The organism is Tenacibaculum aquaeponti (assembly GCF_052084715.1).
Lineage (GTDB): Bacteria > Bacteroidota > Bacteroidia > Flavobacteriales > Flavobacteriaceae > Polaribacter.
Map to the genome: position 1 here is coordinate 2208945 of NZ_CP197288.1, position 115343 is coordinate 2324287.

Genomic DNA, 115343 nt, shown 5'->3' on the forward strand with positions numbered 1-115343 from the left:
TTTTTGAAGTTTTTTAAAATATCGCTTGTTTGTCCATTTTCTTATTCCTGATGGCGTAAATTTATCATCATTAGTTAATGGATCATCTATTGTATCAAATAGATTTTCAACATTATAAAAAGCAATGTTAATGATTTTATCTCTACTGTAGTTCATTAGTATTGTTTGGTAAACGAAAAACGCAACCTTTTGGTTGCGCTTTTATTAAATTGTTTCTCCTAATTCTTTTAATTTAGAAGTATTTTCAGCAAGCATAAGCTCATCTATAATTTTTTGAATATCTCCATTTACAATATTTTGTAAATCGTAAAGTGTTAATCCGATTCTATGATCTGTAACACGACCTTGTGGATAATTATACGTTCTAATTTTAGCAGAACGATCACCAGAAGTTACCATAGAACCTCTTTTAGCTGCATCCTCAGCTTGTTTCTTTGCCAACTCTAAGTCATATAAACGAGAACGTAATACTTTAAATGCTTTTTCTTTGTTTTTATGCTGAGATTTCTGATCCTGACATTGTGCAACTAACCCTGTTGGAATATGCGTTAAACGAACTGCAGAATAAGTTGTATTCACAGATTGACCACCTGGACCAGAAGAACAGAAGAAATCAATACGAACATCTTTTGGATTAATTTCTACATCAAACTCTTCGGCTTCAGGGAAAACCATACAAGTTGCAGCAGAAGTATGAACTCTACCTTGAGTTTCTGTTTGAGGTACACGTTGAACTCGATGTACACCTGCTTCAAACTTTAAGGTACCATAAACATCTTCTCCAGAAACTTCAAATTGAATTTCTTTAAATCCACCATTTGTTCCTTCGCTGTAATCCACTATGGAAACATTCCATCCTTTACCTTCACAATACTTAGAATACATTCTAAATAAATCTCCAGCAAAAATACTAGCTTCGTCACCTCCAGTTCCAGCACGTAATTCAACTACAGCATTTTTACTATCTTCAGGATCTTTAGGAATTAATAAAAACTTAATTTCCTCTTCTAAAGTTGGAATTCTTCCTTTAGCTTCATCCATCTCCATTTTAGCCATTTCAACCATTTCTGCATCACTTCCATCTGCAATGATTTCTTTAGCTTCATCTATATTGTTTAAAAGCGTTTGATATTCGTCTGCTTTTTTTACAACTTTACCTAAATCTTTATATTCCTTATTTAGCTGAACGTAACGCTTTTGATCAGAAATAATATCCGGTTGAATGATTAAATCTGATACCTCATCGAAACGTTGTTTAACAATCTGTAATTTATCTAGCATTATTCTTTTCGTTGGTGTGCGAATTTACGACTTTTCTTTAAATTTGTTATACTGGAAATCAGCCTATGACCAAAAATATTTGATATGAAACAGTTCTTTTTTATTTTATCTCTTGTATTAATCATCTCTTGTAAGCAAGAAGTTACTAATCCAGACTTTCTGATAGGAAAGTGGAAACGCATTAATAACGAAGGCTCTAAAGAAACTTTTGAAATATGGAATCAAAATTTTAATGGAATTGGATATTCTCTTCAAGAAAAAGATACTGTTTTTAAAGAAATTTTATCAATCGTTGAATTTAAGGGAAATAAATACTTACAAGTAACAGGTGTAAATCAAAATCCAACATTATTTGAAATGACTGAACTAACTAAAAACTCATTTACTTGTACAAATCCAAGTAATGAATTTCCTAAAGTAATTTCCTATTGGTTAGAAGGCAAACAATTAAAAGCTAAAGTTGCTAATGATGATTTTGCTATTGATTTTGTTTTTGATAAAATAAAATAGTTTTAACTCTTTATCAATAAAACAATACCTGAAATAAAAAGCAAACTTAAAACCATATTCTTCATAGCCTTTTCATTAAGTTTAGAATAAAGTTTCTTACCTAAGAATGTTGCTAATAAAAAGACAGGAATAGCAAGTAGCGAATCATAAACATGATTCACAGTAAGTATATCTTGTACAAATAGAATAGGAACTCTGGTAATTGTAATTAAAGCTAAAACACCGATCATTGTAGCTCTAAAAACTTTCATATCTACAACAGCATTTTTTACAACCATAACATACAAGGGTCCTCCTGTAGAAAACAACCCAGAGAAAAAACCACCAAACAAACCAAACACAAAACCAAGTTTAGGGTTTTTAACTCCTTCTTTTTTTATCTGAAATGTAGTATAAATAACATACAATAAAATAAAAACACCGAGCATTTTTTTAAGAATAAAAGGCTTTCCGAATTGTAAAACCCAAATACCTATAGCTACGCCTATAATTGTAGCTAAAAGTAATTTAAGAATTACTGATTTATCTATATTCTCCCATTCTTTAGAAACTAAAATAATACTAGAATACAAATAGAATAAAGCTAAATAAGCAATTGCATCTTGCAAACTCATACCTATTAATAAAATTGGCAAAGCGACTAATGCTCCCGCAAACCCTACTACTGTTTGAATAAAAAAACCCAGAAAGATTGCCAATATTAATATTAAAAACACACTTAAAACCACAGTAAAAAAACTAATAAAATTTTGAATCAAAATTAAAAACCTATTTTTTTAGTAGGAAATTAATTCTATTGTGTTTTATTAATTTTAAAGTTGAATTCATCTTTTTAAACAAAAAAAACAAACGATTCAATGGTTATTAAAAATGACTTTTCAATATTTAAAGAATTTAGAAAACAACCAAATAATAAAAAACGTATTACTGAAATAGATTTTTACAAAATTAAGCACGAAATAGAAACATTTTATTATATATAAGATTGCATAGCAGAAGATTGAAAATTTTGATGAATAACTCTCTTCAATTTTCAGAAATGAATAAAAAACAACACTTAAAGTAATAATAGTTTATAATTAAGGGTTTATTGACAACTTTTTACATTTCTTTTACAATCGTTTGACAGTTTTAACGGGATACCGAAATAGTTTTACTCAGAATTTTAAAAATTAAATCAATGAGAAAAATTATTATTCTATTTGTTTGTGTTTTATTTAGTACAATAACTAAAAGTATAGCTCAAGAAAAATTAACTATAAACACAGAACAAAGTACAATTAAGTGGACTGGAGAACTTACATTTCATTTTGGAAAACACGATGGTTTTATAAAATTTAAAGAAGGCTTTTTTATAAAAAAAGGAGATAAAATTACTGGAGGTGAATTTATTATTGATATGAATTCAATGACTAATAATGATATTAAAGAACAAGAAGGAAAAGATAATTTGATTGATCATTTAAAAGATCCTGATTTTTTTGATGTGAAGAAATTCCCATTAACAAGTTTAGTAATTACTAAAGTTGAGTATTCAGAAAAAAGCAAGGCTAGAATTGAAGCAAAATTAACACTTAAAGGAATTACAAAACCAATTAATTTCAGAGCAAATTTTGATTTTGATAAAAAAGAAATGAATACACGTTTTAAGATAGATCGAAGAAAATGGAATGTAAATTACACCAGCAAAGTAAAAGATTATGCTATTTCTGATGCTTTAGCATTTGAAGTTAGCATAAAATTATAATTATGAGAAAGACAATATTAACTTTATTATTCTTACTTCAAATTTCACTTCTTTTTCCTCAAAAGAAAGAGCAATTAAAAATTTTTGAAAACAAGAAAAATTGGAAAACAGAAATTATTGAATTCCCTATTAATTGGGCTCCAAAAGTAAAACTTACTGGATTTGAAGAACTCATTTTTACACCAAATTGGTCGGATCCAAAAAATGATGAATTTTGGTCTTTAATAATGGGGTGGAAAATTGATTCTGAAAAAACAATTTCTTTAAAGGAAATAGAAAATAACTTTAAAAATTATTTTGATGGAGTAATGAAACCAAATCATTGGTCTAAAAATTTTCCTCAGCCTAAAGTTATCTTTCAAAATAAAGGCAATGGTTTTTTTGGAACAATGACTTTTTTTGATGGTTTTCATACCGGTAAAATGACTACAGTAAATATTCAAGGAAAACAGTTCTTCGACAAATTATTTAAAGAATCTATTATTACTTTTTACATATCTCCAAAAGATTATAATAATCCTATATGGAATAGTTTAAAAGAAATTGAAACTAAACAGAATTATACATCCATTTTTAAACTTGATACTTCATGGGGAAAAGAAGTTTTTCCTTTTCCTATTCCTTTTGCAAAAAATATAAACTATGAAGGAATAGCAGAAGTTAGGTTTCCTCCTGAAGGATGGAGAAATCCAAAACACTCGAATTTTTGGTCTTATGTTTATGCTTGGAGTATTAACTTAGACAGAAAAATTACCGAAAAAGAATTAGCTATAAATTTACAGAAATACTTTGATGGATTAAATCACATAGAAAACAATAAACATTTAAAAAAATATAAAGCTTCAGCTAAAATTCAAAAAAACAAAATAATTGGTGAAACTACTATATACATAGGAGAAATTAATACTTATGATAGATTTGCAACCAACACTACATTAAAGTTAAATGTAATTGTAGAAAGTAATTACTGTAAAAAGAATAAAAAGAATTTTCTTCTTTTCAAATTTTCACCAAAAGACTATAACCACAAAACATGGATTATACTAAAAAGTATAAATCTAGTCAAAGGTTTGTGTAATTAGATTTCCTAAACACTTCATCAGTCATAACTTGATAACAAAAAACTCACTATAAAAGTGAGTTTTTTTTTATTTACACAGGCCACCACAAAACACATAATTACCTATTTATGAGTATATAAAAACTCCATTTTCTAAATAATTTTATTCCAAACTAAATTCTATTTGATCAAACTAAGAAAGTAAAAAAATAAATTAAACTTTAAAAAATGGAAGTAGAAATAACCACACAGAACTACAATGAAAAGGTTGAAGCTATTAATAATACTTTTGAATTCTTTTATCCTGGACAGCAAAAACCAGAAATTAATCGCCATTCTTTACGAGTTGCAACTCTTTTAATGTATCAAGGATTTGAAAAATCTAAAAAATATGCAGTAGCTGTAGCATTAATCAAACATATTCCAAAATTACAACGTAGTAACCCAATAAGCTGGTTAGCAAAATTACCTTGGTCTATTATTAAAGAAGAGCATAGAGCACACAATAAAATCTACAACTTAGTAAGAGATGTTATAGCTAGAGATCCTGAATATTATCAACTTTACTTAAACCTTATTAATAAAGATTATTCTGATACTGAAAAAATACTTTCTAAATATAAAGATTTAATAGGGTAAGTAATTCTATTAAATATAAAAAAACGAATAAAATGACTTTTGAAAAAATCAATAAAACTATAATAGATCAAAAAGATAATTTACGTGTTTCAGCGGTACTGAAAGAAAATGTTGAAACTGCAGACATGATAAAAGAAATTGGTAATATTTACAAAATTATAAGACCTATTTTAATAGCAATTCAAGCTATGCCAATTATTCCAAAAGAATGGATTTCAGGTTTAAAAACCTTTACAGGTCTGTTAGATGGTATAACAGGTATTATTAATCAAAACAACATAAACAACTTTGAATCCAGTAAAGTTCATCGTGAAAAAATAAGAGGTAAAGATCAAGGATGGAGAAGCACAGGTATTGAAATGAAAGAAGGAGAAACTGCTTACATTACTGCTACTGGTATTATCTCTTTTGGCCCTTTTGGAAGTTGGCCTTTTAGTCCTGAAGGAGAAGATAATTCTGTTGCTGATGGAAGTGCCCCTGCACCAGGAAAAGTTAAAAATAGTCTGGTGGCACAAGCAGGAAGTTTACCTCAATATATCGGGTCATCTGGTCAAATTACGGCAGCTACTGACACTGTTTTACAGTTAGCGAATAACGATCCTTGGTCTGGTGATAATGACGGTTTTTGGAATGTATCTATAAGAATTAAGTAAAAAAATAAATCCAGAGATAGTAACTATCTCTGGATAAAAATATTTTAATACTCAAAAGTTCCAAATTCACTTTTAATAGTAAGCTTCTTATTTTCTGAAGCTTCTACTCTACCAATAATTTGAGCATCTACATTGAAAGATTTCGAAATTTCGATAATTTCTTCGGCAACTTCAGGTTTAACGTAAAGCTCCATTCTATGTCCGCAGTTAAATACTTGATACATTTCTTTCCAATCTGTTTTTGATTGTTCTTGTATCAATTTAAATAATGGTGGAATTTCGAACATATTATCTTTTACAATATGAAGATGATCTACAAAGTGTAAAATTTTTGTTTGCGCTCCACCAGAACAATGAATCATTCCGTGAATTGAGTCTGATTTATATTTTGATAAAATTTCTTTTATAATTGGCGCATATGTTCTTGTTGGAGAAAGCACTAATTTACCAGCATCAATTGGTGAATTTTCAACTTCATCGGTAAGCTTAACATTTCCAGAATACACTAAATCAGAAGGCACAGCAGCATCAAAACTCTCTGGATATTTTTCAGCTAAATAATTATTGAAAACATCATGACGAGCAGAAGTTAATCCGTTACTCCCCATTCCTCCATTGTACTCCTTTTCATAAGACGCTTTTCCGAAAGAAGACAAACCAACAATTACATCTCCAGCTTGGATATTTGCATTATCAATTACATCTTCACGCTTCATACGAGCAGTTACAGTAGAATCTACGATAATTGTTCGTACTAAATCTCCAACATCAGCAGTTTCACCACCTGTTGAATGAATCGTTACTCCAAATTCTTTTAACTCAGCAATTAATTCTTCTGTTCCGTTTATAATTGCCGATAAAACTTCACCTGGAATTAAATTTTTATTTCTACCAATAGTAGAAGACAACATAATATTATCTGTAGCTCCAACACATAATAAATCATCGATATTCATGATTAAAGCATCTTGAGCAATACCTTTCCATACAGAAACATCTCCAGTTTCTTTCCAATACATATATGCTAATGACGACTTTGTTCCAGCACCATCTGCATGCATAATTAAACAATACTCATCATCGTTTGTTAAATAATCTGGTACGATTTTACAGAATGCTTTTGGAAATAAACCTTTATCAATATTCTTAATCGCATTATGCACATCTTCTTTAGATGCAGAAACACCTCTTTGTGCATATCTTTTAGAAACTTCTTGACTCATTATTTTGTGTTGTTGTTGGATGCAAAGTTAAATTATTGCAGCGAAATGCAAACTTAAATCAGATATTTATCTTGTAAATAAAAGTTCTCTATATTTTGTTAATGGCCATAAATTATCGTCAACTAACAACTCCAACCTATCTACATGGTAACGAATATCTTCTAAATATGGTTTTACTTTACCACAATAAGCTTCCGCATTTTTTTGTCCCGATAATCGATTTGCTTTTTTTCGCTGATTAGTCATCTCTTCAATCATTGAATTAATTTCAACAATATGATTGGATATTCTTTTAATTAAATCGATTTGTTCTGAAGCATACTTTTTATAATCTTGACCAAAAATCTCTTTTAATCCTTTTACATTTTCTATTAATGTATTTTGATACTGTATTACAGTTGGAATTACATGATTTCTAGAAATATCACCTAAAACTCTACTTTCTATTTGAATTAACTTAGCATATTCTTCCAACTCAATTTCATGACGTGCTTTTAATTCAACTCGATTCATAACCTTCATTTCTTCAAAAACAGCAATACTTTTTTCACTAATTTTAGCCTTTAAAGCTTCTGGTGTAGTTCTATGATTACTTAAACCTCTTTTCTTAGCTTCTTTCTCCCAAGCATCCCCATAGCCATCACCTTCAAATCGAATATCTTTTGAAGCTTTAATATATTCACGCAATACATTAAATACAGCTTCATCTTTTTTCAATCCTTTGCTATCTACCAGCTTATCAACTTCTACTTTAAAATCTTTAAGTTGTTTTGCAATAATTGTATTCAATACGGTCATTGGTCCAGCACAATTTGACCAAGAACCCACAGCTCTTAATTCAAATTTATTTCCAGTAAATGCGAATGGTGATGTTCTATTCCTATCTGTATTGTCCAATAAAATTTCTGGAATTTTACCGATAATATTAAGCTTCAAATCTGTTTTTTCCTTTGGAGAAAGTTTTCCTTTGGTTACGTTCTCCAATTCATCTAAAACCTGAGAAAGTTGAGAACCAATAAATACAGATATAATTGCTGGCGGCGCTTCATTTGCACCTAATCGATGATCGTTGCCTGCACTTGCGATCGATGCCCTAATTAACTCTTCATACTCATAAACTGCCTTAATTGTGTTTACAAAAAAAGTTAAAAACTGAAGGTTTTTCATTGGTGTTTTACCAGGACTCAACAAATTAACTCCTGTATTTGTACTTAAACTCCAGTTATTATGTTTTCCAGACCCATTAATTCCTTTAAAAGGTTTTTCATGAAACAAGACTTTAAAGTTATGTTTTTGAGAAACCTTTTTCATCAAATCCATTAATAATGAATTATGATCAACAGCTAGATTTGCTTCTTCAAAAATTGGCGCAACCTCAAACTGATTCGGCGCAACTTCATTATGCCTAGTCTTAACTGGAATTCCAAGTAACATACATTCTTGCTCTAAATCTCGCATGAAATTTAAAATACGAGTTGGAATTGAACCAAAATAATGATCGTCTAGTTGTTGTCCTTTTGCTGATGCATGACCTAGCAAAGTTCTCCCTGTCATCATAATATCAGGGCGAGAAGCTGCTAAAGCTTTATCAATTAAAAAATACTCCTGCTCCCAACCCAAAGTAGCAGAAACCTTAGTTACATTTTTATCAAAATATTTACAAACAGCAGTTGCAGCGTCATCAACAGCTTGCAACGCTCTTAATAAAGGTGTTTTATTATCTAAAGCCTCTCCTGTATAGGCAACAAAAACTGTTGGAATACATAAAGTTGTTTCATATATAAATGCTGGAGAAGTAGGATCCCAAGCTGTATAACCACGAGCTTCAAATGTATTTCGAATCCCTCCATGAGGAAAAGAAGAAGCGTCTGGTTCTTGCTGTACTAATTTTCCTCCATCAAATAACTCCATTGCATTTCCTCCTCCTACAGTTTCAAAAAAAGCGTCATGCTTTTCTGCTGTAGAACCTGTTAACGGTTGAAACCAATGCGTATAATGTGTCGCTCCTTTAGACAAAGCCCATTCTTTCATACTCACTGCTATTTGATCTGCAATTTTTCTATCAATTTTATATCCAAATTCTATAGCTTCACTTACACTCTTATAAGCTTCACTGGTCATATATTGTAACATCGATCTCTCATCGAATACAAATTCTGCATACAACTTAGAGCGTCTTTCCTTTTCCTCAACGAAAATAGGTTTTCTATTCATTGTTTCCTGTAGTGCATTAAATCTAATCGTAGCCATTATTAATAATTTTTAGCTAAATTAATATTAATACCCTAAAAAAATAGGGGTTAAATTATTTTTTTTAAAAAAAAACAATTTTTACCCCTAAAAAATTTGGGGGTACATTAAAAAATATACATTTTTGCATAATAAATAATTAACGTTATAAAAAATCATGGCTAAATCTAAGTTAGAATACATTTGGTTAGATGGATACTATCCAACTCAAAACATGCGAAGTAAGACTAAAGTTATTGAAGACTTTAGTGGTAAATTAGACGATTGTCCTGTTTGGTCTTTTGATGGATCATCTACAAAACAAGCTGAAGGAGGAGATTCTGATTGTTTATTAAAACCTGTAGCTATATATCCAGATCCAGCTCGTGATAATGGATATTTAGTAATGACAGAAGTTTTAAATGCAGATGGAACAGCTCATGATTCTAACGCAAGAGCAAACATTGATGATGATGATAATGATTTCTGGTTTGGATTTGAACAAGAATACTTTATCATGGACACTCACACTCAACTTCCTTTAGGTTTCCCTATCGGTGGTTACCCTGGACCTCAAGGAATGTATTATTGTTCTGTAGGAGGTAAAAACACCCATGGTCGTGATTTTGTAGAAGAACACGCCGATTTATGTATTGCTGCTGGATTAAACTTTGAAGGAATCAACCAAGAAGTTGCATCTGGTCAATGGGAATTCCAATTATTTGCTAAAGGAGCTAAAAAAGCTGGTGATGAAATTTGGGTTGCTCGTTATTTATTAGATAGATTAACTGAAAAGTATGGATATTATATTGAATACCACCCAAAACCTATTAAAGGAGACTGGAACGGTTCTGGTATGCACGCCAACTTCTCAAATACTTTATTAAGAACTTGCGGAAGTAAAGAAACTTATGAAAAGGTATGTGAAGCATTCAGACCAGTAGCAAAAGAACACATTGCTGTTTATGGAGAATATAACGACCAACGTTTAACAGGATTACACGAAACCGCTTCTATTAACGATTTTAGCTATGGTGTATCTGACAGAGGCGCTTCTATCCGTATTCCAATTATTACTGTAGAAAAAGGATGGAAAGGATGGTTAGAGGATCGTCGTCCAGCTTCTAATGCTGATCCATACAAAGTGGCAGGAAGAATTGTTGAGACAGTAAAAAATGCAAAAATTTAATTTTCTAAAAAAAATCCGTTAAACATAAAATTTAACGGATTTTTACTTTATTTCATCTTTTAATAAAGATACTGTAAAGCAACTATATCGTATTGGCCAAATTCTCCATTGTTATGAGGAAAACAAGCATTCATAATAGACCCTGGATCTCTTCCTGTTGGCGTCCCTGGAATATGAATAGCTCCTTCAGGATTCACAGGCTCTCCACTTTGACCACATGATTCTCTTGAAAACCAATCAACATGTCTAAGCCCAAAACAATGCCCTAACTCATGAGTCATTAACCCCTCAAGCAATTGATCGTCTCCATTTCTATTAGCACCCCCATTAATCATTACTCTTTTAAAAGGCTCTCCTCCAGACGGGAATCCCGCGCTTCCTCTAACTCCATCTTGAGGAATTACCGAACTATTCGTTTGAGTGTACACAACAATATCGTTACTACTGAAGTTAGTAGAAAAAACTAATTCAAGTCGAAAACCTAAGTTTATATTATTGTAATTTGCAACAGCATACTGTAACCCCCTTCTAGCTACCGAACCTAAACCAAAACTATTATTTCCATTGTATCCAACTACTCGAATAACCCTAGGAGTACTAACTAAATTATAAGTATGATATTGCCTTGCTGACACGCCCTCATCATTATGAATTTTCATATCCATAATTTGATCATAAGTCATAGCAATATCTCCTTCTATAAAATAGTAATCATTTATAGAACCATCAATATCTTTCACCACCTTTTTTGTTACATCTTTATAATTAAGTTTTAATGCTTCTATTTTATCTAAAACTTTTTGCGAGACCTCTAAATTTTCTGGTCTCTCTTCTATAACCTCTTTTTCACAAGAGAACAAAATTGCGATAAAAACAATAAATAATAGTTTAAGTGAATTTTTCATAATATTACATTAATTAAATTGTTAAAAAAATATTAAAAACGAATCTATACTAGTAATCATCAAATTCAAAACATCACTACACCATCAGTAAGAAATAATTCATTAACTGTAACTTTTAAGTGTTAAACCATTATTTTCCATAACTTTACAACCAAACCATTAAATAATAGTTTAAAAAAAATGAAATTAACAGTCATTTATTTAACATTATTTTTCATTTCTCAACAATTTTCACTGCATACTCAAAATAGATCTGCTATTAGAGATTCTCTAGATATTTCATTACTCAAAAAATTAGAATCTAACTATACAAAAATTGAAGTTATTGACTCTTTTCTACAAATAACAAATCAAATCGACAAAAACATAAAAAATGAAAACCATCTAATCGAATCTTACTTTTTTTTAGCTAAGAAATACAAACAAAATAAAGAATATTTAAAGTCTTTAATTTCATTTAATAAAGCTGAAGAAATACTTGCCCATAATAATTCTTATAAAAATAAATGGTCTTTTTACACGAATAAAGGACGTTTAATAAATGAATTACAAGAATATAGATTAGCTAGAGCTATCTTTAAAGACGCAGTACAGTATTTAGAACCCAATCAAATCTATAAAATAGCCACTTCTTATTTAAATATTTCTACAACTTTTGATTTTGAACACCACGACTCTTCTGCATATTACTCTAAGAAAGCTTATACTATTTTTAAAGATAACCCTGACTATACATCTCATTTTTTTGCCTCAGTTAACAACATAGCATACAGTTACATAAAACAAGGTTTGTATAAAAAAGCCGCCACTATTATAAATAAGAATATTAACATTAACAATATAGATTATAAAAAAACCTCAGAATATTTTGAATCTTACTTTTTTAACACTGTAGGAGAATTACATTATAAACAAAAAAACTATAATTCTGCTATCTTTTATTACAAGAAGTCAATTAATACAACAAGAAGGATAAACCCTACATCACATTTATTAAGCTTAAATGATTTAGCATCTATATATGAAATTAAAAAGAATTACAAAGAAGCACTAAAATACAGGAAAATAAAAGAAAAGTTTTTATTACAATTCGATAAAGACAACTTAAAAAAAGAAATTGCCAAACTTGAATATTACAAAGTATTAAATAAAAAAAATCAATTAATAAACTCACTAGAGAAAAAAAATGAATCTTCTTCGAGACAGATTCAAAACACTCAAAAATTAGCCTTCTCCATAGGTTTATTATGCTTAACATGTATTTTAATACTTTTGATTTTTTATCAAAAAAATCGTTTAAAGATTTCTTTATTAAATGAAGATATAACTCTAACCAGACTTAAATCTTTAAAATCAATGATGAATCCTCATTTCCTTTTTAACTCATTTAATACACTACAAGGACATATTCTTCATAAAAATGAACTTGAAGCCAGCTCTCATATGAGAGAATTATCTCATCTTATAAGAAAAATATTATCTAATTCCGAAAGTTTATACATCAATTTTGATGATGAAATTGAAATCATTAAAACCTATATAAATTTAGAAAATAAAAGATTTGACAAACAATTTAAGCTTATTATAACTATAGATCCTATTTTATCATTAACAAACCCCAAAATACCTTCTATGATTATACAACCTCATATAGAAAATGCTATTTTGCATGGACTTGGATCAAAAAAACAAAATCGCCTAGAGCTAACTTTTTCTTGCGATAAAAATCATATTATTTGTATTATTCAAGACAACGGTGTTGGAAGAAAAACTGTAAACAAAAAAGCACACAAACACGAATCTCATTTATCCATAAGTACCAAAAACACTAATGAACGTATAAAGCTTTTAAAAAAAATAGGTCACAAAGAAACTCAACTTCATATAGAAGATCTTTTTGACTCAAGCCAAAATCCACTAGGAACTAAAGTAACCATCAAACTCCCTATAATCCCTTCAACATGAAAAACCCAACAACCTGTGTTATTATAGATGACGAAAAATTAGCTCGCAAGACACTTAAACTATTATTAAAAACATATAAACCAAATATCACTGTTATTGGTGAAGCAAAAGACAAAAACTCCATCAATCAAGTATTAAACAACTTAAATCCAGATATTATTTTTTGCGACATTCAACTAGAAAAACAAACTATATTTGATTTACTTCCCAAGTATAAAGTTATTAACTCTAAAATTATTTTTATTTCTGCACATGAAGAATTTGCACTGAAAGGATATAAACATAACGCTATAGACTATTTACTTAAACCCTTAGACCCTGCAAAACTTTTTCAAGCTATTGATAAAACATTACAAATAATAGAAAAAGAGAAAAAACTTCAGGTTTTTAATAAATCTCCTCAAATAATTCTATCTGACAACAAAGGTTCTCATATTATAAAAATTAAAGAAATTATGTATTGCATTGCTAACGGCAATTACACTTCAATTTTTTTAAAAGATAATTCATCGATAATGGTATCCAAAAACCTTAAATTTTTTGAAGAAAAATTAAATTATTTAAGTTTTTTTAGACCTCATAAATCTAATCTAATAAACACTAATTACCTAAAACTTATAAGCAACGATAACGGTGGACATATTGTAATGGTTGACGGAAAAAAGCTTTCTATTTCAAGAGACAAAAAAAAATTACTACTAAATCAAATTTAGAATCTATAACACCTATTTTACCATTTAGTTTTTCTTCCATGGAAATTCTATTTCTTTCCGAAATTACTTAAACTAAACAAAAGCGAGGTAAACAAAAACACAATATCCTAAAAATAGTATCGCACCTTTTAATCTACTTAACTTAAATTTTTCAGGAATAAATATTAAAGGTAAAATCACAAAAGCAAAAGCTAACATCCAATAAATATCCCTAGTTAAAATTTGAGGTTCAGTTACAGGAATAGTCTTAATTATAGATGTCAAACCTAAAACTGATGCTATATTAAAAATATTAGATCCTATTAAGTTACCTAATGAAATCGCCTTCTCTCCTTTTACAGCTGCAATAACAGAAGCTGCTAATTCAGGAACACTTGTCCCAATCGCAATCATCGTTATTGAAATCACACCTTCACTAACACCAACACTTTGTGCTAAATCTTTTGCTCCTTTAACTAACAAATCGGAACCAAAATACAATGCTACAGCTCCAATTAGTAACCAAACAGAAATTTTACCATAACTTATAGCAGCTAATTTATCATCAACTTCATCTGAATCTGCATCTTCCTCTTTTGCTGATTTAATTAGGACAATTAAGAAAACAACTAAACCTAAAAATAAAATTATCCCTTCTGTGTTAGTTAATTGATTATCATTCTGAAGGAAATAAAAAATAACTAAAGAAAAGAGCATCATTACAGGCCAATTCAATTTTAAAAAATCTTTACTAACTGCTATTGGACCTATTAAAGCAGTAACACCAAGAACCAAACCGATGTTTGCAATGTTAGACCCTATTACATTATTAATAGCTATAGCAGGTGAACCATCTAAAGCAGCTTGTAAACTAACCAATAATTCTGGTGCAGAAGTAGCAAAAGAAACCACAGTCATACCTATCACCATTTTTGATATGCTCAATTTAAAAGAAAGACCTACTGAAGCTTTCACTAAAAAATCTCCTCCAAAAACTAACAACACCAATCCAACAAGAACATACACAATACTCATACTAGTTATATTTTTTATTGCGAATATAGACAATTATACGTTGTTTAAATTTCAATTTTTAATAACAAAAAATCAACAAATTTTAATCTTGAAAATTTCTATGATTTTTTCATCCAAAAGATAAAAAGCAAGTTTTCCCCTTCTTGAAAACATCATTTTTCCTTTGCTTTCAAAACACGATTAAAAAGAGCCCTTTATTTTATTACACATAAAAACACAAAATAAACATTTACATTATATATAAAAACTAAAAATAAGTAAAACATGTTTCATTTTAAAACTTTTTTAACTTTTTTGACTTCATATATAAATCCAATTAGATTAAATCTATTTCAAAAATTTGGTAATCATATTTCGTTCGTCATATATTCATCAAACAATTTCGAAATTGATCAAATTACTAACTAAAAACAACATAAAAAATGATAACTATCATATTGAAATTAACAGTAGCTTTTATTGAACTTGTATCAAGTATAATTCAAACTATTTTTTAACAACAACTATTTAAAACATTAAACTAACTATGCTAACATTTTTCGGAATTTTATTAATTCTATTAGGATTTGCATCTATTGTAATAAAACCCTTCTTTAAACAAACAAAAGATTTAGAATGGCTAACAACACAGAAAAGTATTACTGTGATTATTACAGGTATATTATTAAGCATAACCTCTGGAATATTCTTTTATGCTGAACCAGGAACTGCTTACGCTGTTCAATATCCATGGGGTGGACAAAAAGCTGTATTTCAACAAGGTTTAAAAACTAAAATGTGGGGAAGATTAATCCCTATACAATTTGAAATCCCAGTAAAATATGTAATACCAAATAAAAAGGGACAATTAGGAGATCAAAGTCAGTATGCCTATGTAGACAAATCACGTCAATGGGAATTTAACGATGCTGTAAAAGGGAAGATTGCTACATCAATTGTAATAAGCATTGATATTTCAGATGAAAAACAGTTTTTATCAGTTGCTGATAGAAACAAAACAGAAAAGAATTTAATACGATCTAGAATTATACCAAATATCGATCAATCTATAAAGAACACTTGTAAGCTTATGGCTGCCCAAGATTATATTTCTGGTCAGGCTGCAGATTTCGATAGATATTTTCAAGATCAATTAGAAAATGGAATGTATGTTTTAGAAGAATATGCTGAAAACCAAAAACCAGAAATTATTGGTGACAGCACTGTAACTAGAACTATTCCAAACAAAGAATCACGCCAAAAAAGATTCAGAATAAAAATGAAAAATGGCGAACCTGTAAGAGTAAAAGGAAACTCATTAAAATCATACGGTTTAACCGTAGTACAAGCTGTAGTAACTGAAATTGATTGGGAGGATACTTTTGACAACAGATTACAATTACAGAAAGAAGAAGTTGCACAAACACAATTAGAAAAACAACAAGCTGAAAGAGAATTTTATCGCGCACAAAAAGAAAAAGCAAAAGGAGAAGCAGAAAAAGCAAAAGAAAGAGCTAGATTAGAAAAAGCACAAATACAACAGACCATTGCAGCTGAAACAGAAGCAAAAGTTGCTGAATTTAATTTAACAAAAGAAAAGAAACAATATGAAGTTGAACAATACAAAGCAAAAAGTAAAAAGTTAGCCGCAGATGCTCAAGCTTATGAAAATCAAAGGTTGGTAAGTGCAGGACTTACACCTCAAGAAAAAGCAGAATGGGAATACAAAACCGCAGTGGGAGTTGCTAAAGAATTAAAAGACTTAAAACTTCCGACTACCTACATAGAAGGAAGTACAGGAAATAAGAACAGTGGGAATTTGCTACAATCGTTAATTGGTGCTGAATTAGCTAAGAAAATGATTGAAAAGAAGAATTAGAAAACGAAAAAGTGAAAACGAAAAAGTGAAAACGAAAAAGTGAAAACGAAAAAGTGAAAACGAAAAAGTGAAAACGAAAAAGTGAAAACGAAAAAGTGAAAACGAAAAAGTGAAAACGAAAAAGTGAAAACGAAAAAGTGAAAACGAAAAAGTGAAAACGAAAAAGTGAAAACGAAAAAGTGAAAACGAAAAAGTGAAAACGAAAAAGTGAAAACGAAAAAGTGAAAACGAAAAAGTGAAAACGAAAAAGTGAAAACGAAAAAGTGAAAACGAAAAAGTGAAAACGAAAAAGTGAAAACGAAAAAGTGAAAACGAAAAAGTGAAAACGAAAAAGTGAAAACGAAAAAGTGAAAACGAAAAAGTGAAAACGAAAAAGTGAAAACGAAAAAGTGAAAACGAAAAAGTGAAAACGAAAAAGTGAAAAGTGATGAGCCAAGTCTCATCACTTTTCCATCCTTTTTCATTATATTTGATTACAAACCTTTTATAATGAGAAAAAAATTATTTAAGGCCTTAGCCAAAATCAATAAAATCTTGCTTCCGTCTTTCACCAAGAGACAGTTGGATATTTCAAAAGCATCTAAATTTCAACTAGTAATAATTGGATGGAGAGCTTATATCACAAAAAACGCATTAGATTAATTTTTAAAAATTTTGATTATGAGTGATTACATTAAACTTTTTTCAGGAACATCTATAATTGTAAATAGATTAGCACAAATTCTAGATGAATTAGGCATAGCCTCAATTATTAAAGACAATCATGAATCTGGAAGATTAGCTGGTTTTGCAACACTAGGACAATCTGTTGACCTTTTAATTAACGAGTCGGATTCAGAAAAAGCAAGTGAAGCTTTAGAAAATTTTAAAAAAGAATTTTCTAAATAATTTTAAGATTTAAAAAAAACTTATATATTTGCATCCGCAAAAACGGCCTCGTAGCATAACTGAATAGTGCACTTGATTACGGCTCAAGAGGTTGCAGGTTTGAATCCTGCCGAGGTCACAATAGCTCTTTAAATTAACTTTAAAGAGCTTTTTTGTTTTTAAACCCTTACTAAAAGCAAAAAACATTCAAAGCCAAACCTTCTTATTTCTCTACATTATTATTTTTTTCGATATAAAAAAGTTCTTTTTACATGTTTTAAAGAAATCAAAACACACTAAACTACTTCATTTTCAAATATTTTAAATAAATTTTCTTATTTTTAAGGTACCCCGATTAAAAAATCTATTAAAAAATGAATTACAAAGTCAATTTCTTGTCAAGGCATACTTCAAATCGCTAAAAAACATAAATACACTAAAACCAATTTTTAATATTACTCATATTAAAAAGTGACTTAAAAAAGTTTTTGCTTCACATTAATTAACAATTTATTTAAAAGCAACAAACTTAACTAACCTCACTTTTTAACACTAATATAAATCAACTCATTAAATTTATTAGTATTAGTAGCATAAAAGAAACACCTTATGATAACAACATTATCTTTAAATAAAACTTTATTTATAAGAAATATAATGTTTCTTATTTTTATATTTCTTTTTCTCTTTAAAACTCACTCTCAACTTGATAGCCATCATTACTTACCTCCTTTAAAACAAACATCGGGAACAAATAATTCTGCAAATCACCAAAGTACCGCTGCAATATCACAACAATCTATTTACTTATCAACACCAGAAACTACCGCTTTTTCAGTAAATGTTTATAGAGGAACATCTGGAACTCCCTGGCTAACGATACCTAGTTTATCTAAAGGAACACCCTTTATAATAGATAATGTAGATGACTCTGCAGGAGGGTTTACAGATCAAATCTTAGCCAACAGCAACAATAACATAACTCTAGTTACCAACGGAAACACAGGAATAGTTTTAACGAATTCTGGATTACGCTTTGAAGCCCCAGGAGGGCAAAAATTTTATGTTAACTACAGAGGACGATCAAGTGCACAAGCAGGTTCTTTAACCTGTAAAGGAACTAAAGCTCTCGGAAAAGAATTTAGATGGGGAGGAATTGCCAATAGACATTCAAATGTTAATAGCACAACTAGTTTAGGTATAATGGCTACTCAACCCAATACAACAGTAACTATTTCAGGTTTTAATCCTGATTGCGCATTTAGAAACGGAATTGATCCTATCGGAATTACAGATGATGTTATAACCATAACCAACATGCAACCAGGAGAAACTTATGTTTTAGAAGCAGTTAGAAACCAAACCGGAATAAGTACAGCAATAAACACAGCAAATATTGATGGTTGGTTAGGAGCCAAAATTGAAGCTACCGAGCCTATTGCTATTGCTAGTGGTGGTTTAAATTTCGGAATTAAATCTACTGCCCAATCTAGAGATGTAGGTATAGATCAACCCGTTCCTATAGATGTTATTGGTAGAGAATATGTTTTCATGAGAGGAGCTGGAGACGCAAATGACGGAACTGAATTCCCAGTAATTGTAGCAACACAAAACGACACAGATGTCTTTGCTGGAGGGACCTTAATAGGGACAATTGACGATGGTGAATATTTAGAAATTCCAGGTACGAATTATTCTGGAACAACAGCAGGCTCAAATATGTATGTAAGAACTTCTAAAGACGCTTATGCCTATCAATGTTTGGCTGGTCAAACTGATAGAATTCAAACAGTAGGAATGAATTTTATTGCACCAGTAAATTGTTTACTACCCAATACACTAGAAGAAATTCCACAGATTCAAGATATAGCCAATGTGAATTCAAACGTTTCGGCACTAACTATTGTAGCTTCAACTTTAATTAACGACACGGATGTAGAAATTTATCAAAATAATATTCAGATAACAACACCAGCCTCAAGTTTGGTTAATGATGGTACTGGCTCACCACAGTGGAAAACATTTTATGTTCCTGGATTAACTGGTGAAATATCTGTTATTACCCCAGGACCAATAGCTGTTGGTACATTTATGGCGCTTGGTGCAAATGCAGGTTTAGCAGGATATTATTCAGGCTTCGATACTGTACCAACAGTAGAAGTAGAAATAACAGGAGGCGGGTGTCATCCAGGATCAATTCTTCAAGAAATTTCAGGGAGTTTTGCTAACTATGCTTGGTACAAAGGAACTGATGAAATTTCTGGAACTTTGCTTGCTAGCGGACCAACATTACAAACTTATGACCCAATAGCAGATGGTATTGGAAACTACTTTCTTAGAGTAACTGATTTTGGAGGATGTGAATATAACTCTGCAATAGTTAATTTTTTTAGTTGTGATCCTGAACTACTAGTAACAAAAGTTGATAATGCCGACCCTATTGATGCCGGAAGCAATGTCACATTCACTATAACTGCTGAAAGTTTTTCTGTAAACCCAATTACTAATGTTGTCATAGAAGATGTTTTACCTCCAGAATTAGAATTTATAAGCGCAAATCCTGATCCTGGAACAACATTTTCTAGCACAGGCACTTTAACTTGGACTATAGGCGGCATGAATCCAGGCGATAAATTTGAACTTGAAATTGTAGCTAGAGCCAAAAATGAAGCTTCTGGAACAGTAACCAATACTGTCAGTTACAATTACACTGAGATAGCAGGAGATGTAAATAATTTAGCAGATGATTTAACAGAAGATGTTACTATTAACGCATGTAATACTGCAAGTATTCCTTCTAGCACCCCAGTACTTTGCGTAAATACACCGCTAACTAACATCACTCATAACACAACTATTGCAACTGGTATTGGTACTCCCACAGGTTTACCAAATGGTGTTTCAGCAAGCTGGAGCGGAAACGTGATTACAATTAGTGGAACACCAACCAATACTGGAATTTTCAATTATAATATACCTTTAACTGGCGGATGTAATACAGTTAGTGCCACTGGTACTATTACAGTTAACACAATCCCTATTGCTAATCCAATAATGGGACCAACTGAAGTTTGCATTAATAGTACAATAGATTTAACAGAAGGGACAACAGGTACTATTATCTGGAATTCTTCGAATACAGGAGTTGCTACAATTGACTCAAACGGTATTGTTACCGGAATCTCTACAGGTACAACAGACATAACCTATACTGTTACTGATGTAAACGGATGTACCTCACCACCTTCTCCAACTTATTCAATATCAATAAACCCATTACCAACATCCACATCATTATCCTCTAATTCTCCAATTTGTGAAGGAGCAAATGCTGAATTTACTATTACAGGTAGTCCAAATACAGAATTAACGTATAACATTAATGGAAACCCTAATCAAACAATATTATTGAACGGAAGTGGAACTGTTACAATTACGGAAACATCAGCAACAAGTAATGTTATAATTAATTTAATATCATTAGAAATTCCAAGTACTGGATGTTCTATTAATTTAACAAACACAGATACTGTTACTGTAAATCCAAACCCAACGTTAGCTACTCATAATGATATTATTGTTTGTGATGATATGTCTGGTACACAATCATTAAATGCCAATGATGCCATTACTTTAAACCCTAATACATCCGTAGTTTGGTATGATGCTATTACAGGAGGAAATATCGTAGCCTCTCCAATTGTTAATACTACAAGCCTTAGTACGGATCCTCCAACATCCTTCTTTGCTCAAATCACAAATACATCCTCATCATGTGTTAACCCTATTAGGCAAGAAGTAAAATTACAAATCGTATCACCTCCTTTTCCTGATTTAACAGAGTCTACTTGTTCAAATCAAGCTCTAAACATAGGATTATCTTTTCAAGCTACTTATACTGTAAGTTCGGATGATCCTATTAATGTGCCTCCTGCAGCAAATAGAACTACTCCAACAATAGCCAATATTACAGATACTTATGTTAATACAACTGGATTACCTGTAAACATTACTTATACTGTTTCAATAGTTGATGGATCTGCTTGTGACGGACAAACATTTGATATAGTAGTAACCGTTAACCCTGAACCTCATAATATTTCTGCGCCAACTGATACTCTTTGCTCTGGTATAACTTTAAATCATGATTTATCTAGTGACGTAAATATTTCTGGTAGTACTTTTTCTTGGTCTGCTGCTGAAAACCCAAATGTAACAGGAGAAACAGTTGCTGGAGGATCTGGAAATATCATCGATGATACTTTAACCAATACATCTTTAACCACACAAATAGTAACATATACAATTATACCTACAAGCCCTTCAAGTTGCCAAGGATCTGCTTTTACCTATACTGTAACTTTAAAACCTCAAATATCAATCACAGCACAACCTTTGGCTTCTCAAACTATGTGTGTGGATGCTACTCCTTCCGATCTTAGCGTAACTGCAACTGGAGGGGTAGATGGACTCACCTATCAATGGCAAAGCTCTTCAACTAGTGGAACTGGATTTACCAACATATCTGGCGCTACTAATTCAACATATACACCTAGTACAACATCTAGCGGAACAACATATTATCAGGTAATTGTTAGTGATGCTAGTGGAGTCTGCTCAAGTTTAACTTCCTTAGAAACTGTAGTAATAGTTAATCAAGATCCTACAATTACCGCTCAACCATTGACTTCGCAAACCATATGTATGGATGCTACTCCTTCCGATCTTAGCGTAACTGCAACTGGAGGGGTAGATGGACTTAGCTATCAATGGCAAAGCTCTTCAACTAGTGGAACTGGATTTACTAATATATCTGGCGCTACTAATTCAACATATACGCCTAGTACAACATCTAGCGGAACAACATATTATCAGGTAATTGTTAGTGATACTGGAACTGGTTGTAATTCTGTAACTTCATTAGAAGCTGTAGTAATTGTTAATCAAGATCCTACAATTACCGCTCAACCATTGACTTCGCAAACCATATGTGTGGATGCTACTCCTTCCGATCTTAGTGTAACTGCAACTGGAGGGGTAGATGGACTTAGCTATCAATGGCAAAGTTCTTCAACTAGTGGAACTGGATTTACCAACATATCTGGCGCTACTAATTCAACATATACACCTAGTACAACATCTAGCGGAACAACATATTATCAGGTAATTGTTAGTGATACTGGAACTGGTTGTAATTCTGTAACTTCATTAGAAGCTGTAGTGTTTGTTAATCAAGATCCTACAATTACCACTCAACCATTGACTTCGCAAACCATATGTGTGGATGCTACTCCTTCCGATCTTAGCGTAACTGCAACTGGAGGGGTAGATGGACTCACCTATCAATGGCAAAGCTCTTCAACTAGTGGAACTGGATTTACCAACATATCTGGCGCTACTAATTCAACATATACACCTAGTACAACATCTAGCGGAACAACATATTATCAGGTAATTGTTAGTGATACTGGAACTGGTTGTAATTCTGTAACTTCATTAGAAGCTGTAGTAATTGTTAATCAAGATCCTACAATTACCGCTCAACCATTGACTTCGCAAACCATATGTGTGGATGCTACTCCTTCCGATCTTAGCGTAACTGCAACTGGAGGGGTAGATGGACTCACCTATCAATGGCAAAGTTCTTCAACTAGTGGAACTGGATTTACCAACATATCTGGCGCTACTAATTCAACATATACGCCTAGTACAACATCTAGCGGAACAACATATTATCAGGTAATTGTTAGTGATACTGGAGCTGGTTGTAATTCTGTAACTTCATTAGAAACTGTAGTAATTGTTAATCAAGATCCTACAATTACCGCTCAACCATTGACTTCGCAAACCATATGTATGGATGCTACTCCTTCCGATCTTAGCGTAACTGCAACTGGAGGGGTAGATGGACTTAGCTATCAATGGCAAAGCTCTTCAACTAGTGGAACTGGATTTACTAATATATCTGGCGCTACTAATTCAACATATACGCCTAGTACAACATCTAGCGGAACAACATATTATCAGGTAATTGTTAGTGATACTGGAGCTGGTTGTAATTCTGTAACTTCATTAGAAGCTGTAGTAATTGTTAATCAAGATCCTACAATTACCGCTCAACCATTGACTTCGCAAACCATATGTGTGGATGCTACTCCTTCCGATCTTAGCGTAACTGCAACTGGAGGGGTAGATGGACTTAGCTATCAATGGCAAAGCTCTTCAACTAGTGGAACTGGATTTACTAATATATCTGGCGCTACTAATTCAACATATACGCCTAGTACAACATCTAGCGGAACAACATATTATCAGGTAATTGTTAGTGATACTGGAGCTGGTTGTAATTCTGTAACTTCATTAGAAGCTGTAGTAATTGTTAATCAAGATCCTACAATTACCGCTCAACCATTGACTTCGCAAACCATATGTGTGGATGCTACTCCTTCCGATCTTAGCGTAACTGCAACTGGAGGGGTAGATGGACTTAGCTATCAATGGCAAAGCTCTTCAACTAGTGGAACTGGATTTAATAATATATCTGGCGCTACTAATTCAACATATACGCCTAGTACAACATCTAGCGGAACAACATATTATCAGGTAATTGTTAGTGATACTGGAGCTGGTTGTAATTCTGTAACTTCATTAGAAGCTGTAGTAATTGTTAATCAAGATCCTACAATTACCGCTCAACCATTGACTTCGCAAACCATATGTGTGGATGCTACTCCTTCCGATCTTAGCGTAACTGCAACTGGAGGGGTAGATGGACTTAGCTATCAATGGCAAAGTTCTTCAACTAGTGGAACTGGATTTACTAATATTTCTGGCGCTACTAATTCAACATATACACCTAGTACAACATCTAGCGGAACAACATATTATCAGGTAATTGTTAGTGATACTGGAGCTGGTTGTAATTCTGTAACTTCATTAGAAGCTGTAGTAATTGTTAATCAAGATCCTACAATTACCGCTCAACCATTGACTTCGCAAACCATATGTGTGGATGCTACTCCTTCCGATCTTAGTGTAACTGCAACTGGAGGGGTAGATGGACTTAGCTATCAATGGCAAAGCTCTTCAACTAGTGGAACTGGATTTACTAATATTTCTGGCGCTACTAATTCAACATATACACCTAGTACAACATCTAGCGGAACAACATATTATCAGGTAATTGTTAGTGATACTGGAGCTGGTTGTAATTCTGTAACTTCATTAGAAGCTGTAGTAACTGTTAATCAAGATCCTACAATTACCGCTCAACCATTGACTTCGCAAACCATATGTGTGGATGCTACTCCTTCCGATCTTAGCGTAACTGCAACTGGAGGGGTAGATGGACTTAGCTATCAATGGCAAAGCTCTTCAACTAGTGGAACTGGATTTACTAATATTTCTGGCGCTACTAATTCAACATATACACCTAGTACAACATCTAGCGGAACAACATATTATCAGGTAATTGTTAGTGATACTGGAGCTGGTTGTAATTCTGTAACTTCATTAGAAACTGTAGTAATTGTTAATCAAGATCCTACAATTACCGCTCAACCATTGACTTCGCAAACCATATGTGTGGATGCTACTCCTTCCGATCTTAGCGTAACTGCAACTGGAGGGGTAGATGGACTTAGCTATCAATGGCAAAGTTCTTCAACTAGTGGAACTGGATTTACTAATATTTCTGGCGCTACTAATTCAACATATACACCTAGTACAACATCTAGCGGAACAACATATTATCAGGTAATTGTTAGTGATACTGGAGCTGGTTGTAATTCTGTAACTTCATTAGAAGCTGTAGTAATTGTTAATCAAGATCCTACAATTACCGCTCAACCATTGACTTCGCAAACCATATGTGTGGATGCTACTCCTTCCGATCTTAGCGTAACTGCAACTGGAGGGGTAGATGGACTTAGCTAGCAATGGCAAAGCTACTAATTCAACATATACACCTAGTACAACATCTAGTGGAACAACATATTATCAGGTAATTGTTAGTGATACTGGAACTGGTTGTAATAATCATTCTGGTTAATCAAGCTACTCAACCAACTTCAAACATATACTACTCCTTCCCTAGTACAACATCTAGCGGAACAACATATTATCAGGTAATTGTTAGTGATACTGGAACTGGTTGTAATTCTGTAACTTCATTAGAAGCTGTAGTAATTGTTAATCAAGATCCTACAATTACCGCTCAACCATTGACTTCGCAAACCATATGTGTGGATGCTACTCCTTCCGATCTTAGTGTAACTGCAACTGGAGGAGTAGATGGACTTAGCTATCAATGGCAAAGCTCTTCAACTAGTGGAACTGGATTTACTAATATTTCTGGCGCTACTAATTCAACATATACGCCTAGTACAACATCTAGCGGAACAACATATTATCAGGTAATTGTTAGTGATACTGGAACTGGTTGTAATTCTGTAACTTCCTTAGAAGCTGTAGTAATTGTTAATCAAGATCCTACAATTACCGCTCAACCATTGACTTCGCAAACCATATGTGTGGATGCTACTCCTTCCGATCTTAGCGTAACTGCAACTGGAGGGGTAGATGGACTTAGCTATCAATGGCAAAGTTCTTCAACTAGTGGAACTGGATTTACTAATATTTCTGGCGCTACTAATTCAACATATACACCCAGTACAACATCTAGCGGAACAACATATTATCAGGTAATTGTTAGTGATACTGGAGCTGGTTGTAACTCTGTAACTTCATTAGAAGCTGTAGTAATTGTTAATCAAGATCCTACAATTACCGCTCAACCATTGACTTCGCAAACCATATGTGTGGATGCTACTCCTTCCGATCTTAGTGTAACTGCAACTGGAGGGGTAGATGGACTTAGCTATCAATGGCAAAGCTCTTCAACTAGTGGAACTGGATTTAATAATATATCTGGCGCTACTAATTCAACATATACGCCTAGTACAACATCTAGCGGAACAACATATTATCAGGTAATTGTTAGTGATACTGGAGCTGGTTGTAATTCTGTAACTTCCTTAGAAGCTGTAGTAACTGTTAATCAAGATCCTACAATTACCGCGCAACCATTGACTTCGCAAACCATATGTGTGGATGCTACTCCTTCCGATCTTAGCGTAACTGCAACTGGAGGGGTAGATGGACTTAGCTATCAATGGCAAAGCTCTTCAACTAGTGGAACTGGATTTACCAACATATCTGGTGCTACTAATTCAACATATACGCCTAGTACAACATCTAGCGGAACAACATATTATCAGGTAATTGTTAGTGATACTGGAGCTGGTTGTAATTCTGTAACTTCATTAGAAACTGTAGTAATTGTTAATCAAGATCCTACAATTACCGCTCAACCATTGACTTCGCAAACCATATGTGTGGATGCTACTCCTTCCGATCTTAGTGTAACTGCAACTGGAGGGGTAGATGGACTCACCTATCAATGGCAAAGTTCTTCAACTAGTGGAACTGGATTTACTAATATTTCTGGCGCTACTAATTCAACATATACACCCAGTACAACATCTAGCGGAACAACATATTATCAGGTAATTGTTAGTGATACTGGAGCTGGTTGTAACTCTGTAACTTCCTTAGAAGCTGTAGTAATTGTTAATCAAGATCCTACAATTACCGCTCAACCATTGACTTCGCAAACCATATGTGTGGATGCTACTCCTTCCGATCTTAGCGTAACTGCAACTGGAGGGGTAGATGGACTCACCTATCAATGGCAAAGTTCTTCAACTAGTGGAACTGGATTTACCAACATATCTGGCGCTACTAATTCAACATATACACCTAGTACAACATCTAGCGGAACAACATATTATCAGGTAATTGTTAGTGATACTGGAGCTGGTTGTAATTCTGTAACTTCATTAGAAGCTGTAGTGTTTGTTAATCAAGATCCACAACTAATTTCTTTAACTACAAACTCCCAAATTTGTGAAGGTGAAAATGCCGAATTTACTATTATAGGTAGTCCAAATACAGAATTAACATATAACATTAATGGAAACCCTAATCAAACAATATTATTGAACGGAAGTGGAACTGTTACAATTACGGAAACATCAGCAACAAGTAATGTTACAATTAATTTAATATCATTAGAAATTCCAAGTACTGGATGTTCTATTAATTTAACAAACACAGATACTGTTACTGTAAATCCAAACCCAACACTAGCTACTCATAATAATATTATTGTTTGTGATGATATGTCTGGTACACAATCATTAAATGCCAATGATGCCATTACTTTAAACCCTAATACATCCGTAGTTTGGTATGATGCTATTACAGGAGGAAATATCGTAGCCTCTCCAATTGTTAATACTACAAGCCTTAGTACGGATCCTCCAACATCCTTCTTTGCTCAAATCACAAATACATCCTCATCATGTGTTAACCCTCTTAGGCAAGAAGTAAAATTACAAATCGTATCACCTCCTTTTCCTGATTTAACAGAGTCTACTTGTTCAAATCAAGCTCTAAACATAGGATTATCTTTTCAAGCTACTTATACTGTAAGTTCGGATGATCCTATTAATGTGCCTCCTGCAGCAAATAGAACTACTCCAACAATAGCCAATATTACAGATACTTATGTTAATACAACTGAAAACCCTGTTACAATAACCTACACCGTTACTATAGATGACCAAACTACTTGTAATGGAGAAACTTTTGATGTAATTGTGAATGTCAACCCTGAACCTCTTAACAACACAAATCCTAATGATATTATTTGTAGTGGTGACCCTTTAAATCATGACTTAACAAATGATGTAAATACACCTGGAACTACTTTTAATTGGATCGCTGATGATAATCCTAATATATCTGGAGAAACAATTTCTGGAGGAAATAACTCAACTATTAATGATATATTAACAAATACTAGTGGAACTACACAAAATGTTGTATATACAATTACTCCTACTAGCCCAAATGGATGTGTAGGAGACCCTTTTGTATATACCGTAACGATTAATCCTGAACCATTCAATGCAAATACTTCAATGGAAACTATTTGTAGTAACACTGCATTAAACCATAATTTAAATGAAGATATTAATTTATCAGGAAGCACTTTTAACTGGATTGCTGTTGACAATCCATATATATCAGGAGAATCATTAATTAATTCATCATCATCAACTATTAAAGATATTCTGATTAATACTAGTGGGACTACTCAAATTGTTGAATACTTAATTACCCCAGTAAGTTCTAGTGGTTGCAATGGAAATCCATATACATTTTCAGTAACTGTAAACCCAGAACCTTTTAACATTATAGAACCAATTATAACTATTTGTAGTAGTGGAACGTTAAATCATAATTTAAATGCAAATATTAATTTACCAGGAAGTACCTTCAACTGGTCAGCAATTAACAACCCACATGTTACTGGAGAAACAATAACAAGTTCTTCTTCTGAAAACATAACAGATACATTAATCAATACTAGTGGGACTACTCAAACGGTAGTGTATAATATTCAAAGTATCAGTCCTACTGGTTGTACTAGTAATAATTTTACATATACTGTAACTGTTAATCCAGAGCCTTTAAATACTAATCCCCCAACGAATATTATTTGTAGTAATACTACACTAAACCATGATTTATCAAATGATGTTAATATTACTAATACTTCATTTGTTTGGTCAGCAATAAACAATCCTAATGTTATTGGAGAAACAACAACAAGTAATTCAGCTTTAACTATTACAGATACATTAATTAATACTAGTGATGATATTCAAACTGTAACATATATTATTACTCCAACAAGTAGTAATGATTGTTTAGGAGGATCTTATACATACACAGTAACTATTAATCCTGAGCCGTATAACTCTCTTCCATTAACAGAAACAGTCTGTAGTAATACCAATTTAAATCTTGATTTATCTACTAATATAAATCTATCAGGAACTACTTTTAGTTGGGTAGCTAACGACAATGGTTTTGTCACTGGAGAAACTACGACAGAATCTAATTCTTCAATAATTACAGATACCCTCATCAATATTAGTGGAAGTCCTCAAACTGTTACATATACAATTACACCTATAAGCAACAATGGTTGTGCTGGAACCCCTTTTACTTATGCAGTTACTATAAACCCTGCCCCACTATATTCAACTCTTACAACTGAAACAATTTGTAGTAATACCAATTTAAATCATGATTTATCTACTAATATAAATTTATCTGGCACTACTTTTAATTGGTCGGCAACGGATAACCCAAACATAACTGGAGAAACATTAATAAACTCATCATCTGATATTATTGGAGATACATTAATAAACACAAGTAACACTACTCAAACCATAATATATACAGTAACGCCCATTAGCAATGATGGCTGTATTGGTAGTTCATTCACACATACTGTATATGTAGATCCTCTTCCTGAATTTGTTTCTTTAACAACTAACACTCCTGTTTGTGAAAATAACGATGCAGAGTTCTACATTTCTGGATCTCCTAATAGTGTTTTAACTTACAATATAAATGGTAACGCTAATCAAACAATAACATTAAATCCTTCTGGAAATGCTCTTATTATTAGCCCAGATGTTAATTCTAACACTACCATCAACTTAATTTCTTTACAATTTAACAATGCTAATTGTTCAGTTAATCTGAACAATACAGCTACTGTAAATGTAAACCCCATACCTACATTAACCTCTATAAATAATCTAATCCAATGTGAGGAAACACCTGTTCAAACTCTTAACGCTAACGATGGTATCACTTTTGAACCTAACATTTCTGTAACTTGGTATGACACCCCTACTGAAGGAAACATCGTAACTAATCCTACAACCAATACTATAAACTCCCCTATTACTTTCTATGCTGAAATTACTGACACTAACACATCTTGTGTTAACCCTAACAGACAAGAAGTTACTTTACATATTGTATCATCTCCTCCTTCTCCTAACTTTAATGAAGTTATATGTTCTGGTCAAAATTTAAATGTAGCTATTAATTCATTTACCGCTACATATACAGTAGTATCTTCAGATCCTATTAATGTACCTCCTGCTCCTAATAGAACTACAGCTATAGCCGAAAATATTACTGATAGCTATATCAATACAACTGAAAACCCTGTTACAATAACCTACACCGTTACTATTGATGACCAAACTGCTTGTAATGGAGAAACTTTTGATGTAATTGTAAATGTCAACCCAGAACCTCTTAACAACACAAATCCTAATGACATTATTTGTAGTGGTGACCCTTTAAATCATGACTTAACAAATGATGTAAATACACCTGGAACTACTTTTAATTGGATCGCTGATGATAATCCTAATATATCTGGAGAAACAATTTCTGGAGGAAATAACTCAACTATTAATGATATATTAACAAATACTAGTGGAACTACACAAAATGTTGTATATACAATTACTCCTACTAGCCCAAATGGATGTGTAGGAGACCCTTTTGTGTATACCGTAACGATTAATCCTGAACCAATTGTTTTACCTATTAGTGGAGTTTCTCAATTATGTATTGGTGAAATAATTACACTTACTGAAGGCACTTCTGGATCTAATGTGACTTGGATATCTTCAGACACAAATATCGCAACAATAGATGCTAATGGAAATCTTACAGCAATTAACTACGGTTCTGTAAATATTACATATGTCGTTACTAATGATTTCGGCTGTAACTCTATTAGCTCTCCTATTTTTACAATAATTGTAGGGCCTTCAACTGATACCGACGGAGATGGGTTAACCGATTGTGAAGAAACTACAGGAATTGACGACCCATCTACTTCTGGAGTCCCTTCAGGAACAAGCGACCCTAATAATGCTTGTTCTTTTACGGGAACACCAATTCCAGAAATTAACAATACAACTTGGCAAAATTCTGATTGTGATGGTGATGGAGTAACTAATGGACAAGAAATTACTGATGGAACAAACCCTTCTAATCCTTGTTCATATACTATTACTTCTATTTCATTATCTCAATCAGACCCATGGTTATCTGTTGATTGTGATGGTGACGGGGTAATTAACGGTCAAGAAGTAATTGATGGGACGAATCCTTCAAATCCTTGTTCTTATACATCAAGCTCTATTACTTTATCTCAAACCGGCTTATGGTTGTCTTCTGACTGTGATGGTGACGGTGTAACTAACGAGCAAGAAATTAGTGATGGTACTATCCCTTCTAATCCTTGCTCTTTTGTACCAAACTCTATTACCTTACCACAAATTGGCTCATGGTTGTCTTCTGACTGTGATGGTGATGGAGTAACTAACGAACAAGAAATTAGTGATGGAACAAATCCTTCTAATCCTTGTTCATATACTATTACTTCTATTTCATTATCTCAATCTGAAATTTGGTTAACCTCCGATTGCGATGGTGATGGAGTAACTAATGGACAAGAAGTTAATGATGGTACTAACCCTTCTGATCCTTGCTCTTTTATTTCTACCTCTATTTCGTTATCTCAATCTGGCTCATGGTTATCAGCAGATTGTGATGGAGATGGTGTTTTAAATGAACAAGAAATTATTGATGGAACAAATCCTTTTAATGGCTGTTCTTACAACAGCACAAATCAAACTCTAGCAAATACATCCAACTCTTGGAATACCTTAGACTGTGATGGAGATAATGTTTTGAATTTACAAGAAGTTTTAGATGGAACGAATCCTTTAGACCCTTGTTCAGTTTCAAATCCTATAATACCATCAACAACAAATTCAAATTATAATATTTGGGCAAATGAAGATTGTGATGGTGATGGAGTAACAAATGATCAAGAAGCTTTAGACGGAACCAACCCTTTTGATGCTTGTTCATATAATAGCATAAATCAAGTTGCCTCTAATGTATCAATAACCTGGAATAACTTAGATTGTGATGGTGATGGTGAAACTAATGAAGAGGAAGTAAATAACGGAACGAATCCTTCTGATCCTTGTTCTGTTTCTAATCCTACAATCCCATCAATAACAGATCCTAATTATAGTATTTGGGCAAATGAAGATTGTGATGGTGACGGAGTAACTAACGGACAAGAAGTTATTGATGAAACTAACCCTTCTGATCCTTGTTCATATAACAGTACAAATCAGATAGCATCAAATATATCTACAACTTGGAAAAATTTAGATTGTGATGGTGATGGTGAAACCAATGAAGAAGAAGTTAACAACGGAACGAATCCTTCTGATCCTTGTTCAGTTTCAAATTCTACAATACCATCTACAACAAATTCAAATTATAATATTTGGGCAAATGAAGATTGTGATGGTGACGGAGTAACTAACGGACAAGAAGTTATTGATGGAACTAACCCTTCTGATACTTGTTCATATAACAGTACAAGTCAGATAACATCAAATGTATCTACAACTTGGAATAATCTAGATTGTGATGGTGATGGCGAAACCAATGAAGAAGAAGTTAACAACGGAACTAATCCTTTAGATCCCTGTTCAACATCTAATCCTGAAATACCATCTACAACTAATACGAATTATAGTATATGGGCAAATGAAGATTGTGATGGTGATGGGGTTACTAATGGACAAGAAGTTATTGATGGAACGAATCCTTTCGATACTTGTTCATATAACAGTACAAGTCAAATAACACCAAATGTATCTACAATTTGGAATAATTTAGATTGTGACGGAGATGGAGTTATAAACGGAGATGAATTATTAGATGGAACAAACCCATTAGATGGATGTTCATATGAACCTTCTAGTCAAGAAATTTCTAACACCTCTAACTCATGGAATGAATTAGATTGTGATGATGATGGTTTATCAAATGAAGAAGAACTAAATCAAAATACAGATCCACTTAACCCAGATAGTGATGGTGATGGTCTTACTGATGGTGAAGAAGTTTCAGGAATAGATGATCCTAATACCCCCCTTGATCCTACATCTTTTGTGGAAGGGCCTACCTCAGACCCTAATGATCCTTGTGATCCTGTTGAAGGTACCAATTGTAATAATGACGAATGTTTAAACCCTTATAATTTAATGTCTCCTGATGACGGAAACACAAATAATAGTGTGTTCTTTATAAAGTGTATAGACAATCCAAAGTACGCTAACAATACAGTTGAGATTTTTAACAGATGGGGAAATACTGTTTTTAAAATTAAAGGATATAGTAATACAGATTCTTCTAAACGATTTGAAGGTATCTCTAATGGAAGAGCTACAATTACTGTTGATCAAAAATTACCAGTAGGAACTTATTATTATGTTATAGATCCAGGAAATGGTGATAAACCTAAAACAGGATGGTTATACATTAATAGATAATACCCAAAATAACAATGTTGAATATGATTAAAAGAATAATTTATAAAGTAATAGTAATTATAATATCACTTACTTTTATTGAAAGAGGATTAGCACAACAAGACCCACAATACACACAATATATGTATAATACAATGAGTGTTAATCCTGCTTATGCCGGATCAAACGATCATACGGTTATAATGGCCTTAGGAAGAACACAGTGGGTAGGACTAGATGGAGCACCAGATTCTCAAACTTTAAGTTATGATACCGCCATCGGTTATTCGGGTGTTGGTTTAGGTATCAGTTTAACAAATGATAGAATTGGTCCTGCAAATGAAATTTATTTAGATGCTAACATTTCTTATACTATACGAACAGGAAATGAAGGTAATTTAGCTTTTGGATTAAAATTAGGTGGAAGACATTTAGCAATTGATTGGAGTAAAGGAACTGCTAGACAGCAAGAACGAATATTCGAAGGAACCATAAGTAAATTTTTACCTACTATTGGAGCTGGTATTTATTTCTACAAATCGAATTGGTATATTGGAGCTGCAATACCAAATTTTATTAGAACAGATCATTATGATGACACTATAACTACCACAAGTTTTGGAAGTGGAGATTTAGCAGAAGAAAGGTTGCATTTTTTTGGTATTGCTGGTTATGTGTTTGATTTAAGTGAAACATTAAAATTTAAACCAGCTACATTAGTTAAAGTCGTAAATGGTGCACCAATATCTTTAGATTTGTCAGGTAATTTCTTATTTAATGAAAAATTTACTGCTGGTTTAGCTTGGAGATGGGGAGATTCAATAAGTGCATTATTAGGTTTACAAGCAACTGAAAATCTGAATATTGGATTTGCCTATGATCTTACAACATCAAACTACAGTAATTACAATTCAGGAACATATGAACTTATGCTACGATGGGATATTTTTAGAGGGCAAGTTGTAAAATCACCTAGATTCTTTTAATAAAAAACAAATACTAACACATATTTTTTTGTTAACAACAACAATATCTGTATACCACTTATACTTTAAAAAACATATAACACCTTAAAATTAACGCTACAAAAAGCGAGAAAACCATTACTTTAACTAATACAACTAGGTTAAAAGATATATATATTTTAAAAGTTATAACTTTGTCTCTCATTTTACTGTTATTTGTATAATAATAAAGTTTAACTTTAAAACACATTTATAAACCAGTTAATGTTTAAATTTAGTCCTAGAATAAAATAACTTTTTTTTCGTTGTTATATTTAATTAAATCTCATAGTAAAAGCCCCAATATAAAGTAATGAGTCCTAAAAACCGAGCAAAACCTAATGGTTTTAAGTATCTTATAGCTACACTAGTCATTTTAATTGTAGTATATTCTTTCAAGCTAAATAGTGATTATAAAAAACTTGAAGATGCTTTTTCTGAGCAGAAAATTGAACTTCAAGCTGAATTAGATGAAATTATTGATGATTATAAAAACATCAATGTAAAAAATAAAGATCTTTCTCAAAGACTTGTTAAAGAGATAAACAAAATAATTATTTTAAGAGATTCTATTAAAAATCTTAAAAAATCAAATTACAATCTTATTGTAAAATACTCTAGAAGAATTGTAAAACTAGAAAGAGAAAACAGGCGTTTATTTATTCAAGTTGATTCTTTAAACAAACAGAACTACGAATTACTACAAGAAAATATTGTTGTAAAAAACGAACTTGAAGAAAAAAATGCTTCTCAAAAAACATTAACTAGAAAAAATAATTCATTAATAAAAGAACGTAAAGCCCTTAAAGCTAAAGTTGATGAAGCTGGAATAATAAAAGTAAATAACATTAGTGCTTTTGCTATGAAAGAAAGAAGTAGTGGTAAACTAACTACTACATCAAGATCAAGAAGAACAGATGCTTTTAAAGTAAAATTTGATTTAGAACCAAACCCAATCACTACACCAGGTAAAAAAGAAATTTTAATTCAAATTTTAGATGAAAACAAAAACGTAATCGCTGCTAAAGGAGATAAAAAAATTAAAAGCGGTGAAACTATAGTTTTTAGTGATAACATTTTTGCGGAATACGACAATAATCAACTAGGCGTAGTATCTTTAATTTTAGTAAACAGAGGAGATATTACTAAAGGCACGCATACTATTAATACATATGTTGATGGCGTTTTTACAGGAAAAACACAAGTTAAGTTAAGATAAACTAAATTCCTTATAATTATATGAAAGTGAGGAACAATAAATTCTTCACTTTTTTATTTATAAAGTATTAATAATTCAAACCATATTTTATTTTTGCAGTATGGCAAAACAAGAAGATCAATTTAAAAAGGTTATTTCTCACGCTAAAGAATACGGATATATTTTTCAATCATCTGAAATTTATGACGGTTTAAGCGCAGTGTATGATTATGCTCAAAATGGAGTAGAATTAAAGAAGAATATTAGAGAATATTGGTGGAAAGCAATGGTTCAAATGAACGAAAATATAGTAGGTATAGATGCCTCTATATTAATGCATCCGACTACATGGAAAGCATCTGGCCACGTTGACGCCTTTAACGACCCTTTAATTGATAATAAAGACTCTAAAAAAAGATATAGAGCTGACGTTTTAGTAGAAGATTATTGCGCTAAAATTGAAGCTAAAATTGATAAAGAAGTTAAAAAAGCAGCAAAAAGATTTGGTGATAGCTTCGATAAAGAACAATTTTTAGCAACAAATGGACGTGTTTTAGGTTATCAGGAAAAAATCAATTCAATTCTTTCTCGCTTAGCAAAATCTTTAGAAAATGAAGATTTAGCAGATGTTAAAGCTTTAATCGAAGAATTAGAAATTGCAGATCCTTTAACTGGTTCAAAAAACTGGACAGATGTTAAACAATTCAACTTAATGTTCGGAACACAATTAGGTGCTTCTGCAGACAGTTCTATGCAAGTTTACTTACGTCCAGAAACCGCTCAAGGTATATTTGTAAACTTCTTAAATGTTCAAAAAACTGGTAGAATGAAAATTCCTTTTGGAATTGCACAAACTGGTAAAGCTTTTAGAAATGAAATTGTTGCTCGTCAATTCATTTTTAGAATGCGTGAGTTTGAACAAATGGAAATGCAATTTTTCATCAAACCAGGTACTCAGCAAGAATGGTATAAACACTGGAAAGAAACTCGTTTAAAATGGCATTTATCATTAGGTATGGGAGAAGATAATTATCGCTTCCATGATCATGAAAAACTAGCTCATTATGCTGATGCTGCTGCTGATATTGAATTTAAATTCCCTTTTGGATTTAAAGAGTTAGAAGGAATTCATTCACGAACAGACTTTGACTTAAATCAACATGAAGAGTTTTCTGGAAAAAAATTACAATACTTCGATCATGAAGAAAATAAAAGTTATGTACCATATGTATTAGAAACATCTATTGGTTTAGATCGAATGTTCTTAGCTGTTTTTTCAAATTCTTTACAAGAAGAAGAATTAGAAAACGGTACATCTAGAGTTGTATTAAAATTACCTGCCGTTTTAGCGCCTGTAAAAGCTACAATAATGCCATTAACAAATAAAGATGGTTTACCAGAAATAGCCCAGAAAATTTACAAAGAATTAAGATGGGAGTTTAACACTATAATCGATGATCAAGGAGTAAGTATTGGAAAGCGTTACAGACGTCAAGATGCCGCAGGAACGCCATTTTGTATTACTGTAGATCATGACACTTTAGAAGATAATACAGTTACTATTCGTCATAGAGATTCAATGGAACAAAAAAGAGTTAAAATAGACGATTTAAGAAGTATTATTAAGCAAGAAGTTGATATGCGAACTTGGTTAATGAAAATGTAATAAAACTGTTTAAAAACATTATAAAAAGCCTACTAAAATAGTTTTAGTAGGTTTTTTATTTTTGTAAAGTAAAAAAATAAGATAATAAATGAAAAAAATCATCAGTATACTTTTTATCATCTTTTTAATATGGATGGTTATCGGAGCTTATCTTTTAAATATAAATCACGAAAAAGCACAAATAGTAATGGGCCTAGGTGTAATGTATATGTCTTTTGTATTAATGCCTATTTTTATTTACTATCGATATAAAGATGGCAAGTATAAAAAGTACATCATAGATAATAAAACAAAAAAAGGTTGAGAAAATTCTCAACCTTTTTACATTATGATTTATAGTTACTACCTTAATAAAGGTGAATAATTACTAGGATAATCATTTGCTTTAGCTAAACCATTTGTAGCTGTAGTAAATGTACTTCCAAATTCTTCATCAATAGCTTCTAAAATTCTATTTGCCATTAAAGCATATCCTTTAGCTGTTAAATGTACACCATCTAAACTAACTAAACCTCCTGTTACTAAATTTCCATTAAAAATAAAATCATCAAATTGAACACCTGAATCTGAAGCAGCTTCTTCTAATAAACCTTTTAAGTTTACCAAAGCTAAATTAGCATTTGCGCTAACAGCATTTTCTATTGTAGTATTGTAAGTATCTGTTGCTAATTTTATTTCTTCTTGCTCTTGAGGTGTTAATACCCATTTATCTGCTAATGGTAATGTTATACCTTGTGCAGAAAATTGCCCCGCTAAAGTAGCTGGTAAAAGACCACCACTTTGTGCTATTAAAGCAGCAGCAGCATCTTCATTAACTTTCCCTATAACAGTACTACTTGGTAAAACAAACAAATCGTTTGCTGTAGCAGATCTAGCTTTACCATATTGTTGACCTAATAATTGTGCTACTAATGGTGCAGCAGCAGCTGGCAAACCTAAAGATTCTACAAAAGGAACAAAAGTAGGGCTAGCACCTAACGTATTAGTAATAGCAGTTGATAAGTTTGTTGCATTTTCATCATAAATTACAAGTGCATTTGAAGCATCTGAAGCAAAAACAATAGATCTCTCAGCTTCTCCTGCTCCAGCATATATTTGATTAATTGCACCAAAAACATTATTTAATAAAGGAATTTGCGCAGCTAACTGGGCTCCTTCATCTGTGTCAGCTGTAGGATCTAATGGGTTATAAGGCACAGTTGTAAAATGAGCTAAAGAAGTAATGTAAGGCACATTACCCACTACACCTTTTGCTCCATTTGCAGTTAATGCATTAATTACCTGACCAAATACAGCATCGAAAGTAGTTGTAGGGGTAATTGGATTATAATTATCTGCGGTCATATCACTCTCTCCACCAGATAAAGCATAACCTAAAACATCATTACCTCCAAACTCAGACAATGTAAAGAATGTAGGGTTTTTTGCCACTACATCTGCTAAAACTGTTGTAGTAGCACTAGATGCAACTCTAACGAAATATGGGTTTGCTGTTCTTGGCGTAGCAACTAAACCAGCAGCACTACCGTAACCAGGCGCTACAAAGTGAAAACTTTTTGCTCCTGGCATTCCATAGTTGTTTATATCTCCTGCTACCGCATTAGTAACTTCCGTAGTTGGTGTAGCTCCTAAAACAGCTAAAGACGAAGGTCCTTTTCCATCAAAAAATAGTCTAGGCCCCTGAATTTGAGTTCCTCCAAATAATAAACCTCCAATGTTATCACTCATTAATGGTTGAGAAAAACTACCTCCACCAGCTAAAGCAAATTTTTGAGATAAAATATTTGGAAAAGAATTTTCTTGAGCGGCTATAAACAAAGCATTATCGGTAAATCCAGCAGTAAATGAGGCTCCAATAGAAACATAATTAGAAAAATCTAATCCGTTAGCATTTACAGGAACTACTTCTACTTCAGGTGCAACAATAGGCTCAAGGTCATTATTTACGTCACATGCGGTTAATCCTAATAAAACAAAAGGTAACCAACTATATTTAAATTTCATTCTGTTCATTTTTTAGTTATTAATTGTCCATGATATAAAGTACTGAGATCCAATAGCCCCTACACCAGGTGCACTTAAATATTCTTTACCTGTTAAGTTAGCCCCACCAACTTTAATTACAGATTTAATAGAAGGAATTCTATAATTCACTTGAGCATCTAATACTGTACGTGAATCAATTACTGCATCATGGAAAGTAGATTCCCATAAATATTCATCTTGCCATCTAGCATTAATATTAAACCCGAAGTTTTCGAATAAATTATTATGTCCGAATTGGAATTTAATTTTATGCTCTGGAGTATTAAAACCAGCTTCAAAATCAGGATCCGTAGATTGATCAAAATCAAATTTTGATAATGTATAGTTTAATCCAACATTAAATCCATTAAATATTTTAGTGTTTAAACCAATTGTAGCTCCATAAGAACTAATATCAGATTCTGTATTTGTATAGGTATTAAATATTGCTAAATCTCCATTTGCTAAAGAAGCAACTGCTAATGGAATTGGAGCACCTCCTGGTCCAATCGGAGCTGTGTCAGATAAATTTACATTTCCGTATAATGGAGCTACAACATTCTCGTTAGCAATAAAATTCTCATATTCATTATAATAAACACTTAAATCTACACTTAATTTATTATCTCCTGTTGGTATAGCCGAACGATAACCTACTTCGTAAGCTGTTACTTTTTCTGGTTTAACTAAACCAACATTAGCAACTACTAAGTCAGCTACATTACCTGTTTGAGCGAATACTCCTGCTGATGTAGCAGAAAATGCATTCTCATAAGCAGCTCTACCAGTTAAAGCAATACTTGGAACACCTGTTAAAGCAGATCCGTTACCACTTAAAGCAATTGAGCGAGTAGTATAACGATCTAAATTATCTGCTGCGGAACCTACTAAAAATGCTCTACCAACATCTAAACCTATATACTGATCTTGAGTAGTTGGGTTTCTAAAACCTGTTTGAAAAGATGCTCTGAAGTTATGATTTTTTGTTTCTCCAGCTGCATAAGCGACAGAAATTCTTGGAGAGAAATTACCATCAAAATTTTGAGCTTTATCATATCTGATAGATCCAGTTAATTTTAATCTATCATCCATTAGTTTTTTCTGAATTTGTGTGTAAATACCATATTCATCATAAGTAATTGGACCATCAAAATCAGTATAAATAGTTCCTCTAGAGTTTAAAGAATACTCTCTGTAAGATCCTCCTACTTGTACCTCAGCAAAATCAATATACTCTTTTAAGTTAAGGTTTGCATCTACGTGACGGATTTGAGATCTATCTTGAAATTTAGAACCAGTAGCTAAATCAGGATCAGATATAGTTTCGTTAAATGCCTGTTGAAAAGCAGTCGTTCCTGGAACTAAAGCTCCTGTTTGAGCGGCATTTCTAGCTGCAATATGAGCTGCATCATTAGTAGCACCACCTAAAGCAGCTGTTAAATATCCTCCAACATATTCACCAAACCAAGTTTGATCATCTTTCCACTTTCTATTTAAATTAATTGCAGTAAATCTAGTATCATAAGAATCACCTGCATCTTCTGAAGTTAAATAACCTCTTACAAAGAAATATTTCCCTCTGAACTCTAATTTATGCTGCTCCATAAAGAAATTTTTGATATAGTAACGGTTAGCACCTTGATAAATCGTATTACCTCTACCATATTTAGAATTCCAAATAATTTCTAAACGATCATTACCTAAAGGTCGGAAATGTAAAGATCCTCCAAACTTCATGCTTCTTGCATCATAATCCATTAAATCTTCTTCATTATATCCAGTTCTACTTACATTAACACTAGGAATTAAAGCAGAAGCCCCTGAAGGGATTAAACCTCTAGATTCTAAAATTTGAGCTACACCTCTAATATTTGTTGAAACTTCATCACCATAAACATTCAATCCATCAAAGTTTACATCTGAATTTCTATCTCCTGCAATGTAATCACCATTAGATGTATTTCTATAATCTGTAGCAAACCATTCAGTACCTTTTAAGTACGAAAGAGTTGCTTTAGCAGCAAAATAATCACTAAAAGTATGTGCCATTCTCATACTTGCATCATAAAAAGCGTTATTTCCAGATGCTTGTTGATGAGTAAACCCTGTTTTAGCTACTACACTAATTCCAGTATCATTAAAAGGACTTTTACTAGTCATAAACATAATTCCATTAAATGCATTTGCTCCATATAATGCAGAAGATGCTCCTGGAAGTAATTCGACACTTTTTACATCTAACTCAGATAATCCTAATAAATTCCCTAAAGCAAAGTTTAATGCAGGAGATGAGTTATCCATACCATCTACTAATTGCATAAAACGTGTATTAGCAAAAGTTGCGAATCCTCTAGTATTAACCGACTTAAAAGTTAAACTGTTTGTATTAATGTCTACCCCTTTAAGGTTTTCTAAACCATCGTAGAAAGAAGGAGAAGATGTATTTTTAATTGCTCTAGAATCAAATCGCTCAACAGTCACAGGTGATTCCATAATTCTTTCAGGTGTTCTAGACGCTGAAACAACTACTTCATCTAAAGCTGTTGCATTTTCTTTTAAAGCAACTGTAATAACTTGGTTGTTTTGAGTAATTTCTACTTTTTGTGATTGGTATCCTAAAGAAGAAATCTCAATAGTAAATGGTGGTTTGTCATCTACTACTAACGTAAATTTCCCATCAAAATCGGTCGTAGTACCAACCGCTTTTCTTGAAATTTTAATATCCGCTCCTGGCAGAGGGCCACCAAGAGATGCATCATTTACCGTACCTGTAATGGTGGTTTGTGCAATCATTAATGAGCTGCTCAGCAATAAAAAGGCAGCTACTAATAATTTTTTCATCATAATGTAAATAATTTGTTAACTATATCGCAAAATACAATTTTTTTTCATTCCTAAAATATTTTGACACTTTTTATTAGTATTTAAACAATAACCAAGCTTTTTTTTTAACATTATCACATTTTACCTACTCTTATCTTTTCTTGAATTTTTTACTTGTAAATTTGCACAAACTATATAATAGCATTTGGAAACAGTTTACTCTATTTCAGATTTTACTCCTACTCAAGAAACTTATGTTACCATAGGTACTTTTGACGGAGTTCACATAGGACATCAAAAAATTATTAAAAAACTAGTTGATGAAGCTAAAAATGATGGTAAAAAATCTGTATTACTAACATTCTTCCCGCATCCAAGAATGGTGCTCCAAAAAGAAACTTCAGTTAAATTAATAAACACAATTAGAGAACGAACACAATTACTTGAAAAAACAGGATTAGATTATTTAATTATACATCCTTTTAGTAAAGAGTTCTCTAGGTTAACTGCTCTTGATTTCGTTCGAAATATTTTAGTAAATCAATTAAAAACATCGAAACTGATTATCGGGTACGATCATCATTTTGGAAAAAACAGAGAAGGAAATATCGAGCAATTAACTGAATTTTCACACAGTTACAATTTTATAGTAGAAGAAATTCCTGCTCAAGATATAGATAGTGTTGCTGTAAGTTCTACTAAAATTAGAAATGCTTTAAAAGAAGGAAATTTAAAAACAGCCAACAATTATTTAGGCAATAACTTTACTTTAGCAGGAAAAGTTGTTACTGGCAACAACTTAGGTAATAAATTAGGTTTTCCTACTGCAAATATCACTATTAAAGAAGAATATAAATTAATTCCAAAAGCTGGTGTTTATCTTGTAAAATCCGAAATTGAAAATAAAAATCTTTATGGAATGATGAATATTGGAAACAGGCCTACTGTAGATGGTAAAAACCAAACCATAGAAGTTAACTTTTTTAATTTTTCTGGAAACTTATATAATAAAACAATCGTTACAGAATTAATTTACTTTATTCGAGAAGAACAAAAATTTGATTCAATAGAAGCTTTAACCAAACAATTACAACTCGACAAAAACTTCTGTTTAAACTACATTAATAATAATCTATAAGTATAGATTGCTTAAGTCTTGTGCTTCATGTATCTTTGTCGCCTAAAAAATTCAACTTATGTTACAAGTTCAGTTTATTCGAGACAACAAAGATGTTGTATTAGAAGGTTTAGCAAAAAGAAATTTTGCTAACGCAGAAGCTATTATTAATGATGTTTTAAAATTTGATGAAACTAGAAGATCTACTCAAGTTTCTTTAGACAATGTATTAGCTGATTCTAATAAACTGTCCAAAGAAATAGGTATGCTTTTTAAATCTGGTGAAGTTCAGAAAGCAAATCTTTTAAAAGAAAAAACAAGTCAATTAAAAGAAAGTGGAAAAGAGCTTACAGAGCAATTAAATGATGTAACAACTAAACTTCAAGATTTATTATATCAAATTCCAAATGTTCCTCATGCTTCAGTTGTTGCTGGGACTTCAGAAGAAGACAATGAAGAAGTTTTTAAAGAAGGAACTATTCCTGATTTAGGAGAAAAAGCACTTCCACACTGGGAACTTGCTAAGAAATATGATATTATTGACTTTGATTTAGGTGCTAAAATTTCTGGAGCTGGTTTTCCTGTTTACAAAGGAAAAGGTGCTCGTTTACAGCGTGCTTTAATCAATTATTTTTTAGATAAAAATACAAATGCAGGTTATAATGAAGTTCAAGTTCCTCATTTAGTAAATGAAGCTTCTGGTTTTGGAACAGGTCAATTACCTGATAAAGAAGGTCAAATGTATCATGTTACGGCCGATGATTTATATTTAATACCAACTGCTGAAGTTCCTATTACAAATTTATATAGAGGTTCTTTAATTCAAGAAGCAGATTTACCAATTACCTTAACAGGTTACACTCCTTGTTTTCGTAGAGAAGCTGGAAGTTATGGTGCTCATGTACGTGGTTTAAATCGTTTACATCAATTTGATAAAGTTGAAATTGTTAGAGTTGAAAAGCCAGAAAATTCTTATGAAGCTTTAAACGGAATGGTTGAACACATAAAAGGAATTTTAAGAGAGTTAAAATTACCATACAGAATTTTAAGATTATGTGGTGGAGATACAGGTTTTACAGCTGCTTTAACTTTTGATTTTGAATTATATTCTACAGCTCAGGAAAGATGGTTAGAAATTAGTTCAGCTTCTAACTTTGAAACATTTCAAGCAAATCGTTTGAAATTACGTTATAAGAATAGTGAAGGTAAAAATCAATTGGCACATACTCTAAATGGAAGCTCTCTTGCTTTACCAAGAGTTTTAGCTGCTATTTTAGAAAACTACCAAACTCCAGAGGGAATAAAAATACCTGAAGTATTAGTGCCTTATTGTGGGTTTGAGATGATAAATTAATATGAAATAACAGTAATCAGTGCGCGCCGATGGTTACTGTGTTTATATATTAATTCGAAACAACAATGGTCATTAATTTTTTGTATCTATTTACTTCTAACAAAGCTTCAAAATATTGAGATATTTGTCCGTTCTTCATGAATTCCTTTGCTTTATTATTGGCTAAATCGTATTGCTTAGTTAAATTTTTCATTTTAGTAAATCGTTTAGTTATACACAAAGGATTAGACAAACTTCGTGCCAAAACATTACAAAGTTTCTATAAAAAACCTTTTTTTTAATGTATTTTTAACAATATTGTTGTTTATTTTTGATTGATGAAGATTCGCTTATTTTTACTTATTACACTGGTTAACAACCTGTTTTTTTATGCTCAATCGAATGATTTTGCCTTAGCTGAAAATTATTTTAGAAATAATGAATTTGAAAAAGCCACTCAAATTTATAAGGAACTTGTAAACAAAAGCCCCTTTAACACTACTTATCTAAAAAGATTAATCTCTTGTTATCAGGAAACAGATCAGTTTAAAGCCGCTACAGACTTACTAAATACAAAACTAAAACAAAAACCTAACTTTACTTTTTTAAATGTAATAATAGGATACAACTACGAACGTCAACAGCAAACAGATTTAGCCGAAAAATTTTATACAAAAGCCATTAAATCTATTTCAAAAAAATCAGGCTATGGTGGAACTATTGCTAATTTATTTAAAGGATATAACAAATTAGACTTAGCTATTGAAGCTTATACAAAAGCTTCTGAAACTAACAAAAATCTTCGTTACGAATTTCAAATAGCACAAATACATGGAGAAAAAGGAGATTTTGCTTTAATGTTTGATCAATATATTAACTTTTTAGATCATAACGAAAACTACCTTAATACTATCAAAAATTTTACAGCTAAATACATTACTAATGATAGTGAAAACGAAAACAATATTCTTTTCAAAAAAACATTACTTCGTAAATCTGCTAGTAACCCTAAAAATATTTGGAACGACTTATTAAGTTGGTTATTTATAATTCAAAAAGACTATGGAAAAGCTTTAATTCAAAATAAAGCTTTATACCAAAGAGACAATGATAAATTAATAAAAATTTATGACTTAGGAGAAATTGCTTTTCAAAATAAAGATTACGAAACAGCTAAAAAATGTTTTGATTTCACTATAGAAAAATCAAATTATGCGGAAGATAAGTTTAGTGCAATTCTCATGAATCTAAAAATAGCTGTAGCAACTAAAGCAGAAAATATTGAAACAAAATTCCAAGATGTTTTTAAAGAATTCGGTATAAACAAAAACACATTTTCAATTCAAATTGCTTATGCAGACTATTTAACTTTCGATAAAAACAATCCTGAAGAAGCTAAAAAAGTGTTAGAAAAAGCAATTACTTTCTCTGAAAACAAATATCAAAAAGCTAATGTAAAATTAAAATTGGCCGATGTATTAGTTTATCAAAATACATTTAACAAAGCTTTGATTTATTTTTCACAGGTTCAATCTCGATTTAAAAACCATGAATTAGGTCAAGAAGCTCGATTTAAAGTTGCTCAGACATCATATTTTAAAGGTGATTTTAAATGGGCTAAAGCTCAACTTAAAGTTTTAAAAGGCTCTGCTAGCCAGTTAATAGCAAACGATGCTGCAGATTTATTCTTAATTATTTCTGATAATCAGCCTAAAGATAGCTTACCGAGTGGTTTAGCATCTTATGCTAAAGCAGATTTATTAGCATATCAGAATAAAAATGATGAAGCTATTATTATATTAGATACTGTTGTCTCTGAATTTAAAGGACAGCCTATAGAAGACGAAGCTTTATTTAAAAAAGCAGAGCTATTTACCAAAAAGAAAAAGTATGATGAAGCTATTTTAACTTATGCTAAAATTTTAGAAATTGATGAAAAAGGTATTTTAGCAGATGATGTTTATTATAACATTGCTGAATTATACAACAATGAATTAAATAATCCTGAAAAAGCAAAAGAATATTACCAAAAAATAATTTTCGATTATCCTTCGAGCATATATTTAGTTGATGCTAGAAAAAAATTCAGAAAATTAAGAGGAGATACTATTTAACTGAAATTTTATTTATGTACATATACAACGTTACAATTAATATAGATGAGAGTATTCACGATGAATGGTTACATTGGATACAATCTCATATTCCAGAAGTATTAGCTACTGGAAGATTTACAAGTGCTAAAATGACACAAGTTTTAGTAGAAGAAGAAATGGGAGGAGTTACCTATTCCATTCAATATACAGCACCAACGAGAGAAGACTTAGATAACTATTATAAATACGATGCTGAAAAATTACGTTCAGATGGTATGAAAAAGTTTGCTGATAAAATGTTAGCTTTTAGAACAGAGTTAAAAGTGATTAAAGAGTTTTTTCCGAAAGTAGCTAGTAATTAATTATGTCTTTTATAATCTTTTTAAGTTTCATTAAATCTTTACTTTTTGATTTTGTTTTATACTTTCTAGGAAAAATATTATCTAATCCGGATGAATTAAGAGAATTTTTAGGCTTAACAGATCATAAAAAAGAATACTATGAAACTACATCTAAATATGTAGAAAAAATAGGAAAACTATTAATTTACATTGCTATAACAGGTTTTATTATTACTATTTCGAGTAACATAAAACTATTAGCTTTTATATAAAGATGAAATATAGAGTTATAGTATTATTATTTTACATCTTATTCTTTTCTTGTAACAAACCGAAGAAAAAAACTAAAGAAGCTACAATAAAAAAAGACACTATAACTCTTATTAAATCTTACAAAGACACTATTCCAAAAGAGTTTATTGCTACACATTTTGATTTTCCTGTAGGTAAACCTAATGCAAAAGGATATTACAATGCGCAAAAGTTTACAAAGAACTATCATTTAGGTGACGATTGGAACGCTGTAACTGGTGGAAATACAGATTTAGGAGATCCTGTTTATGCAATAGCAAACGGATTTGTAAAAGAAAGTAAAGATTACGGTGGAGGATGGGGAAATGTAATTCGAATTTTACACTTTCTTCCTGATAACAAAATAGTAGAATCTTTGTATGCACATTGTGATACTATAATTACTGTAAAAGATTCTTGGATTAAAAAAGGAACTAAAATTGGAACCATAGGAACAGCTAATGGAGCATATTATGCACATTTACATTTTGAAATAAGAGAAGATATTACCTTACCTTTGGGTCATGGATATTCTAAAGATACCAGTGGATATTTAGATCCAACAGAGTTTATTAAAAAACACAGAACAATAGAAGATGAGCGTTAGAGCTAAAAAACACTTAGGACAACACTTTTTAAATGATGAAAATATTGCTAAAAAAATAGCAGATTCATTAACCGAAAAAGGATACGATAATGTTTTAGAAATTGGTCCTGGAATGGGAGTTTTAACCAAATACTTATTGGAGAAAAAGCCGAAAATAACAGTAATGGAATTAGATTCTGAATCTGTTACGTATTTACATGAGGTTTTTCCTGTAGAGCATATTAAACTTGATACTTCAAAAGATAAGTTTTCTATTATAGAAGGTGATTTTTTAAAGCAAAATCTTTCTAAAATATTCAATGGAAAACAAGTAGCTATCATTGGAAATTTCCCGTACAATATTTCTTCACAAATTGTTTTTAAAGCCATTGAAAACAGAGAGTTTGTTCCTGAATTCTCTGGAATGTTTCAAAAAGAAGTTGCTCAACGTATTGCAGAAAAAAAAGGAAGTAAAGTTTACGGAATTTTATCTGTATTAGCACAAGCTTTTTTCGATGTTGAATACTTATTCACAGTACCACCAAATGTATTTAATCCGCCTCCAAAAGTAGATTCTGGTGTAATGCGAATGATTCGTAAAGAGAACTACACATTACCTGTAGATGAAAAACTTTTCTTCCGTGTTGTAAAAACAGCTTTTAACCAAAGAAGAAAAATGTTACGCAGTAGCTTAAAATCTATGAATCTTTCGGATACCTTAAAAGAAGACCCTATATTTGCCATGCGTCCCGAACAGTTATCGGTACAAGAGTTTATAGAATTGACGGATAAAATTGCAAGTCATGGCGATAGAAATAACGAAAGAACTTCTTGATAATGTTTCCAACTTAATTGCAAATCAAAAAGATACTGCACTTTCTGATCTTTTTAATGATGTACATCACGCTGATATCGCTGAAGTTCTAGATGAATTAGCTTTTAATGAAGCTGCTTACATTATACGTTTATTAGATAGCGAAACTACATCTGAAGTTTTAATGGATGTAGATGATGACGTTCGTGAAAAAGTATTAGAGCAGTTATCAGCAAAAGAAATTGCAGAAGAAATTGACGAATTAGACACTGATGATGCTGCAGATGTAATTGCTGAACTTCCTGAGAAACGTAAACAGGAAGTAATGAAAGAGATTGAAGATGAAGAACACGCAAAAGAAATTGTTGAGTTACTTCGTTTTGATGAAAATTCTGCAGGTGGACTTATGGCAAAAGAGCTTGTTAAAGTAAACGAAAACTGGTCTGTTTTAGGTTGCGTAACCAAAATGAGAGATCAAGCAGCAGAAGTTACTAGAGTACATTCAATTTACGTGGTTGATGATAGCGGAAAACTTAAAGGTCGTTTGTCATTGAAAGATTTACTAATGGCTTCAACGAAATCAAAAATCGCAGATATTTATATTCCTAGAGTTGACTATGTAAATGTTCACGATACAGCCGAAGATGTAGCAAATAAAATGCGTAAATACGATTTAGAAGCTATTCCTGTTGTTGATGAATTAGGAACACTTGTCGGTAGAATTACCATAGATGATATTGTTGATGTAATTAAAGAAGAAGCTGATAAAGATTATCAATTAGCTGCCGGTATTACACAAGATGTTGAAGCTGATGATACCATTTTAGAATTAACAAGAGCTCGCTTACCTTGGTTATTCTTAGGATTATTAGGAGGAATTGGAGCTTTCTTAATTATGAAAAATTTCGAACACACATTTAAAGAGAATGCGGTGTTATTCTTCTTTACCCCATTAATTGCGGCCATGGCTGGAAATGTAGGAGTTCAATCTTCTGCAATTATTGTTCAAGGTTTAGCTAACGATGATGTCAAAGGAAGCGTGAATAAACGATTAATAAAAGAGATGTTATTAGCTACGCTAAACGGAATAGCTTTAGCCATTGTTTTATTCTTGTTTGTTTATTTTTCCGATGCTGATAACGATTTAAGAATTTCTATTGCGGTATCTGTGTCATTGGTTGCTGTCATTATCGTAGCTGGTCTTATCGGTACATTTATTCCTTTATTCTTAGATAAAAGAGGAATAGATCCTGCGATAGCAACCGGACCATTTATTACCACCAGTAACGATATTTTTGGAATCTTAATTTACTTTACGATTGCTAAATTAATTTTAGGTGTATAATTTTTAAATAATTAAAATTATACTATATAAGTACAAACATTTTTTATTTAACTTCACTTCTCTTAATCAATAACAAGATTTCAATGAAAATCATAGATCTCTCTAAACCCATTAAGTATAACAAAAATGACCCTTGGTTTATGAAGGTTAAAATAAAACACAAACCTCATAGAAAAGCAAAATGGTTAATTCGTTTTTTAGGTTTACCCTTCAAATTATTTCCTAAAAATTTTATTGGTTGGGCAGATGATACTATACAAAAAATGGGAGTTCACTCTACAACTCATATAGACGCTCCTTGGCATTATTCTCCAACTATCAATGGAAAAAAATCAAAAACTGTAGATGAAATTCCTTTAGAATGGTGTTATGGTGAAGGAATTGTTATAGATATGAAACATAAAATTGATTTTGACCCTATAACTATAACAGATATAGAAACTTTCTTAGCCACTAATAACTTAGTACTTAAGCCAAACATGATTGTTCTTATTAAAACTGGTAGAGATAAATTTAATGGTACAAAAAATTTCCATAAAATAGGAACTGGCATGAGTGCAAAGGCAACAGAATGGCTCATTGATAAAGGAATTAAAGTAATGGGTATTGATTCTTGGGGTTGGGATTTACCACTACCCTATATGCTTAAAAAAGCAAAAGAGACAGGAAACTCAGAACTTTTTTGGGAAGCTCATTTGGTTGGGCAAAGTAAAGAATATTGTCATATGGAACAATTAGTAAACCTAGATTTATTACCGTACAATGGATTCAAAGTAGCTGTATTTCCTTTAAAAATTGTAGGAGCATCAGCTGCGCCAGCAAGAGTTGTTGCCATTTTTGATTAAAAAAATCTTACTTTTTAAATTCAACTTTATTTATTAATTCGTCTATTTTTTCTTTAGGTACAAGTCCTTTTAACATCATTACAGCTCCAAAGATGATCAGTAAAACCCCCATACCTTTTTTCACTTTGTAAATTACTAAAGGAGTTAATTTAGAACGTAATTGTTTTGCTAACAATATCTTTATTAAATCTAGTGCAAAATATCCGATAACAACTTTAACAAAATACCAGAAAATTAAATTAGGATCCATTCCTAAAAGCGGACCAACAATAACCATAATGGTTAACCAACCAGCTAAAACACCAATATTGATAAAGTTTAAGAAATAACCATTTAGAAAAAGTTTAAAATAATTATTACTTTTTGGAACATCAACTTCAGATTCATCGACTTCTTTTTTATTTTTTTTATCTAAAAAAGAAATCAAACCATAAACTACTAAAATTAAACCGCCTATTAAAAATAATCGTGGATCATCTTTAATTTTTTCAAGTAAATTTCTGCTCCCAAAATAAGCTATTAGAATGAATGTTACATCTCCCAATATCACACCTATATCAAAAGCAATAGCAGCTCTAAATCCTTTTAACGCACTTGTTTTTAACAACATAAAAAAAACTGGCCCGATCATTAAGGCCATAAAAGCTCCTACTCCATATGCATTACTGTAATCTAAAGACTCCATTTATAGCAATTTTTGATTTATTTTAAACATCATCAAAATCTACAGTAATTGTAGGTGTTGTTGGATGTGCTTGGCAAGTTAATATAAAACCTTCCTCTAATTCTTCGTCTGTTAAAATTTGGTTTTTTACCATTACTGCTTTCCCTTCAGTAACTTTTGCTATACAACTACTACAAACTCCACCTTGACAAGAATATGGTGCATCTATTTTTTTTCGTAAAGCTTCTGCAAGAATATCTGAATCTTGTGGCATTGTAAATGTTGTTTTTTCATCATCTAAAACAACTGTAATTTCGGTTTCACCTTCTTTTACTTGGCTAGCTGCTGCTTCGTCGATTGATGCAGTAAACAACTCAAACAAAACATTTTCTTTAGCAAAACCATTTTCAACAAGAGTTTCTGAAGCAATATTAATCATTTCTTCAGGTCCGCATAAGAAAGCTTTATCAAAAGAAAGATCCTTATAAATATTCTTCACAAAATAATTCACATGAGACTTATCAATTCTTCCAAAAACAGCATCTTCTACATTTTCTCTACTGAATACATAACTCAAATTAAATCGCTCAGCATATTGTACTTTTAATTCGGCTAGCTCTTTATAAAAAATAGTATCTGCGATAGTTTTATTTCCATAAACTAAAGTAAATGTTGAAGAAGTATTAGATTCTAAAACAGACTTTACCATCGATAATACTGGAGTAATTCCACTACCTGCAGCAAAACCAATATAATTTTTATTATTTTCTGGTTCTAAAACAAACTTTCCTTCTGGTTTAGAAACATCTAAAAGATCTCCAGCGTTTAATTTTTCATTTGCAAAAACAGAAAAAACTCCATTTTCTACAGCTTTTACCGCAACCTTAACTTCACCACTTTTTGGCGATGAACATAAAGAATAAGCTCTTCTTACTTCTTTTCCATTAATTGTTGTTTTTAATGTAATATACTGACCAGCAACAAAATTAAATTCATTAGTTAACTCAGAAGTAATATCGAAAACTAGAGAAACTGCAGATGAAGTTTCTCGTATAACATCTTTTATTTTGATTGGATAAAATTGACTCATCTCTAAAAAATTTGAAGACAAAAATACTAAAGAAAAGAGGAATGGGAAGTATAAATCAACTTCAAAAATAAATACATAAGATTTTTATGTATAAGAATTTTATGTATATTTGTATACCTAAGTTTTTTAGGTATGCTGTAAAAATTCTTAATATGGGAAATCAAAAATTGTATAAAGGTTCTTTACAAACCATCATTTTAAAGCTTTTAGCCGAACAAGACAAAATGTATGGATATGAAATCACTCAAAAAGTAAAAGAACTAACAAAAGGAGAATTAAAGATTACAGAAGGAGCCTTGTATCCGGCATTACATAAATTAGAAGCCGAAGGTTTACTTGATGTAGAAGTCGCTAAAGTGGGAAATCGCTTGAGAAAGTATTATAAACTGACTGAAACAGGAACTACAGAAACTGTAAATCGGCTACAACAGATGCAAGAATTTTTAAACACAATGCAACATTTGGTGAATCCTAAATTAGGTTTAGAATAACTATGAAATTAGATGAAAAACATATTGAAAAAATAAATGATTTTTTAGAAGCAATTGGTGTCGAGTCTCTTGATACTAGATTAGAAATGGTTGATCATATAGCTTCTGAAATTGAAAATAGTATTGATGATGTAGATACTTTTTTTAAAGATGATGGGTTTCAAACACCTTTTTTAAAATATATGTTGAGTCGAAAGAATGATATTCTAAAAAGATATAACAATCAAGTAAAACAATTAAATTGGTATTACTTAAAAAAGTTATGTAAAGAGCTATTTAGTTTATTACTGAAACCTAAGTTTTTATTTACAATTACTCTTTTAATTTTAGTATTGATTAATTTTGGATCTGTATATTTTAAAGAATTATCTATTCTATTTTTTACAACAGTAATTGCTTTATATGCTTACACTGCTATTAAAATTCAGTTTTTCCTGAAACGTTTTAAAGAATTAAGATTTATTAAGTTTTACTCTAGAATAATTTCTCTTTTTTCATTGTTAATTCTAATTTTTCCAAGTTATATAGACGTTTACATTGAAGGAAACTATTCTGAGTTCATAATGTATCAGTCTTTGTTTACTTTAATTATTACTGCTTTAATACATTTCAATTTCCACAAGAAAAGTGAAATGATTAAAAACAAATACAACTTTTTAACTCAATAGCTATGGAAATTACAAATAAAGAAGTTACTTACATAGACAATCTATTGAAGAAAAATGGTATTAAATATTGGGATGTTAGAATTGAATTATTAGATCATGTAGTTTCTGAATTAGAAAACACAACTAATGATGTAAATTTTAAAACTGCTGTTTGGGATATTTTTAAAAAATTAGGTTGGAAAGAAAATTTTAATGGTAGTTCTTTTGAAAATGTAATTAAACAATACCATAACTCTGCTTCAAAGAAAATTAGAAGGAATTTTTCTAAATTTAGAAAAAAAGAATTATCAAACCCCTTGGTAATTGGTGTTTTTTTCTTTGTATTATTTTCACTCTATGAAATAGCTCATTATAAATCAATTTTAAAATATAGTTTGATTTTTATTATGCTAGCATATATAATTCCTTTAGGATACTTTCTTTCAAAAAAAGTATATTATAAATCGTTACAATTAGGTCATGCAGCATCATTAACTTTTTTCGGATTAACTTTATTGAACACTTTCATTCATATACCCAAAGTGCTTTTCGATTTCAATATTTTCGATTATCCTGTGGTGATCTCTTTAATTTTTACTTTTACACTGTTGTACTCTTACATTGGTTTTAAATTTTTCTTTATAGAATTTACTAAAACAAATAATATTTATAAAAAATTGAAAACACTATGAAATTAACAGAAGCACAAATACAAGACTTATATACATTTACAAGAAAACATTATGTTGAATATTATGATGTTCAAACCGAATTGGTAGATCATTTAGCAAATGATATCGAAGCTATTTGGGAAGAAAATCCAGAGTTATCTTTTGAAAAAGCTAGAGATACTTCTTTTAAAAAATTTGGTATTTATGGATTTATGAATGTAGTTGAAGAAAAGCAACGACAATTAAATAAAAAGTATATCGCTACTATTTTTAAATTTATTAAAGAATGGTTTCAATTACCAAAATTAATAATTACTGTTTTTTTAGTTTGGTGTTTTTTCGAAATTCAAAGATTTAATCAATCGTATAACATTTATACTGTACTTTATTTTGCGATCATTCTTTTTGAAATTGTAAAGATGTATACTTCAAGAAAAAAGGTGAAATTAAAAAACACAACAACTGGTAAAAAATGGATGTTAGAAGATATAATTTTAGTTCAAGGACTTGGTAGTTTTGTTTTAATCTTATTCTACACTTTTGATTTATTTATGCCTTCTAGTAAAAACTTTTTAGAATTAAGTATTTATGGAAGATTTTTCACTGCTTTTTTAATGGTGATCTCATTGTTAATTGGATACATTACAACATATACTATTCCTAGTAAAATAGAAGAATTACTAGAAGAACAATATCCAGAATATAAGTTAGTATAGTTTACTTTTTACCGTCAACAATAATTACAATTTCGCCTTTAGCAGGTTTTTCTGTATAATATGATAGTACTTCTTTTACAGTTCCTCGTTTGGTTTCTTCGAACATTTTTGTCAATTCTCTAGAAACTGAAACCAAACGATCTTCTCCGAAGTATTCAGAAAAGTTCGTTAATGTTTTTAATAGCTTATGCGGACTTTCATAGAAAATCATTGTTCTAGTTTCTTCGGCAAGAAACTTCAATCGTGTTTGACGACCTTTTTTTACAGGTAAAAAGCCTTCAAAAACAAACTTATCATTCGGTAATCCAGAATTCACTAAGGCAGGTACAAAAGCAGTAGCTCCTGGCAAACACTCTACTTCAATATTATTTTGAATACAAGCACGAGTTAATAAAAAACCTGGATCTGAAATTGCTGGTGTACCTGCATCTGAAATTAAAGCAAATATTTCTCCAGCTTGAATTCGCTTTACGATATTCTCAACTGTTTTATGCTCATTATGCATGTGATGCGATTGCATTGGCGTATTTATATCGAAATGCTTTAATAATTTCCCACTTGTTCTTGTGTCTTCAGCTAAAATATAATCAACTTCTTTTAGCACTTTTAAAGCTCTAAATGTGATATCTTCTAAGTTTCCAATAGGTGTTGGTACCAAATACAATTTACTCATACTGCAAAGTTAGTAAAAGTGTTAGTTTGAAATCATTCTAATGAATCAAAAAAAACGAAACACTCAACTTCTTAGTTACAACTTATCACTAACTTTGTCTCATGTCCGAAAAGCTATTAAATACTATTTCACTTCCTTCAGATCTTAGAAAATTAGATACAAAGGAATTGCCTCAAGTAGCTCAAGAACTTCGTAGATTCATTATCGATATTGTAGCTACAAAAGAAGGTCATTTAGGTGCTAGCTTAGGTGTTATCGAACTTACAATAGCGTTGCATTATGTATTTAATACTCCTGAAGATTTATTGGTTTGGGATGTTGGACACCAAGCATACGGACATAAAATTTTAACTGGACGAAAAGATAATTTTCATACCAATCGTCAACTTCACGGGATTTCTGGATTTCCAAAACGTAGCGAAAGTGAGTACGATACATTTGGTGTTGGACATTCTTCAACATCTATTTCTGCTGCTTTAGGAATGGCAATTGCTTCGCAACTAAAAGGTGAATATAAACATCATATCGCTGTTATTGGAGATGCATCGATAGCTAGTGGAATGGCTTTTGAAGCTTTAAACCATGCTGGAGTAACCAATGCTAATCTCTTAGTTATTTTAAATGATAATGCCATAGGAATTGATCCTGCTGTAGGTGCTTTAAAAGAGTATTTAACTCGGGTTAAATCTGAAAGAAGTGATGTTGAACAAGATAATATTTTTGAAGCTCTAAATTTTGATTATTCTGGACCAATTGATGGACATAATTTGGAGGAACTTATTCGTGAATTAAAACGTTTAAAACATATTTATGGACCTAAGTTTTTACATGTTATTACAACAAAAGGAAAAGGATTACGTCAGGCTGAAGAAGATCAAGTAAAATATCATGCTCCTGGAAAGTTTGATAAAGTTTCTGGAGATTTACTTCCGAAACCCAAGAGTATTCAACCGCCAAAATATCAAGATGTTTTCGGAAAAACTATTGTAGAACTTGCAGAACAAAACGATAAAATAGTTGGAATTACTCCAGCAATGTTAACCGGAAGTTCTTTAAAGTTTATGCTAGATAAATTTCCAAACAGAACTTTCGATGTTGGAATAGCAGAACAACATGCAGTTACTTTAGCTGCTGGAATGGCAGCTGAAGGAATTATTCCTTATTGTAATGTGTATTCTACGTTTTTACAACGAGCTTACGATCAAATTATTCACGATGTTGCTTTGCAAAATTTACCTGTGATTTTTTGTTTAGATCGTGCTGGATTAGTAGGTGAAGATGGAGCAACACATCATGGAGTTTTTGATATTGCATACTTACGTTGCATTCCGAATCTAACTATTTTCGCTCCGCGCAATGAAATTGAGTTAAGAAACATCTTATATACTGCACAATTAGGGTTAGAAAATCCTATCGCTATTCGTTACCCAAGAGGAAAGGGAGTTACTATTGATTGGCAATTACCTTTTGATTCGATTTCAATAGGAAAAGGAGCTTGTTTGCAACAAGGAAATAACATAGCTATACTTTCTATTGGTTCGATAGCTAAAAACGTCTCAGATGCTTTAAAATTAACAAAAGAGAAGAATCAAGTTGCACATTACGATTTACGCTTTGTAAAACCACTTGATCAAGAGCTATTACATAGCGTTTTTAAAAGGTTTGATAAAATAATCACAATTGAAGACGGAACTATAAAAGGCGGATTTGGTTCTGCCATTTTAGAGTTTGCATCTACACATGATTATAAAAATCAAATTAAAGTTTTAGGAATACCAGATCAGTTTATACATCACGGTACAGTAGCAGAATTGCATCAAATTTGTGGAATTGATGCTAATACTATTTTATCTGAAATTGAGAATATGATATAAAAATGATCAAGATTGATTGTTTCATAGCTTATAGTAATTTTAAATTAAAAAAAGCGAATCTTTTCAGATTCGCTTTCTAAATATATAAATAATAAATATTTCTTAGTTGTTCAATGCTTCTGCTCCACCAACGATTTCTAAAATCTCATTAGTAATTGCAGCCTGACGTGCTTTGTTATAAGTTAATAATAAGTCGTCACGTAATTCCTTAGCATTATCTGTTGCTTTGTGCATTGCAGTCATACGAGCACCGTGTTCGGCAGCAAATGAATCACGAATTGCTTTGTATAACTGAGTTTTTAATGACTTAGGAATTAATTCTAAAACTATTTCTTCTTTAGAAGGTTCGAAAATATAGTCTAAGCTAACATTTTTATCTCCCTCAACAGGCTTAATAGGTAAAAACTGCTCTACCATTGCAATTTGTGTAGCAGCATTTTTAAATTGATTGTAGATAATTTCGATTCTATCGTAAGTACCTGCAACGTATAAATCCATTAATTGTTGAGCAACTTCAGCAGCATTATCAAAAGTTAAATCATCGAAAATACTATTATTATTTTCAACAACATTATATTCTTTTGATAAAATGTCGTTTCCTTTTTTACCGATAGTTAAAAGGTCAACTTCTACTCCGCTGTATGTTTCATTAATTGTACTAACAGTCTTTTTGATGATAGAAGAATTAAATCCTCCACATAAACCTCTGTTAGAAGTAACAGCAACTAATAAAACTTTGTTTACTTCTCTTTGTTCAGAATAAGCTCCTCCTGTATTTCCTTCTAAAGTTGCACTTAAACTTTGTAAAAGTTCAGTTAATTTAGAAGAATAAGGGCGCATTGCTGTAATAGCATCTTGTGCCTTTTTCAACTTTGCAGCAGATACCATTTTCATGGCAGATGTAATCTGCATTGTTGATTTAATCGAAGTAATTCTGTTACGTATTTCTTTTAAGTTTGCCATCTATATGAACTTAAAATTGTTTGAATTTCCTCATTGATTTCTCAATGAGGAAATATGTTTTAATTATGCTGAATATTTAGCAGAAATCTCTTTAGCTGCTTGTGTTAATACATCAGTAGCTTCATCAGTTAATTTTCCTGATTTTAACGTATCTAATGTATCTCTATGCTTTGCATTTAAGAACTCGATATAATTTGCTTCGAATTCTTTTACTTTATTTACAGGAACATCTTTTAATAAGTTCTTAGAACCTGCATAAATAATAGCGATCTGATCTTCTACAGTAAATGGATCTCCTTGGTTTTGCTTTAAAATCTCAACGTTACGTTGTCCTTTAGAGATTACATTCATAGTAGCTGCATCTAAATCAGAACCAAACTTAGCGAACGCTTCTAATTCACGATATTGAGCTTGATCTAACTTTAACGTACCAGATACTTTCTTCATTGATTTGATCTGAGCAGAACCTCCTACACGAGATACAGAAATACCTACGTTAATTGCTGGACGAACACCCGAGTTGAATAAATCAGACTCTAAGAAAATCTGTCCATCAGTAATCGAAATTACGTTTGTTGGAATATATGCAGAAACGTCTCCCGCTTGAGTTTCAATAATTGGTAATGCTGTTAAAGAACCACCACCTTTTACCTTACCTTTTAATGACTCTGGTAAGTCATTCATTTGAGCTGCAATTGAATCGTCATTAATAACTTTTGCTGCACGCTCTAATAATCTAGAGTGTAAATAGAATACATCTCCAGGATACGCCTCACGTCCCGGTGGACGACGTAATAATAAAGATACCTCACGGTAAGCAACTGCTTGCTTAGATAAATCATCATAAATGATTAATGCTGGACGACCAGTATCACGGAAATACTCACCGATAGCAGCTCCTGCGAAAGGTGCATATACCTGCATTGGAGCAGGATCTGAAGCGTTAGCAGCAACAATAGTTGTATAAGCTAAAGCTCCTTTTTCTTCTAACATGTTAGCGATAGCAGCTACTGTAGAACCTTTTTGACCTACTGCAACGTAGATACAATATACTGGCTCACCTGCATCGTAAAATTCTTTTTGATTTAAGATAGTATCAATAGCAACTGTTGACTTACCAGTTTGACGGTCACCAATGATTAACTCACGTTGTCCACGTCCAATAGGAATCATTGCATCTACAGATTTAATACCTGTTTGTAATGGTTCCGTTACTGGTTGACGATAGATTACCCCAGGTGCTTTACGCTCTAAAGGCATTTCGAAAGTTTCTCCTTCGATTGGTCCTTTACCATCGATTGGGTTACCTAAAGTATCTACAACTCTACCTACAACTCCTTCTCCAACTTTTAAAGAAGCAATTCTTTCAGTACGTTTTACTGTAGAACCTTCACTTACTCCAGTAGATGCTCCTAATAATACAACACCAACGTTATCTTCTTCTAAGTTTAATACGATTCCTTCTAAACCGTTACCAAAATCAACTAATTCACCATATTGTACGTTAGATAAACCGTAAACACGTGCGATACCATCACCTACTTGTAATACAGTTCCTACTTCGTTTAACGTCGCTTTTGATTCAAAATTTGTTAATTGTTCCTTTAAAATTGCTGATACTTCAGCTGGTTTAATTGCTGCCATCTTATATCTTTTGATGTATAATTAAATTTTTGGAATATAATGACTATTGTCAAATTCTCTTCTTAATTCGTTTAATTGGTTAGAGATACTTGCATCATATTGCACATCTCCTACACGTAAAATAAATCCTCCTAAAATATCTGGATTTATTACGTTTTCAATTGTTGCACTGTTTCCAGTAATTTCAACAATCTTCTTTTGGATCTTAGCCTCTAATTCTGAACTTAAAGCAACTGCTGTAGTGACTGTAGCAACTTGCATGTTCTTGTAATAATCGAAAATGATAGTGTATTGCTTAGCAACACTTTCTAACATTGACATTCTTTTATTTTCAGCTAATAAATTAAATAAACCTTTAGCTATACTATTTACTTTGTCTCCAAATAAAGCATCTAATACTTTCTTCTTGTCTGAAGCTTTAATAACAGGGCTCTTAAGCATAGCATCTAAGTCGTTACTTTCAGTAACAGTAGCAGCGATAAGTTTCATATTATCATTTACTTCTGTATCATTTCCTTGCTCTTTAGCTAGGTTTAACACTGCTTTTGCGTAACGTAATGCTGGTCTTGACTGTTTCATTATGCTAAATTAGTTTAAAGTAACGTCTTCTAACATTCCTTCTACAAGCTTTAATTGATCGTCTTGAGAAGCTAATTCTTTCTTTACAACTGTTTCAGCGATACCGATTGAAAGTTCTGCTACTTTTTTCTTTAATTCTGCAATTGCAGCTTGTTGCTCTTGCTTGATTGTTGCCTTTGCATTTTCAATCATCTTAGAAGCTTCTTCTCCTGCTTCTTGCTTAGCATCAGCAATAATTTTATCTTTAATCTCACGAGCTTCTTTCATCATTGCATCACGCTCTGCTCTCGCTTCTTTTAATAATTTCTCATTATCTGCTTGTAGATTTTGCATTTCTTTACGCGCATTCTCAGCTTGATCTAAAGCACTTTGAATGCCCTCTTCTCTTTCATCTAAAGAATTTAAAATTGGTTTCCAAGCAAACTTAGCTAATAAAACTAATAAAACAATAAGAATCACTAGTTGCATAGCGAACAATCCTATTGAAAAATCATTAAAAATATCCATAACTTAATATTTGTATTTATCTTTTTGTTGTTTAATTTTTAAAACATTTCTGCAACCAACCGTTGCAGAAAATGTTTTGTTTTTTGTTTTTAGGAATATTATTTCCCTAAAAGTAAAGCACCGAATGCTAATCCTTCTAATAATGCTCCGATGATGATCATCGCAGTTTGGATTTTACCAGCAGCCTCAGGTTGACGAGCAATTCCTTCCATTGCTTTTCCACCGATTTGACCTAATCCGATTCCTCCACCGATTACGATTAATCCTGCTCCTATTAAATTAAGAGTTCCTGTCATGATACTTGATTTATATAATTAAACAAATTCTTATTCTATATTAATGATGTGCATGATCGTGCTCATGCTCTTCTACTGCCATACCTATAAATAAAGCTGATAGCATTGTAAAAATAAACGCTTGTAAAAACGCCACTAAAACTTCAATTACACTTAAAAACAATGTTAATAAAAATGAAATCCCTGTTGCCCCCACAGTACCAAACTCTGCTTTTAACAACAACATTAAAGCTGCAATACCCATAACAACAGAGTGACCTGCAGTAATATTTGCGAATAAACGCACTAATAAAGAGAAAGGTTTAATAAGGATAAAACCTACTAGTTCTAAAAACGCTAAAATTGGCCTTAAGATTACTGGAACTCCTGGCATCCATAATGTGTGTGCCCAAAAATCTTTTGATCCATTAGTAATGTAAATCACTAAAGTAAATAATGCTAAACAAACTGTAACTGCGATCTGACCTGTTACGTTAAATCCTAATGGAGTTAAGCCCATTAAGTTTAATATCCAAATAAAGAAGAATACTGTTAATAAATAAGGCATAAACTTCTTGTATTTCTTCTCACCTATGTTTGGTCTTGCAATTTCGTCTCTCACATACAACACTAGTGGTTCAAGAACACGACCAACACCTGTAGGAATAGCTCCTTTCTTATACCCTTTAGCTAATGAACGGAAACCCAAAAACATTAACAAACCAGCCAACAACATACCGAAAACACTCTTAGTAATTGAGAAATCTAACACTTTATGTGCATTTGTTGCATGATGAGCTTCATCAAAAGAAACATGCTCAGCACCTGCATCTAACTCATAAATCTTACTATGAATTTTAGCTAACTTCACTCCTCCAGCATCAACTATAACATGTCCATCATCATTATGATGAAACTTAGAAGACATAAAAGTCCTCAAACCTTTGCTCGTCCAAACAATTACTGGTAATGGAAAACCAGCATGTTTTCTTTCACCTGCATCATTCGTATATGAATATAACGAAAAGTCATGTGAATCAGCCAAGTGATGTTTGATGTAATTTTGAATCTCTTCTTTAGTGTTTACCTTTCCTCCGTCATTATCAGAAGATTTTTTTTCACCTCCTCCGGCGAATACGTTTAATGAAGAAAATACTATTGCTAGTATTGCTAAACATTTGATAGGTTTTTTTGCTATCATCATACCTTTACTAAATATAGAATTTATGGTCTCTAAATTTCCGTGCAAAGGTACACATTTAATTAAAACTACAAACTCTTTTTTGGATATAGTTTAATATCCTCTCTAAAACGTTATAGCTTAATTGAATTGCTTCTTATTTAATAACTTAGAAATTGTAATAGCTTCTGTAATTAAAAACAGAAACAATGGCACTACTAAAGATACTCGCTCAGGTCTTGAAAGATTTTCTTTTGCAAATACAGATCCATTAAAAATTAGCACAAACAAACCTATTTTTATAAATATAGAAGCTAAATATGCATAACCCGCTTGGTTTGGTAAAATACTTGCAACAAACTCAACAATTGCATAAACGACGAAAGCTGCAATAACATGAAACAAGTACACTTGTAACAATGAAAAAGAAATAGTAAGTTCCTTTACTAAATAAGAATTTGTAAAATAACTTAATAGAAAAAGTAATACAAGTACTACTGCAAATAAAAGAATACGCTTAATCATTGTCTTTAGAAAAATTAATTACCTGTTTTATTACTGAGTACATGGCAATAAAAACGGCCGCTAAAGTACAAATTTTAGCATATAAGTTGTTTGAGTTAGGGTATTTATTGTCTAGCCATTCACCTAATAAACTTCCAAGGTAAATAGTAATTCCCATTTGAATGGCTATTCCACTAAAACGTGCGTATTGTTTAAGCTGACTTTTGTTTGTCTTTTTTGGCATCAGAATCTTTACTTCCTAATTCTTTAATAGCTCCTTTCATATTGCATGTTGCATTGAATGCAGCTCCAGGTTCAGTAGAAATTTGACCTACATTAACGTTACCAGTTATGTTTGCTGTAGACTTAGCTGTTAAAATATTTGACACATTGAATTCTCCAGAAAATCTTCCTTCAACATCTGCATTATTACATTCTACAGTTCCATTGATATAGCCTTCTTGACCAATGATTACTCTACCATTAGTTTTTAATGTTCCTTCTAGAGTTCCATCTATTCTGAAATCTCCTTCAGAGATAAAATCTCCTGTGATTTTTGTTCCTTTACCAATTACATTTCTACTAGTAGATTTTCTTTCAACTGTATTGTCTTTTTTATTTTTATTACTGAACATAAGGGAATTATTTTAAAAGTTGTATGATTTCATTTGCTTTTTGTCCTTCAATTTGATTTGCATACTTAAATGCAACAAATTCAAGAGCCTTTTTATACTCTTCTTTGCTTTTGTATTTACCAATACACATAGCGCGAAGTAAAGCAAATTTAGCAATTAATTCTGAATTCTCAATTTCAGAACTTAAATTATCTATTTGATTTACAGCCTCTTCATTCATATTGAACTTATACATACTGTAAATATTCTTATATTTTTTATCTATTTCGCTAACTTCTTTTTTAGCAGTTAGCTTTGTATTAGGTTCTACAATAATTTTTGCGAACTGAGAATCAGTATATTTACTTAAAATCAAACTTTTCTTTTCTTCTGATTTTTCACTATCAGCTACAGTTTTGTAAAGCTGATACAAATGATAATTAATTGGCAACTCTAATTCTGGTTTTTCATTAACTACAAGTAAGCGTTCGAATTTTTCTATAGCTAAACTAGGATTTTTGAATTGTTCTTTATAAATTAAACCTAATTGATATAGTGCTTCATTTCTATCTTTTGCTAAAACTTTAAGTTCGTCTTTATCTTCTGGAATAGTTTTTAAATATGTAGCTACTTCATATTTACTATTATCTTTCTTTTTCACTTCTACTTTTTCCTCTTCTTCTTCAGATGGAATAGTTTTGTCTGACCACCTCCAATTATCTTCTAAAGGTCTACTTCCCCAGACTTTAGTAAAAGTTACTTTACCAAAACCTTTTGATTGAGAGTTGTAGAAATACCATTTCCCTTGGTTTCCAACTCCGAAAGAAGTTCCCCCTCCAAATTGGCTTCCAAAGTTTTGAGAATTTGCTAATCTTTGACGTTTTTTCTCCTCTTGCTCTTTTAACTTTTCAATGTATTTTTCAAAATAGGCTGTTCTTTCGCTAGGATTCATTGCCGACAATTTTAAAATACTATCATTAGTTTTTACAATTTCTTCAAAAGATCTTAACTTATCTAAACCTTTCTTTTTTCGTTTTATTCTACGAATCCTTTTTTGATTTTCAAACTCTTCTGAAGTAGCTTGAATCACACTATCGTAAAAAGATCCTGCTAATAAATACTCTTGTTTGTTAAAATAAATATTACCTAAACGTTCATAAGCATAAGTTTTCTGATAATTATTATTCTTTTTAGCTTCTAAAGATTTCAAGTAATATCCTGTAGCTCTATCAATACTATCTCTTTTTTCTTCTAAAACACCCAAATGATAATATAGTTCGTTGTGATACTTTCTATTATCAGAATTTCTAATTAACTTTTTAAATCTTCCTATTAAACCAATACTTGAAGAATCCTTTTCTAGGTTTTTAACTAATTCAATGTAAGCATGGATTTTATATTTTCTTGGAGTCCCTCGATTTCCTGCTAATAATTTAAAAACAGTTCTTGCAGAATCTTTTCGATTTAATTCGCTGTAAATCTGACCAAGAACAAATTTATTTCTATATGATTGCTCGTTGTTAGCTAAACCAATAGATTTTTTTAAGTTATCGATTACTTTTTGAATTGTATCTGTTTTTTCATAAGCCATAGCCAAAGCTGTATGAGCTGCTTGAAGTTGAACTCCTGTTAAATCTTCTTCGTTTTTATCTAAGTCAACTAACAACTTTAATGTTTCAATTGCTAATTTTTCATTTTCTAATCGAACATTGGCCTTAGCGCGCCAAACCTTTGTATCGTAAATTAAATCTGCTTTTGGATAATTAGCTATTATATAATTAAAAGCTTCAATAGCTGGAATAAAACGTTGTGTGTAGTATCTTGATTTCCCTAAAAGTAAATATGCATCGTCTATTTGACGGTTCTTTTCGTAACCCCCAATATTCATTGAATGTTTTTGTATAGCTTTTGTAGCTTTTTCTTCAGCTCTATCGAAAGGAGTAGCTGGTTTACTTTTCTGATCATCTTTATCATCAAATCCACTACCAGGGTTTCCAAACTTTAATTCACCGATATTTCTTTCATCAAACTTTATCGGTTCTAAAGGTAATCTTCTCCAAAAGTTATCGGTATAATTAGTCTCAATATTTTTAATTCCTTTTTCAAAAGCTTGCTCACCATTAAACAACACATTATATTTTGTATTTAATACATGGAAGTTTCTATTAATAACTGTGTCTTTCTTGGTACTACAAGAATACACTACAATTACACTAACAATTAAAGCAAATACTTTGAATAAATTTTTCATATAAAAAAGCTCTACATGTACAACAACGAAATTTAAGCTATTATCGTACAGGTGAGCGTAAAAATAGAAATAAAAACCTAATTTTCTAAGGAAGAAGAAAAATAGCTTTCTAATTCTTTTAAACTAAATGCCGTTGTAGTGAAATCTTTGACTAAATTTCCTTTTTCTAAAACTACAATTCTATCACAAACTTCAGTTACATGACTTAAATCGTGACTAGAAATTAACACTGTAACTCCTTTATTTTCTTTTAGTTTTTTGATGATATTTTTAAGTCTTATTTGAGTTGTAGGATCTAAATTTGCAAATGGTTCATCTAAAATTACCACTTTTGGATTTCCCATTAAAGCCGCTATAATTCCTGCTTTTTTCTGATTTCCTTTACTTAAATCTCTTAAAAATTTCTTTTTCCCTAAGATTTCTCCGTTGAAAAACTCTTCAAATTGTTGTAAAAATGCATGAACATCTGCTTTGTTCATTCCCCTTAATTCACCAATAAATTCGAAGTATTCATTTGGTGTTAAATATCCTATTAAGAAGCTTTCATCTATAAAAGAACCAGTAAATGATTTCCATTCTTCACTTTTATTAACTACAACATTACTACTTGTAATTGATCCAGTAGTTGGTCGAATTAAATCTAAAAGCAAATTAAATAAAGTTGTTTTTCCTGCTCCGTTATTCCCAACTAAACCAAAAGATTCGCCTGTTGGAATATCTAAAGATTGAACATTTAAAACTTCTGTTGATCCGTATTTTTTTGAAATATTTTTTACTTGTATCATAATCAATTTATTTTTTTTGGTTGAAACCGTGTATAGTTGCGTATTTATCTTTTATATATTTTTTTTCTATGAAGTTCATAATTGGATTTTTTAGAAGAATTCCTAATACACCAAAACTTGCAATAGCTAAAATACCTGCATTGAAACCTAAAAAACTACTGGATGCCCAATACAGAATCATAGGAAAACCTGTTAAAGGAATAATGATTAAAAATTGAGTTGCACTTGTACCTTGTGTATTTCCAAAACCACTTGCATCTAAATCTATTCGTTTCCTATTAAAAGACCCTGACCATAATAAAAACAAAGAATTAAAACCTACATTAAAAATTGCTCCTGCAGAAATCATTAAAAACTTATCTACTCCTAAATATAAATATGGAATACTTAATATGTATAAAACAAAAGTTACAGTAGACATAATTAACCATTTACTTTCTAAGAATTTTCTATAACTAATATTTTGAGTCATAATCATCCTGTAATACTCACTATCCCAAGCCGGAATAAATTGCCCATAATTAATGGCAAAACCTCCAGTAACGAATAGTGCAGCAAAAATTAACATAGCTGGATTATCTGCATAAGCTTCTTGAGTAAAAAAGATTAATCCATAAAACAGGAAAATAAAAGACATTAGAAATACTGTTTTAGTTCTTTTGTTTCTCCAAATTAATCGCATTTCATTTTTAATAAAAGGAGCTAAATCACCAAATTTATCTACAAATGATAAGTCACTTGTATTTGCTTCTTTAGTTTTAGTTTGAATAGCATCGTCTAAATACAATTGACTTTTTAACTTTTTATAATTGATCACATAAAAAGTAATTAATAAAACAAATGGGATTAAAACAAAAAACCAATTAGTATACAGGCTATTGAAAATAGCAACGCTAACTCCTGTAAAATCATAAATTCCAAATTGTTGTAAAGCAACAATACTACCCAAAAGCGCAATTAAAACACCAAAAGCAACATTACTTTTATTAGTAATGAAATTTAAGTAGTTTGCTAAGAAAACAATAGTTATAATTCCTGTTAACCAACTTAAGACATTATTTGTAGGATAACCTTCTTTTATTAAGACTAATGAAAATGGAATAAAGAAAAATAAACTAAAAAAATTGAAAAATGATATTCCCGATTTTATAAGTGTGTAGTTAATTAATTTACTCTTTTTAATGTCAAGTATCAACAAGGGTTTAATATTCAACACAGGTAATTTCTGCATTAAATATCTAAAAATTAAATCTCCAATAACATAAAACAATAAAAAACCGTTTACAAATTCAAATGGATCTTTATCTGGAAAATTGTCTTTGATTAAATAAAAACCTCCAATTCCAATACTCAAAAAAGAAAGTATAATCCATAATGCAAAAAGTCCCATAATGACATTCACTACAATTCCTTTTTGCCAAAAGATAGAACGGAAAAATTGTTTCATCTCGAAACTTATAAAACGTGTAAACATAGCGATTCAATTAGTTAGATTTTTACATAAGTAGCTAAAAATTGAATTATGTTACATAAAAAAAGCACCTAAAAGGTGCTTTTTTATATTTCTTTTTAAAACCACTGGCAAATAATACCTCCCATTAACGCAAGAGTAACTATCCAATATCCTGCATTAATTGCTATGTATACAAATGTTTTTCGCTCGAACATAGCCTGAATAGCTAAAATAGGTAAAGCTATAAAAAAGCCTAAAATACTCCCATGTAATAATCCATGTTTAAAAGTTCGAAATCGAGTTCCATAAGTTTCCATTAGTGAAGTGTAAGTATTGTAAGCCTCTCCACTATTATTAATAAAATCTGGTTCTCCAGCTAAAGTAGAATAAATTCCCATTTGATGAATTACAACTGGAAGTAACCCCAATGCTATTATAAAACTTAATACATAAGAAAGACCAAAAATTACAGCCATATTACCACCTTTTAGGTTTTCTTCTGTAAAACTCATCTCTTTCATCCAAGCATTTTTAAATAATGGCCCATACCATATAAAACCTGTAAATAAAGGCACAAGTGCAGCTAGAGCACAAATTAAAAAATTGATTTTCATTGTTTTGTGGGTTTTTAATATTTATTTTATTAAAAGTAAAAAAATATTCTAACTTTCTTTTTTGACATAAAAAAAACCACCTAATTTAGGTGGTTTTTTTATTTTATCTAAGTAGAATTTATTTAATTTTTAAGGATTTTGCTATTGCTTCTAACTCGAAAAGAAAATCTCTTTTATTTACAGATGGAGCATAAGTAAACCCTTCGAAAACTACCAATCTGTTATTCTTTTTATCTACAATTGTATAATTTAAAAAAGGACCAGCCATGAAATCGTTTTTAACTTCCCATTTACCACGTGTTTCATAGGCTTTCTTCCCATCTAAAGTTGTTTCGTATGTAAATGGAGTATAAGCTTGTTCAGTAATCATATACATTCCTTCTCTACTTCCTGGAATAAACGTTTCTCCAATACTGTCTCTAACCGATGTAATATTATCAGCAACTTTAGTTTCATCATCAAGTGGTAAAGAATAAATTAATAAATTATTAGAACCATCTCCTCTTGCAATTCCACTCATCAAATGATGACGCATCCATAAAAAATTATTTAAAGTATCTTGAACCAACTTATAACGTTCAGGAATAATGATATCAATTCCTAAATTTTCTACAGTTTTAAGTTTAGATGCATCTATACGTTCTCTTCTGAAAATACTTTGTGTAAACTTTATATCCTCATCTTTAAATAACTGTATAATTTCTTTACCTCTTGTTTTAATAAGATTTGTTAAATCGTATTCATCACTATATGTTGCTTTTATAACAATTTGAGGTCTTGCATCTATATCTCTTTCTATTGAAATACCAGTAGAATCAGCTTTTTGAAACAATAAAATAGCTTTATTATTTTTAATAAACTTGCTAAAACCAGAATGATCAATTTGATTTACAGAAAGTAATGTTTCTGGCTGTGGTAAACCCACCTGATGTTCACCAAAAACAGTTCTAATTTCATCTCCTGGTTTACCATGCCAATCGGCACTTTTCATTACTACTAAAATCTCATTTGTGTTTCCTGTAGATCTAGGTAAAATTATATCTGATTTATTACTTTTCTTACAACTAAATAGTGCTAAAGAAGCAATAAACAGTATTAATATTTTATTCATAATAGTTAGTTTTTTAGTCTTTTATTTTGTTCAATCAAAAAGTATACCTTTTACATTCTTCTTGGATAAATATATAACCGTTGCCCTGCTCTTAAATTTGAATTTCTCATATTATTCCAACGTTTTATATCTTTTACACGAACTCCAAATTTAATTGCAATTTTACCTAAATAATCTCCCGATTTAACTTTATAACGAATTCTTTTATCCATTTCAAAGTACTTAGGTAAAGGTTTCTCTCTTAATGAATCTTCACTAGCAGCTAATGCATAAATTTCTTTTTCTTTCTCCAAGAAATCAATCATTTTGTTTCTAGGTAAACGTATTGAGAATTTCTTCTTTTTTACAAAAGGTATAATATCGATTTTATACTGTGGGTTTAAAAAAGAAAGCATTTCAGTATCTACATCTATTTTCTCTGCTATTTGATCAAAAGAAACAGTTCTTTTTACCTGAATTGTATCTGTTTGAAAGTTAAATATTTTTGGACTTTCTGGATACAAACCTAACTCATTTGCATATTTAAAAATATACATTGTAGCATAAAACGCAGGAACATAACCAGCCGTTTCTCTTGGTAAAAAAGGTCGAATATTCCAATAATTTCTATATCCTCCAGATCTTTTGATGGCTTTCAACACATTTCCTGGACCAGAATTATAAGCCGCCAAAGCTAAATCCCAATCATTAAAAAGTCCGTGTAAAAAAGTAAGATATTTACATGCTGCAATGGTAGATTTAACAGGATCTTGGCGTTCATCTACATAAGAGTTTACTGCTAACTTATATTGCTTACCTGTTCCATACATAAATTGCCATAGTCCGGTAGCGCCAACTCTTGATTTAATTTGTGGTCTTAACGAAGATTCTACGATCGCAAGATATTTCATCTCTAATGGAATATCATATTGATCTAAGTATCTTTCAAACATTGGAAAAAAGTATTTTGCTCTAGACATTAATGCTGGATAATACTTCTTTCTGTATTTTAAATAGTTATTAATAACACGCTCTAACGCAGGATTAAAAGCTAAGTTAAATGGAGTTTCTTGATTAATTAATGCTAATCGTTCTTTTAGTAATTCTGGTGTAACGACAGGTGTTACATTAGTTACTAAATCTTTGTCGTTAATAATATACGGTACACTATCGAAAAGTGGAGAATATAGTTTTGCTTCCACTAACAAACTATCTATTCGTTTTAAATCATCGTTTGTATAATGTTCCTTTACAATCAATTTCTTTTGAGGAATTGAATCTGTAACTTTTACAGATTTAATAGAATCAACTTTTGTAGCTATTTCTAATATTTCTTTCGTTCGCTGAATAGAATCTTTAGAAACTCCTTGAGCAAAAAGATTAGCAATACTAAATAGGCTTAAGACAAAGAACTTTTTCATTAAAATGTATACGTGACTAAAATTGAAATTCAACGGCAACTGGACAATGATCAGAATGTTTTGCTTCTGGTAAAATATAGGCTCTAGAAATCTTTTCTTTTAACGGTTCTGTTACCATACAATAATCTAATCTCCAACCTTTATTATTAGCTCTTGCATTCGCTCTATAACTCCACCAAGAGTATTCTTGACGTTCTGGATTTAAATAACGGAAGCTATCGATAAATCCACTATTGATAAACTTACTTAACCATTCTCTTTCTTCAGGAAGAAAACCTGAAACTCCTTTCATTTTTGGATTATGAATATCTATCGCTTCATGACAAATATTATAATCTCCACAGATCACCAAATTTGGAATCGTTTTTCTTAATTCTGTAGCATATTCTAGGATTTCATCCATGTAGTTGAATTTAAAATCCAATCGTTCACTATTGGTTCCTGAAGGTAAATACATACTCATAATAGATACTTCATCGTAATCTACACGAATATTTCTTCCTTCAAAATCCATAGATTCTATACCTGTGCCATAAGCTACATGATTAGGTTCTTTTTTACAAAAAACAGCAACACCAGAATATCCTTTTTTTTCTGCAGAAAACCAATATTGATACGGATATCCCGCAGCTTCAAAATCTTCAGCATTTAATTGTTCTTTTTGTGCTTTTGTCTCTTGAATACAAATTACATCTGGATTAGCAGCTTGCAACCACTCTAAAAAACCTTTTTTTAATGCAGCACGAATTCCGTTTACGTTATATGAAATTACTTTCATTCTGTTTTCTTATTAGAATCTAACTTTAAAACAAAGCAATCTTACCATAATAAGATTGCTTATAATTATATTTTTTATTTATTTAAATATCCATTTCTGGAACGTCTCCATTCACAACCAAAGTTCCTTCAGTTGCAGCTTGAATTTCCTCTACAGAAACTCCAGGAGCTCTTTCTACCAAATGGAAAGTATTATCTTTAATTTCTAAGACTGCTAGGTTTGTTACAATTTTAGTTACACAACCAACACCCGTTAATGGCAAAGAACATTTTTTTAATAGCTTAGATTCACCTCTTTTATTGGTGTGCATCATGGCTACGATAATATTTTCAGCAGAAGCAACTAAATCCATTGCTCCTCCCATTCCTTTTACCATTTTTCCTGGAATTTTCCAGTTTGCAATATCTCCATTTTCGGCTACTTCCATAGCTCCTAAAATGGTTAAATCAACATGTTTTCCTCTAATCATAGAAAAACTTGTTGCAGAATCAAAGAAACTTGCACCTGGTAAAGTCGTTATCGTTTGTTTACCGGCATTAATAATATCTGCATCTTCTTCTCCTTCAAACGGGAATGGTCCCATTCCTAAAACACCGTTTTCACTTTGAAATTCAACTTCTATATCTTCACGTACAAAATTGGCTACTAATGTTGGAATTCCGATTCCTAAGTTTACATAGTATCCGTTTTTTACTTCTTTTGCTATTCGTTTTGCTATTCCGTTTTTATCTAAAGCCATGATTAGTTTCTTTGTCTTACTGTGCGTTGTTCAATTCTCTTTTCATATTTTTCTCCCTGAAAAATACGTTGTACAAAAATTCCTGGAATGTGAATTTGATTTGGATCTAACTCACCAACTGGAACTAACTCTTCTACCTCGGCAACAGTAATATTTGCTGCTCCACACATATTCGGGTTGAAATTTCTCGATGTACCTTTGAAAATTAAATTTCCAGCAGCATCACCTTTCCAAGCCTTAACAAAGCCAAAATCTGCTTTAAATGCAGGTTCTAAAACATACATTTTTCCGTCGAACTCTCTAGTTTCTTTACCTTCTGCTACTTCTGTTCCGTAACCTGCAGGCGTATAAAATGCAGGAAAACCAGCTTGAGCCGCTCTACATTTCTCTGCTAAAGTTCCTTGAGGTGTTAACTCTACTTCTAATTCTCCAGAAAGCATTTGACGTTCGAATTCGTCATTTTCTCCTACATAAGAAGAAATCATTTTTTTTATTTGACGATTCTGTAATAATAATCCTAAACCGAAATCATCTACTCCGGCATTATTAGAAATACATGTTAAATTGTTTATTCCTAATTTTACTAATTCACTAATAGCATTTTCAGGAATTCCACATAATCCAAAACCTCCTAACATTAAAGTCATTCCACTTGAAACGCCTTCTAATGCTTCTTGGACATTATTTACTTTTTTATTAATCATTTATGATTCAGTTGTTTGTTGTTTTTTTACGATTTAAAAGTCATCTGCATCACCATCTTTCTTTTCTTCATTTCCTTTTTCGTCTTTCTTTTGTTCATGTTTTTCACAATCTACATTAATAGAAAGATCATTAGGTTCTTCAAAATCAGCCTTACTGATATTTAAACTTTTATCTTCATAACATTTACGCATAAAAATAGCCCAAGTTGGTAAGGACATAGAAGCTCCTCCACCTTTATCTAAACCGATAAAATGTGTAGAACGATCTTCACCACCTGTCCAAACACCAGTAGTTAAATTTGGAACTGTTCCCATAAACCAACCATCTGATTGATTTTGCGTTGTTCCTGTTTTTCCTGCAATGGCATTATTAAAACTATATGGATAACCAGTAATATATTTTGGCCTATTATATGTCGTTCTTAATCTTGCTCCAGAACCAAATTTAGTAACTCCTTCCATTAAATTTAGTACAACATAAGCAGATTCTTCACTAAGTACTTCTTTAGTTTTTGGAACAAAAGTTTCTAACACTGTACCGTTTTTATCTTCGATTTGTGTAATAAACATTGGTGTTACACGCATTCCTTTATTAGCGAATGTCGAATATGCACTCGTCATTTCTAATAAGGTTAAATCAATAGCTCCTAATGCTATAGAAGGATTTGCTTGAAATTCTGTAGAAATACCAGCAGACTTTGCTAAACGTGCAACATTAATAGGTGTAACTTCATCAATTAAACGAGCTGTGATTACATTTACAGAATTTGCTAACGCTCTTTGTAAAGTTAATTCTCCTCCGTATTTATTTCCTGCATTTTTTGGAGTCCAATCGTCATCCATTCCATATTTTTCTTTAGGAATTGTATATGGTGTATTTGGTAATTTATCGCAAGGAGATCTTTTTAATTGGTTTATTGCAGTTGCATACACGAAAGGTTTAAAAGTAGAACCTACTTGACGTTTTTGTTGTTTTACTGCCTCGTACTTAAAATGTTTATTATTAATTCCACCAACCCAAGCTTTGATATGACCTGTTTGTGGTTCTATAGAAACTAAACCAGAACGTAAAAAATATTTATAATAACGAATAGAATCGTAAGGTGTCATTACTGTATCTCTATCACCTTTCCATGAGAAAACAGACATTTCAGTTTTTGTATTAAAAGCCTTTTCAATCTCTTTATCAGATTTTCCTTCAGCTTTCATTCTTTTGTAACGATCAGAGTTTGTTTTTGCTCTGTTGATAATTTTTCTAATATCATCTCGCTCTATATCGTAAAATGGTGCATTCTTATTCTTTTTATGCTCTGCGAAAAAATATTTTTGAAGATTCGACATATGCTCTGTCATAGCTTCTTCAGCGTATTGTTGCATGCGAGAATCTATAGTAACATAAACTTTTAATCCATCTTTATAGATATCATACAACTCACCATCAGCTTTTGGATTTTTCTTTACCCAATCTTTCAAGAACTTTTTTAAATGCTCTCTGAAATACGTTGCTAAACCGTCACTATGGCTCTCTGGAGTAAATTTAATTTTTAAAGGTAGCTTTTGTAAAGAATCTTTCTCTTGCTCGGTAATAAAACCATTCTTATACATTTGAGCAAACACCACATTTCTACGATTTAGTGATTTTTTCTTTGAAATCTTTCTATTTGGATTAAACTGACGTGGATTTTTTAACATTGCAACAATAATTGCTGACTCTTGTAAATCTAAATCCTTAGGTTCTTTACCAAAATAAATACGCGCAGCTGAACGAATACCTACAGCATTAAAAATAAAATCTTGAGTATTTAAATACATCGTAATGATTTCTTTTTTTGTGTACTGTCGTTCTAGACGAACTGCAATCACCCATTCTTTTACCTTCTGAATTATTCTTTTTATCTTATTTGAAGATGCTCTTTTAGTAAATAAGTTTTTAGCTAATTGTTGGGTAATTGTACTTGCTCCTCCACCTTTTCCTAACTTAGCAACAGCTCTAGCCAAACCTCTAAAATCAATACCAGAATGTTCATAAAAGCGTTCATCTTCAGTAGCTACAAGAGCTTTTACTAAGTTCTCAGGTAAATCTTTATATTTTATTGGAGTTCTATTCGCTTTTAAATAATATTTTCCAATTGTTTTTCCATCAGAAGAAATGATTTCTGTAGCTAAATCATTCTTAGGGTTTTCTAATTCTTCAAAAGTTGGTAATTCACCTAAAGCTCCCCAAGACGCTAATAAAAACACTAGGCATATTGATAAAATACCTCCTAGTAATAATCCCCAAAACCATTTAATTAAGATTCTAAAATTCACAGTCTTCTTTTCACTCATAATTTATTCAATTTCTTCAATTCTAAATCCTACATCAGTAATTCCTTCAAGCTCTTGTACACCTGATACTTCTCCATTTTTTCTCATGGCTTGAAAAACTTGAAATTGATATTCTCCTGCTGTAGGAAACAATATTTGCTCTTTATAAAACAGTTTGTTTTCTTTTATTTCAGAAAAACCAGTTCCTAAAAAATTTCCTTTTTTATCAGTCATATCATACTCTAAAGTATCTGTCAGAAAATGACCATCTGGAAACTTTAACTTTGTAATTAGAAAAAGATTGCTAAACTCGTAATCGTTATTATTTCTAATATTGATAAATAAATTCTTATTTACTAAAGTATCTTTTACTGTAAATTGAAAAGATACTGGTGTGTTAATTTCCCATTTTCCTTTGTTTACAGTTCTATAATTATCAAAAATCCCTTTGGAATCACAAGAAGCCAAAACCAGTAGTATTAATAGCTTATATACTATACTTTTACTGTTTATTAGTCTTTGCATTTTTGTTCCCGTTATTGTTTCTTCTTTTATTATTTCTTCGTTGGTTCGAATTCTGTTTATTATTGTTGTTGTTCTTTGGAGTATTCTGATTATCCGGTTTTCTGTTCGGATTTCTCTTTTTGTTTTGCTGTGTTTTTTGATTCGAATTTTTCTCTTGGTTATTTACCTGTTTTGTATTCTTTGGTCTAGGCTTCTGCTTTTGTCCTTGCTTTGGCGCTTGTTTTTTAGAATTATTATTAGGTGATTTTTGATTTGAGTTAGAATTCGAATTGTTCTTTTGATTCTGATTCCTTCTTCTTCGCTTATTACGGCGTGGTTTTTTAGGAGTATCGAATCGAGTTAAACTATCTTGACCAACAACATTTTCAAAACTAATCTCTACTTCCTCTTCTATCTCAGAAGCATAATCTTCTAGCGGAGAACCTAATTCATTACCTTCATTCAATTCAATGATTTCGGTAACTTGATCTAAAGAAAGTTTGAACCACTTCATCTTTTCTTCTTTATATGTGTACCAAAGCAGCTTTTTAAAGATGTCCATTTTCACAAAAATAGCCTCTCCTTTCTCTGTTTTTAAAACTACATCTTGTTTAGGAAAAGATTCTAATGCATCTAAATAAGAGTCTAACTCAAAGTTTAAACAACATTTTAATTTCCCACATTGACCAGCTAGTTTTAAAGGATTTAAAGATAATTGTTGATATCTTGCAGCAGCGGTATTTACTTTTCTAAAATCTGTTAACCAAGTAGAACAACATAATTCTCTACCACAAGAACCGACTCCGCCTAAACGTGCTGCTTCCTGACGCATTCCTACTTGCTTCATTTCAACTCGAATAGAAAATGCTCCGGCTAAATCTCGTATTAACTGACGAAAATCTACACGATCATCTGCAGTATAATAAAAAGTAGCTTTATTTCCATCTCCTTGAAATTCAACATCAGATAGTTTCATTTTTAAGCCAAGCTTACTAATTATCTCTCTACCTTTTCGTTGTGTTTCTAATTCTCTACCTCTTGCTTCTTGCCAAACATCTATGTCTTTTTGAGTAGCCTTACGATAGATCTTTTTTACATCTTCACTATCTTGTTCTACCTTACGTTTTTTCATCTGCACTTTTACAAGCTCACCTGCAAGTGAAACGATACCTATATCGTGACCTGGTGAACCTTCTACAGCAACCACATCTCCCATAGAAATTCTCATCTTAGGATTACTCTTGTAAAAATGTTTTCTTCCGTTTTTAAAACGTACTTCGTATATATTAAATGGAGCTTCACCTGTTGGTAAAGTCATGTTTGATAACCAATCAAAAACAGCTAATTTATTTCCACTACCGCATGTTCCCGTACCGCAATTTCCGTTACTCTTACATCCTTTAGGAACGCCATTCTTGTTAGTTGAGCAACTGCTACAACCCATAATTTATGTATTTGTGTAATAACTTTTTAAATCTGATGTAAACATCAGCATCAAGAAGTTAATTATATTTATTTGATTTTCAATTAGATAAAAAAATGTGATTTTTTCCTTATCGATTTGTAAATATAGTCATTCTAAAGGAATGTGAAAATCCGTTTACTCATTGAAACTGCTAGTTTCCTAAAAAGGTTTTACAAATTATGATAGCTTTTTCTAAATTAATAGGTAATGCATCATTATTCCAAGGGTGTTTAGCTCCAAAAACATGATTTGCATTCTCTATTTTATGATACTCACCCAACTCATTCCATTGATATAAATTTTCTGCCTCTGTTATAGCTATTGATGTGTCTGCATCACCATGAATAATACAAAATGGAATTTTTAGATTTTTTACCGCTCGTTTAATAGTTAATCGATTTTCATTAGCGATAAAGTCTTCATAAAACTGATAAAAATGTGGCATTTGTTGACCTGTTCTCCCATTTAAAATATATTTAACACCTTCTCTTTTCCAAGACTCTAACTCACCTGTAGTTGCTGTTCTTTTTTTGAAATCTGAAACTCCAGCTAAAGAAATCACTTTTTTTACTCTATGATCTTCTTCAGCTTTAATACAAACAATTCCGCCTCCTCTACTATGGCCTAAAAGTGAGAAAGAACTTTCATTTATTTCATCTTTAAACTGCTTTTCTTGTAAACACCAATTAATAACATTATCAAGATCATCTAGTTCTTTTGAATAATTGTTATTTCCAAAAGCTTTTAAATCTCCAAATTCTAAGGGGTTTTCTGGAGTAGTTCCATTATGAGAAAAATTAAATTTCACAAAAAAGAAACCAGCTTTCGCAAAAGCTTCTGCCATTAAATCCCAAGCTCCCCAATCTTTAAAACCTTTATAACCATAACAAAAAATTATCACATCTTTTTTTTGATGATTGGATTCATAGAACACATCGAGTAAAATTGGTTTTTCAAATGCGCTTGGTATTTTGATGTTTTTAATTTTTTCCATTGATATTTTTTTCAGAACATCCACAAAATACAAAAGCTCATCTAAAAAGATGAGCTTTTATTATTTATTAGAAAAAAAGGATGATTTTTAAATTACTCCCTGGGCTAACATTGCATCTGCAACTTTAACAAAACCTGCTATGTTTGCTCCTTTAACATAGTCAACATAACCTGTTTCATCAGTACCATATTCAACACAAGCTTTATGAATATTTTCCATAATATCTTTAAGTTTCGCATCAACTTCTTCACGAGTCCAACTTAAACGTAATGAATTCTGACTCATTTCTAAACCAGAAGTTGCTACTCCACCTGCATTAGATGCTTTTCCTGGAGCGAATAATACTTTTTCTTTATGGAATACTGCTATTGCTTCTGGTGTAGAAGGCATATTTGCTCCTTCACTTACACAAACACATCCATTATCAATTAAAATTTGTGCTTCTTCTCCATTTAGCTCATTTTGAGTAGCACATGGTAAAGCGATATCACATTTCACTCCCCAAGGACGCTCTCCTTTAAAAAACTTAGCAGAAGGATATTTATCCACATATTCATGGATTCTACCTCTCTTAACATTCTTTAATTCCATTACAAATGCTAACTTTTCAGCATCTATTCCATCTTCATCATAAATGTATCCAGAAGAATCTGATAATGTAACTACTTTAGCACCTAATTCGGTTGCTTTTTCACAAGCATATTGTGCTACGTTACCAGAACCAGAAATCGTTACTGTTTTTCCTTCAAAAGAATCTCCCTTAGTTTTTAACATACTATCAGCAAAGTATACAGTTCCATATCCTGTTGCTTCTGGCCTAATTAAAGATCCTCCCCAACTAGCTCCTTTACCTGTTAAAACTCCAGTAAATTCGTTTCTTAGTTTTTTATACATACCGAACATGAATCCTATTTCTCTTCCTCCAACTCCAATATCTCCAGCAGGTACATCTGTGTTTGGACCAATATGTCTGAATAACTCACCCATAAAGGCATGACAGAAACGCATGATTTCGTTATCTGATTTTCCTTTTGGATCAAAATCAGAACCTCCTTTTCCACCACCCATTGGTAATGTTGTTAATGAGTTTTTAAATACTTGTTCAAAAGCTAAAAACTTTAAGATACTAGCATTTACAGTAGGGTGGAAACGTAATCCTCCTTTGTAAGGCCCGATAGCTGAGTTCATTTGAATTCTATATCCTCTATTCACCTGAATTTCACCATTATCATCTACCCAGTTTACTCTAAAAGAAATTAATCTCTCAGGCTCAACCATTCTTAATAATATATTTTTTCCATGATAAATATCATGCTTAACAATATATGGTATAACAGTTTCTGCTACTTCTTGTACAGCTTGCAAAAATTCTGGTTCATGACCGTTACGTTGTCTAACCAGATCCATAAAGGCCTTTATTTTAGATTCCATAATTTAACTATTCTAAAAATGTTTTTTTTATAAAAATAATGTACAAATATAATTAATTAACTAATTTGACGATTTAAAAAACACCTTTTTTTGTTGATACGAAAACGTTGTAGTGGTTCCTATAAAATCGCCGTCTATTTCAGTAAAAAATCTTAAATTTGCCAACTAATTTGACGGATTATGTTAGAAAAGATTACAGGGTTAATTGATGAAGTTAAAAATTTTGAAACTTCGTCTGCTGAAGAAATCGAAAATTTCAGAATTAAATATCTTGGTAGTAAGGGTATTTTAAAGGATTTATTTGCTGAATTTAAAAATGTTCCTAATGAACAGAAAAAAGAATTTGGGCAAACAATAAATCTTTTAAAGAAATCTGCTGAGGAAAAAGTAAACACTTTAAAAGAGGCTTTAGAAAGCGCAATTGAAGATAAAGGTGTTTACGGCGACTTAACTAAACCATCTGAACCAATAGAGTTAGGTTCTAGACACCCAATATCTATTGTTAAAAATCGAATTATTGAAGTTTTTAACAGAATTGGTTTTACTGTATCTGAAGGTCCGGAAATAGAAGATGACTGGCATAATTTCACTGCTTTAAATCTTCCTGAATATCATCCAGCTAGAGATATGCAGGACACTTTTTTCATTGACAAAAATCCTGACACACTATTGCGTACTCATACTTCTTCTGTACAAGTTCGTTATATGGAGAAAAATGAACCTCCTATCAGAACTATTTCTCCTGGTAGAGTTTTTAGAAACGAAGATATTTCTGCAAGAGCTCACTGTATTTTTCATCAAGTAGAAGGTTTATATATAGATACCGATGTTTCATTTGCTGATTTAAAACAGACTTTATTGTACTTTACTAAAGAAATGTTTGGTAAATCTAAAATCAGATTACGTCCGTCTTATTTTCCATTTACTGAGCCTAGTGCTGAAGTAGATATTTATTGGGGTCTTGAAACTGAAACTGATTATAGAATAACAAAAGGTACTGGCTGGTTAGAAATAATGGGATGTGGTATGGTTGATCCAAACGTTCTTAAAAACTGCAACATAGATCCTACAAAATACTCTGGTTATGCATTTGGAATGGGAATAGAGCGTATTGCTATGCTTCTTTATCAAATTCCAGATATTAGAATGTTCTACGAAAATGATGTTCGTTTCTTAGAGCAATTTAAATCGGTGATTTAAATTTAGGAACATATTTATAAATAAGAGTTGTGAAATTTCAATGGTTTTTTATTGAGTTTTACAACTTTTTAATTTTGATGAGTTAATACATGAAAAAAGATATCATAATTCCTGAAGTTACAGGAATAGAAATGGCAGTTGTTTTAGAGCACAACGAAACACACAACACAGATGATTGGTATGTATACCTAATTAACAAAAAAGAAGTCGCTTTAGACATGATTATGATTGTTTCTCAGGGCTTCTCTGAAACAAAAACGACTACCGTTTTTAGAAAAAAAATTAATCAGTTACCTGCAAATGCATTTGCTAAAATAGAAATGATTCATCCAGATGTTTTTAGTTTAGCTAATAGATTTCAAGTTTCATTCTTTGAAGGAAATCAAATTCAAGAAAAAACTTTTGTTTTTGAAGCTGATACAATAAAAGAAGGTGCTTTAAGAATGATCTCATCTTTAAATAAGAGAGGAATTATTGTAAAATAAAAAAATCCTTTTGCAATTGGGGATGCAAAAGGATTAATTTAATCAACCAAATAAATTTAAAAAACCTTCATTTATTTTTTATAATGAAAAAAACAAAACTATAAGGAATACTTTCATGTATATCACTTATTTACACTTCAAATATATAAAGCTTTAGACTATAGTTTTATTGATTTTCGATATATATGTTCTTGTCTATAGACAAACTGTTTGATTTCCTCGACAAATGAAATAAAACACTAAAAAACAAAAACTTAAACACAAAAAAACCCTTTTACATTTGGGGCTTGCAAAAGGGATGGTTTTAGGTTTTTAAAGTAAACCTTATAACTTTAAAAAATGAAAAAACTAAACTTAAATTATAGGGATTATTAAATTAAGTTAATTCTTACTACTATTAACACTTCAAAGGTATAAAGCTTTAAAAATTTAGTGTTAAAACATTCGATATTTAGACTTTTAACTTAGATTAAAGGTTCATATTTATCGACGAATTGAACTCTAGTTGAGTTATTAAAAAATTAAATTGATTCATACGTTTCAACTGTAATATCTGCTGTTACATCTCCAGTATGCTTTGTAGATAAAGGCTCAAAAAGCAAAATATGTACCTCTTCTTTTGCAATAGGTTTGTGTAAAACTCCCTTTGGTACTATATAAAACTCTCCTTCGTTTACAATAACTGAACTATCTTCTAAATCAATTTGTAATTGACCCTTAATAACCATGAATAACTCATCTTCTTCTTCATGCTTATGAAAAACAAATTCACCTTTTATTTTTGCTAATAATACTTGTTGACCATTAAGTTCAGCTATCTTTTTAGGAGACCATTGATCTGAAAATAGATTGAATTTATCTTTAATGTTAATTACTTTGGACATAATTGATTTTTTTAATTTGCTTTTAAATTCACTACGTTTTCAGTTACAATCTTTGATAATTCCTTTAGCTTATTCTCTTCATATAACTTAGGTAGATCTGACAAAGGTGTTCCAACTTCAGCTTTATAGTTAATATAATCTTGAAAAATAATTCCATCGACATTTCTTTTATTATAACTACTTCTAAATCGAACGCCTCCTTTGTTTACTTTATAACTATAAGCCAAATAATCTATAGTATTCGTTTTAGCATTTATCCAGTAATAAAACTGATCTTCAAAATCTTTCCCTCCTCCCTCTTGATTAAAAGTGATTTGTACTACTTTATACAATTCATTCTTAATTGTAATTTCACCTTTATATTCTTTATTAACAGCAGCATCATTTAACTTATAAGGAAGTGTTGCAAAATAAATTACAGAATTTAATGATTCAGAGTACCTTAACTTATCTCTTTCATTGAGTGCTGTAGATTCTCCATTTATTGTTCTTGAAATCTTTCCGTTGTTTAAAACATCTTCAATAACTTTATTTTCTGTTTTTCTTTTTACTGTATATATGTAAGAATTCCCAGAGTTTTTAAATGAATATTCATTCTTTCTAAAAATAAAACTATAGTAAGCGCTTGTATATAACTCTCCTCCATGAGCTTTAATTACCTGATTAATAATTTTATCTCCTTCAGACAAAGTAACCTTAACCTCTTTTTCGATTTTTTCTTCTTTCTTTTCTTCTGTTTTTAGCTGACATGAAATTGCAAATAATGATGTCATCAAAATTATACTTCCAAAAAAAGTTTTTCTCATTGTTTAGTTTGTTTTATTAGTACTAAGTCTGTTTTTCTGAGGCAACTTACAACTTATCTTTAAGTTTTTGTACTGTTTAAATGTTAAAGACAACTTATTAACTTTATTGCATGAAAAAACCACTTAAAAAAATTAAGTGGTTTAATACATATTTATATTTCAGTTTTAACGTAAACTGATACTAGACTTTCCTACTTTTCTTTTACCTATGTATACGTTTATTAAATACTTTCCTTTATACATATATGCTCTATCTACAGAAATTAAAGATACTATACTAACTTTTTCTCTGTCATAATCTATATTAATTAAATCGTTATAAGATATTTCATTTTTAGAACCACTTCTTTCTGAAGGTACAGTATTATTATGATCATCTAAGATTTGAATATACACTTCTCTATTCCCTATACTGGCTAAATCGTTTGGTAGTATATCAAACTTAACTTTAAAAGCATCTATTTTTTTAGATTTTGAAGTTGTTGTATACTTACCATTGCTTCTTTCTTTTAGAGCTTCAACCTTAACGGAACTAATTTCTAAAGCACCAGCAATCCCTATTTTTTCTTTAAGGGTTTTCTCTTCAGATATTAATTTTTTATTTGTAGCTAATAATGATTTGTACGACTCTTCGCCTTGCCTTAATTTATTTTTAGTGAATTGGTTTTCATTTCGAAGTTTTTTATTCTGTTCACGTAATGATTCTACTTTAAGAAATAATTTCCTATTCTCTCTTTCTAATTTTGTAACTTTTAAAGAATATTTAAAAAGTAAATCGTAATTAACTTTTTTCATTTGCTCTACAGAATCTTTTAATGCTATGATTTTATTCATACCATTAACTACTCTTTTAGTTAACCACTTTTTTTTAGTAGTCATTTCTTTATAATCTACTACAATTTTATCGAGTTCTTTTTGAAGTAGCTTCTTTTCTTTAAAAAATTCATCTTCTAATTCACTTTTATTATTGTGACTTTTAAATGAAAAAATAATTAACGAAACTAATAAGATAATTGGTGAATACTTAAAGATTTTCTTCACCGAAGTGTTGTTTAAAACTTTCATTGCTTGGGGGATAAAAATTTAACATTCTTAATATAAACGACTTAAGTTGAAGTTTTAGTACATGTTAAAATTTAATTTTTAAAACCTCCCACTATAAAGCCTTACACTTTGTAAGATGACTTACAATTATTTACATATCGTAATATACAAAAAAATCTCTAATAATTATTACTTTCGTTAAAAACAACTTTTATGAATATGCAAGATCTAGTTGCTGAATTTTCTTCTTGGGTATGGGGTATTCCTTTATTAATACTACTTATCGGTGGTGGTTTAGCTTTATTTATTTACTCTGGTTTAGTCCCGTTTCGCTATTTAGGTCATGCTGTAAATATATTACGAGGGAAATATGATAAAGATAATTCTCCTGGAGATCTTTCTCATTATGAAGCATTATCTTCTGCTATTGCCGCTACTGTAGGTATGGGAAATATTAGTGGAGTTGCTATTGCCATAGCTACTGGTGGTCCGGGTGCTATTTTTTGGATGTGGGTTAGTGCTTTTGTTGGTATGGCAACAAAATTTTTTACTTGTAGTTTATCGATAATGTACCGAGGAAAAGACGAAAATGGAAATGTAAAAGGCGGACCAATGTATGTTATTACAGAAGGCTTAGGAAAAAAATGGAAGCCTTTAGCACTATTTTTTGCTTCAGCTGGATTAATTGGAACACTACCAGCATTTCAAGCCAACCAGTTAACACAAACTTTAATTGATGTTTTTGAAGTAAATGATAGTAATATTCAAACATCTAAGTTACTACTTGGTATTACTATTGGAGTTATTACAGCTTTAGTAATTTTTGGAGGAATTAAAAGAATTGGAAAAATTGCTGGTAAGTTGGTTCCTGTAATGGTAGCTATTTATTTAATCACTGTACTTTCTATTTTAATTTTAAAGATTGAAAATATTCCTAACATGTTTTCTTTAATTTTCTCTGATGCTTTTTCTGGAAATGCAGTAATGGGAGGCGCAATAGGTTCTTTAATTATTACTGGAGTTAAAAGAGCTGCTTTTTCTAACGAAGCTGGCTTAGGAACTGCACCAATGATGCATGGAACAGCAAAAACAAACGAACCAATTCGCGAGGGGCTAGTTGCCATGTTAGGTCCAGCTATTGATACATTATTAGTTTGTACACTTACTGCTTTAGCTATATTAGCTTCAGGTATTTGGAAGGATTTTCAAGGTAACGGAATATCATTAACATTAACTGCTTTTGATTCTGTTTTACCTTACGGAATTGGTAGTGTTATATTAACTATTTGTGTTTTAATTTTTGCTTTTTCAACCTTATTTACATATTCTTTCTATGGATATTCTTGTTTGTGTTTTTTAACTAATACAAAAATTGGAAAATATTATAATTACATTTACATAGCAGCCATAGTAATTGCTGCAAACGTTAAATTAGATTTTGTCATTAACTTAATAGATAGCGGATATGCTTTAATGGCAATACCTACTGTAATATCTACACTTATTTTAGCCCCAAAAGTAAAAGAAGCTGCAAAAGAATATTTTCATAAATTGAAAACAAAATCCTTTGAATAAGATTTATTTTTCAATATATTTAGATTCAACAAGCATACTATATAAGTATATTTTTTTTATAAAAAAGAAGTCTTCTTTTAGAAAGAAGACCTCTGTATAGCTTCTTAAGGGCACCTCAATTCCCCCTTGATTCTTTTTGGCACAAACCTTAAAGAAGCCTTTAAAAATTCGTTTCGCTTAACCCTTCAGAAAAAGCGTAACTACAAGGCAAAGAGACTGTTTTTTTTAATATCTCAAATATTAAAAAGTACATTTCTTTAATTTTTATTTTGCATTTTTTACAAAACAGAATCAATGAAAAAAGAAGTTGCGAGTTTTTTTTCTCTTATCAAACAAAAAATCCCTGAGAATATTTCATTAATAGATGAAATAGCAAGTGTTTTGGACATTAATTATGATGCTGCTTACAGAAGAGTTAACAATAAAACTGAGCTCTCATTTAAAGAAGCTTTAATTTTAGCTCAGCATTACAAAATATCATTAAATAGTATTTACAATATAGCTGATGAGAAATCAATTTTAGTTCAAAAAAATAGTAATCTTCAATCTAATAAAGGGTTAGAATCTTTTTATATAGCAGCAAATAAAGCAATTCAATCATTTTCAAAGTTTAAAAACCCAGAAATTTTATATGCTGCTAAAGATATTCCTCTGTATTACTTACCTAAAAACAGTTTACTTAAGAAGTTTCGAATATACTCTACACTCACTTTACCTATTCTTAAAAATGAAAGAAAAGAACTCTCTTTAAGTGAATTTAGTTTTTCGCCTAATTTAATATATGAGTCAATATGTTTTAAAAATGCGTTTAGAAAAATAAAATGCTCTGAGATATGGAACGATGCAACAATTGATAGTGCATTAAATCAAATTTATTATTGTTATAAAATTAATTTAATTGATCAAAAAGAAGCCATTCAATTATGCCGTGAATTAAAAGAATTGATAATTAACATAGAGAAACAAGCTTCTGAGGAATCGTGGAATGATGATTTAAGAGTTGAATATAAAATGTATTATAGTAAATTAATTAGTTTAGATAATTCCATTTTATTTAAGTCAAAAAACTTTAAAAGTTTACTAGTTCCTTATATTCCAATTTCTTATTTAAGAATAGACGATGTGTATACTTGTGAAGAAGTAAGTGAATTTTTTAATGCAAAGATTCAATCATCTAAAAAAATATCTGGAGATGCGGAAGTTAATAGGAGAATCTTTTTTACATCAATGTATGAAAAAATAGATCAGCTTTATAGTCAAATAAGCATGAAAAAGATCATTTTATTGTAACTCTATATTTTTTCAAATAAAATTTCACGCTCTTGTAAAGCATGATTCCACTGAGTATAAAAATAAGCGCTCCCCACATCCAGTATGTTCCAAATGTGTTGGCTGCAATATTTTGTGTATCGGAAGCCATGGTTTGTCCGTGACGTTCAAATTGCTTTGTAAATAAATAATTGAATTGAAGATAAGTGCTTAATACACATTGCAACCCTAAAAACAAAACAGTTATTGTTTCAATCTTTTTGTTTTTTAAAAACATAATAACAATTAACGCTACAGCAATAGCACCTAAAACAACAATTCCCCAATAAGAACGAATCCAAATTATTAAAGATAGAATCATGACTCCTGTCAGAATTCGTAACATAATTGCAGCGTGCTTTTGTGATCTTGCAGACATAATTAGAATACTTCCAGAAATAGCCGGACCTAACAATCCGCCTGCTGCAGTAAGTGCACTACAAAGATAAATGGGTAAAAATCGATTTGTTACGGAAGAGTAAGCTACACCTCCGCCATTTTGATAAATCTCTAAATAATGAAATTTTCCGCCAGTTAAAAGAGCTGTTAATCCATGTCCCATTTCATGAAACCATGTTCCTAAAAGCCTAAAAGGATATTGTATTTGAACAAAATAAGGAAGCTGTAGTAATAAAAATATTACTACAGCTATAATTAAAATGGTATAATCTAATTTTCTTGAAATCACTTTTTGTTTTTATAATTGTTCGGAAAATAATTCTGAAACTCTCTTTTTCATTTCAGAAGCTAAAAAAGAATTTGTCCCTCCGCGTTTTTCAAGTTCAACAATCACATTTAAATAACTCTCTTTATCTAAACCCTGACTCAATTTAAACACCGTGTCCAAACGATCAATTTTAATTTCAAAGCCAGTAATGTGCGGCATCCATTTATTGATATAACTCTCTGGTAAATTATTGTACACAGTTGGTGAATTCTCATTTCCTTTTTCGTGAAGTAATGTAAATGACTTCATTAATGAAACCAACTTTTCCCCTTCAAAAAAAGACATTTTTCCTTCAGCATGAACACTCATATAATTCCAAGTTGAACCTTTATTCGAATTCACACACCAAGAAGCGCTAATGTATCCATTAGGTCCAGTAAAAACCGATAATACATTAGAGTTTTTCTGAAACGCTTTACAATGATCTGTTTCTTTCATCATGTGTCCTATGATATACAATTCGTCATTACGTTTCTCAACAATCACAGGAATTTGAGTAGCCACAGGTTTCCCTTCTTCGTTTACACCTGTAATTTGAACAAATGGATATTCATTAATGAAATCTAAAATTTCTTGTTCGTTTTTGGCTTTATAACTTGGTATATTGTACATCCTATTTTTTACTTAACTCTTCAACTATTTGTTTTGAAGTTGTATTAATTTTCTCTTGTGTTTTGCTGATTTCTTTCTTTAAAGTTAAAGAATCCTTAACCATATCTAGTGTCTTTTCAGCAGATTTCACGTACCAATCATTCCAAGCGTTAATAATTCTTACTTGAGTAGTTAAAGAATCACCTTTTGAAAGCGCAATTTTACTTTGTTCTTTTTCCTCTTGTAATCTTGCTAAAGCAGCTACTTCTATTTCTTTCAAAATTGTTGTCGCTGTGGTTTTATCTGAATTTAATAACGTATAAGCTGCTACTAAAGAACCAACACCTACATTTTTTAAAGTTTCCTGCGATACTTTATCCAAACGATCATTATCTGTATGATAAAACTGATCTGTAAAATGCCAAAATAACACACTTGGAATATTACCTTTTAAAAATGGAACATGATCACTTCCGCCTTCAAATGGATTTGTATTTACTTCCCAATTCGCAATTTTTCCTTGAGCTTTAAATTTATTAATTAAAAAGTCATTTAAGTAATGAGGTTTCATTTGAGACAACTTCATTTCTGCAGCTCCCCATTCTGTATGTTTGTCTTTTCCTCTAGTCCAAATCGCACTTGGATCAGGCATTTTTTCAATTAAAAAAGTACCACCAGTTTTCTTTGTATCTTCTCCAACCATATCTAACGAGATTCCCCATTTAATATCTTTAGCTCTAATACTATCTTCTTCTACATATCTTCTTGTAGAAACAATTTCATCTCCCCAAAGAAAGGTTAATGTTCTTTTATTTGTAAACCTATTATTTTTTATAAATTTCGCTGTTAAAGTTGCCATTTCTAAAGCAACACCAACTCCTGTTGCATTATCGTTTGCTCCAGGTTCTTGAACATGTGCACTGAAAACTAATCTTTCTTTTGGATAAGTAGTTCCTTTAATATCTGCTACAATAGTTAATTCTTCAGATTCATAAACCTTTGTATTTACAACTGCTGTAAGTTTTACTTTTCCTTTACTTAACTCTTTTTTTAAAGCTTCTTTTGCTTTATACGACAAAGCTATTCCCCAAGATTTAACCTCTTCATTTAAAGGAATTGTTCTAAATTGAATAGAAGTTGTATTTTTCTCAGGCTGTAAATAACTCGGATTGTTGTAAGTTACTAAACCAACTGCTCCACCTTCCACTATAGCTTTTTTAAATATTCTGTACGGATGAACCTCAGCAAAAACAATCTTTCCTTTTACATCTATTTTCTCTAAACTTTTAGTGTCTTTAACATAAATTACTTCTGCAGTAATTCCTTCTTTTGGTGTACTGTAAGAATTTAAAGCAATCATGTTTCTATTCGTATCGTGCTGTAATAAAAAGCTCTCTTTACCAGCAATTCTTAATGAAGCATCTACAGACTCCCAGGTTGGCCTTTGTAATGGTCTTTTTTCTATACGATAGGTTAGTAAATCTCCTTCTTTAGCATTTTCTTCTTTTACAAATCCAGATTTTTCTAATTCTTCTGCTACTTTGTATATCGATTTATTAAAACCAGTATTTCCTACAACTCTCCAATATTTTTCTACAAAAGCTGTAGTATTATAAGCTAAATCTCCTGTAAATTTTTGATTTAAAATCTCTGAATAATTAGTTGGTTTTAAAGTATTATTTTTTTGATCATCAGTTGTTTTCTTACATGAAACAATAGAAATAACAAACAATAAAGTAAGAAGTGTATTTTTATACATACTACAATTTTTAATGAGCTAAAAATACACTTTTATTTTTCCTATCTTTGTAATAAAAATAAAGCTTATGAATTTCTTTTTGAAAAGTAGACAGATCATAATTATAGTGATGTGTTTTTTATCGGTAAATCATCTATTTTCTCAAGTAATTATAAAATCACCTCAAACAGAAAATATTGGTGAAGATGGTTTTTCTTCTAAATTTTCAGTTTATGAAGATAAAATGGTTATTTCTGCACTTAGAGCAGAAACCAATTTTGGTAAAACTGGTGCCGTTTATGTATATAAAAAAGACAAAGGAGATTGGAATTTAGAACAAGAAATCTTTCCTTTTGATGGTAAAGAATCTGATTCTTTTGGTTTTGAAGTACAGATATTTAAAAATACTATTATTGTTAGTAGTACCAAAAACAATAAAAAAGGTGCTGTATATGTGTATAGATTTTTAAATTCTAAATGGATTTTAGATGAAAAGATAACTATTCAAACTCCTAATAATTATGACTTTGGCTATAGGCTTTCATTATTAGATGAAAATAACTTTGTAGTTACTACCTTTGAAGACTCTCAAAACGGGAAAAGCACTGCTTACGTTTACGAATACAAAGATAAACAATGGGAAGAAATTCAAGTCATTAATACTTCTTTTAATGCTTTTAATGGCTATAACGTAGCACATAACAATGATAACCTTTTCATATCTGATAGAAGATATCCTAATTCTAATGATTTTAATGGAATTGTTTATGTTTTCAAGAAAGTAAATGGTTTATGGACAGAAATTCAAAAACTAATACCTGATAGCGGAAGGACAATTGGATCTGGCTTTGGTTTTGATTTAGATGCAACCAATGAATATTTAGCTGTATCTTCTATTGAAAGAGGAGCATATATTTATAAAAAAAATATTGCAACAGGCTTTTATGAACTAGAAACTAAAATTGAAAAAAACTCTTCAGATCAGAATGATTATTTTGGTTCTTCTATTTTTATCAAAAACAATTATGTGTTAATAGGTGGTAGTAAAGTACTTCTTTATGAAAAAACAAATGGTTTATGGAAACAAAAAAAAATATTTTCTACTGAAACTACTGGTCTTTCTTATGGTTTTTGGGATGTTGAAATTCACAATGATGAAGTATTTATTTCTGCGCCTGATGATGATTTAGATAATAATTATGAAATGAATAGCGGTCTATATATCTATAATCTTAAATCTGTTCTAAATAATCCTAAAGATAAAAAAGCACAATTAACGATATCTCCTAATCCTTTGACAAATAATAAAACAAGGATAACTTTAAATTCTAACGTAAAAATAATTGAAAAAAGAATTTACGATATAAATGGAAAATTAGTATTCAAAGAAAAAAATGATAATAATATTTTAAAAACACCTTCTTTAGGAAAAGGTGTTTATTCTATTAAAATTCTAGATTTTAATAAAAATTTTTCTGTCAAAAAATTAATCGTGAATTAAGTCTTATTGTTTTATTTTAAAGTCAACGTTTCATTCTCAAAACTCAATCCTTCAAAACCAGTATTCATAAAATTTCTGATGTTTTGATGACCAGTTCCGTTAGGTTCATTAAGAACTTCAGCATAATATTGTCCGAAACAAGCTAAAGTTTCCTCTTGTGTAAGTTCTTGTTGAATTGCAAATGAGAATACTTTGCATGAGCCTTGATTTTGAGAAACTTCATTTTCTAACACTCCGTTTTTAAATGCAGAAGGAGTAAAATTATAGTTGTCTTCTATTACAGCTATTGTTTCTGAAAAATCTATTATTGTAGGTTCGTTTTGTAATTTATGTTTGAATTCTTTTAGTGTCATTTCTCCGAAGTTTTAGAAATACAAAAAAATAGATAATTCAACTTAAAAACTAAACTATAGTAATTTTTTACAAACTAACAATTATAGTTAAATTTGCGCATCTAAAATTATCAAAAATGTATAGATCGCATTCTTGCGGTGAATTAAGAGCATCGCATATTAATACTGAAGTTACCCTTGCTGGATGGGTTCAAAAATCAAGAGATAAAGGTTTTATGATCTGGGTTGATTTACGAGATCGTTATGGAATCACACAGTTGATTTTTGATGAAGAAAGAACTTCAAAAGATCTTATTGAAAAAGCAAAAACCTTAGGTAGAGAGTTCGTTATTCAAGTAAAAGGAACAGTAATCGAAAGAGCTTCTAAAAATCCTAATTTAGAAACTGGAGACATCGAAGTTTTAGTTTCTGATTTAACGATTTTAAACGATGCTAAATTACCTCCATTTACAATTGAAGATGAAACTGATGGTGGAGAAGATATTCGTATGAAATATCGTTATTTAGATATTCGTCGTAATCCTGTTAAAAACAGTTTATTATTCCGTCATAAAGTATCGATGGAAGTACGTAAATATTTATCTGATAAAGGATTTATTGATGTAGAAACTCCATATTTAATTAAATCTACACCAGAAGGAGCGCGTGATTTCTTAGTACCTTCTCGTATGAATGCTGGTCAGTTTTACGCTTTACCACAATCGCCACAAACATTCAAGCAATTGTTAATGGTTGGTGGAATTGATAAATATTTCCAAATTGTAAAGTGTTTTAGAGACGAAGATTTACGTGCCGATCGTCAACCTGAGTTTACACAAATAGACTGCGAAATGTCGTTTGTAGAGCAAGAAGATATTTTAGAGATTTTCGAAGGAATGACACGTCATTTATTAAAAGAAATTAACGGAGTTGAAGTTGATAAATTCCCAAGAATGTCTTTTGATGACGCTATGCGTTTATACGGAAATGATAAACCAGATATTCGTTTCGGAATGCAATTCGGTGAATTAAACGAAGTTGCACAACATAAAGATTTTAAAGTATTTAATAGTGCAGAATTAGTAGTAGGAATTGCTGTTCCTGGTGCTGCTTCTTACACTCGCAAAGAAATTGATAAATTAATCGACTGGGTAAAGCGTCCGCAAGTTGGAGCTTTAGGAATGGTATATGTGAAATGTAACGAAGACGGAAGTTTTAAATCTTCTGTAGATAAGTTCTACGATCAAGAAGATTTAGCAAAATGGGCAGAAGTTACTGGAGCAAAACCAGGAGATTTAATTTGTGTTTTATCTGGAAACACAAATAAAGTACGTGCACAATTAAGTGCATTACGCATGGAATTAGCTGAGCGTTTAGGTTTACGCAAACCAGATGAATTTGCGCCGTTATGGGTTGTTGATTTCCCATTATTAGAGTTAGATGAAGAAACTGGACATTATCATGCAATGCACCACCCATTTACTTCTCCAAAACCAGGTCAGATCGAATTATTAGACACTGAACCAGGAGCTGTAAAAGCAAACGCTTATGATTTAGTTTTAAACGGAAACGAAATTGGAGGTGGATCTATCCGTATTCACGATAAAGAAACACAAGCGATTATGTTTAAGCATTTAGGATTTACTGAAGAAGAAGCGAAAGCTCAGTTCGGTTTCTTAATGGATGCTTTTGAATATGGAGCGCCACCACATGGAGGTTTAGCTTTCGGTTTAGATCGTTTGGTTGCTATTTTAGGCGGACAAGAAACAATTCGTGATTTTATTGCGTTCCCTAAAAACAATTCTGGTAGAGACGTTATGATTGATGCACCTGCAACAATTGATAATGAACAATTACAAGAATTGAGTATTAAATTAGATATTCAACAAGAAGAAGCATAAAATTAAAATCCCGCCTAGTGCGGGATTTTTTATTTTTTTTTTCACTTGTACCTATTTATAAGTTGTTTGTCCATAATCAACAACATTATTATTTGAGTCATTCTATTTTCATTACATTTAGTCAATGAAAAAAAGAAACTTATTAAAAACACTACTATACTTCTCAGTAATAATTGTAATTATAGCCATAATAGGAATAACTTTTATGTATTACTTTTCTTTTGGGAGATTTGAAACTGACGAAGAACAGTTTCCACATTATGTGGGATATATAAATCAAGAAAAAGCTTTATTAAACGATACATACACACTTTGTGGAGATCGAAGTATTTATAAAACACATCACGGTGCTCCTGATGATGCTTTTGAAGGAGGTAAAAAACAGTTTAAAAACTTTATCCTTTCAAATTATAAAAATGACTCTTACACCGATTCTGGATATTTAAACTTTCGATTTTTGATAAACTGCGAAGGAAATGCGGGTTGGTTTGAAATCATTGAAATGAATCTAGATTTAGAGGAATCTCCATTGAATAAAAGTATGGTAAAACAGTTGCTAAAACTAACTTCAGACTCTAAAAATTGGGCCATTTTTTCTTATAAAAATCAGCCAAGAAATTATTACATGTACATATCTTATCGCATTGAAAATGGAGAAATTGTCGAAATATTACCTTAGTTTACTTATTGGCTTTAGTCTTTTCACTTCTTGTAAGGAAAAGGTTAATGAAATGGGAAAAACAGAACAAAGAGTTTTAGCTGAAAAAGTTTTTAAAGAAGGAGCGCACTTATATCAAGGTTCTCCTAAAAGCATGACTAGAATTCAAAAAGCTATTGAAATTGACCCAACATATGCCGAAGCTGTTAGAGAAATGTCTGTAGCATATTTAAAAAGAGGAATCCCACACTTATGGAAAAAACACATGGATAAAGCTGTAGCCTTAAACCCTGAAGTTTGGCAAGGATACAGAGGTTATTGTTATTTATGGTTTTACAGAGATTATAAAAAAGCTATTGCAGATTTTAACGCTAGTAATGCATTAAATCCAAGCTTTACTGATGCGCCTCAAGGCCATAGTGTTCATTATTGGAGAGGAATTGCCTACTTAGGATTAGAGGATTATAAGAACTCTTTAAAATACTTTGATAAATACATAAAAGAAGAAATTGAGAAATTCGGAACAAGCTCTATAGAAGTTACAACTTATTTATACAAAGGAATCGTTTATTATGAAATGAATGATTTTGAAAAAGCTAAAGAAAATTTCGAACTGTTATTGAAAAACTCATACGGTGTTTATGCTGATGGAAAATACTATTTAGCTCTTATCTTAAAGAAAGAAGGAAAAATAGAAGAAGCTAAGAAAATGGCAATTTCAGGGCTAAAAGATTTCAATGATGGTTATGTAAATCAGCGTCCTTATGTTGAAAGTATGAAAGAGTTATATTTAGAAGACTATCAACAATTAATAAATGAAATACAACTCTATGAAAAAAATACTATTCATACTAATTAATTTATTCTTGTTTCAAGGAATGGCTCAAAATATTTCAGGAAAAGAATTATTAGAAAAGACTATCAAATATCACGATCCAAACGGAAATTGGGAAACTTTTAAAGGAACGTTGCATGTTACCATGACAACCCCTAATAATCCGAAAAGAGATAGTAAAATAGAAATTAATCTACCGAATCAGTTTTTTTCTGTAGAAGCAAAACGTGGTGAAAACACAACAAAATACACTCTAGAAAAAGAAAGTTGTAAAATTGCTTTCAATGGTAATGAAAATCCTTCTGAAGAAATTATAAAAGAACACAAACTAAGTTGTGATAGGGCTAATCTGTATAAGAATTATTATACATATTTATATGGTTTACCAATGAAATTAAAAGATAATGGAACTATTATCGATGATAAAGTAGAAAAGAAAACTTTTAAAGGAAAAGAGTATTTGGTTTTAAAAGTCACTTACGATGCTAACGTAGGAAAAGATACTTGGTGTTTTTATTTTAATCCGAAAACCTATGCTATGGAAGTTTATCAATTCTTTAAAGCGACTAAAGATAGTGGCGAATATATTTTACTTTCTGAAGAAGAAACTATCAATGGCATAAAAATGCCTAAAGTAAGAGCTTGGTATTACAATAAAGGCAATGGCTATTTAGGAACAGATACTTTAACAAAGTAAATGAAGAGATTCTAAATGTTTTCTATGCATTTAGAATCTCTTTTTATAGTTCCTTCCATTATTATGATACATAAATCTAAAAACGAACTATATATTTAATTCAAATTTAATCGCCATTAAATGTTTAACATTAACTTTTTCTCCGTCTAATTCCCCTGGAGAAAACTTAGGTAAAGCTTTTAATAATCGCTCAGCTTCTTGTTCTAATAATTTACCTCCAATAGGTCCTAAGGTCACAATGTTTTTCACTTTCCCTTTAGTATCAATAACAAAACTGCTCCAAACAATTCCTTCAACATTTTTAACTTTTAATGATTCTGGATATACTAAATTATCACTAACATAACTCTCTAAAGTCTCTGTAAAGTCTCCTCTGTTTTGATTCGCTAACAACAAAACAGGTTCTAAAGTTGCTTCTCCAAGATAAATCTCTTTTGCTTTTACTTCTTTAACAGGCTCTTTTTTAGTTTTTAAATCTCGTATACTCTTCCTTAAATTAGCGTAATATCTGTTATTTCTAATTCTTAAATATCTATTTCTTTTTGGTGCAGTTTCTTCTTTCTTTACTTCGACATGACATTTACTAATGCTGTTAAGTTCCATTAAAAGATCATCTCCAGAATCAGGGCTAGTACATACTTCATTCTGAGAAGTTGCTATAATACTTGATAAAATACTAAAACTTAAAATCAATATTCTTTTTAAAATCATAATAAAAGGTGTTTAATAGTAGTTAAAATTTTTAATGCTGCTAGTCGTTAATTACTAACAACACCACAAATAACTTCCAATAACTCTTCTTATTAAAAAAAAGATAGGTTAGAGGGAAATTTGAGGGTTAAAAAGGAATAAATCACGTTGAAAATTTCACTCAAACCCTTGTTTATAGCGGTTTACATTTTTATACTATTACATTTACCGTTTGTATTTCTATTTTACCACTTATCATATTTTGGACTTAAAAAGCGTAAAAGATCTTTAGTTTAGCTGAAAAAAATTTACTAATTATGATACGTTTACTTTTATTACTTTTTTTATTCTTTATTTCTAGTTTCCTTTCCATTTTTGGACAATCTAAAAAAAGACCTCAAGACCCTGTGGCTCCATTTTCTTATCAAATAGAGAATGTAACTTTTAAAAGTGGAAAAGCAGATTTTAAATTGGCTGGAACTTTAACTTTACCAAAAGACAAAAGAAATCCACCAGTAGCGATTTTAATTTCTGGATCTGGACCACAAAATAGAAACAGTGAAATAAAACAATTTAATCATCGTCCTTTTTTAGTACTATCGGATTACTTAACTAACAACGGAATTGCTGTATTACGTTTTGATGATCGTGGAATTGCTGAATCTGAAGGAGAGTTTAAAGGAGCAACTAGTCACGATTTTGCTGATGATGTTTTAGGAGCTATTGCTTTCTTAAAAACTAAAGAGAATATTATTGACACAAAGAAGATAGGATTAATTGGTCATAGTGAAGGTTCTTTAATTGCTGCAATTACAGCTTCACAAAGTGAAGATTTAGCTTTTGTAGTTTCTCTTGCTGGACCAGGAGTTGATGGCGCTGAAATTTTGTTAACGCAATCGAGAAAAGCTATGGAACTTCGAAATGTTCCTGTTGAGTTTATTAATACTAATGAAAAACTAGCTTCTACTATGTATAAAATAGTTCAAGAAACATCTGATTCTTTAACTATAGCTACAAATATTCATTCGTTTTTAAATGCACAAAAAAAAGAAAAACCTAACAATCCGTTATTAATGCAACTAACAAAACCTGTTATTGATGGACAAATAAAAACAGTTACTTCAAAATGGATGTTAAATTTTATTAAAACAGACCCTAAAAATTACCTTTCAAAAATCACTTGTCCGTTTTTAGCATTAAACGGTTCAAAAGATGTGCAAGTAATTTCTCAATTAAATTTAAATGGTATTAAATCTGCTCTTCAAAAAGCAAACAATAAAGATGCTGAGTTTGTTGAGTTAGATGGATTTAATCACTTATTTCAAAAAGCAACAACAGGTAGTGTTCAAGAATATGCAACTATAGAAGAAACATTTTCTGAAGATGCAATGGTAGTAATAAAAGACTGGATTTTAAAACGTTTTTAATTATAATAGTACCTTTACTTTAAGAAGTAAAACTTATGCAAAAAAGATCACAACAATTACTTTTCTGGATTCTACAAATTGTTGGTTGGGGAATTCCATCCTTTTTAAATGGTTATGGTAAATATCTAACTAGTTCTGATAGATTGACAAAAAAATACATTCTCATTGAGACTTTGCTGTTCTTTCTTCTCGGAATTTTCTGGAGTACAATATTTAGAAACTATATTAAAAGTTTTTTAGAATCATTAGATACCTTAAAAAAAGAATTCTTAAAAGTTGTTGTGGTTTATTTTACTACATCTTTTAGCTATTCTTTATCTTTATTAGGGTTATCGTATTACACTTACAACCTAACTCATAAAAAAGATTTTGACATAAGCACAAACATGTTAATTTCTACATTTCTCAATATTTTCTTATTCATTCTTTTTTGGGCTTTATTTTATATTAGCATAAAAACAATTATAAATTCTAAAAAACGACGTATTGAATATTTACAATTACAGAGTTCTTTAAAAGACTCTCAACTAAATACTTTAAAAGGTCAGATTAATCCTCATTTTATGTTTAACAGCTTAAATAATATTCGTGGATTAATGTTAGAAGATGTAGAAAAAGCTAGAGATATGATTACTCGTTTATCGGAATTGCTTCGATATTCACTTTCTAAAAGTAGCGATAGTACGATTAAAGTTAAAGATGAATTAGAAATGGTGAATAATTTTATTGAGCTCTCTTATATTCAGTTTGAAGATCGATTGACTTATAAAGAAAATGTAGATCAAAATTTATTAACTCAAGAAATTCCTCCAATGATTATTCAAATGTTAATTGAAAATGCAATTAAACATGGAATTTCTCAACAGAAAAAAGGAGGAATAGTAACACTCGATATTTTTGAAGAAAGTAAAAACCTTTGTATTAAAGTAGCCAATACTGGTCAGATTGAAAAAGGAAAATCGTCTACTAAAATCGGATTGAAAAATATTAGTGATCGTCTTCAAATCTTATACGGAAATAATGCAAGTTTCAATTTAAATGAGACAGAAGATAAAGTAATTGCTCACATAAAACTTCCGTTATGAAAACTACATTAAAAGCTATTATTGTTGAAGATTCTAGATTGGCTAGAAAAGAATTACAACTTTTATTAAAAGAGCATCAACATATCGAAGTAATTGGTGAAGCAGAAAATGTTGATGATGCTTTTGAAATGATAAACACAACTTTTCCTGATATTCTATTTCTAGACATTAATATGCCAGAAAAAGATGGATTTGAATTGTTGGAAATGTTAGATGAAATTCCAAAAGTAATTTTTACCACAGCTTACGATGAATACGCCATAAAATCTTTTGAATACAATGCTTTCGATTATTTATTAAAGCCAATAAATAAAGATCGATTACAAAAGACTATAGATCGAATTGAAGTAGAAGAAAACGTAGAGAAAAACCTTAATAAACAATTCACTTTAACAAGTCAGGTTTTCTTGAAAGATGGTGAAGATTGTTGGATGGTAGCCATACAAGACATAACACTTTTTGAAATTGTTGGAAATTACACTCGCGTATATTTCAAAGACAAAAAACCTTTGATTTACAAATCGTTAAATAAAATAGAAAGTAGATTGCCTACAAACGCTTTTTTTAGAGTAAACAGACAACAGATAGTGAATTTAAATCATATTAAAAATGTAACTCCTTGGTTTAATGGAAAATTAAAATTTACTATGATAAATGCTACCGAAGTAGAAGTTTCTAGAAGACAATCTGTAAAGTTTAAACAAGAATTAGAATTATAATAAAGCTATTACTTTATCAGGAAAATCTGTAAAACAACCATCAATATTAGCTTCAAAAAGCAATGTATTTACATGTTCTTCAAACGAAGAAAAATCCCCCAATTGATCTGCTCTAAACGTATATGCATGAACTTTTAAACCTAATTTATGAGCATCTTCAACTAAAGAAGTGAATTGCCATTTTCCGTCAACTTTTTTATCAATTATTTGCTTATACCAAGGCCCAATTCCGTCTGCATAAGCCGCAAAATGTTGTAGTTTTTCTGTTTCTTCAGGAAATTCTATCAGTTGAATTAAGAATAAATCAGATTTTAAATCTTTACGAACACGTTCTAACTCTTTAGCATCAAAACACTGAAAAACACATTTATCAGCCTTTGTTTTATAACCATAATCTGAAAGAATTTCTAAAGTTATTTTTGCAATATCTTTTCCGTTTTCGTGATGAAATGCTGGATCTTTTATTTCAGGATAAATTCCAATATGATTACCTGTACTTTGATTTAAACCTTGGATTAACTCAATTTCTTGTTGAAATGAATGCAATCTAAAAATTCCTTTTCCTTTAGGAAAACGATTTGGATAGAATTGTTTTCCTGTTTTATGATCGAAACGTTCGCAAACATTCAGTTTTTGAATTTCTTCAAAAGTAAAATCGATTACATAAAATCGTCCATCTTCACGTTTTCTATCAGGAAACACTTCAGCAACATTAGTAACTTCATCTAAATGAATATCGTGAATCACCACAGGAACATCGTCTTTACTTAACACTAAGTCTTGTTCTATATAATCTGGTTGCATTGCGTAAGCCATCGCTTTTGCTTCCATTGTGTGTTCTGGTAAATATCCGGATGCTCCACGATGAGCTACAACAATTTTTTTCTCCATAGTTTTTGAAATTTGTTTTTCACTGGTTTTACATGAAAATAAGGCTAAAAATATTAGCGATAAACTAAGAAATTTCACAGTTTTTATTTTTGTTTAGCATAAATGTAGTTCATATTTTGAATAAAAAAAACCTTTTCTAAAAATTAGAAAAGGCTCAATAAGATTGCTTTGAAGATATAATTAACTATTTCCCATCTAAAAGTTGAATCAAAACAATTTATCTATTGATTAATTTTTTAAAGAATTCTAAAGTTTCTTGTTTATATATAATTAACAATGCAATACAAGCTGATAAAATCACTAAAGCTAAACAAAATAATGTTCCTCCATCACCTTCAACATTGGTTCCAATCACTAAAAAATGAGAAAAAACAGCACCTAAAATTATTCCTATTGATAGTAATAATCCTATAATTTTGGTTCTTGGTACTAAAAGTAAAATTGAAGTGATTAACTCTGCTATTCCAAGTCCTATTCTTCCAAAAGGTTCTAAACCTAAACTTGAAAAAATATGAACTGAATCTGGGTGTGCTGTAAATTTAAAATACAGTGTTTGAATAAAAATAACAGCAATTAAAATTCGTAGTAACCACGATAGAGTAGTTTTAGAAATCATATTTTGTTTGTTTAAAATTCTACTTCTTTTTTACAGTACAATTTTAGACAAACCTTAAAATGTAAAATGTAAGCTACTTTACATTTTCAATAAATTTATTGATTTTACTGATATCTGGAATAGAAATTTCTTTTTGAGAGTAATTTAAAAAACCTTCTTCTTCCAACTCTTTAAATAAGGAAATTATAGTTTGACGAGATGCACAAATTAATTGAGCATAATCTTTTTGAGTAAGGTAGTTTGGTAAAGTATACGATGAAGATGTAATTTCTTCTTTTTCTATGAGCATATTTAACAACAGTACTAAACGTGATTTAGCATCTTTAAATAATAAATTGCGATAATTGTTTTGAATACTTTTATATCTGAAACCGATAAACTTGATGTATTTAAGTGCAAAATCTGGCTTTTTTAATGTTAAATTCTCCAACCGTTCTTTTAAAAATGTACAGATAATTGCTTCTTCGGAAACTACTTTAAAAAAATTACTAACTTCCTCTGAACGTTCTAAATTTAAGTCTCCGAACAAATCTCCTTTTTGTAAAACATCAATTAAAGTTTCTTGACCTTGTTCACAAATACTAATCAGTTTGATTGTTCCTTTTTTTAAAAAATAAACACGTTCTTTTTCACTGTAAGGAAGTTGAATAATTTCATTTTTCTTCGATTTATTAAAACGTTTTAAAATACATAAACCATCTATTTCTTCGTAACTTAAGTTTTTAAAAAGCTTATGTTTATGTAAATACCAGTATTTTAATTTTGAAGACATGATTGATAAAAAAATTACATTTTCTAATATTATTTGTAGTCGAACAAAAAGTTAAAAAATTGCAAAAATTTAATTTTATATTTCAATGCTAAGCAGTAATTATACTAAAATATAGACTGTTCTGTTTCCGTCGTAAAAGCTTCTAAAAATTTCATTCCTCGGTATGAATTCCCTTTTTCGTTCAATTTCGGACTCCAAACTGTAATACAATATTTACCTGGATAAACTGCAACTATTCCTCCTCCTACACCACTCTTTCCGGGTAAACCAACTCGAAAAGAAAATTCACCAGATTCATCATAAAATCCACAAGTTTGCATAATTGCATTTACTCTTTTAGTTTTACTTAAATTTAAAACTTTAGTTCCTTTTGATGTGGTAAAGTTAGGGTTCGCCAAAAACATAAATACTTTTGATAATTCTTGGCAACTCATTTCAATTGCACAGATATGAAAATAAAAATCTAACACTTCTTCAGGTTCATTCTCTATATTTCCGAAAGATTTAATAAAATTACATAAAGCTTTGTTTCTGTAACCAACAGAAGCTTCAGATTTCGCAACTGCTTCAGAGTATATAATTTCACTCGAACTGCATAATTCTCTAATTGCAGCTAAAAAATCTTCTTTAGGGTTTTCATAATAACTAACCAACATATCGCAAATTACCATAGCACCACTATTCATAAAAGGATTTCTTGGTATACCTGCGTCAGATTCTAATTGAACTAAAGAATTAAAAGGTGTTCCTGAAGGTTCAACATCTACACGTTCCCAAATTTTATCTCCAAAAATTTGATAAGCGATACTTAAAGACAATACTTTTGAAATACTTTGAATTGAGAATTTTGTTTGCCAATTACCAACACCATATTCTTTGTTTTTAGTAGACAAGAGACAAACGCCAAAATTATTCGCATCTACTTTAGCTAATTCAGGTATATATGTAGCTATTGCTCCATCATTTTCTTCTGACGCTATTATATCATACAAATTTTCTAAAACTTGCTTGTAGTCAATTATTTTCTCTTCTAAACTCATTTTGTTCTTTTTTAAAACTTTTTGGCAGGCCAATGTAAAACAATTTATTTGAGTTCTAATTCATGAGGGAAATACTTTTTAACTAAAAAAGACTGCTTTAAAAACAGTCTTTTTTAAAAATATAATGCGTTTAAATTAGTACGCTCTCTTATTATTTCCTTCATAGAAATTAATAAATGCTTCATTTACTACTCTATGACCTCCAGGTGTAGGGTAATCTCCAGTGAAATACCAATCTCCTTTATGATCTGGACAAGAATTATGTAAACCTTCTACAGTTTGGTAAATGATTTCTACATCTGCATTTACTTCATCAGTTTTTAACATTTCACCAATCTTACCTGAAATTTGTTCATGTGTAAATGGAGCGTAAATTTCTTTTACAAAGTTTACTATGTCTTTATCTTCGTTTAATCTTTGAGCTTTACATTTTTCGTAAACTTCACCAACAATATGGTATTGATCTGTTTCTTTTAATAATTCTAAAGCAGCTTTAAAAGCAATAAAGTCGCCTATTTTAGCCATATCGATACCATAACAGTCTGGATAACGAATTTGTGGTGCAGAAGAAACAACAACAATTTTCTTTGGTGATAAACGATCTAAAATTCTAATAATACTTTTCTTTAGTGTTGTTCCTCTAACAATACTATCATCAATAATTACTAAATTATCAGTAGGTTTTACTACACCATATGTTACATCGTAAACATGAGCAACTAAATCATCTCTACTATTATCATCTGTAATAAACGTTCTTAGTTTAGCATCTTTAATTGCTATTTTTTCAAAACGTGGTCTTTCCGATAAAATTTCAGTTACTCTTTGAGCAGAAAGTTTTCCTCCTCCAGCTAAAATTTCAGTTGTTTTTTGTTGATTTAGTACATCTTCAGCAGCTTCCATCATTCCATAGAAAGAAGTTTCTGCCGTATTTGGAATATAGGTAAAAACAGAATTTGAAATATCATCGTTAATAGATTTTAAAACTTCAGGGAATACATATTTTCCTAAATTTTTTCTTTCCTGATAAATATCTGCATCACTACCTCTAGAAAAATAAATACGCTCGAAAGAACAAGACAATTTCTCGCGCTTTTTCATGACTTTTTCTATTGTAGTTTTTCCATTTTTCTTAATGATTAAAGCTTTACCTCTTGGTAATTCCTTTACTTCATCGATAGGAACATTAAATGTAGTTTGAATTACTGGTCTTTCTGAAGCTACAACTACTACTTCTTCATCTTCATACCAAAATGCTGGTCGAATTCCTGAAGGATCTCGTAATACAAAAGCATCTCCATGACCTAATAAACCTGCCATTGCATAACCACCATCCCAATTTCTAGAAGAACGTTTTAAAATCCTTTGAATATCTAAATGCTCTTCTATAAAAGGTGAAGCTTCTCTTTTGTTAAAACCAGCAGCTTTCGCTTTTTTATAAGTATCTGCCACTTCATCTTCTAAGAAATGACCGATTTTTTCCATAACTGTTACTGTATCTGTAGCTTCTTTAGGATGTTGTCCTAAAGTAATTAACTCTTTCATTAACTCTTTAGAGTTTGTCATGTTAAAGTTTCCTGCTACAATTAGATTTTTATGTTTCCAATTACTTTGTCGTAAAAATGGATGTACATTTTCAATACTATTTCCACCAAAAGTACCGTAACGAACGTGTCCTAAGAAAAGATTTCCGATATAAGGCATATTCTCTTCTTGCCAAGCAACATCATCTAATTTATCTTCGTTTTTCTCAAAAATATCATTGATTCTATTATTTATTTGACCAAAAATATCTTGAATTGGTTGATTTTTATTTGAACGTATTCTACTAATGTATCTTGTTCCTGGCTCAACATTATATTTTATACTAGCTAAACCAGCACCATCTTGTCCTCTGTTATGTTGCTTTTCCATTAACAAGTATAACTTGTTTAACCCATAAAAAGCTGTACCATATTTATCTTTATAATATTGAAGCGGTTTCTTTAACCTAACTAAAGCAATACCACATTCGTGCTTTAAAAAATCACTCATTATTATTTTTGTAAGTTGTGTTGTGTGTTTGAAACAAAAATCCGCGCAAAAAAGCGCGGATTTTCTATACTAATTCTATATTAAATTGTGTTAGTTGTTTAAATGCTTTTAAACGATTTTGAACTTCATCTTTCGTTAGCTCTTCCATTCGTTGTGTTCCAAATTTTTCAACACAGAAAGAAGCTAAATTAGATCCATAAATAATGGCATTCTTCATGTTTTCGAAAGAGTAATTTCCTGTTTTAGATAAATATCCACAGAATCCTCCTGCAAAAGTATCTCCTGCTCCAGTTGGATCGTAAACTTCTGCTAATGGTAAAGCTGGTGCATAAAACATATTATCATCATTAAATAATAATGCTCCGTGCTCTCCTTTTTTAATCACTACATATTTTGGTCCCATTTCGTGAATTTTCTTAGCTGCATTTACTAAAGAATATTCTCCACTTAACTGACGAGCTTCTTCATCGTTAATTGTAATTACATCAATTCTCTTTAACACTTCGTGTAAATCACTTAATGCAATATCCATCCAGAAATTCATTGTATCTAAAACAACTAATTTCGGACGCTCATTCATTTGATCTAAAACTGAAACTTGTGTTAATGGATGTAAGTTTCCTAACATTACAACTTCAGCATCTTTAAATGCGTCAGGTACAACTGGTGTAAAAGTTTCTAAAACATTTAGTTCTGTAACTAAAGTATCTCTAGAGTTCATATCGTTGTGATATCTTCCACTCCAAAAGAATGTTTTACCATCTTTTACAATCTCGATACCAGTAGTATCAATTCCTTTGTTCTGCATCATATCTAAATATGATTGAGGAAAATCTCCTCCTACTACAGATACTACTCCTGTTTCTACTCCAAATTGCGAAGCTGCTAAACCAACAAAAGTTCCCGAACCTCCTAATATTTTGTCAGTTTTACCAAAAGGTGTCTCTATTGCATCAAAAGCAACAGTTCCAACCGCTAATAGTTTACCCATTTATTAATTTTTATCAGTAATTTTGCACAATAACTGCACAAAACAATTTGTAAAGTGCAAAAATAGTTCTAAAAAATGACTATCAAAGAAATACAGGAAGAAATTATTGATGAGTTTTCAATGTTTGAAGACTGGATGGAGCGATACGAGTATATTATTGAATTAGGTAAATCGCTACCTCTTATTGCTGAAGATTATAAATTAGATGAAAATTTAATCAAAGGATGTCAATCAAAAGTTTGGATGCATTCTGAAATTAATGATGATAAAATTACTTACACAGCTGATAGTGATGCTATTCTTACAAAAGGAATTGTGGCGTTATTATTACGTGTCTATTCCAACCAAACTCCAAAAGCAATACTTGAAGCAGATACAAAGTTTATTGATGAAATTGGATTAAAAGAACATTTAAGTCCGACCAGAGCAAACGGATTAGTATCTATGGTAAAGCAAATTAAAATGTATGCGATTGCTCAGCAAACTAAATTAACAAATTAAAAATGACAGAGGAACAATTAGAAGATTTAGGAGATAAAATTGTAAGAGTTTTAAAGACAATTTACGATCCTGAAATACCGGTAGATATATACGAATTAGGATTAATTTATGATGTTTTTGTATCTGAAGAAAATGATGCTAAAATTTTAATGACATTAACATCACCTAACTGTCCTGTTGCTGAAACATTACCTGTTGAAGTAGAAGACAAGGTAAAAACCTTAAAAGAAATTAATGATTGTGAAGTAGAAATTACTTTTGATCCTACATGGACTAAAGAAATGATGAGTGAAGAAGCAAAATTAGAATTAGGAATGTTATAATATGGCAGACGAAATAGTAAATAGAGTAGCCAATAGTAAACTAGTAACTTTCGATCTCGAAGATTATTATGTTGAAGGGGAACGTGTTCTTTTTGATATTTCTGATTGGTTATATGAAGGTTTATTGCTTAAAGAAAAAGACTTTCGAGAACATGTAAAAAATCACGATTGGACTCAGTATAACGAAGCTTATGTTGCTCTATATTGTGCTACTGATGCTATTATTCCTTCATGGGCATATCTTTTAATTTCAACAGAATTAAATCAATTTGCAAAAAAAGTTGTCATTGGAAATTTAGAATTATTAGAAACAGTTATTTTTTCAGAAATTATAAATACCTTATCTTTAGACACTTTTAAGAATAAGCCTGTAATTATAAAAGGTTGCAGTAGTAAACCTATTCCTGAAAGCGCATATCCTCTATTAATATCAAAAATTCAACCTGTAGTAAAATCCATCATGTACGGTGAAGCCTGTTCTACAGTTCCACTGTTTAAAAAGAAATAAATATTATTGTTTTTATATGAGGAAAGTATTATTGTTTTTTTGTCTTAGTATAAGTTTTACTATTTTTTCTCAAGAAGAAGAGAAAAAAAAAGATAGTGTTTCAAAAAACTGGAAATTTAACACTAAAATCACTTTTCTCTTAAATCAATCTACCTTCTCAAATTGGACAGCTGGTGGGGCAAACACTGTAGCAGGTAATATTAATATAGTTCAGGATTTAAATTATAAAAGAGAAAATTGGAACTGGGATAATAAAATTATTTCTAATTACGGTTTAAGTTATGTGGATGATAAAGGTACTCGAAAAACTGACGATCGTTTAGAGTACAATACTCTAGTAGGTTATAAATCTAAAAAGAATCATTGGTTCTTTTCTTTTATTAGCAATTTAAGAACTCAATACACTAGAGGTTTCGATTACACTAAAGACCCTAAAGTTGCTACTTCTGATCCTTTTTCACCTGCTTATTTAAGTTTTGGACCTGGAATGCTCTGGAAAAAATCTAAAACAAAATATATAAACATAGCACCATCAACTTCTCGTTTTACATTTGTATCTGATAAGTTTTCTGGTAGTTTTGGTGTTGAAGAAGGTAAAAACTCTAGTTTCAGTTTAGGTTTTAATCTTTCTTCTTATTATAAATTCAATTTAGCAAAAAACATTTCTATGGAAAACATTTTTGCTTTGTATTCTGATTATCTTGATAGACCTGAAAATATAGATATAGATTATCAAATCAACTTATTAATGAAAATTAATAAGTATTTATCAACCAATTTAGGCTTTCATACAATTATTGATGACAATGCTTCTACTAGAATTCAATTCAAACAATTATTTGGACTAGGATTAAATTATATTATTTAATTAAGTGACTTTTTCGATATATCTTTGTCTTAAGTCTTTTAGAGACTAATATCATAAAATCAAAATAATTAAAAAACATGAAAAAATTAGTTATAGCTGTAGCTTTATTAATAAGTAATTTTTCATTCGCTCAAACTATTGAAGAGCTAAAAGCTGAAAAGTCAAAGAAAGCCGCTGAGGCAGCAAAACTACAAGGAGAAGTAGATGCACTGCAAGCAAAGATTGATGCTTTTCCAGGTTGGAAGTTTAGTACTTTTGGAACAATTGGTGCTAACTTTTCTGGATTTAACGATTGGTTTTCTAATGCTGTACCAAACTCTTCAGCAGGTAACATAGGTATTACTGTAAATGGGATTGCTAATTTAGACCGCGAAAAATATTTCTGGAGAAACTCTGCAAATTTAAATTTAGGTTGGGTTAAAATCGATGATAAAGATGACCCGAACGATGATACTCGATTCAGAGGAACAACTGATGTATTTACAATTACCTCGCTTTATGGTTATAAATTAACTAAAAACATAGCTGTTTCTACATTAGGAGAATATAGAACATCTTTCATTGAAAACTTTAATGATCCAGGTTATTTAGATATCGGGGTTGGTGCAACTTGGACTCCTTTAAAAGAGTTAGTAGTAGTTGTACACCCTATTAACTATAACTTTGTTTTTAGTAGCTCTGGTACAACTTTCGATTCTTCTTTAGGAGCAAAGATTGTTGCAGATTATAATAGAACTATTGGTAAATTTAAATTCAGATCTAACTTTTCTACATTCCAAAGTTATAAATCTTCAGATTTATCAAACTGGACTTGGATAAACTCTTTAGGTTTCAATATTTGGAAAGGAATTGGAGTTGGTCTTGAAACTGGTTTAAGAAATAACAGACAAGAGACGTTTAACTCTCCGTTAACAAGCTTTACTAGCTTAGAAAATACTCCAACAACAATTCAATCTTATTGGTTAGTTGGTTTAAGTTACGGATTCTAATATTAGAAATTAAACAAAATATAGGCCCCAAGATTTTATATCCTTGGGGTTTTTTTATTTTTACAAAAAATTTAAAAATGGGACTACTTTTTTTCTACGGAACAATTTCAATACTTTTTTCTTTTTTATGCTCTATTTTAGAAGCTGTATTATTAAGTGTTACACCTACTTTTGTTAACTTAAAAAAGAATGAAGGAAAATCTTTTGCTAATGGATTAGAAGAACTTAAAAAAGATGTAGACAAACCTTTAATTGCCATTTTAACGTTAAATACAATTGCGCATACTGTTGGTGCTATTTTAGTTGGTTCTCAAGCAGAAACTGTATTTAAAGGAGAAGAGTCTACAGGGATTTTTAGCGGAGTATTTATTGTTTCTGCTATTATGACTATTTTAATCTTAGTGGCTTCAGAAATTATCCCTAAAACCATTGGTGCTACTTATTGGAAATCTTTAGCTGGTTTTACTACAACGACTCTAAACATTTTAATAACTATTTTAAAATACACTGGAATTATCTGGGTCTTACAGCTTTTTACCAAAATGTTTGGTAAAGGAGGACATGGAGAAAGTGTTTTGAGTAGAGAAGATTTTTCTGCAATGACTGAAATAGCTGAAAAAGAAGGTGTTTTTCAAGAAAATGAAAGTAAGGTAATTAAAAACATGCTTAGCTTTAAAGAAGTTTCTGCTAAACATATCATGACTCCTCGTACTGTATTAAAAACTGCAGACGCTTCTCAGACTATAAAATCTTTTTTTGACGAGAATGCTAATTTACGTTTTTCACGTATTCCTTTATACTCTGGAAGTAGTGATAATATAATAGGATACTTTTTAAAAGATCAACTCTTAGAAGCTATAATAAAAGGTAATGGAGAGGAAAAACTAGAAACAATTAAGAGAAATATTATTATTACGAAAAGAGATTTACCTATTCCTCAACTTTTTGAAAACTTAATAGAACAAAGAGAACATATCGCTTTAGTGGTTGATGAATATGGTTCTGTTAGTGGTATTGTTACCCAAGAAGATGTAATTGAAACTTTATTAGGTTTAGAAATTATGGATGAAAGTGATAATGTTGCTAATCTTCAAAACTTAGCTAGAAAAAGTTGGGAACAAAGAGCTAAAAGATTAGGAATTATAGAATAATAATTCATTTTAAAAGGATACTACAGAACACGATTATTATTTTGAATAATCGTGTTTTTTTGTTTAGTATTCATTCTTAAATAGAATAATCATTCTTAAAAAGTAAAAAGTCGTTAGTAAAACCTATTTAAAACTAGTTTTAAACTATTATTCTGCTTATTAAAGGATATTAAAAAAAACAAAAATAAAACCTCCTTAAACTCTCTAAAAAGAAAAAACCGATGCAATTTGCATCGGTTTTGTATATGAGTAGTAGCTAGAATTAGCTATTAGTCGTTAATTGTCCAAGAAATATAATATAAACTACCAATATTTCCTGTTCCTGGAGCAACTTGAAACTCCTTACCTAGCAAGTTAGTTCCTCCAATTTTAAATTTAGATTTTATAGATGGAATTCTATAGTTTAATTGCGCATCTAATACTGTTCTTGCATCTACATTTCCTTTTACAAATGGAGAAACCCATCTGTATTTGTCTAACCATCTTGCATTAACGTTAAATCCAAAATTCTTGAAAAGATTATTATTTCCAAACTGAGCTTTTACTGTGTGCTTAGGTGTATTAAAGTTAGGCTCAAAGAATCCATTATCTTCATCATCGAAAGTAAAATCGATATAACTATAGTTTAATCCTAAATCGAAGCTTTCGAAAATTTTAGTTGATAAAGCAACACTAGCTCCAAAAGAATTTACTCTAGATTTACTATTTGTTACGATATTAAATTCTTGAACTAATAATTCTCCTGATGGACCTAAGTTTGTAAATGCGTATTGTGCAAAAGCATCCCAAACTAAAACTCCATCAACAATGTTACCAGCTTGAATTAACGGATCTGCTAATTCAGCAGCAGTTAATTGTCTGTTTCCAAAAGGATAAACCTGACCTAATTTTGGAGTTACAATATCTTGGAAGAATACAAAATCGTTATGGAAACTATAAAAACCATTAATATCAATGTTAATATTATTAGTATCTGTAATTCCGAACATACTTCTATATCCTAGTTCGATAGTTTGTACTTCTTCTGGCTTAATCTCTTCATATTCTGACTTTACATATGTAAAATCTGTAAATACAGTTTCGGTAAGTAAAGAGTTGTTGATGATATCATCCCCAGAAATTACACCGTCAATTACAGTAGGAACTCCTAAAACATTTAATGTAATATCTTGACCTATTGCAATTCTATCTAAGTTAGCTCTAGATGTTCCAACATTGATTTTTCTTCCTGGTTGGTTGAATAAATACTGCTCTTGAATTGTTGGGTTTCTAAAACCTGTTTGGAAAGATGCTCTAATGATGTGATTTTTATCTTCACCTAAAGCATAATTCACTGCAAAACGTGGTGAGTAATTTCCATCGAAATTCTGAGATTTATCGTAACGAATAGAAGCTGTTAACTTTAATCTATCATCTAATAATTTCTTTTGAATTTGAGAGTAAATACCATATTCATTTACTGTAATAGGTTGCGTAGCATCGTTAAAGATTGTTCCTTTAGAATCTGGATTGTACTGTCTGAATGATCCTCCAACTTGAACATCTGCCCAATCGTTAATTAAACTAGTAAAATTATAATTACCATCGATATGAGAATAAGAACTTCTGTCATAAATTCTACTACCACCTTCTGTAATTAAAGTAGATGTAATATTTTCAAACTCTGTTCTAAAACCATTACTTCCTGGTTGTAAAGTAAAACTATCTGCGTACTCTCTTGCACTTTGTAAAATATCTGTATCTGCAGTTAAATTATTAAAATCTACTCCTGCTCTATCTAATCCAATTAAATAGTCTACACCCCAGTTACCTACAGTATTTCCAGCTGAAGATCGTGCTGTTAATAATGCTCCTGTAATATCTAGATTATAAGATCTTCCAGCATCGTTTCTTGTGTAATAAGTTCTTACATAAAAGTTATCTCCTTTAACTTCGAATTTAGACTGACCAATGTAGTAATCTCTTTGAGAAAATCTAGAAGAACTTCCTTGTAATAAGTTATTCCCCATAGCTAATCTTGTAGCTAAAATTAATTCTAAAGATTCATCTTTGAAAGGTCTGTAATGAAAAGAAGTTGAGAATTTTAAATTTTTAGATTTGTCATCCATTAATAAATCACGTTCTGCAAAACCAGTTCTACTAACTCTTGCGTCTTGAGGTAAATTTATTCCGAAAAATCTGCGGCCAATATCCTGAACACTAATACTATTATTAAATTCATCTCCGTAAATATTTACACCATCATAATTTAATGGGCTGTTTGCAACTCCTTCAGTGATTTCATTAGTATCGATTAATTTGTTACTTGTATCATTAGCTAACCATTCCGCAGCTTCAAAATAAGAGAAGTTAACTTTAGCTGCAAAAGACTCACTAAACTTGTAAGCTAATCTGGCTGATAAATCATAAAATAAATTATCTCCAGCAAGATTTTGACTTGTATATCCTGTTTTAAACAGTGTGCTAATTCCTGTGAAATCAAAAGGGCTTTTAGTATTCATTAACATAATACCGTTATATGCATTTGCTCCATATAAAGCTGAAGATGCACCTGGTAAGATTTCTACGTTATTAATGTCTAGCTCATTTACACCAGATAGGTTACCAGCACTAAAGTTTAATGCAGGAGCAGCTGTATCCATACCATCTACCATTTGCACAAATCTAGAGTTGCTAAAATCAGCAAATCCTCTTGTGTTGATAGATTTAAATCCATAACTACCCTCTCTAGCATTAATACCTTTTAAGCTTACTAATCCATCATAAAAAGAGTTAGATGTTGTTCTTCTTATATCTGTTAATCCGAATCTTTCGATAGTTACAGGAGATTCAATAATTCTTTCCGGAACTCTAGATGCAGAAATTACAACCTGATCTAACAATAAGTTTTCTTTAAGAATTACATTAATTTTTTGCCCAACTCTTTCAACATCTACATATTCTGTTTGATGACCAAACGCAGAAATCTCTATAGTTTGTGGTAAATTACCTTTAATCGTAATTTCAAAATTACCACTCATGTCAGATAATGCAGAGTTTGATCCACTTGTTATCTTAGCATTATAAAAAGGCTCTAAGTATTCATTATATACTACACCTTTTATCTTCACCTGTGCAAAAGTAGAGATAGCACACAGCG

At 30.8% G+C, this 115343-nt stretch carries 100 protein-coding genes and 1 tRNA gene (2 of these 101 cut by a window edge); 50 read left to right on the top strand and 51 right to left on the bottom strand.

Annotated features, from left to right (window positions below; all coding sequences use genetic code 11):
* Together ACSIGC_RS09930 and prfA are read right to left on the bottom strand one after the other, a co-directional pair.
* A protein-coding gene (locus tag ACSIGC_RS09930; RefSeq protein ID WP_442264669.1) for an endonuclease/exonuclease/phosphatase family protein crosses the window boundary here: on the bottom strand, positions 1-156 show its 5' portion. It extends 795 nt beyond the left edge of the window; 156 of the gene's 951 nt are visible here — the first part of the coding sequence; the start codon lies at positions 154-156; the stop codon falls past the left edge of the window.
* Positions 157-204: 48 nt separating this feature from the next.
* A complete protein-coding gene (prfA, locus tag ACSIGC_RS09935) occupies positions 205-1281 on the bottom strand; it encodes a peptide chain release factor 1 (RefSeq protein WP_442264670.1) in 1077 nt (358 codons plus the stop codon).
* Positions 1282-1365: 84 nt separating this feature from the next.
* On the opposite strand from prfA, the gene ACSIGC_RS09940 reads away from it, so the two are divergent.
* Positions 1366-1791, top strand: coding sequence for a DUF6265 family protein (locus ACSIGC_RS09940; RefSeq protein ID WP_442264671.1), 426 nt, complete (start codon positions 1366-1368; stop codon positions 1789-1791).
* A gap of 2 nt (positions 1792-1793) precedes the next feature.
* On the opposite strand, the gene ACSIGC_RS09945 is transcribed toward ACSIGC_RS09940, so the two are convergent.
* Positions 1794-2489, bottom strand: coding sequence for a sulfite exporter TauE/SafE family protein (locus tag ACSIGC_RS09945; RefSeq protein WP_442264672.1), 696 nt, complete (start codon positions 2487-2489; stop codon positions 1794-1796).
* A gap of 482 nt (positions 2490-2971) precedes the next feature.
* Here ACSIGC_RS09945 and ACSIGC_RS09950 point away from each other — a divergent pair, with 482 nt between their 5' ends.
* The 4 genes from ACSIGC_RS09950 to ACSIGC_RS09965 all read left to right on the top strand — a co-directional run bounded on the left by ACSIGC_RS09950 (position 2972) and on the right by ACSIGC_RS09965 (position 5890).
* Positions 2972-3538 (top strand): YceI family protein, encoded by a 567-nt coding sequence (locus ACSIGC_RS09950; protein WP_442264673.1) that lies wholly within the window; start codon positions 2972-2974, stop codon positions 3536-3538.
* A 2-nt stretch (positions 3539-3540) separates the two neighbouring features.
* Positions 3541-4620: a hypothetical protein gene (locus tag ACSIGC_RS09955; protein ID WP_442264674.1), complete on the top strand. Its 1080-nt coding sequence runs from the start codon at positions 3541-3543 to the stop codon at positions 4618-4620.
* Between the two features lie 206 nt (positions 4621-4826).
* Complete coding sequence (locus tag ACSIGC_RS09960; RefSeq protein ID WP_442264675.1) at positions 4827-5237, top strand: hypothetical protein; 411 nt, start codon at positions 4827-4829, stop codon at positions 5235-5237.
* Positions 5238-5269: 32 nt separating this feature from the next.
* Positions 5270-5890, top strand: coding sequence for a hypothetical protein (locus ACSIGC_RS09965; protein ID WP_442264676.1), 621 nt, complete (start codon positions 5270-5272; stop codon positions 5888-5890).
* Positions 5891-5934: 44 nt separating this feature from the next.
* On the opposite strand, the gene ACSIGC_RS09970 is transcribed toward ACSIGC_RS09965, so the two are convergent.
* Both ACSIGC_RS09970 and ACSIGC_RS09975 read right to left on the bottom strand, forming a co-directional pair.
* Positions 5935-7113, bottom strand: a complete 1179-nt coding sequence (locus tag ACSIGC_RS09970) for an AIR synthase related protein (protein ID WP_442264677.1) — start codon at positions 7111-7113, stop codon at positions 5935-5937.
* Positions 7114-7179: 66 nt separating this feature from the next.
* Entirely contained in the window at positions 7180-9363 is a 2184-nt protein-coding gene (locus tag ACSIGC_RS09975; RefSeq protein ID WP_442264678.1) for a glutamine synthetase III family protein, read from the bottom strand.
* Positions 9364-9520: 157 nt separating this feature from the next.
* Here ACSIGC_RS09975 and ACSIGC_RS09980 point away from each other — a divergent pair, with 157 nt between their 5' ends.
* The gene (locus ACSIGC_RS09980) at positions 9521-10531 is read left to right on the top strand and encodes a glutamine synthetase beta-grasp domain-containing protein (RefSeq protein ID WP_442264679.1); all 1011 of its coding nucleotides are present in this window, start codon (positions 9521-9523) and stop codon (positions 10529-10531) included.
* 59 nt (positions 10532-10590) lie between these two features.
* Here the strand turns inward: ACSIGC_RS09980 and ACSIGC_RS09985 are convergent, their stop codons facing one another.
* Positions 10591-11436 (bottom strand): M57 family metalloprotease, encoded by an 846-nt coding sequence (locus ACSIGC_RS09985; protein ID WP_442264680.1) that lies wholly within the window; start codon positions 11434-11436, stop codon positions 10591-10593.
* Between the two features lie 180 nt (positions 11437-11616).
* Between ACSIGC_RS09985 and ACSIGC_RS09990 the strand changes: the two genes are divergently transcribed.
* Both ACSIGC_RS09990 and ACSIGC_RS09995 read left to right on the top strand, forming a co-directional pair.
* Positions 11617-13401, top strand: coding sequence for a tetratricopeptide repeat-containing sensor histidine kinase (locus ACSIGC_RS09990; protein WP_442264681.1), 1785 nt, complete (start codon positions 11617-11619; stop codon positions 13399-13401).
* Positions 13398-14114, top strand: a complete 717-nt coding sequence (locus ACSIGC_RS09995) for a LytR/AlgR family response regulator transcription factor (protein ID WP_442264682.1) — start codon at positions 13398-13400, stop codon at positions 14112-14114. The genes ACSIGC_RS09990 and ACSIGC_RS09995 overlap by 4 nt, the downstream gene beginning before the upstream one ends.
* Positions 14115-14186: 72 nt before the next feature.
* Here the strand turns inward: ACSIGC_RS09995 and ACSIGC_RS10000 are convergent, their stop codons facing one another.
* Positions 14187-15128: a calcium/sodium antiporter gene (locus ACSIGC_RS10000; protein ID WP_442264683.1), complete on the bottom strand. Its 942-nt coding sequence runs from the start codon at positions 15126-15128 to the stop codon at positions 14187-14189.
* A gap of 526 nt (positions 15129-15654) precedes the next feature.
* Between ACSIGC_RS10000 and ACSIGC_RS10005 the strand changes: the two genes are divergently transcribed.
* The 10 genes from ACSIGC_RS10005 (at position 15655) to ACSIGC_RS10050 (ending at position 38377) form a co-directional block, all read left to right on the top strand.
* Positions 15655-16986, top strand: coding sequence for a hypothetical protein (locus ACSIGC_RS10005; protein WP_442264684.1), 1332 nt, complete (start codon positions 15655-15657; stop codon positions 16984-16986).
* Between the two features lie 660 nt (positions 16987-17646).
* Positions 17647-17874, top strand: coding sequence for a putative signal transducing protein (locus ACSIGC_RS10010; RefSeq protein WP_442264685.1), 228 nt, complete (start codon positions 17647-17649; stop codon positions 17872-17874).
* Positions 17875-17918: 44 nt separating this feature from the next.
* Positions 17919-17992: transfer RNA gene (locus ACSIGC_RS10015), tRNA-Arg, on the top strand.
* Positions 17993-18462: 470 nt separating this feature from the next.
* Positions 18463-25788 carry a PKD-like domain-containing protein gene (locus tag ACSIGC_RS10020; RefSeq protein WP_442264686.1) on the top strand — a complete coding sequence of 2442 codons (7326 nt, stop codon included), beginning with the start codon at positions 18463-18465 and terminating at the stop codon, positions 25786-25788.
* Positions 25775-25903 (top strand): hypothetical protein, encoded by a 129-nt coding sequence (locus ACSIGC_RS10025; protein WP_442264687.1) that lies wholly within the window; start codon positions 25775-25777, stop codon positions 25901-25903. The genes ACSIGC_RS10020 and ACSIGC_RS10025 overlap by 14 nt, the downstream gene beginning before the upstream one ends.
* Positions 25866-34226: a PKD-like domain-containing protein gene (locus ACSIGC_RS10030; protein WP_442264688.1), complete on the top strand. Its 8361-nt coding sequence runs from the start codon at positions 25866-25868 to the stop codon at positions 34224-34226. Before ACSIGC_RS10025 ends, ACSIGC_RS10030 begins: the two co-directional genes overlap by 38 nt.
* 23 nt (positions 34227-34249) lie before the next feature.
* Positions 34250-35191, top strand: a complete 942-nt coding sequence (locus tag ACSIGC_RS10035; protein WP_442264689.1) for a PorP/SprF family type IX secretion system membrane protein — start codon at positions 34250-34252, stop codon at positions 35189-35191.
* A gap of 331 nt (positions 35192-35522) precedes the next feature.
* Positions 35523-36428 (top strand): hypothetical protein, encoded by a 906-nt coding sequence (locus ACSIGC_RS10040; RefSeq protein ID WP_442264690.1) that lies wholly within the window; start codon positions 35523-35525, stop codon positions 36426-36428.
* A gap of 100 nt (positions 36429-36528) precedes the next feature.
* Positions 36529-38073, top strand: a complete 1545-nt coding sequence (locus ACSIGC_RS10045) for a glycine--tRNA ligase (protein WP_442264691.1) — start codon at positions 36529-36531, stop codon at positions 38071-38073.
* 88 nt (positions 38074-38161) lie between these two features.
* Positions 38162-38377 (top strand): hypothetical protein, encoded by a 216-nt coding sequence (locus ACSIGC_RS10050; protein WP_442264692.1) that lies wholly within the window; start codon positions 38162-38164, stop codon positions 38375-38377.
* Positions 38378-38415: 38 nt separating this feature from the next.
* Here ACSIGC_RS10050 and ACSIGC_RS10055 read toward each other — a convergent pair whose 3' ends face one another.
* Together ACSIGC_RS10055 and ACSIGC_RS10060 are read right to left on the bottom strand one after the other, a co-directional pair.
* The gene (locus ACSIGC_RS10055; RefSeq protein ID WP_442264693.1) at positions 38416-40077 is read right to left on the bottom strand and encodes a G-D-S-L family lipolytic protein; all 1662 of its coding nucleotides are present in this window, start codon (positions 40075-40077) and stop codon (positions 38416-38418) included.
* Between the two features lie 12 nt (positions 40078-40089).
* Entirely contained in the window at positions 40090-42942 is a 2853-nt protein-coding gene (locus tag ACSIGC_RS10060) for a TonB-dependent receptor (RefSeq protein WP_442264694.1), read from the bottom strand.
* A gap of 184 nt (positions 42943-43126) precedes the next feature.
* Here ACSIGC_RS10060 and ACSIGC_RS10065 point away from each other — a divergent pair, with 184 nt between their 5' ends.
* Both ACSIGC_RS10065 and serS read left to right on the top strand, forming a co-directional pair.
* Entirely contained in the window at positions 43127-44059 is a 933-nt protein-coding gene (locus ACSIGC_RS10065; protein ID WP_442264695.1) for a bifunctional riboflavin kinase/FAD synthetase, read from the top strand.
* Between the two features lie 58 nt (positions 44060-44117).
* Positions 44118-45392, top strand: a complete 1275-nt coding sequence (gene serS / locus ACSIGC_RS10070) for a serine--tRNA ligase (protein WP_442264696.1) — start codon at positions 44118-44120, stop codon at positions 45390-45392.
* Between the two features lie 49 nt (positions 45393-45441).
* On the opposite strand, the gene ACSIGC_RS10075 is transcribed toward serS, so the two are convergent.
* Complete coding sequence (locus ACSIGC_RS10075; protein WP_173862337.1) at positions 45442-45585, bottom strand: hypothetical protein; 144 nt, start codon at positions 45583-45585, stop codon at positions 45442-45444.
* A 124-nt stretch (positions 45586-45709) separates the two neighbouring features.
* Here ACSIGC_RS10075 and ACSIGC_RS10080 point away from each other — a divergent pair, with 124 nt between their 5' ends.
* The 7 genes from ACSIGC_RS10080 (at position 45710) to ACSIGC_RS10110 (ending at position 51689) form a co-directional block, all read left to right on the top strand.
* A complete protein-coding gene (locus ACSIGC_RS10080; RefSeq protein ID WP_442264697.1) occupies positions 45710-47485 on the top strand; it encodes a tetratricopeptide repeat protein in 1776 nt (591 codons plus the stop codon).
* A 14-nt stretch (positions 47486-47499) separates the two neighbouring features.
* Positions 47500-47829, top strand: a complete 330-nt coding sequence (locus ACSIGC_RS10085) for a DUF4286 family protein (protein ID WP_299676232.1) — start codon at positions 47500-47502, stop codon at positions 47827-47829.
* Between the two features lie 2 nt (positions 47830-47831).
* Positions 47832-48080, top strand: coding sequence for a hypothetical protein (locus tag ACSIGC_RS10090; protein ID WP_442264698.1), 249 nt, complete (start codon positions 47832-47834; stop codon positions 48078-48080).
* 2 nt (positions 48081-48082) lie between these two features.
* Positions 48083-48706: a M23 family metallopeptidase gene (locus ACSIGC_RS10095; RefSeq protein ID WP_442264699.1), complete on the top strand. Its 624-nt coding sequence runs from the start codon at positions 48083-48085 to the stop codon at positions 48704-48706.
* On the top strand, positions 48696-49520 hold the full coding sequence (gene rsmA / locus ACSIGC_RS10100; RefSeq protein WP_442264700.1) for a 16S rRNA (adenine(1518)-N(6)/adenine(1519)-N(6))-dimethyltransferase RsmA: 825 nt from the start codon (positions 48696-48698) through the stop codon (positions 49518-49520). The genes ACSIGC_RS10095 and rsmA overlap by 11 nt, the downstream gene beginning before the upstream one ends.
* Positions 49489-50844, top strand: coding sequence for a magnesium transporter (gene mgtE / locus ACSIGC_RS10105; RefSeq protein ID WP_442264701.1), 1356 nt, complete (start codon positions 49489-49491; stop codon positions 50842-50844). Before rsmA ends, mgtE begins: the two co-directional genes overlap by 32 nt.
* An 83-nt stretch (positions 50845-50927) precedes the next feature.
* Positions 50928-51689, top strand: a complete 762-nt coding sequence (locus ACSIGC_RS10110; RefSeq protein WP_442264702.1) for a cyclase family protein — start codon at positions 50928-50930, stop codon at positions 51687-51689.
* 7 nt (positions 51690-51696) lie between these two features.
* On the opposite strand, the gene ACSIGC_RS10115 is transcribed toward ACSIGC_RS10110, so the two are convergent.
* Together ACSIGC_RS10115 and ACSIGC_RS10120 are read right to left on the bottom strand one after the other, a co-directional pair.
* A complete protein-coding gene (locus tag ACSIGC_RS10115; RefSeq protein WP_442264703.1) occupies positions 51697-52374 on the bottom strand; it encodes a LysE family translocator in 678 nt (225 codons plus the stop codon).
* A gap of 22 nt (positions 52375-52396) precedes the next feature.
* Positions 52397-53443 carry a 2Fe-2S iron-sulfur cluster-binding protein gene (locus ACSIGC_RS10120; protein ID WP_442264704.1) on the bottom strand — a complete coding sequence of 349 codons (1047 nt, stop codon included), beginning with the start codon at positions 53441-53443 and terminating at the stop codon, positions 52397-52399.
* A gap of 152 nt (positions 53444-53595) precedes the next feature.
* Between ACSIGC_RS10120 and ACSIGC_RS10125 the strand changes: the two genes are divergently transcribed.
* From ACSIGC_RS10125 to ACSIGC_RS10140, 4 genes are read left to right on the top strand one after another with little or no spacing between them, the layout of a single operon-like run.
* Entirely contained in the window at positions 53596-53934 is a 339-nt protein-coding gene (locus ACSIGC_RS10125) for a PadR family transcriptional regulator (RefSeq protein WP_442264705.1), read from the top strand.
* A 2-nt stretch (positions 53935-53936) separates the two neighbouring features.
* Positions 53937-54602 (top strand): hypothetical protein, encoded by a 666-nt coding sequence (locus ACSIGC_RS10130; RefSeq protein WP_442264706.1) that lies wholly within the window; start codon positions 53937-53939, stop codon positions 54600-54602.
* A gap of 2 nt (positions 54603-54604) precedes the next feature.
* Positions 54605-55273, top strand: a complete 669-nt coding sequence (locus ACSIGC_RS10135) for a hypothetical protein (protein WP_442264707.1) — start codon at positions 54605-54607, stop codon at positions 55271-55273.
* Complete coding sequence (locus ACSIGC_RS10140) at positions 55270-55968, top strand: hypothetical protein (RefSeq protein ID WP_442264708.1); 699 nt, start codon at positions 55270-55272, stop codon at positions 55966-55968. Before ACSIGC_RS10135 ends, ACSIGC_RS10140 begins: the two co-directional genes overlap by 4 nt.
* A 1-nt stretch (position 55969) precedes the next feature.
* Here ACSIGC_RS10140 and rsmI read toward each other — a convergent pair whose 3' ends face one another.
* The gene (gene rsmI, locus ACSIGC_RS10145; protein ID WP_442264709.1) at positions 55970-56641 is read right to left on the bottom strand and encodes a 16S rRNA (cytidine(1402)-2'-O)-methyltransferase; all 672 of its coding nucleotides are present in this window, start codon (positions 56639-56641) and stop codon (positions 55970-55972) included.
* 101 nt (positions 56642-56742) lie between these two features.
* Between rsmI and dxs the strand changes: the two genes are divergently transcribed.
* Positions 56743-58515: a 1-deoxy-D-xylulose-5-phosphate synthase gene (gene dxs / locus ACSIGC_RS10150; RefSeq protein WP_442264710.1), complete on the top strand. Its 1773-nt coding sequence runs from the start codon at positions 56743-56745 to the stop codon at positions 58513-58515.
* A gap of 102 nt (positions 58516-58617) precedes the next feature.
* Here dxs and atpG read toward each other — a convergent pair whose 3' ends face one another.
* The 23 genes from atpG to gdhA form a co-directional block, all read right to left on the bottom strand.
* Entirely contained in the window at positions 58618-59478 is an 861-nt protein-coding gene (atpG, locus tag ACSIGC_RS10155; protein ID WP_442264711.1) for an ATP synthase F1 subunit gamma, read from the bottom strand.
* 63 nt (positions 59479-59541) lie between these two features.
* The gene (gene atpA, locus ACSIGC_RS10160; protein WP_442264712.1) at positions 59542-61122 is read right to left on the bottom strand and encodes a F0F1 ATP synthase subunit alpha; all 1581 of its coding nucleotides are present in this window, start codon (positions 61120-61122) and stop codon (positions 59542-59544) included.
* A 21-nt stretch (positions 61123-61143) separates the two neighbouring features.
* Complete coding sequence (atpH, locus tag ACSIGC_RS10165; RefSeq protein WP_442264713.1) at positions 61144-61701, bottom strand: ATP synthase F1 subunit delta; 558 nt, start codon at positions 61699-61701, stop codon at positions 61144-61146.
* A 9-nt stretch (positions 61702-61710) separates the two neighbouring features.
* Positions 61711-62208 carry a F0F1 ATP synthase subunit B gene (locus tag ACSIGC_RS10170; protein WP_442264714.1) on the bottom strand — a complete coding sequence of 166 codons (498 nt, stop codon included), beginning with the start codon at positions 62206-62208 and terminating at the stop codon, positions 61711-61713.
* Positions 62209-62306: 98 nt separating this feature from the next.
* Positions 62307-62504, bottom strand: a complete 198-nt coding sequence (gene atpE / locus ACSIGC_RS10175) for an ATP synthase F0 subunit C (protein ID WP_348743266.1) — start codon at positions 62502-62504, stop codon at positions 62307-62309.
* Positions 62505-62544: 40 nt separating this feature from the next.
* Positions 62545-63687: a F0F1 ATP synthase subunit A gene (atpB, locus tag ACSIGC_RS10180; RefSeq protein ID WP_442264715.1), complete on the bottom strand. Its 1143-nt coding sequence runs from the start codon at positions 63685-63687 to the stop codon at positions 62545-62547.
* 117 nt (positions 63688-63804) lie between these two features.
* Positions 63805-64188, bottom strand: a complete 384-nt coding sequence (locus ACSIGC_RS10185) for a DUF6168 family protein (protein ID WP_442264716.1) — start codon at positions 64186-64188, stop codon at positions 63805-63807.
* Entirely contained in the window at positions 64181-64411 is a 231-nt protein-coding gene (locus tag ACSIGC_RS10190; RefSeq protein WP_442264717.1) for an AtpZ/AtpI family protein, read from the bottom strand. The genes ACSIGC_RS10185 and ACSIGC_RS10190 overlap by 8 nt, the downstream gene beginning before the upstream one ends.
* Positions 64380-64802, bottom strand: a complete 423-nt coding sequence (locus tag ACSIGC_RS10195) for a bactofilin family protein (RefSeq protein ID WP_442264718.1) — start codon at positions 64800-64802, stop codon at positions 64380-64382. Before ACSIGC_RS10195 ends, ACSIGC_RS10190 begins: the two co-directional genes overlap by 32 nt.
* A gap of 7 nt (positions 64803-64809) precedes the next feature.
* Positions 64810-67032: a type IX secretion system periplasmic lipoprotein PorW/SprE gene (porW, locus tag ACSIGC_RS10200; protein WP_442264719.1), complete on the bottom strand. Its 2223-nt coding sequence runs from the start codon at positions 67030-67032 to the stop codon at positions 64810-64812.
* Between the two features lie 77 nt (positions 67033-67109).
* A complete protein-coding gene (locus ACSIGC_RS10205; protein ID WP_442264720.1) occupies positions 67110-67817 on the bottom strand; it encodes an ABC transporter ATP-binding protein in 708 nt (235 codons plus the stop codon).
* Positions 67818-67824: 7 nt separating this feature from the next.
* Complete coding sequence (locus ACSIGC_RS10210; RefSeq protein ID WP_442264721.1) at positions 67825-69264, bottom strand: DUF5687 family protein; 1440 nt, start codon at positions 69262-69264, stop codon at positions 67825-67827.
* A 122-nt stretch (positions 69265-69386) separates the two neighbouring features.
* The gene (locus ACSIGC_RS10215; protein WP_442264722.1) at positions 69387-69884 is read right to left on the bottom strand and encodes a DUF1761 domain-containing protein; all 498 of its coding nucleotides are present in this window, start codon (positions 69882-69884) and stop codon (positions 69387-69389) included.
* 118 nt (positions 69885-70002) lie between these two features.
* Positions 70003-70995 (bottom strand): DUF4837 family protein, encoded by a 993-nt coding sequence (locus ACSIGC_RS10220; RefSeq protein WP_442264723.1) that lies wholly within the window; start codon positions 70993-70995, stop codon positions 70003-70005.
* A gap of 50 nt (positions 70996-71045) precedes the next feature.
* Positions 71046-72395, bottom strand: a complete 1350-nt coding sequence (locus tag ACSIGC_RS10225) for a transglycosylase SLT domain-containing protein (RefSeq protein ID WP_442264724.1) — start codon at positions 72393-72395, stop codon at positions 71046-71048.
* Between the two features lie 16 nt (positions 72396-72411).
* The gene (locus ACSIGC_RS10230; RefSeq protein ID WP_442264725.1) at positions 72412-73173 is read right to left on the bottom strand and encodes an exodeoxyribonuclease III; all 762 of its coding nucleotides are present in this window, start codon (positions 73171-73173) and stop codon (positions 72412-72414) included.
* Positions 73174-73255: 82 nt separating this feature from the next.
* On the bottom strand, positions 73256-73912 hold the full coding sequence (locus ACSIGC_RS10235) for a CoA transferase subunit B (RefSeq protein ID WP_299676118.1): 657 nt from the start codon (positions 73910-73912) through the stop codon (positions 73256-73258).
* A 2-nt stretch (positions 73913-73914) separates the two neighbouring features.
* Positions 73915-74616 (bottom strand): CoA transferase subunit A, encoded by a 702-nt coding sequence (locus tag ACSIGC_RS10240; RefSeq protein ID WP_442264726.1) that lies wholly within the window; start codon positions 74614-74616, stop codon positions 73915-73917.
* A gap of 33 nt (positions 74617-74649) precedes the next feature.
* A complete protein-coding gene (locus ACSIGC_RS10245; protein WP_442264727.1) occupies positions 74650-76944 on the bottom strand; it encodes a penicillin-binding protein 1A in 2295 nt (764 codons plus the stop codon).
* A gap of 3 nt (positions 76945-76947) precedes the next feature.
* Positions 76948-77448 (bottom strand): gliding motility lipoprotein GldH, encoded by a 501-nt coding sequence (locus tag ACSIGC_RS10250; RefSeq protein ID WP_442264728.1) that lies wholly within the window; start codon positions 77446-77448, stop codon positions 76948-76950.
* A complete protein-coding gene (locus ACSIGC_RS10255) occupies positions 77426-78871 on the bottom strand; it encodes a PSP1 domain-containing protein (protein WP_442264729.1) in 1446 nt (481 codons plus the stop codon). Before ACSIGC_RS10255 ends, ACSIGC_RS10250 begins: the two co-directional genes overlap by 23 nt.
* Positions 78872-79043: 172 nt before the next feature.
* Positions 79044-79886, bottom strand: a complete 843-nt coding sequence (locus tag ACSIGC_RS10260; RefSeq protein WP_442264730.1) for an alpha/beta hydrolase family protein — start codon at positions 79884-79886, stop codon at positions 79044-79046.
* A gap of 87 nt (positions 79887-79973) precedes the next feature.
* The gene (gdhA, locus tag ACSIGC_RS10265; RefSeq protein ID WP_442264731.1) at positions 79974-81317 is read right to left on the bottom strand and encodes an NADP-specific glutamate dehydrogenase; all 1344 of its coding nucleotides are present in this window, start codon (positions 81315-81317) and stop codon (positions 79974-79976) included.
* A 180-nt stretch (positions 81318-81497) separates the two neighbouring features.
* On the opposite strand from gdhA, the gene pheS reads away from it, so the two are divergent.
* Both pheS and ACSIGC_RS10275 read left to right on the top strand, forming a co-directional pair.
* Positions 81498-82517, top strand: coding sequence for a phenylalanine--tRNA ligase subunit alpha (gene pheS, locus ACSIGC_RS10270; protein WP_442264732.1), 1020 nt, complete (start codon positions 81498-81500; stop codon positions 82515-82517).
* A gap of 89 nt (positions 82518-82606) precedes the next feature.
* Positions 82607-83002 carry a hypothetical protein gene (locus tag ACSIGC_RS10275; protein WP_442264733.1) on the top strand — a complete coding sequence of 132 codons (396 nt, stop codon included), beginning with the start codon at positions 82607-82609 and terminating at the stop codon, positions 83000-83002.
* Between the two features lie 521 nt (positions 83003-83523).
* On the opposite strand, the gene ACSIGC_RS10280 is transcribed toward ACSIGC_RS10275, so the two are convergent.
* The 3 genes from ACSIGC_RS10280 to ACSIGC_RS10290 form a co-directional block, all read right to left on the bottom strand.
* On the bottom strand, positions 83524-83886 hold the full coding sequence (locus ACSIGC_RS10280) for a cupin domain-containing protein (RefSeq protein ID WP_442264734.1): 363 nt from the start codon (positions 83884-83886) through the stop codon (positions 83524-83526).
* Positions 83887-83897: 11 nt separating this feature from the next.
* The gene (locus tag ACSIGC_RS10285) at positions 83898-84692 is read right to left on the bottom strand and encodes a DUF6503 family protein (protein ID WP_442264735.1); all 795 of its coding nucleotides are present in this window, start codon (positions 84690-84692) and stop codon (positions 83898-83900) included.
* A gap of 165 nt (positions 84693-84857) precedes the next feature.
* Positions 84858-85733 (bottom strand): hypothetical protein, encoded by an 876-nt coding sequence (locus ACSIGC_RS10290; protein WP_442264736.1) that lies wholly within the window; start codon positions 85731-85733, stop codon positions 84858-84860.
* 216 nt (positions 85734-85949) lie between these two features.
* On the opposite strand from ACSIGC_RS10290, the gene ACSIGC_RS10295 reads away from it, so the two are divergent.
* On the top strand, positions 85950-87311 hold the full coding sequence (locus tag ACSIGC_RS10295) for an alanine/glycine:cation symporter family protein (protein ID WP_442264737.1): 1362 nt from the start codon (positions 85950-85952) through the stop codon (positions 87309-87311).
* Between the two features lie 294 nt (positions 87312-87605).
* Complete coding sequence (locus tag ACSIGC_RS10300) at positions 87606-88601, top strand: hypothetical protein (RefSeq protein WP_442264738.1); 996 nt, start codon at positions 87606-87608, stop codon at positions 88599-88601.
* Here the strand turns inward: ACSIGC_RS10300 and ACSIGC_RS10305 are convergent.
* Genes ACSIGC_RS10305 through ACSIGC_RS10315 form a run of 3 tightly spaced genes read right to left on the bottom strand, consistent with a single transcriptional unit; the run spans position 88588 to position 91696 of the window.
* Positions 88588-89307 carry a M50 family metallopeptidase gene (locus ACSIGC_RS10305; RefSeq protein ID WP_442264739.1) on the bottom strand — a complete coding sequence of 240 codons (720 nt, stop codon included), beginning with the start codon at positions 89305-89307 and terminating at the stop codon, positions 88588-88590. The two genes, ACSIGC_RS10300 and ACSIGC_RS10305, sit on opposite strands and share 14 nt — an antisense overlap.
* A gap of 9 nt (positions 89308-89316) precedes the next feature.
* The gene (locus tag ACSIGC_RS10310) at positions 89317-89958 is read right to left on the bottom strand and encodes an FMN-binding negative transcriptional regulator (protein WP_442264740.1); all 642 of its coding nucleotides are present in this window, start codon (positions 89956-89958) and stop codon (positions 89317-89319) included.
* Position 89959: 1 nt separating this feature from the next.
* Positions 89960-91696 (bottom strand): M28 family peptidase, encoded by a 1737-nt coding sequence (locus tag ACSIGC_RS10315; protein ID WP_442264741.1) that lies wholly within the window; start codon positions 91694-91696, stop codon positions 89960-89962.
* A gap of 67 nt (positions 91697-91763) precedes the next feature.
* Here ACSIGC_RS10315 and ACSIGC_RS10320 point away from each other — a divergent pair, with 67 nt between their 5' ends.
* The gene (locus tag ACSIGC_RS10320; protein ID WP_442264742.1) at positions 91764-93176 is read left to right on the top strand and encodes a T9SS type A sorting domain-containing protein; all 1413 of its coding nucleotides are present in this window, start codon (positions 91764-91766) and stop codon (positions 93174-93176) included.
* A gap of 11 nt (positions 93177-93187) precedes the next feature.
* On the opposite strand, the gene ACSIGC_RS10325 is transcribed toward ACSIGC_RS10320, so the two are convergent.
* Positions 93188-93529: a HopJ type III effector protein gene (locus ACSIGC_RS10325; protein WP_442264743.1), complete on the bottom strand. Its 342-nt coding sequence runs from the start codon at positions 93527-93529 to the stop codon at positions 93188-93190.
* Between the two features lie 116 nt (positions 93530-93645).
* On the opposite strand from ACSIGC_RS10325, the gene aspS reads away from it, so the two are divergent.
* The 4 genes from aspS (at position 93646) to ACSIGC_RS10345 (ending at position 97599) form a co-directional block, all read left to right on the top strand.
* On the top strand, positions 93646-95409 hold the full coding sequence (gene aspS / locus ACSIGC_RS10330) for an aspartate--tRNA ligase (RefSeq protein ID WP_442264744.1): 1764 nt from the start codon (positions 93646-93648) through the stop codon (positions 95407-95409).
* Between the two features lie 124 nt (positions 95410-95533).
* Positions 95534-96088: a hypothetical protein gene (locus tag ACSIGC_RS10335; RefSeq protein WP_442264745.1), complete on the top strand. Its 555-nt coding sequence runs from the start codon at positions 95534-95536 to the stop codon at positions 96086-96088.
* Between the two features lie 52 nt (positions 96089-96140).
* A complete protein-coding gene (locus ACSIGC_RS10340; RefSeq protein ID WP_442264746.1) occupies positions 96141-96926 on the top strand; it encodes a tetratricopeptide repeat protein in 786 nt (261 codons plus the stop codon).
* A complete protein-coding gene (locus tag ACSIGC_RS10345) occupies positions 96898-97599 on the top strand; it encodes a DUF6503 family protein (RefSeq protein WP_442264747.1) in 702 nt (233 codons plus the stop codon). Before ACSIGC_RS10340 ends, ACSIGC_RS10345 begins: the two co-directional genes overlap by 29 nt.
* 87 nt (positions 97600-97686) lie before the next feature.
* Here the strand turns inward: ACSIGC_RS10345 and ACSIGC_RS10350 are convergent, their stop codons facing one another.
* A complete protein-coding gene (locus tag ACSIGC_RS10350) occupies positions 97687-98310 on the bottom strand; it encodes an energy transducer TonB (RefSeq protein WP_442264748.1) in 624 nt (207 codons plus the stop codon).
* A 296-nt stretch (positions 98311-98606) separates the two neighbouring features.
* Here ACSIGC_RS10350 and ACSIGC_RS10355 point away from each other — a divergent pair, with 296 nt between their 5' ends.
* The 3 genes from ACSIGC_RS10355 to ACSIGC_RS10365 are packed head-to-tail and all read left to right on the top strand — an operon-like array spanning position 98607 to position 101520.
* Positions 98607-99716 carry an alpha/beta hydrolase family protein gene (locus tag ACSIGC_RS10355; protein WP_442264749.1) on the top strand — a complete coding sequence of 370 codons (1110 nt, stop codon included), beginning with the start codon at positions 98607-98609 and terminating at the stop codon, positions 99714-99716.
* 35 nt (positions 99717-99751) lie between these two features.
* The gene (locus ACSIGC_RS10360; RefSeq protein WP_442264750.1) at positions 99752-100801 is read left to right on the top strand and encodes a sensor histidine kinase; all 1050 of its coding nucleotides are present in this window, start codon (positions 99752-99754) and stop codon (positions 100799-100801) included.
* Positions 100798-101520 (top strand): LytR/AlgR family response regulator transcription factor, encoded by a 723-nt coding sequence (locus ACSIGC_RS10365; RefSeq protein WP_442264751.1) that lies wholly within the window; start codon positions 100798-100800, stop codon positions 101518-101520. Before ACSIGC_RS10360 ends, ACSIGC_RS10365 begins: the two co-directional genes overlap by 4 nt.
* Here the strand turns inward: ACSIGC_RS10365 and glpQ are convergent.
* The 6 genes from glpQ to ACSIGC_RS10395 all read right to left on the bottom strand — a co-directional run bounded on the left by glpQ (position 101515) and on the right by ACSIGC_RS10395 (position 107864).
* Positions 101515-102489, bottom strand: a complete 975-nt coding sequence (glpQ, locus tag ACSIGC_RS10370; protein WP_442264752.1) for a glycerophosphodiester phosphodiesterase — start codon at positions 102487-102489, stop codon at positions 101515-101517. The two genes, ACSIGC_RS10365 and glpQ, sit on opposite strands and share 6 nt — an antisense overlap.
* Positions 102490-102628: 139 nt before the next feature.
* The gene (locus tag ACSIGC_RS10375; RefSeq protein ID WP_442264753.1) at positions 102629-103027 is read right to left on the bottom strand and encodes a DoxX family protein; all 399 of its coding nucleotides are present in this window, start codon (positions 103025-103027) and stop codon (positions 102629-102631) included.
* A gap of 73 nt (positions 103028-103100) precedes the next feature.
* A complete protein-coding gene (locus ACSIGC_RS10380) occupies positions 103101-103799 on the bottom strand; it encodes a Crp/Fnr family transcriptional regulator (protein ID WP_442264754.1) in 699 nt (232 codons plus the stop codon).
* Between the two features lie 104 nt (positions 103800-103903).
* On the bottom strand, positions 103904-104818 hold the full coding sequence (locus ACSIGC_RS10385; protein ID WP_442267758.1) for a glutaminase: 915 nt from the start codon (positions 104816-104818) through the stop codon (positions 103904-103906).
* A 156-nt stretch (positions 104819-104974) separates the two neighbouring features.
* Positions 104975-106873, bottom strand: a complete 1899-nt coding sequence (locus tag ACSIGC_RS10390) for an amidophosphoribosyltransferase (protein ID WP_442264755.1) — start codon at positions 106871-106873, stop codon at positions 104975-104977.
* A gap of 64 nt (positions 106874-106937) precedes the next feature.
* Complete coding sequence (locus ACSIGC_RS10395; RefSeq protein WP_442264756.1) at positions 106938-107864, bottom strand: PfkB family carbohydrate kinase; 927 nt, start codon at positions 107862-107864, stop codon at positions 106938-106940.
* Positions 107865-107939: 75 nt separating this feature from the next.
* Here ACSIGC_RS10395 and ACSIGC_RS10400 point away from each other — a divergent pair, with 75 nt between their 5' ends.
* From ACSIGC_RS10400 to ACSIGC_RS10425, 6 genes are all read left to right on the top strand, one after another.
* Positions 107940-108365, top strand: a complete 426-nt coding sequence (locus ACSIGC_RS10400; protein WP_442264757.1) for a SufE family protein — start codon at positions 107940-107942, stop codon at positions 108363-108365.
* A 2-nt stretch (positions 108366-108367) separates the two neighbouring features.
* Positions 108368-108688: a DUF59 domain-containing protein gene (locus ACSIGC_RS10405; RefSeq protein WP_442264758.1), complete on the top strand. Its 321-nt coding sequence runs from the start codon at positions 108368-108370 to the stop codon at positions 108686-108688.
* A 1-nt stretch (position 108689) separates the two neighbouring features.
* Positions 108690-109196 (top strand): DUF2480 family protein, encoded by a 507-nt coding sequence (locus ACSIGC_RS10410; RefSeq protein WP_442264759.1) that lies wholly within the window; start codon positions 108690-108692, stop codon positions 109194-109196.
* Between the two features lie 16 nt (positions 109197-109212).
* Positions 109213-110064: a DUF3078 domain-containing protein gene (locus ACSIGC_RS10415; protein WP_442264760.1), complete on the top strand. Its 852-nt coding sequence runs from the start codon at positions 109213-109215 to the stop codon at positions 110062-110064.
* A gap of 77 nt (positions 110065-110141) precedes the next feature.
* Positions 110142-111053 carry a DUF3078 domain-containing protein gene (locus tag ACSIGC_RS10420; protein WP_442264761.1) on the top strand — a complete coding sequence of 304 codons (912 nt, stop codon included), beginning with the start codon at positions 110142-110144 and terminating at the stop codon, positions 111051-111053.
* A 77-nt stretch (positions 111054-111130) separates the two neighbouring features.
* The gene (locus ACSIGC_RS10425) at positions 111131-112204 is read left to right on the top strand and encodes a CNNM domain-containing protein (RefSeq protein WP_442264762.1); all 1074 of its coding nucleotides are present in this window, start codon (positions 111131-111133) and stop codon (positions 112202-112204) included.
* 269 nt (positions 112205-112473) lie between these two features.
* Here the strand turns inward: ACSIGC_RS10425 and ACSIGC_RS10430 are convergent, their stop codons facing one another.
* Positions 112474-115343, bottom strand: the 3' portion of a protein-coding gene (locus ACSIGC_RS10430; protein ID WP_442264763.1) for a TonB-dependent receptor domain-containing protein. The gene runs 34 nt beyond the window's last position; only the last 2870 of its 2904 coding nucleotides appear in the window; its start codon lies beyond the right edge, outside the window; the stop codon is at positions 112474-112476.

Bases quoted from the DNA above. Each gene is read 5' to 3' on its own strand.
- prfA (WP_442264670.1), bottom strand. From the start codon at position 1,281: ATGCTAGATAAATTACAGATTGTTAAACAACGTTTCGATGAGGTATCA.
- ACSIGC_RS09940 (WP_442264671.1), top strand. From the start codon at position 1,366: ATGAAACAGTTCTTTTTTATTTTATCTCTTGTATTAATCATCTCTTGT.
- ACSIGC_RS09950 (WP_442264673.1), top strand. From the start codon at position 2,972: ATGAGAAAAATTATTATTCTATTTGTTTGTGTTTTATTTAGTACAATA.
- ACSIGC_RS09955 (WP_442264674.1), top strand. From the start codon at position 3,541: ATGAGAAAGACAATATTAACTTTATTATTCTTACTTCAAATTTCACTT.
- ACSIGC_RS09960 (WP_442264675.1), top strand. From the start codon at position 4,827: ATGGAAGTAGAAATAACCACACAGAACTACAATGAAAAGGTTGAAGCT.
- ACSIGC_RS09965 (WP_442264676.1), top strand. From the start codon at position 5,270: ATGACTTTTGAAAAAATCAATAAAACTATAATAGATCAAAAAGATAAT.
- ACSIGC_RS09970 (WP_442264677.1), bottom strand. From the start codon at position 7,113: ATGAGTCAAGAAGTTTCTAAAAGATATGCACAAAGAGGTGTTTCTGCA.
- ACSIGC_RS09975 (WP_442264678.1), bottom strand. From the start codon at position 9,363: ATGGCTACGATTAGATTTAATGCACTACAGGAAACAATGAATAGAAAA.
- ACSIGC_RS09980 (WP_442264679.1), top strand. From the start codon at position 9,521: ATGGCTAAATCTAAGTTAGAATACATTTGGTTAGATGGATACTATCCA.
- ACSIGC_RS09985 (WP_442264680.1), bottom strand. From the start codon at position 11,436: ATGAAAAATTCACTTAAACTATTATTTATTGTTTTTATCGCAATTTTG.
- ACSIGC_RS09990 (WP_442264681.1), top strand. From the start codon at position 11,617: ATGAAATTAACAGTCATTTATTTAACATTATTTTTCATTTCTCAACAA.
- ACSIGC_RS09995 (WP_442264682.1), top strand. From the start codon at position 13,398: ATGAAAAACCCAACAACCTGTGTTATTATAGATGACGAAAAATTAGCT.
- ACSIGC_RS10000 (WP_442264683.1), bottom strand. From the start codon at position 15,128: ATGAGTATTGTGTATGTTCTTGTTGGATTGGTGTTGTTAGTTTTTGGA.
- ACSIGC_RS10005 (WP_442264684.1), top strand. From the start codon at position 15,655: ATGCTAACATTTTTCGGAATTTTATTAATTCTATTAGGATTTGCATCT.
- ACSIGC_RS10010 (WP_442264685.1), top strand. From the start codon at position 17,647: ATGAGTGATTACATTAAACTTTTTTCAGGAACATCTATAATTGTAAAT.
- ACSIGC_RS10020 (WP_442264686.1), top strand. From the start codon at position 18,463: ATGATAACAACATTATCTTTAAATAAAACTTTATTTATAAGAAATATA.
- ACSIGC_RS10025 (WP_442264687.1), top strand. From the start codon at position 25,775: ATGGACTTAGCTAGCAATGGCAAAGCTACTAATTCAACATATACACCT.
- ACSIGC_RS10035 (WP_442264689.1), top strand. From the start codon at position 34,250: ATGATTAAAAGAATAATTTATAAAGTAATAGTAATTATAATATCACTT.
- ACSIGC_RS10040 (WP_442264690.1), top strand. From the start codon at position 35,523: ATGAGTCCTAAAAACCGAGCAAAACCTAATGGTTTTAAGTATCTTATA.
- ACSIGC_RS10045 (WP_442264691.1), top strand. From the start codon at position 36,529: ATGGCAAAACAAGAAGATCAATTTAAAAAGGTTATTTCTCACGCTAAA.
- ACSIGC_RS10050 (WP_442264692.1), top strand. From the start codon at position 38,162: ATGAAAAAAATCATCAGTATACTTTTTATCATCTTTTTAATATGGATG.
- ACSIGC_RS10055 (WP_442264693.1), bottom strand. From the start codon at position 40,077: ATGAAATTTAAATATAGTTGGTTACCTTTTGTTTTATTAGGATTAACC.
- ACSIGC_RS10060 (WP_442264694.1), bottom strand. From the start codon at position 42,942: ATGATGAAAAAATTATTAGTAGCTGCCTTTTTATTGCTGAGCAGCTCA.
- serS (WP_442264696.1), top strand. From the start codon at position 44,118: ATGTTACAAGTTCAGTTTATTCGAGACAACAAAGATGTTGTATTAGAA.
- ACSIGC_RS10075 (WP_173862337.1), bottom strand. From the start codon at position 45,585: ATGAAAAATTTAACTAAGCAATACGATTTAGCCAATAATAAAGCAAAG.
- ACSIGC_RS10080 (WP_442264697.1), top strand. From the start codon at position 45,710: ATGAAGATTCGCTTATTTTTACTTATTACACTGGTTAACAACCTGTTT.
- ACSIGC_RS10085 (WP_299676232.1), top strand. From the start codon at position 47,500: ATGTACATATACAACGTTACAATTAATATAGATGAGAGTATTCACGAT.
- ACSIGC_RS10090 (WP_442264698.1), top strand. From the start codon at position 47,832: ATGTCTTTTATAATCTTTTTAAGTTTCATTAAATCTTTACTTTTTGAT.
- ACSIGC_RS10095 (WP_442264699.1), top strand. From the start codon at position 48,083: ATGAAATATAGAGTTATAGTATTATTATTTTACATCTTATTCTTTTCT.
- rsmA (WP_442264700.1), top strand. From the start codon at position 48,696: ATGAGCGTTAGAGCTAAAAAACACTTAGGACAACACTTTTTAAATGAT.
- mgtE (WP_442264701.1), top strand. From the start codon at position 49,489: ATGGCGATAGAAATAACGAAAGAACTTCTTGATAATGTTTCCAACTTA.
- ACSIGC_RS10110 (WP_442264702.1), top strand. From the start codon at position 50,928: ATGAAAATCATAGATCTCTCTAAACCCATTAAGTATAACAAAAATGAC.
- ACSIGC_RS10115 (WP_442264703.1), bottom strand. From the start codon at position 52,374: ATGGAGTCTTTAGATTACAGTAATGCATATGGAGTAGGAGCTTTTATG.
- ACSIGC_RS10120 (WP_442264704.1), bottom strand. From the start codon at position 53,443: ATGAGTCAATTTTATCCAATCAAAATAAAAGATGTTATACGAGAAACT.
- ACSIGC_RS10125 (WP_442264705.1), top strand. From the start codon at position 53,596: ATGGGAAATCAAAAATTGTATAAAGGTTCTTTACAAACCATCATTTTA.
- ACSIGC_RS10130 (WP_442264706.1), top strand. From the start codon at position 53,937: ATGAAATTAGATGAAAAACATATTGAAAAAATAAATGATTTTTTAGAA.
- ACSIGC_RS10135 (WP_442264707.1), top strand. From the start codon at position 54,605: ATGGAAATTACAAATAAAGAAGTTACTTACATAGACAATCTATTGAAG.
- ACSIGC_RS10140 (WP_442264708.1), top strand. From the start codon at position 55,270: ATGAAATTAACAGAAGCACAAATACAAGACTTATATACATTTACAAGA.
- rsmI (WP_442264709.1), bottom strand. From the start codon at position 56,641: ATGAGTAAATTGTATTTGGTACCAACACCTATTGGAAACTTAGAAGAT.
- dxs (WP_442264710.1), top strand. From the start codon at position 56,743: ATGTCCGAAAAGCTATTAAATACTATTTCACTTCCTTCAGATCTTAGA.
- atpG (WP_442264711.1), bottom strand. From the start codon at position 59,478: ATGGCAAACTTAAAAGAAATACGTAACAGAATTACTTCGATTAAATCA.
- atpA (WP_442264712.1), bottom strand. From the start codon at position 61,122: ATGGCAGCAATTAAACCAGCTGAAGTATCAGCAATTTTAAAGGAACAA.
- atpH (WP_442264713.1), bottom strand. From the start codon at position 61,701: ATGAAACAGTCAAGACCAGCATTACGTTACGCAAAAGCAGTGTTAAAC.
- ACSIGC_RS10170 (WP_442264714.1), bottom strand. From the start codon at position 62,208: ATGGATATTTTTAATGATTTTTCAATAGGATTGTTCGCTATGCAACTA.
- atpE (WP_348743266.1), bottom strand. From the start codon at position 62,504: ATGACAGGAACTCTTAATTTAATAGGAGCAGGATTAATCGTAATCGGT.
- atpB (WP_442264715.1), bottom strand. From the start codon at position 63,687: ATGATGATAGCAAAAAAACCTATCAAATGTTTAGCAATACTAGCAATA.
- ACSIGC_RS10185 (WP_442264716.1), bottom strand. From the start codon at position 64,188: ATGATTAAGCGTATTCTTTTATTTGCAGTAGTACTTGTATTACTTTTT.
- ACSIGC_RS10190 (WP_442264717.1), bottom strand. From the start codon at position 64,411: ATGCCAAAAAAGACAAACAAAAGTCAGCTTAAACAATACGCACGTTTT.
- ACSIGC_RS10195 (WP_442264718.1), bottom strand. From the start codon at position 64,802: ATGTTCAGTAATAAAAATAAAAAAGACAATACAGTTGAAAGAAAATCT.
- porW (WP_442264719.1), bottom strand. From the start codon at position 67,032: ATGAAAAATTTATTCAAAGTATTTGCTTTAATTGTTAGTGTAATTGTA.
- ACSIGC_RS10205 (WP_442264720.1), bottom strand. From the start codon at position 67,817: ATGATACAAGTAAAAAATATTTCAAAAAAATACGGATCAACAGAAGTT.
- ACSIGC_RS10210 (WP_442264721.1), bottom strand. From the start codon at position 69,264: ATGAAACAATTTTTCCGTTCTATCTTTTGGCAAAAAGGAATTGTAGTG.
- ACSIGC_RS10215 (WP_442264722.1), bottom strand. From the start codon at position 69,884: ATGAAAATCAATTTTTTAATTTGTGCTCTAGCTGCACTTGTGCCTTTA.
- ACSIGC_RS10220 (WP_442264723.1), bottom strand. From the start codon at position 70,995: ATGAATAAAATATTAATACTGTTTATTGCTTCTTTAGCACTATTTAGT.
- ACSIGC_RS10225 (WP_442264724.1), bottom strand. From the start codon at position 72,395: ATGAAAAAGTTCTTTGTCTTAAGCCTATTTAGTATTGCTAATCTTTTT.
- ACSIGC_RS10230 (WP_442264725.1), bottom strand. From the start codon at position 73,173: ATGAAAGTAATTTCATATAACGTAAACGGAATTCGTGCTGCATTAAAA.
- ACSIGC_RS10235 (WP_299676118.1), bottom strand. From the start codon at position 73,912: ATGGCTTTAGATAAAAACGGAATAGCAAAACGAATAGCAAAAGAAGTA.
- ACSIGC_RS10240 (WP_442264726.1), bottom strand. From the start codon at position 74,616: ATGATTAATAAAAAAGTAAATAATGTCCAAGAAGCATTAGAAGGCGTT.
- ACSIGC_RS10245 (WP_442264727.1), bottom strand. From the start codon at position 76,944: ATGAGTGAAAAGAAGACTGTGAATTTTAGAATCTTAATTAAATGGTTT.
- ACSIGC_RS10250 (WP_442264728.1), bottom strand. From the start codon at position 77,448: ATGCAAAGACTAATAAACAGTAAAAGTATAGTATATAAGCTATTAATA.
- ACSIGC_RS10255 (WP_442264729.1), bottom strand. From the start codon at position 78,871: ATGGGTTGTAGCAGTTGCTCAACTAACAAGAATGGCGTTCCTAAAGGA.
- ACSIGC_RS10260 (WP_442264730.1), bottom strand. From the start codon at position 79,886: ATGGAAAAAATTAAAAACATCAAAATACCAAGCGCATTTGAAAAACCA.
- gdhA (WP_442264731.1), bottom strand. From the start codon at position 81,317: ATGGAATCTAAAATAAAGGCCTTTATGGATCTGGTTAGACAACGTAAC.
- pheS (WP_442264732.1), top strand. From the start codon at position 81,498: ATGTTAGAAAAGATTACAGGGTTAATTGATGAAGTTAAAAATTTTGAA.
- ACSIGC_RS10275 (WP_442264733.1), top strand. From the start codon at position 82,607: ATGAAAAAAGATATCATAATTCCTGAAGTTACAGGAATAGAAATGGCA.
- ACSIGC_RS10280 (WP_442264734.1), bottom strand. From the start codon at position 83,886: ATGTCCAAAGTAATTAACATTAAAGATAAATTCAATCTATTTTCAGAT.
- ACSIGC_RS10285 (WP_442264735.1), bottom strand. From the start codon at position 84,692: ATGAGAAAAACTTTTTTTGGAAGTATAATTTTGATGACATCATTATTT.
- ACSIGC_RS10295 (WP_442264737.1), top strand. From the start codon at position 85,950: ATGAATATGCAAGATCTAGTTGCTGAATTTTCTTCTTGGGTATGGGGT.
- ACSIGC_RS10300 (WP_442264738.1), top strand. From the start codon at position 87,606: ATGAAAAAAGAAGTTGCGAGTTTTTTTTCTCTTATCAAACAAAAAATC.
- ACSIGC_RS10310 (WP_442264740.1), bottom strand. From the start codon at position 89,958: ATGTACAATATACCAAGTTATAAAGCCAAAAACGAACAAGAAATTTTA.
- ACSIGC_RS10315 (WP_442264741.1), bottom strand. From the start codon at position 91,696: ATGTATAAAAATACACTTCTTACTTTATTGTTTGTTATTTCTATTGTT.
- ACSIGC_RS10320 (WP_442264742.1), top strand. From the start codon at position 91,764: ATGAATTTCTTTTTGAAAAGTAGACAGATCATAATTATAGTGATGTGT.
- ACSIGC_RS10325 (WP_442264743.1), bottom strand. From the start codon at position 93,529: ATGACACTAAAAGAATTCAAACATAAATTACAAAACGAACCTACAATA.
- aspS (WP_442264744.1), top strand. From the start codon at position 93,646: ATGTATAGATCGCATTCTTGCGGTGAATTAAGAGCATCGCATATTAAT.
- ACSIGC_RS10335 (WP_442264745.1), top strand. From the start codon at position 95,534: ATGAAAAAAAGAAACTTATTAAAAACACTACTATACTTCTCAGTAATA.
- ACSIGC_RS10340 (WP_442264746.1), top strand. From the start codon at position 96,141: ATGGGAAAAACAGAACAAAGAGTTTTAGCTGAAAAAGTTTTTAAAGAA.
- ACSIGC_RS10345 (WP_442264747.1), top strand. From the start codon at position 96,898: ATGAAAAAAATACTATTCATACTAATTAATTTATTCTTGTTTCAAGGA.
- ACSIGC_RS10350 (WP_442264748.1), bottom strand. From the start codon at position 98,310: ATGATTTTAAAAAGAATATTGATTTTAAGTTTTAGTATTTTATCAAGT.
- ACSIGC_RS10355 (WP_442264749.1), top strand. From the start codon at position 98,607: ATGATACGTTTACTTTTATTACTTTTTTTATTCTTTATTTCTAGTTTC.
- ACSIGC_RS10360 (WP_442264750.1), top strand. From the start codon at position 99,752: ATGCAAAAAAGATCACAACAATTACTTTTCTGGATTCTACAAATTGTT.
- ACSIGC_RS10365 (WP_442264751.1), top strand. From the start codon at position 100,798: ATGAAAACTACATTAAAAGCTATTATTGTTGAAGATTCTAGATTGGCT.
- ACSIGC_RS10375 (WP_442264753.1), bottom strand. From the start codon at position 103,027: ATGATTTCTAAAACTACTCTATCGTGGTTACTACGAATTTTAATTGCT.
- ACSIGC_RS10380 (WP_442264754.1), bottom strand. From the start codon at position 103,799: ATGTCTTCAAAATTAAAATACTGGTATTTACATAAACATAAGCTTTTT.
- ACSIGC_RS10390 (WP_442264755.1), bottom strand. From the start codon at position 106,873: ATGAGTGATTTTTTAAAGCACGAATGTGGTATTGCTTTAGTTAGGTTA.
- ACSIGC_RS10395 (WP_442264756.1), bottom strand. From the start codon at position 107,864: ATGGGTAAACTATTAGCGGTTGGAACTGTTGCTTTTGATGCAATAGAG.
- ACSIGC_RS10400 (WP_442264757.1), top strand. From the start codon at position 107,940: ATGACTATCAAAGAAATACAGGAAGAAATTATTGATGAGTTTTCAATG.
- ACSIGC_RS10405 (WP_442264758.1), top strand. From the start codon at position 108,368: ATGACAGAGGAACAATTAGAAGATTTAGGAGATAAAATTGTAAGAGTT.
- ACSIGC_RS10410 (WP_442264759.1), top strand. From the start codon at position 108,690: ATGGCAGACGAAATAGTAAATAGAGTAGCCAATAGTAAACTAGTAACT.
- ACSIGC_RS10415 (WP_442264760.1), top strand. From the start codon at position 109,213: ATGAGGAAAGTATTATTGTTTTTTTGTCTTAGTATAAGTTTTACTATT.
- ACSIGC_RS10420 (WP_442264761.1), top strand. From the start codon at position 110,142: ATGAAAAAATTAGTTATAGCTGTAGCTTTATTAATAAGTAATTTTTCA.
- ACSIGC_RS10425 (WP_442264762.1), top strand. From the start codon at position 111,131: ATGGGACTACTTTTTTTCTACGGAACAATTTCAATACTTTTTTCTTTT.